The following is a 115343-nucleotide window of genomic DNA, read 5'->3' on the forward strand; positions in this document are numbered from 1 at the left end:
GTCCCACTTGGCCATGGAGCCCCAGCCGGCTTTGAGGCCGCCGCGCCCCGCGCGCTTGCCAGGCTTGTCGCCCGGCTTGTCGCAGAAGCCGCCCTCGCACTCCTCGCAGCCGTCCTCGCAGCCCTGGCACTTGCCCTGGTTCATGCGCCGCTTGAGCTCGTCGAGCATGCTCTTCTGCTTGCTCAGGCGGTCGCTCTTCTGGTACTTACCGGCGTTCTTCTTCATCTGCTCGCTGAGGCGCTTGAGGGCCTCGGAGAGCTCCTTCTTGTTCATCTTGCTCGCGGCGCTGGCCGCGTTCTGGCACTCGCTCTGGAGCTCCTTGTCGGCGTCGAGCTGCTCGGCCAACTCCTGAAGGTCCTGCGCCATCGCCTCCATCTCTTCGGCATCGAGGGCCATCTGGTCCTCGCTCATCTTGCCGGCGGTGGCCTTGAGCTCTTCGCTGGCGCCCTGGTACTCGCCGGCCTGCATCTTGGCCGCGAACTGCTTGAGGGCCTCGCTGCGGGTCATGGCCTTGGCGGCCTTCTTGAGGGCGAGCTCCTTGGCGCTGATCGCCTTGCGCTCTTTCTCGACCTTTTCGCTGAGGCGGGCAATGTCCTTGAGCGCGTCCTTCTTGTCCGGGTTCTCCTTGAGCTTCTCGGCGAGCTTCTCCAGCTCGCGCTGGAGCTCCTCGTCTTCGGGGGTGAGGGGCTTCTCGAGCTTCTCGAGGTCCTTCTTGAACTCATCGGAGATCTGCGCCCACTCGTCGGGGCTGATCTCCGGCGTCACCGCATCGGCGGCCTGCAGCTTGGGCTGCGGCAGGACCAGCAGCATGACGAGCAGCACCAGCGCCGGAACCGGCGCCCACCGTGCCGTGCGCGGCACGCGCACGGGCAGCGCCGCCGCGGGGGCGGTGCCCCGCACGTGCGCGATGGCATCCTCAAGGACCAGGGCCGCACGCTCCTTGTGCGGGTCGTTGACGAGCTGCAATGCGCTGGCGAAGCGGTCCTGGCTTTTGCCGGCGGCGTCGAGCGCCCGGGCCAGCGCCAGGTCGCTGATGGGCCGCAGCATGCCGGCCGCGGCGCCGACCAGCACGCCCGCACCCATCACAAGAGCGGCGACCGTGACCACGCGCGGGATCTCGGTGATCCCGCCCAGCCACATCGCGAGCGCGACGACGCACGCCAGCCCGCCGCCGACGAGCAGGCCGTCAACGCCCCAGCGGAGGGCATTGAGCCCGCGCTGCCGCCGCCGCAGACCCGCCAGGAGGACGCCGATGGTTCCAGCTGCATCGCTCATTTGATCAGCCCCTGTGCTTCCGCGGCCAGCTTGTCACCCGGGTTCGTGTACAGCGCCTGACGCGCGAGCCTCTCGCCGAGCGCCTTGTCCCCCGCCTTGCCCGCGGCCAGGGCCGCGTAGTAGATGGTCGGAGCGTCGTACGCCTCTTCGCCCGCCACCCGCTGGGCCGCACGCCAGGCCTCCAGGGCCTCCGCGTGCCGGTTCAGCTTGTACAGGCAGTGTACCGCAATCGCCCCGTTCTGATCGCAGGTGGGGTCCAGACGACGCGCAGTCATCACCGCGTCCAGCGCCTTCGCGTAGTCCTCGCCGTACTGCTTGCTCATGTACAGATCGGCCAGCTGCGACCGCAGGCTCGCGTCAGCCGGGCGTTCCTTGATCTGAGCCAGCAGGAGCTGCTCCTGTGCGGCAGCTGTTTGGTGTGCCTCCGCCTTCTTGCCCGCGCGGTGGAGGGCGTAGGCCTTGGACGCGAGCAGGTGCTCTTTGGCTTTGGGGTCGGTCTCCTCGGCCATTTCCTTGTCGAAAAGGCGGGCGGCGTCGGTCCAGAGCCCGTGGCTGTAGTACGCGCTGCGGAGCTCGTCGAGGGTGAGGTCCTCCTCGCGGACGCGGGCGTCGAAGCGGACGCCGATCAGGTTGGCGAGCACCGGGATGGTGGGCGCGTCGTACATGCCGCCGCCGTAGTAGCGGCCGTAGTTGTAGTTGTACTGGTACCCGCCGTAGCGGTACATCATGGCCGAGGAGCCGTACGACATCCACGCCCGCCGGGCCTGGCGGCCGTCCTCGCCGTCGATGTTCATCGTCAGCTCGGGCTTGAGGCGGCGGGTGTTGGGCCGCTCCTTCACGCACTGGGCCAGCAGCTTCTGCTCGAGGGCGTCGGCCTCCGCGGCCTTGCCCAACTTGCGGAGCATGACGAGGCGCGCGAGGTCCACGTCGTTCTTCATCGTCGACGAGGACTTCTCGGCCTTCGCGAGCACCGCCTCCAGCTTGTCGAAAGCCTTGGTCTTGTAGCACGCCCACACGTAGTACGTGAGCTGCTCGGAGGAGATGATCTTGTCGGGCTCGTAGGCCTTTTCGATAAGCGCGATCACCTTCGCGGCGTCCTTGCGGGCCATCGCATAGGCGAGCAGCTGCTGGAACGTGCGGGTGCCGCCCCAGCCCTGGCCCACGCTCTGCTCCAACGCCTCGAAGCGCGCCGCGACGGCGGGGTCGAGCAGGGCCAGCTCCCAGAGCTGGTCAACCTCGCCGCGCACGGGGATCGCGGGCGGCTCTTCCTCGTCCCACACGGGGGTGCGGAGGGCGGCGCGGATGCGCCACAGCTCCTGCGCGGCGTTGCTGCTGCCGTAGTACCAGCGCCAGGGGTCGCGGGTTGAGCTGCCAAGGTCGGGCGTGTCGGCGGAGAGCAGGGAGGCGAACAGCGCGTTGGCCAGCTTGCTGCGCCAGGCCGCCGCGTCCTCGCCCTTGCCGATGGCCGCGGCGGCGGCGCCGGCGGTCCCCCACTCCTCCTGCGGGGTGCGGGCGGCGAGCGTGGCGTAGGCCTGGTGGGTGAGCTCGGCGTGCCCGCACTGCCACAGCAGGGACCGGACACTGGACTGCCAGTCGCCGCCCTGCTGGTCGTAAGGGTCGCGGTACGAGTAGGACGACCGCATGTACGGGATGCCGCCGAAACCGGCGTAGCGCGAGGAGTACGAGTAGGAGTACGAGTAGGAGTACTCGTCGCTGTAGCCGCCGCCCTCCATGCGACGCTGCATCGCCTTCATCGCGGTGCGCAGTTCGTCGGCCTTGCCCATGCGGGCGAGCAGCTCGCACGCGTGCCCGCCGTAGACCTGCCACAGCGTGCCGTAGGTCTGCACGCCCTGCGGACCCTGCGAGTGCTCCATGCCCTGCCACATCTGGCCGCCCGCGGCCCCCGCCATGGCGATCTGCGAGGTGCCCATGCGGCTGGCCTGGTCGAGCATCTTCCGGGCCATCTGCTGGAGCGAGGGCTCGTCGTGCTTGTACCACGCGGTGTGGCGGCGGGGCTCGAGCCACGCGACCAGCGTGCTGGTGGTCTTCTGCGCGAGCGCGTCGTCGCCGGCGAGCCCCGCCGCAAGGATGAGGCCGCGGAGGGCTTCGACCGAGGGCGTCTCGCCCGAGGTAAGCGCGGTGAACGCCTGCACACCCGCCTTGGGGCCTTGCGTCGCGAGCACCATGAGCGCGGTGTCGGCGGGGCGGTCGCTCCTGGCCTTCGCGCCCTCGGCCCCGAGGCGGCACACAGCGCGGTACCAGGGGCTGTCGATGCTCAGCACCTGCTCGGTCTTCCAGAAGCGGTCGAGCGCGAGGGCGAGTGCCTCGTCCTTCTTGCCCGCCGCGAGGTACACCTTCAGCAGCGACGAGAGCGACTGCGGCGGGATCTCACCCGAGGCGTGCATCTTCTCCATGCGCGAGACGACGCCCTCGAGCTTGCCCAGGCACGCCAGCAGCATGGCCGCCTGCTCGGGCTCCTGGGTCTCGGCCACGTCGGCCGCGAGCACGGGCTCGAGCACGGCGATGGCCTTCTCGGCGTCGTCCTTCAGGAAGTGCACGAAGGCCTCGTGCAGGGCCCAGCGCTCCTTGCGGGCTGGGGCGTCCTTCTTGATCTCCTCCAGCAGGGCGAGCGCCTCGTCGTGCTTGCCGAGCTGGCAGCACGCGTGGAAGTGCTCCATCTTGATCGCGAGATCACCGGGCTTGGCCGCCTGCCAGCCCGCGAGGGCCTGCTTGAGGTCGGCCCACTTCGCGCCGCGCTTCTGCAGGCTGATGACCAGCTGCGAGAGGCGGGCGTCGGTCGGGTCCTTGGCGGAGTCCTCGGCGAGCTTCTTGAGCGTGGCCTCGTACAGGCCGTGCCGGGTCAGCAGCTCGAAGATGGAGTCACCGAGCATGCTGCCCTGGCCGCGCTCCAGCTGCTCGTTGCCGCCGCGCTGGGCGTACATCTGCTCGTACATCGAACTCTGATCGGCGCTGGAGTCCCAGCGGTAGCTGCGGACGAGCAGGTCGATGGCGTCCTGCACCTTGCCCGACTCCGCTACCATCGCGGCGTACTGCGTGATCATGTTCCGCCCGTAGCTGTTATCGCTGGCGACGATCGCCTGCCGCATCAGCTCAAGGGCGCGGTCTTGTTTCCCATCATCCCACATCAGCATCGAGAGGCGCGGCAGCTTGCCCTCCACACCCTCGCCGTCGCCGCCGACGAGGTACAGCCGCTCGGCCTTCACGCGATCGCCCAGCTTGAGGTAGATCGACGGCAGCAGGTCGTCGCCGCTGCCGCCCCAGTAGCTGCTGTAGCGCGACGAGTAGCCGCTGTAGTACGGGTTCGCACCGGGGCCCGTGGGCGTCATGCCCGCGCCGGGCTGGGCCTGACGCGTACCCGCCGCGGCCTCCTTGAACTGCTTGCCCGCGAGCACCAGCTTGAGGCGGTCGCGGTACTGCGCGATGGTGGTCTGGTTCGAGCGCTTGAGGTAGCTGAGGGCCCGCGCCGCTTCCTTCCAGTCGCCCTTGCGCTGCTGCACCTTGGCCCACAGCTGCCAGGTCTGCGGGTCGTGGGTGCCCGCGTCGATCTTGGGCTTGAGGGCCTGCTCCAGCATGTTCCAGTCGCCGGTGAGGGCGCCGAGCATCACGCGGTACTCGCCGGCCTTGTCTCCGGCTTCCTTCTCGAGGTAGTCCATGACCGCCGGGTCGGCGGCGAGCATCGCGGCCCACTCGGTCATCGGCGCCGTGGTCTCGGCGGGCTCCTCCTCCTCGTCGGCGCCGTAAGGGTTGTAGCCGCTGTAGGAGTAAGAATTGCGGCGGGAGTCGCGCGGGTCCTGCACGCCGGTCTTGTTGAACACCTCCAGCATGTGCGGGAGCATCGCCATGCGGTCTGCGCGGGCGTACGCGAGTTCCGCCAGCCCAGTGCGGGCCAGGATGTTGTCGGGGTCGAGCTCGACGGCGCGGGTGAAGGCCTTCTCGGCCTCGTCCCAGGCCTCTTTCTCTTCGTACTGGCGGGCCAGCGTGACGTGCGTGCCCGGCTTCTGGAGGTTGGCCCGCTCCAGCCACTTCGCCACGGCCTTTTCGCGCTCGCCCTTCTCCCACAGCAGGTCCGCCAGCAGGGCGCGGTAGCCCTGGTAGTCGTGCTCCATCGAGCCGTCGGCGGAGACGTCCTTCTCCTGCAACTCCAGCAGCTTCTCGTACGACGCGATCAGCTCATCCAGCGGCGCGGTCGCCTTCACCAGGCTCACCTTGGTGGCCAATGCCTGCGCCAGCAGCGCGGGGATCTTCTCCGCCTCGGCGAGCACGCTCATCACGTCTTCGTGGCGGCCAGCTTCTGAGTAGGCCGTGATCAGCGACTGGTAGTTGCTCCAGTCGTTGGGGTTCTTCTGGATCTTCTCGCGCATGAACGCGGCGTACTTGTCGAGCTGGCCGGTCTTGCGGGCCATCATCGCCAGCATCTGCGTACCGTCGCCGCCGCCGCGGTAGCTGTAGGGGTCCTGCTCGCCGGTCTGGTGCTTCGCGGCCTCGGCGATGGCGTCGAAGGCCGCCTCGGGCTTGCCCTCGAGGGCGGCAATCGCGGCGCGGAACTGCAGCAGCGCCGGCAGCTTCACCTTCTGCACCGCGAGGGCATCCTCGACGAGCTTCTTGGCCTCGTCCGTGCGCCCGCGCACCAGGCAGATGGTCGCGTACGCGGTCTTGGTCTCCTCGATCTTGGGGTCGATCAGCTTGGCGTAGGTCTCGAACGCCTTGTCCTTGTCACCCTTGTCCCAGTACACGTCGCCCAGCTTGCAGAGCATGAACGCACGCGGGCTCTGCAGGGCCGCGTACGCCGCGTACTGCGCGGGCATGCCGGGCATTGTGACCTGCTTGGGCTGGTTGTTGATGAACTTCTCGGCGAGCGCGACGGCCTTGTCGTAGTCCTTCCTGGCGAGGGCCGCGTCGATCTGCTTGGCCACCATGCCCTGGTCGGCGTTGCCTTCGTCGACCTGCTTCTCCGCCATTGCGTCGGCCTTGTCGGGCCGGCCCAGGCTGCGGTGCAGGCCCATCACGAGCTTCACGGTGTTGGCGTCGGTCGGGGCCGCGGCCCGCCGCTCCTCGACCAGCTTCTCGACCTCCTCCGCGAGCTTGGGATAGAGCGCGAAGACTGTCTCGAGCGCCTGGAAGGGGCTGCCGGCCTGGTCGTTGTACATGCCGTACACGCCGCCGTACTGCACCTGCTGCTTGCTCTGCTCCGCCACGGCGTCCATGATCTTCTTGGCCGCGCCGGGGAAGTCGCCCTGCAGGGCCATCGCCTGCGCGACCGCGAAGTTGGTCTCGTCGCCGCCGTAGGGGTTGCGCCGCTGGCTGCTCTTGGCCTTCTGCAGCATCGCCACGGCCTCGTCGTACTTGCCGAAGTACTGCAGCAGCGTGCCGATCCGCACGTACGACGCGGGGTCGCGGGGGTCGCCCTGCTCCTTCACGATCGTGAGCGCCTCCTCGTCCTTGCCGGCGGTGAGCAGCTCGTCCACCAGGCGCCAGCGCAGCACGCGCTTCTTGCGGTCATCGCTCTCTTTCTCGATCTGCAGCTTGAGGGCGGCGACGAGCTTCTCGCTGTCGCCCTTGAGCGTGTAGACCTCGACGAGCAGCTCGTGCAGCCCCTCCAGGTGCGGGGCGTCCTTCGCGAGCTGCTCGAGGATGGCGGCGCTCTTCTCGACCTCGAGCGAGTAGTAGTACGCCTTGGCGAGGCGCAGCTTGGTCTTGAGATTCTCGGGCTGGGCGGCGCTCTCGGCCTCCAGGCTCGCGAGCGTGACCTCGGGGGCGGCGCTCTGGGGGCTCATGGCGTTGATGCGGCGCTTGACCTCGGCCAGGGTGCCAAGGTCGGAAAGCCCGCGCCGGAGCATGCGGTTGCACACCTCCACCGCGAGGTCCTTCTTGCCCGCGGCTTCCAGCGAGTCGGCGAACGCCAGCTGCACGCGCTCGTCGGCGGGGGCGTAGACCGCCAGCGTCCGCAGCACGGGCAGCATCTTGCCCGTCAGCTGCCGCTGCTGGATCAGCTCCGTCACCTGCCGCACCAGCTCGTGCCTGCGCCCGGTCGCCTCCCCCACCGCCCGCTGCATCGCGTCCCCCGCGGCGATCTCGTTCTTCTCCGCCAGGTAGAGCTGCGCCAGCCGCATCCAGCTGGTGGAGCGGTCCAGCTGCCCGCCCGAGCCGTAGCCGTACCCGTACCGCGAGTTGCTCCAGCGGTAGCTCCAGTTCCAGTAGTCGTTGCGTGCCGAGGACAGCGGCTGCGGGCGGCTGGGCGTGATCGCCAGGTCCCGCATGCCCCACTCCCGCGCCTGCTTGGCCAGGCGAGTCTTGCACTCCAGCACCTTCTTCTCCCACGCGATCGCCTCGTCCATCTTCTGGCGGGCCTGCGCGACCTCGCCGAGTGTCTGCAGCAGGCCGAGCTCGTCGGGGAAGTCGGTGCAGTAGCGCTCGTACACCTTCTGGGCCGCGTCCCAGTCGCCCGAGCGGTCCAGCACTTCCGCCAGCTTGCAGGCCGCGGCGAAGTAGGCGACGCTCGACTTCAGCGGGCTCTCGCTGCTGGCCTTGAACGCCGCGGCCGCGTCCTCGAAGCGCTTGGTGTACAGCTCCTTCAGCTTGTCGTAGAGCTTGTACTCGTCGGCCACGCGCCGGGCGCGTGCCTCCTGATCGGTGTCACGCAGGAAGTCGTACAGCTGCACCAGGGCGTCGCGCTTGCTGAACGCCTCGACGATGCTGCTGAACGCCTTGTCAACGGCTCCCTCTTCGCCGTACCACGAACGCTGGGCCGTGCTGCTCAGGTAGACCTGTTGGAGCAGCGGGTCGCCCGCCACCTTGCCCGCCGCCTTGAGCCCCTCCTGGTAGAACTCGTACGCGAGGTCCTCCTGCTTGTGCAGCTGGGCGGTGTCGCCGAGCATGGTCCAGCGGTCAACATCCGGGCCGCGCTTGGGCGTGAGCTCCTTCCAGATGCCCCTGGCCTCCTCCATCCGCTCGGTCTCGGCGAGGATGGTGCCGAGGGTGAGCTTGGCCCGCAGGTAGCCGGGCGTCTGCACGCCCGTGCCGTACCAGCTCCAGCCCGCGCCCAGCGTCCACTTGTCGGCGATGTCGGCCAGCAGGTCCTCGGTGACGCGCAGCTGGAGCTCCAGCGGCAGCGTGCGCACGAACTCGCGGCGCACGCGCTCGATGGTGCCCGCGCGCATCCCGTCACGCTGCGCCCCCAGCAGCTCCACCAGCTTCCGCCCGTGCGGCTCCGCCTCCTTGTACTTCTCGCCGCTCACCAGCAGGTCGGTGAGCACGCCCAGGGCCAGCGTGTCGTTCCCGTCCGCCTGCACCACCCGCGTCAGCAGCTGGGCCGCCTGATCGGTGTTGCCCTCGGCCTGCCTGATGACCGCCAGCTCCAGCAGCTCATCGCGGGTCAGCTCCTCCTGCTTCTTCGCGTTCAGGCGCGAGAGCTCCGCATCGCGCAGGGCCGGCTTCCGCGCGATCAGGTTGTACTGCTCGACCCTCAGGTGGTCGCGCTGGCTGCTCTTGCCCAGCCACGCCTGGTGCTCGACAGGGTACTTCGCCGTCTCCAGCTCCCGCAGCATCTGCAGCGCCAGCTCCGGCTTGTTCAGCTGCGAGCCCAGCAGGTCCGCGGCCTTGTCCTTCAGCACCGCGTTGTCGGGCTGCGCCGCGATCGCCTTCGTCAGCACCTCCTCGAGCTCAGCGATCAGGCCGTTCTCCATGAAGAACGCCACGCCCCGGTCGAGGTTGCTCTTGGCCTGCTGCCCGTAGCCGTAGCCGTAGTACGAGCTGTAGTACTGCGAGTAGGCCGCGCTCTGCATGGCCGACGAGTAGCTGCCGTAGCCGCCGGCGTTCTGCTGCGTCTTGTCCTCGCCCACCCCCGCGCTGAACAGGCGGGCGGCGACGCTGGCCGCGCCCGCGCGGTCGCCGCTGCGCAAGAACGCCGTCGCCAGCTTCTCGATGTTCCACACGTTGCCAGGCTCGAGGTCCAGCAGCCGGCGTGCCGCGGCCAGCGCCTCGGGCGTCTTGCCCGCCGCCTCCAGCGCCGCCACGAGGTTGCGGTGCAGGGCGTAATCGTCCGGTTTCTGCCGGATGCCCTCCTCGAGCACGTTCACGGCGTCCTCAAGCAGGCCGTTGTTCTTGAGCAGCGTGCCCGCGTACATCTTGTGCTGGATCTGCTTCCACAAGCGGCGGGCCTGCTCCACCTGCCCGCTCTCAAACTGCGTCTTGCCCAGTTCGCCGAGCACGTAGTCGCGGTCGATCTGCGGGAACCGCAGCACCTTCTGGTACCCCTCGATCGCCTCGTCAAACTTCGCCAGCCGCCGCAGCAACTCGGCCCGCGCCAGCGACAGGTCCACGTCGCGGGCGTTGTGCCGCAGGACCATGTCCAGCAGCTCCATCGCCCGCCCGTACTCGAACTCGCTCACCAGCAGCTGCGTGAGGGCCCGCGCCACCAGCGTGTTCTGCGGGTCGGTCTGCACCTGCTGGTGCAGCTCGTCGATGAGCTCCTCGAGCGTGCCCAGCTGCGTGCACGTCTCGTGCAGCTTGGCCAGCGCCTCCTGCGCGCGGTCCATGTCGGTGCGCTGCAGGGCCACCGCCTTGAACGCCGCGGCCGCCTCCTCGTACCGCCCCGCGCCCGCGAGCGCCTTGCCGTAGTCCAGGCGGGCCTCGTGACGGTCGGGCTGGGCCCGAAGGGCCTTCTCGAAGTACGGCAGCGCACGGTCCGCCTCCTCCATCCGAACCATCTGCTCCGCCACCGCGCACTGCGTGGCCACGTTGGTGGGGTCCGCCGAGGCCATCGACTCCAGCGTCGTCACCGCGCCGGCCTTGTCGCCCGAGCGCACCTTCACGTCCACAATCGCCTCGTAGAACTGGCGGGCCCGCTGCGGGTGCATCTGGATCAGCTGCGTGTACGTCCCGATCGCCGCGTCGATGTCGCCCGTCGCGTCCTGCAGCTTCGCGAGCTGCGTCAGGGCCTGCTCGTGCCCGGGCTGCACCTTCAGCACCGCGTCCAGCGCGGCCCGCATGGTGGTGAAGTCCCGCTGCGTGTCCGCGGCCTTGGCCAGGATCAGCCACGCCATCACGTCGTCAGGCTTCGCACTCGTCCGCTCCTTCTCCGCCTTGACCAGGTCGTCGAGCTTCTGCGCCGAGGCGTACATCGAGACCAGCGTCGACACCGCCTCCGCCTGCTGCACCGCGCCCTGCGCCTTGTCCACCAGTGATCGCCGCACGGCCAAGGCCTGCTCCAGTTGCCCGCTGCTGATGAGCAGCTCGGCCTTCACCGCCGCGTACTTGGCCTGGTCGGGCGCGATCTCGCACGCCTTGCTGATCGCGGCGAGGGCCGCGTCGAGCTTGCCCAGGCTCCGCAGCGCCCCCGCGAGCGCCGCCTGCACAGTCGCGTCGTTGGGGCTGGCCGCTCCCAGGCGGTCCAGCGCCGCCGCGCTCTTCTCCTGATCACCCTTGAGGAGCCACATGCGGCTCAGCGCGATGTAGGGGTCGGCCTGCTTGGGCTGCACGGCGATCGCCCGCTCGTACGCCTCACCCGCGTCGTCGTACAGCTCGTACGCCTCGAACAGCGCCCCCAGCCGCAGGGCCAGGGTGGGGTCATCGACCTTGGAACACAGCACCTGCCGCCACTGCCCACGGGCACCGTCGACCTGGTGGTTGTTCGCGAGGAACTGCCCGTAGCTGATCATCAGCTCGGTGTCCTGCGGGTGCTGGCCGATGGTCCGCTGGTACTCCGCGCTCGCCCCCCCGATGTCGCCCGCACGCTCCAGGAACTCCACGCGCTTGGTGCTCAGCGCCAGGTCCTTGGGGAAGAGCTCGACCGCCGTCGCGAGGGTCTGCTTGCCGTCCTCGACCTTGCCCATCGCCCCTTGCACATCGGCGAGCAGCACGCGCATGCCCGTCTGCTCGGGGGCGCGCTTGATCTGCGCCTCGCAGTACTTCGCAAGCTCGTCCAGCTTGTTGGACGCCCGGTAGAGCGTCACCACCCGCTCGTGCAGCTCCTTCTGGAGCCAGTGGTCGCTCGCAAGCAAACCGATCGCCTCGACGTAGCTCGCAATCGCCTCGTCACGTTTGCCCAGCTTCTCCTGCGCGTTGCCCAGCTCGCGCAGCACCTCGCACTTGCGGTCGATCTCGTTGCCCACCAGCTTGAGCATCTCGCGGTAACGCTTCACCGCGCTCTCGTGCAGGCCGCGCTGGGTGAGGGCCGTGGCCACCGCCTTCTGGTGCAGATAGTTCTCGGGGAACTTCGCGGCCAGCGTCTCCAGGGCCGCGGCGGCGTCGTCCTTCTTGCCCGCGCGGAGGTACAGGTCCGCCAGCGCCTCGCCCAGCCGGATCTGCTCGGACACGCTGCTGGCGAGGCCCTGCGCCTCTTTCAGCACGCGCTCGGCGCCCTCGTTGTCGCCCGTGCGCTGGTACACCTCGGCCTTGAGCACCAGCAGCTCGCTGTTCTGCTTGGCCAGGTCCGCCGGCAGCCGCTCGATGCCCTTGAGCGTCTCGCCGGCGCCCGCAGCGTCGCCGGCCCGCAGCTGCAGTCGCGACAGCACGATCTTCAGCGCCACCTGATCCGGCAGCGCGGCCACCTTCGCCTGGTACTCCTTGATCAGGTCCGGCAGCTTGTTCCGCTTGAGGGCATCCTCCACCAGCCCGTTGAACGCCGGCCCGTGGAAAGGCCGCCGCTGCAGCAGGCTCTGGAACCGCGCGATCGACTCCTCGCCCGAGAGCTCCTGGCTCTTCTCGCCGGGGGCCGTGACCTTCGGCTTCTCGCCCTGATCCTGCTTCTGGCCTTCATCCTCGGGCTGCTCACCCTCGGCCTCCTGGGCCTGCTTCATCAAAGCTTCGAGCTGCTGCCGCATCTCGGGCGTGAGCTCGGGCATCTCGTCGTCCTGCTGCGCCAATGCCGCGGGCGCGAGCACCCCCAGCGTGCCGGCCAACGCGTAGATCCACGCCGCGCGCACGGACACCCCCGACGCCCCATCCGCCCGCATCGCCCGATTCAGCATGAGCAAACCCCTTGTGAGCGCCTCGCGGGCGCCGCGTGCTACTGGCCGACCAGCCTACGTGAAGCGCCCGCTCCCACCAATCCGTTCAGCAACAATCCGCAACCTACGAACACAGACACCGCGACGTTCATCTTGGTTTCGCAATCGCAGATGGGCTTTGCCGTTGCGTCGGCTGACGCGGGCCCACCGCATTCATAACTCAACAGGGCGCAAGAGTTGCACACAAACCCCAACCCGTTACAGTCAAAGCACATGCAGCCCCGCTGCAAATCCTGCGGCTACTCGCTCGCGGCCCTGTCCGCCGGGCCCTGCCCCGAGTGCGGCACTCCCTTCGACCCCGCCGACCCTTCCACCCTCTACCACCCCGCGCAATCTCTCATGGCCTGCGTCGCCCTCCGCCCTGCACGCTGGCTGCTCGTCCTGCACGGGCTCGTCGCACTCCCCTACACCCTGATGCTCGACAGCCCCAGCCGCCTCAAGGACGAGGAACTGCTCCCGCTCGATCTATTGGTCATCTTCTTCCCGGCGCTCGCCTGGATGCTCGGCTTTGTGCCGCACCTCGGCGGGCGCTGGCTGCTCCGCGCCCGGCACATCCCGCGCCCACGCTGGTCCAAACGATGGCTGGTAACGCCCGCCCTCATTGCGTGCATCATCACCGCTCACCGCCAGAACCTCGTGTGGAACGTGCGGTGGTGGATCGCCCGACCAGCGCTGGAGCGGTACATCGCCGATCCCGCGGCCGCGCCGGCGCGGATTGCGGGGTACGAGGTGGTCGAGATCGAGCGCCTGGAGGGCGGCGCCACCGTGCTCCACCTGGGCTGGCCCGACACCCTCTACTCCGATGGCCACCCGCAGCTCATCCATATCCCTCAGGGTGCACCCGACCCCAAGCGCACGTTCCCATTCGGCGCCCGCTACCCGGTCCCGCGCAACGCCGACCTGGGCCACGACTGGTACGCTTGGGTGGACGAGACGTAAGTCCCCGCCGCTACTGCTTCTTCAGCTCCAACCCTCCTCTGTGCCTCTCCGTGCTTGTCACTCCGCCACTCGGTCAGTCCGTCACTTCCCCCCGCCCTACACTCCGCCCACGTGTCGGGGAGTAGCCCCCCGCCGGTCACCCGGTGGGCGGAGACGGCCGTCAGCACGGGGTCTGGGTCCAGGCCCCCGGCCCCTCCAGGCAGCGCCAGGCAAGACCACACGACCTGTGGTCTGATTGCGCCCGGAGGTCCCCCGCGTGTTCGAACTCTCACCGATTTTCTGGCTCTGGTCGGGTTTCGTCGTCTTCATCCTGGCGATGCTCGCCATTGACCTGTTCGTCCTCAACCGCGAGGCCCACGTCATCCGCGTGAAGGAGGCGATGGTCTGGACGTGCGTCTGCATCGCCCTCGCCCTCATCTTCAACCTCGCCGTGTACTTCATCTACAAGCACAACTGGCTGGGCATCGCCGACCAGTTCCTGGCGACGCACAAACCGGAAGCCGGCCTGACCGATGTGGTGGCGTCGGGCCACAAGATCGGCATGAAGGCCGCGGGCGAGTTCCTGGTGGGCTGGCTGATCGAGTACTCGCTTTCGCTGGACAACATCTTCGTGATCGCGGTCATCTTCGCCCACTTCCGCGTGCCGCTGCAGTATCAGCACCGCGTGCTCTTCTGGGGCATCCTGGGCGCCCTCATCCTCCGCGCCATCATGATCCTCGCGGGCGCCGCCCTCATCTCCCGCTTCGAGTGGATCATGTACCTCTTCGGCGCCTTCCTCATCTTCACGGCCATCAAGCTGCTGGGCAGCGATGAAGAGCCCGACATCGAGAAAAACCTGGTCCTCCGCTGGGGCCGCAAGCTCATGCCCATCACTAAGGGCTACCACGAGCAGAAGTTCTTCGTGGTGGAGGCGGGCCGCAAAATGGCGACGCCGCTGTTCCTGGTGCTGCTGGTGGTCGAGGCCACGGACGTCGTGTTCGCGGTGGACTCAATCCCCGCGATCTTCGGCATCACCCGTGACCCCTTCCTGGTCTTCACGAGCAACGTGTTCGCCATCCTGGGCCTGCGCTCGCTCTACTTCGCCCTCTCCGCCCTCATCCGCAAGTTCGAGTACCTCAACTACTCCCTCGCGGCCATCCTCGCCTTCGTCGGCGTCAAGATGATCATCGAGCAGCACCCGCCCGCGTGGGCCAACAACATCATCGGCGACCTCACCGGCTACCACTGGACCAACGTCCACGTGCCCATCCCCGTCTCGCTCGGCTTCATCGTGCTCAGCCTCACCGCGGGCGTGGTCCTGTCGCTCCGGGCCGCCAAGGCCCATCCCGAAGGCCCGCCGCCTACGCCACCCGCCCCCGAGGTGGTCGACGAACCCCAACCCAAGATCCCGCAGTAATCCCGTGCCGTTCTGATACCGATCCTCACTTTGTCACTCCGTCACTTTGACACTCGTCACTTAGCCCCCCTTGACCAACGAGCATCTTGAAATCCTGGCCTGGTTCGGCATCGGCGTGCTGGTCACCATCGGCCTGCTCGCCATCGCCTCGGCCCTCAAGCTCAACCGCCTCACCACCGAGCAGGCCACCCGCTTCGTCAACGTCGGCCTGCGGCACATCAAGCGCTTCATCATCCTTGTAGTCGGCGTGACGGTGATCCTCGCCGGCATCGTCATGCTCATCGGGCCCGGCCCCGGCCTGGTGGTGATCCCCATCGGCCTGGCCGTGCTCGCGACCGAGTTCCTCTGGGCCCGCCGCCTCCTCAAGCAGTACAAGAACTACGCCGTCAACCTCAAGCAGCAGGCCGACAACAACGAGGTCTCACGCCCAAGGCCCCTCCTCGCGGCCTTCGTCATCCTCGCCACCATCGCCGCCGTCCTGGCCCTCATCTTCCTCCGCGAGCTCCCCTGGAAGCCGGTCATGGCCGTAGCAGGCCCCATCTTCGGTGCCGAGGTCTTCTGGTGCGTCCTTATGTTTCAGCGCTGGCGCCGCCTGCGCACGCCCGCCTCAGCGCGACCCACCCCACTCCTCCCACCTTCACACCAGCCGCCCGCAGAACGGTGCTGATCGCCGGACTCTGACACAAACTTTGCGACGATCTCCTGCTTGCGGTATGCGCCGATATTGCTACGGTGGCCGCCTTTCCGGAGCCGCCCCATGCGCCCGTCCAGCGATCTCGTCGTTCGCCTCACGCCAGCCCTGCTCATCACCCTGACCGCCGCGAGCGCTCAAGCGCAGTGCAGCCCCGGCTGGGTTCCAGGCGTCTCCGCGCCCTTCAGCACCACCGTCCGTACCACCGGCGTCCTCCCCAACGGCGACGTGCTCGCTGGCGGCAGCTCCGGCACGATCGGAACCACACCCATCCACCGCCTCGCCCGCTATAACCCGTCCTCAGCCACATGGTCCAACGTCGGCCCGACCGCGGCGAGCAATGGCGCAGTCTGGGCCGCTCAGCCCCTTGCCACCGGCGACATCATCGCGGCTGGCACCTTCTCACAGCTCGGCGGCGTCACGGTCAACCGTGTGGGCCGATACAACGCCGCCGCTGATACCTGGTCCGACCTCGGCTACGGCACCAACGGCGGCACCGTCCTGGCCATCCTCCCTATGCCCAACGGCGACTTCTACATCGGCGGCAACTTCCAGCGGGTGGCCGGCGTTCTCCGGCAGCATGTCTCACGCTGGAACGCGGCCAACGGGACCTGGGCCAGCCTCAACACGGGCATGAACAGCTCATTCGATGAAGTCCAAGCCCTCGCCCTCGCGCCCGACGGGACCATCATCGTCGGCGGCGCCTTCCTCACGACGACCGGCGTGCTGGGCTCGCCACGGATCGCCCGCTATCACCCCACCACCAACTCATGGTCGGGCCTGGGCAGCGGTGTCGATAACGCCGTCATGGATATCGAGGTCCTTGCGAATGGCGACATCATCGCCGCCGGTTACTTCGCGACCGCCGGCGGCATGCCCGTGAACCGCATCGCCCGCTATTCGCCTTCGACGAACCTCTGGTCCCCTGTGGGCGCAGGAGTCAACGCATCGGCCAGCCCGTACATCAAGGACCTCTGCCGCCTGCCCGACGGGACGCTCGCTGTCGGCGGCAACTTCACGCTCGCCGGGGGCCAGGCCGCAGCGCACATCGCCCGCCTCGACCCGGCCACCGACACATGGTCCAACATCGGGACCGGTCTGGCTTCTGACATCGAGCACATGGCGGTGACCGCGTCCGGCGACCTGGTAATCGTCGGCAGCTTCGGGTCCAGGATCGTGCAGTGGTCCTTCGGAGGCGCGGCCCCCACGATTAACGAACCGCCCGCTGACCTCACGGTCTGCACCGGCTCCGGCGCCTCATTCTCCGTCACGGCAACCGGGGCCTCGTCGTACCAGTGGCGCTTCAACGGGTCCGCGATCGACACAACGCTGAATCCGTCGGGCGCGTCGGCAACCCTCGTGATCCCATTTGCAGCCCCGGAGCACCAGGGCCAGTACGACTGCGTCATCACCGGCGCCTGCGGCTCAGCCACGAGCAGCGCTGCCACGCTGAGTGTTCACTCCGCCGACTTCAACAACGACGGCGACATCGGCACCGACGCCGACATCGAGGCCTTCTTCGCCTGCCTGGGTGGCGCCTGCTGCCCCACCTGCGGCACCTCCGACTTCAACGCCGACGGTGACATCGGCACCGACGGCGACATCGAGTCTTTCTTCCGCGTCCTCGGTGGCGGTCCCTGCTGATCACCAATAGGAACCCCGACCATTAGGAACCCCGACCGTCAGGGAGGGATACAGCCGCGCCCCGCGGCTGTGCCCCCAACCGCACGAATCGCTCGAACGAAAAGAGGCCCGGCGCACCCGCGCCGGGCCTCGTCATTTCCAGTTTCAGTTCTCACTCTTCGGTTCTCAGCACGTCCCCCCGCCCAGCACGCGGAAGAACGCCTCGATGTCCTGGTCCGTGCCGATATCACCATCGCCGTTGAAGTCGGCACTGCTCGTGCACGGCGGCGGCGGGCACGTCCCGCCCAGGCACGCGAAGAACGCCTCGATGTCCGCGTCCGTGCCGATGTCCCCGTCGCAGTTGTAGTCGGCCGTGCCGCAGCCGCCCACGGCCACGCTGGACAGCGTCAGCACGCCCGCGCCCGTGCTGCCGGCGTACCCGCCGACGCGGATGAGGTACTCCTGCCCGGCCGTGACGTTCCACTGCGTCCACGAGTGCAGCCCGCTCGATGTGGTGCAGTTCACGCTGCCGTCGTCGTCGTTGCACGTCAGCACCGACCCGCCCGCAACCGGGCACGACGCCCCGTACACCGCCAGGTCCGTGTCGTAGCTCGAGCCGCACAGCGCCGCCGTGGCCACGCCGTCCACCGTCGCGGTGTAGCGGTACCACAGGTCGCTGCTGATGTTGGGGTCGCTGAAGAAGTTGCAGTTCTCCGGCTCGCTGGGGCCATCGGTGGTCGCCCCGCACGAGTTGTACGTGTACACCCCGTCAGCCACCGGCGTCGCGCTCGCGCAGTTGTCGTTGGGCACGCTCCGCCGCACCTCCATGCCCCAGGTGCCCGAGGCCCCGTTGTAGCCCGAGAGCCGCACGTAGTAGGTCGTGCCCGCCGTCAGCGCCGCGCTGAACCACGAGTCGCGGATGTTGCCCGACGCGCAGTGGGCGTTGAAGTCGTCGTCGTTGCACGCCAGCTGGTTGGCCGTGGTGCCCGGGCAGGCGCTGTGCAGCGACAGCACCGGATCAAAGCTCGAACCGCACGTGGTGAACTCGTACACGTCCGAGCACGTGGGCGTGAAGCTGAACCACACGTCCTTGCCAGTCTGGAAGCCGCAAGAGGTGCCGCCCTCGTTGTTGGCGGTCGTGTTGCTGCCGAACACTGGCGAGTTCACCGCCAGGGTCAGGGGGCTGCCGCAGGTGTCGTTGCTCGGCGCCGCGGCCGTGATCGTCACCTGCTGGGCATCCCACGTGTCCGTGTCGTTGTTGCTGGTGTCCACATCGCCCGGCGCATCCAGCTCCACCCCGATGAAGTACGTACCCGGCGCCACACTCGCCGGGATGAACGGCCCCGGCACGTTGAACGTCACGCTCGACATGGGGCCGAAGTCCCATGTGTAGTTCCACGTCCCTAGCAGCGTGTCACTGGCGCTGATGTTGTTGTTGCTCGAGAGATACACCCGCAGCGTGTACGTCTGGCTGCCCGGGTCGGCGTTGCTCGCGTTCGTGAGCAGCACGTTGGTGCCGCCCGGGAAGCTCGTCCCCGCCTGCGCCGTCGTGGCCGCCGTGCGGAAGCGCAGCGTCTCGGGGTCGAACCCCGCCCCGCGCGTCCCGGTGATGAAGCCGCCCATGTCGGTGACGAACTGCTCCCACAGCTTGGCGTACTGGCCCTGCGTGCTGCGGTTGCTGTTAGAGCAGATCGCATGCACCAGGCGGCTGGAGCCGTCCATGTAATACGCCCCGCTCCCGCTCATCCCGCCCCACACCGCCGTGGTGCAGCCCGCCGAGGTGTTGAACCGCAGCTGGTTGCCCGGGCATGAATCCCACGTGCCCGACAGGAAGTACATCGTCGTGCCCGTGTGCAGCCCACCGCCGCATGTCTGGGCCGGGTAGCTGAAGTTGTTGTACGTCCGCCCCTGGATCGTTCCGCAGTCAAAGCCCCACGCCCACCCGAACGAACCCGTCAGCGCCCCCGCCGAGCGGTCCGTGCAGCGGATCAGCGCCACGTCGTTCTCGAAGCTCCCGCTGTTGATCCAGGTGTTGCTCGCCTGGTAGAACGTCCCGCTCATCCAGCCGAAGTTGTTGATCACCTCCGTCCCCGTCGGCGCGGCATAGGGCCCGTTCACGCTCACGCCGTCCCAGCCCGGGTACACGTAGATGATGTCCGCCCAGTTGTTCACCGTGCGCGTCGTGCCGCCGCTGTCGGTGAACGTCCGCATGTACACGCAGTGCGACGCCGTGATCACCACGCCCGGGTCCTGCATCGAGCCCGAGCCCGCGAACCACCACTGGTTGCCGCCCGTGTCTGTGAACCGCATCGCGATCTTGCAGTTGGGCGAGCGCGGGTAGCTGTCCAGGCTCCCCGCGACGGTCATGCTGCCGAAGCCGCTCAGCGGCTCGGCGTCGATCGGCGTCGCGGCCGTCGCGGGCAGCATCCCGCCCCCCATCCCGCCCGACAGCCCCGATGGCGGCATCACCGGCAGCACCATCTGCTGCCCCGTGCGCGCGTCGTAAACCGTCGACCCGGGATGGAACGCGCCGGGCGCTTCCGCGGGCTCGGGCATGGGGATCGGCGGGATCAGGTGCAGCGGCGGGTGCTGCGGCAGTGGCGCCGGCGCATCTCCAATCCCCGGCTGCCCAGGGCCATGGTCCCCGCCCACAGGGTCGATCACCTGCGCGTGACCAGCGCACGCCAGCAGCACACCAGCGCACACACCAACGCGTGCGGACACCCGGGTCGTCATACCGCCTCCTTGTACTCAAGTACCCCTGGGACTGGCACGCACCCGCGCACCACGAGGGCCGCAACCTACCGCCGCCTGCGCCTTCATGCAAAGGAAATCCCGGCGCCCCCACCACTCATCCACACCTGCGTTTTCATCTCTGCTGCGCTCCAACCCCCGTACCCACAAGCACGTCCAGCCGGTCATCCCATCTTTACAGGCCTTTCATCGCGAGCGCCGCCCGCACCGGTACGCTCCGGATCGCACCAGGAGCGCCCCCCATGCCCGAAGAGACCCGCACCCGCAACAACACCCGCAAGCACACCGAAGCCGGCGAGGGCAGCCGCGCGGCCTCCGCCACCAGCACCGCCCAAAGCCGCCGCATGACCGACCGCCTCGATGAGTCCGGCGCCCCTGTCCTCAACAACAACGACGGTATCGGTCGCGCCGGCAACCCGGCCTCGCCGCCTGTCACCGGCGCTTCCCTCGGCCAGAAGATGGGCAACGCCCAACTCGACCCCGAGACCGCCATCCTCGAAGAAATCCGCATCAAGGCCTACGAACGCTGGCTCACCCGCGGACAGCAGCCCGGCTCCGCGGAAGAAGACTGGCGCGAAGCCGAGAAGGAGGTGCGGGGAAAACTGTGGAGCCGCGGGAGCGGGACCGAGCCCGGGATCTGAGCCCGCGCGCCGTTGACGGAGTGCACCTCTCCGCCGCGCCCGAGCCCGATCTCGACTTCATCCACCCCAGTGGCCTGACAGTTCGCACGCTTATCACACCCCGCTGGCAGCGATCCGCCAGCCTCCCACGCACCTCCCGCGTTGTCCAATAAACCCTGGATCCAACGCGCCTTCGGTCCAGCCATACGCGTACGTCTTGCAATCGGCTTCGCCGGTCCGGTACCCTGCGCAATGAATGAAGATCATTGCTTCCCTTCTCGCAGTCACCCTCCTCGCCACGCTCACGGCCCGCGCCCAGAACTGCTCGGGCTGGTCACCGATCGGTGACCCTGCGCCGCGGGTAGGCGCGTCCTTGGCTTTCGATGCGGCGCGCAGCTGCGTTGTCATGTTCGGTGGCAGCAGCGGTGGCTCCGGCATCGGCGCCTACTCGAGTGAAACCTGGCAGTTTGACGGGCGCGACTGGACGTTCCGCACGCTCGAAGGCCCGCGCCGCACCTCCTACGCCCTCATGGCCTATGACCCCGTTCGGCAGCGCACCATGATGACGGGCGGTACGGCCGTCCAGATCTTCGGCCAGCCCGCGCCCGATCAGCGCCAGACGTGGGAATGGGACGGCTCAGAGTGGACGATGCGGGGCCTCGCGCCAGTCCATCTGTCCGGCGGCATTGACTACATGCCCGGCGTGGGGATCGTCGTCATCCGCCCCAGCAGTTCCGCGAACAACACCTCCGAAGCCTACCGCTGGGATGGCACGGGCTGGACGCTCCTTTCCCAGCCGCTCCCCTACTTCAGTCCGCCAATGAGCTGCGCTTACGACCCCAACCGCGCGGCGATGATCATCGCCGCGGGCAACGGCACCTTCGCATGGGACGGCGCAACCTGTACCCAGATCGCTCCCGCGACCCCGGCCTACCCGCGGTCGATCCGCTACATCCCCGCCCGAAACACCGTCATCGGCTTCGTGTTCTCTGGCCCGGTCATTTACGAGCTCCGGCCCGCCGGCTGGACCGCGATCACCGGACCCACGGGCATGAACGTCTCCGATCCCAGCCCCTCGGCGCCGCTGCCCGACGGTGGCCTGCTGATCTTCGGCGGCGCCGCCACCAGCGACTCGCGCGTCAACTGCTGGCGGTTCGATGGCACAACTATCTTCCCCATCCCACGCCGAGGCCCCATCGGCACCGAAGCACCCGCCATGGCCTACGACAGCGACCGCCATGTTTCCGTTGCGTTCAGTGGCCGGCACGGTCTGTCCCAACTCCTCGACACTACCACGTGGGAGCTCCGCGGCGAAACTTGGCTGCTCCGCGCCTCCTCGGGCCCGCCCGGCCGCTTCGACGGCTCCATGGCCTACGACCCTGTCGCCCGCCTGTGCCTACTCCAAGGCGGCAACGCCAACGCCGTGACATGGTCATGGAACGGCCAAACGTGGACGAATCTCGGAGGCTCCGGCCCCACCGGCGACGGGACCATGACCTGGGACAGTGCCGCTCAGAAACTGGTGTACCACGTCAACAGCGACGCCCGTCCGTGGACCTGGAACGGAACGACGTGGGTCGGCGCCTCTCCCTACACGCCTGTGATGGGCTCACAAGCAGGCGTTGTTTTCGACGCCGACAGGGGATACTTTATCGCAGTCGCCCGCGCCGCCAGCTTCGGCACCTACCGATGGACCGGGTCCGCGTGGACCACCCTCATCAGTCCCCGCCAGACCTCCGAGTACCAGCCCCTCATGGTCTACTCACAGCGCCTCGGAGGCGTCCTCCTGTTCGGTGGATTCAGCGGACTCAATAATGACGGCGGCTACCCCAACCGCACCTACTTCCTCGGCTCCACCGCGAGCAGCTGGGTTGACCTCAACCTCCGGGGACCCTTGGGTCGCAAGTACGCCGGGTTCGTCGACGATACCGCCGCTGAGCGCATCATCATGTACGCCGGCCTGGCCAACCTCCACACCCCGCGAGATACCTGGAAGTTCGCCAGCGGTCCGGCCGCGGTCGCGATCCAGCCCCAGCCCGCAACCGCGCCGCAGGGATCAGCCGCCGAACTGTTCATCATCGCCAAGGGCGGCGGCGTCATCAGCTACCAGTGGCGCCGCAATGGTCAGCCGCTCGCCGACGACACCCGCATCTCGGGCGCCCGCACCGACACCCTCGTGATCGCATCCCTCGGCAACACCGACGCGGGCGACTACGACATTGTCGTCACGAATGCCTGCGGGACGGATACCAGCGTCACCGCGACGCTCACCGTCACTTGCCAGAGTGACTTCAACGGCGACGGGGATATCGGCACCGACCAGGACATCGAGGCCTTCTTCGCCTGCCTCGGCGGCAGCTGCTGCCCCACATGCGGCACGGCCGACTACAACGGCGATGGCGACATCGGTACTGATCAGGACATCGAGTCCTTCTTCCGCGTCCTCGGTGGCGGGGTTTGCTGACCCGGTAGGGCACACTCGAACCCGAAGGACCTGCGGCCGGGCTTCGCTCGCGGTGGCCACGCCGCGCGGAGAACATCAATCCTCCGCCCGCTCCCCCTCAGGCGCCATCTTCACGAGCCTGGGATCAAACCGCGCCAGCACCTCCACAAGGTCCTGCTGCGCCGCCATCACCTGATGGATGTCCTTGTACACGCCCGGGCTTTCATCCGCGCCCGCGCTCAGCACCGTGATCCCCTGCTCCGCCAGCGTCTTCCGTGTCCCGCTCCACGTGAACTGCGACCGCGCGGCCGTGCGCGACATCACCCGCCCCGCGCCGTGCGAGGCCGAGTGCAGCGAGGCCGCGTTGCCCTTCCCGCGCACGACGAACCCCGGCGTCGCCATCGAGCCCGGGATGATGCCCAGCACGCCCGCACCCGCCGGTGTCGCCCCCTTGCGGTGCACGACGAGTTCCTCCTCGCGCCCGTCGATGACGTGCCTCTCCTTCCACGCGAAGTTGTGGTGGTTCTCGATGTCCGCCAGCACCTCCACGCCCAGGTTCTTCGCGATTGCTTTGTGGATGCACGCATGATTCGCGGCCGCGTACTGCCCCATCAGCTCCATCGCCGCCCAGTACTCGCCCCCCGCCTGCGAGTTCAGGTCCAGCCACGCCAGCTGCCGCACCTCGCTGGGCAGGTTGGGGTTGAGCTCCATCGCCAGCCGCGAGTACGTATCGCACACCGCCGCGCCCGTGCCGCGCGAGCCCGAGTGCGTGAGCAGCGCGGTATACACGCCGGGCGGCAGCATGCTCTGATTGCCAGCCTGTTCCCCACTCCGTGCCCCCCGTGCCTCCGTGTTTGGTATTCCCTCCGTTACCGTCAGAGTGCCGAACTCCACGAAGTGGTTGCCGCTGCCGCTGGTCCCCAGCTGCTCGCGGGCCTTGTCCTTGTTCTTCCGCGTGATGTACGTGATGCCCCAGTCCTCATCCAGCACCTCGTGCGACCGCGGCTTCTCGAACCTGGCGCCGATGCCAAAGCGCGTCTCCTGCTCAATCGCCCGCGCCAGCTTCTCGCGCCGGTGCGGCTTTTCGAGGTCCTCGGGCGGGATGTCCAGCACCGTCATCTTCATCCGGCACGCGATGTCGACGCCCACGGCGTACGGGATCACCGCGTTCCGCGTCGCCAGCACGCCGCCGATGGGCACGCCGAACCCCACGTGCGCATCGGGCATCAGCGCCGACGCGACCGCCACGGGCAGCCGACGCGCGTTCTCCATCTGCGCCAGCGACTGCGGCTCGAGCCCCTCGCCCCAGATGGAGATCGGGACCGGGTCAATCAACGGGATCGGGTTTTCAGGTTCGCGCCGTGCCATGCAGCACGGTATGGCACGTCTTCATCTGATCGAGCTGACCCAGTAGACCTATCTGACCTAGGTGCTCATCCCCCCGGCTTCATCCGCGCTACCAGCTCCCGCAGCTCCCCGATCTGCTGCGGCGTCAACTCCACCTTCACTGTCGCAAACTCAAACACCACGCTCCCCGCCGATGCGGCCGCGATCATCGCCTCCGTCGGCACGCGGAACCGCACCAGCTCCTCGCTCCCGCCCACGTACGCGTCGCCCTTCGCGGGCCCTTTCAGCTCGGTCGCATTCCCATCCACCACGATCCGTCCCGGCGCCCCCGAGAAGGCCAGCACCCCCGTGCCCCCCTGCACGCCGAAGCTCCCATCGACCGCACCCTCGGGCTTGTCCGCCGCCCGCACCCGCCCCTTGTGGCTCGAGGTCAGGTACATCGTCGCCCCGCTCACGCCCGAAGCCCCACCCCCGCTGAGCTTCAGCCCCGTCCACTTCAGCGTGATCGCCGTGCGGTCCGCCGCCCCGTCGTACGTCACCGACATCGCTGCCGGCTGCACCCCCGACGACGCCGGGTAGCTCAGCTTCACCAGTTCCGCATCCCGCGCCTTCTTCGCGGCTTCTTTCTCTGCCCTCTCGTCCGTATCCCGCCTGCACGCGGGCACTCCCGCACACATCACCACGAAGAACGCACAAAATAGAGCCGCAAACGCACGCCTCATCACACTCCTCCACACCCCCGCTCCGCGCTCCTCCGTCCCTTCTCCGTGCGCTCCGTGTTCTGCCTTCTGATCTACTGCGGCCGCCACCCCGCCCGATCCGCCAGGTTCGACCACCGCCGCATGTCGCTCAGGTCATCAGGCACGACACTCTCCACATGCCCATCAAACATCACGATGGCTGCACGCCCGAAGTGCCGGAAGTCGACGTGCCCATAGTCCGACGGCTCACGCCCACGATCAAACGCACCCTCCGGCGCATCCCACTCCGACCAGGTCGGCACCTGATTGATCTCACGGCTCGCCCGCCACGGCCCCTCGATGCGGTGCCGCCCCGGGATCACCCGCGTGGTCTCCACCGGGTGATAGCCGCGGCTGGTCGCGAACACCAGCAGCTTGTCCGGGAACCGCGGCTCGTCCACCTTCGTCACGTAGAACTTCCCCCACCGCGTGATCGACGGCTGGTGGAACCCGCCGCGCCGCTGATCGCCCCCCACCCACGTCGTGTTCATGCCGAAGCTCGGGCTCTGCGCGAACATCCACTGGAAGCCGTCGCGCGTCATCGGGCTGTCGGGCAGCTTCGAGAACTCCGACCGCAGCGACCGGTCCACCACCAGCGCCTCCTGCGAGTACCCCAGGTACGGCGCCAGCCGCCACGGGTACCGGCGCGCCACGCTCCCTTCCAGCGGCGCCGCGGCCGTGTCGTTCGAGAACACCCGGATCTGATCTACGCTGAACCCCGGCGTCACCCACTCCAGCGGCAGGAACCCCGGGAGCACGCTGCCCCGCGCATCGCTCGCGTACGCCGCGAACGCCACGCCCGTCTGCCGGATGGCCGCGCTCTCGCGCGTGTTCGCGCCTGTCTGCCGCGCGCGCCCGATCGCCGGCAGGGCGATGGCCAGCAGCAGCGCCACGATGCTGATCACCACTAGCAGCTCGATCAGCGTGAAGCCCGCCCCTCGCCCCGGTGTTGTTGCCCGTGCACGCGCCACGTGAGCTCCTACGCGTCCACCCGCGTCCCCGCCCGCAGGTCCACACTCTGTACGCCCGCCACCGTGTTCAGCTCCCCGACCAGCGTGCCCGCGCTGCCGGCATCCGCCAGCCGCAGCAGGTACGTGAAGTCTGTGGCCGCACCCTGCCGCGCGGTGGTCACCCCCGTCAGCCGAAACCCCGCGCTCCGCTGCCGCAGCACCCCCTCCAGCCCCGCGCTCGCCTGCCCCGCCCCCATCCGCACCACCAGCGTGTGCGAGTCCTCACCCGACGTGACCGCGGCGCCGCCGCCCCGCGCCGACAGCACCACCGCGGCCGCGCCCACGATCGGCACCCCCACCGCCGCCACCATCGCCAGCCCCGTGCCCACGGCCATGCCGGTCACCACCGCGAAGATCACGAACGCCGTGTCGCGCGTGTCCTCCACCACCGTGCGGAAGCGCACGATCGACAGCGCCCCTACCAGCCCGAACGCGCGTGCCACGCTGTCCCCGATCACCATCGTCACCATCGCCAGCAGGATCGTCAGCAGCACCAGCGTGCCCACCAGCGTCCGCGCATCCCGCGCCAGCCGCCCATGGCTCAGCCTGTAGATCACCGCGATCACCGCCCCGAACCCCGCCGCCGTCCCCAGCCGCACCGCCATCGTGCCCGCCGACAGCGGCGACTCCACCACCACTGCTTGCTGGAGCCACTCAGGCATCCGCCACCCCCACCCCCGCGCCCACGCTCGCCACGGGCACGACACCCGCCCCGTTCACCGCCGCCACTTCGCGCGACAGGTCCACGCCGAGCTCCGGCGCGAAGGCCCGCACGCACGCGCGGTACTTCGACACCCCCACCGCCTCCAGCCGCATCGCCGCGACCACCTGCTTCAGCACCGACGGCATCGCGTTCTCGAACTTGAACTCGCACACCACGCGCCCTTCCAGCACCCGGCGCGCCTCACCGCCCGCCTCCACCGACCACGCCGGGCACAGCACGCCGTCGATCTCGCGATCAAACGTCACCCGCACCGGACCCTCGCCCGTCTCGCCGTACAGCGCCCGCCGCAGGTACGTCACGCGGCAGACCGGCCCGAGCTCCAGCGCCCGCAGCTCCCGCGTGAACCACGCGTGCCCCGCGTCCCCGCCGCCGCCCTGCACGACGCCCTCGAGCTCCGCCAGCCCCGCCGTGCACCGCCGCTTGCGCACCTTGCCCTGACGCGAACGCTTCCGCTCCAGGTACACCACGCTCTCCGCCCCGTACCGCCGCACGCGGTACTTGCGGTTCCGCATCGCCTCATCGCGGAAGAACACACCGAAAGCCGCGCTGTCGCACGCCAGGCTCGTGATACGGTACGAACCGCCCGGCGCGTGCCCGCAGTAGGGGTCAACCCGCAGGGAACCCGCCAGCCGCGCCTGCACCTCCGACGCCGCGGCCTCGTCCAGCAGGAACTTGATTTCGTACGCCGACCACGAACGCCGCACACCCCCTGCGCGCAGCGACGGCGAGAGACTCTCCCCGGTCCCGTCAGCGCCCCCCGCCCTGCCGCTGTCATCCGCGATCGTCATACACAGGCCCGGGTTCGGCGGGACCACCGAACAGAACAAGATCATCAACCCACCGCCCCAACAAGATATCGTAAAACGTCGCTCTTCGCGGTAGATTGCCGCAAGTCACACACTTTCGCCGACCCGCCCCCACGGTTCCTGCGGAAGTCCACGCAATCACGCAGGGGCACGCCCGTTCTTCGCCCCCACCCGGAGTCCGCAAAATGCCGTTGCCCCGCTCCCTCCTGCCTGCGCTCGCCTCGCTCTTCCTTGCCGCCGCCGCGTGCGGGCAGGACCTCTACGACACCACCGTCCTCCGCACCTACGCCTTCACCTTCACGCAGAGCAACTGGGAGACCCTGCTCCGCCAGAACTACCAGTCGCAGACCAACCTCGCCGGCTCGCTCACCGTCGACGGCATCACCTACCCCAACGTCGGCGTCCGCATCCGCGGCAACACCTCCTACACCGCACTCCCCGCCGGCAGCCAGAAGTTCAGCCTCAACGTCGACCTCGACTTCGTGAACCCGCAGCAGACCCTCTACGGCTACCAGGCCCTCAACCTCAACAACGGCTTCCATGACCCCACCTTCTGCCGCGAGGTGCTCTACAACAACTACGTCGCCGAGTTCATCCCCAACCCCCGCGCCTGCCACGCGCTGGTCACCATCAACGGGCAGAACTGGGGCGTCTACATCAACGTGCAGCAGTTCGACCAGGAGATGCTCTCTGGCTTCTTTGCCGATACCTCCGGCCTCCGCATCAAGTGCGCCAACAACCCCAGCGGCCCCGGCCTCCGCTACAACGGCTCGACCCAGACCGGCTACACCGGCTACGAGATCAAGGACCCCGGCGGCCTCGCCAACCCCTGGCAGCCGCTCATCAACGTCTGCAATGCCCTCACGAACACAACGCTGACCAACTGGGCGACGCTCGACCAGCAGTTCGCCGTGGACGCCTCCATCTGGTCCGTCGCCCTCGAGAACATGCTCACCGACGACGACAGCTACGTTCATAAGGGCGCCGACTTCGTCCTCTACCGCGACCCCGCCGACGGCCGCATGTACCTCCTCCAGACCGATGCCAACGAGACCTTCACGCAGACGACCGCCTGGCCGTACAACCTGAACTTCGGCGCCATCACCAAGCCCGTGCTCAACCGCATGCTCGCCGTGCCCGAGCTCCGCCAGCGCTACCTCGCCCACTACCGCACCGTCAAGCAGAACCTCAACTGGGCCTACTTCGAGCCCCGCGCCCTCGCCCTCCGCGACCTCATCTCCGCCCACGTGCAGGCCGACCCCAAGAAGCTCTACTCCCACGCCCTCTTCCTGCAGAACTTCAACACCGCCGTGACCATGCCCTACAGCGGCCTGGCCGGCGGCACCGTGCCCGGCCTGCAGGAGTTCGTCACCGGCCGCAACAACTTCCTCAACGCCACCGCCGAGCTCGTCGCCCTCGGGCCAACCATCAACTCCATCAGCGTCGTCGACACCACGCCCAACCCCGGCGACAACGTCACCATCACCGCCAACGTCTTCCCGCAGCCCGGCAGCGGCGTCTCCCGTGTCGACCTCTTCTACCGCCCCGCCCCCACCTCCCAGTACCTGCGCCTGCAGATGACGGCGCTGGGCGGGGGCAACTACGCCGCGACCCTGCCCCTCAACTCCACCCCCGGCCGCCGCATCTCCTACTACGTGCAGGCCACCGCGAGCAACACCTACAGCTCGCTCTCCTTCCTCCCCGCCCGCGCCGAGTACGCCCCGCTCTCGATCGACTACACCTTCGGCCCCAGCGGCGTCCGCTTCACCGAGTTCATGTACTCCGGCGGCTCGGGCGAGTTTGCCGAGATCACCAACCTCTCGGGCGCCCCCGTCAGCCTCAATGGGTGGATGTTCGACGACGACTCCGCCCCCCGCGGCGCCCTCGACCTCTCACCCCTGGGCACCCTCGCCCACGGCGAGTCCGCCATCATCACCGACGTCAGCCCCGAGTCCTTCCGCCTCGCGTGGAACCTGCCCGCCACCGTCAAGGTCATCGGCGGCCTGGGCGTTACCGGCGGCGGCAACCTCGCCCGCAACGGCGAGCTCAACCTCATGAACGCCTCCGGCGGCCTCGTGGACCGCCTCGTCTACGGAGACCAGACGTTCCCCGGCACCATCCGCACCCAGTTCAGCAGCGGCCAGACCTGCCCCGCCAACCTCGGGCAGATCGAGGTCGCCGCGTGGACGCTCTCCGCCCTGGGCGACGACTTCGGCTCCACCATGTCCATCCACGGCGACCGCGGCACGCCCGGCAGCTACGACACCAACGCCTGCAACCCCTGCTCCTCCGACTTCAACGGCGACGGTGACGCCGGCACCGACCAGGACATCGAGGCCTTCTTCGCCTGCATCGGCGGCCACTGCTGCGACACCTGCGACCCCTTCGGCAGCGACTACAACCGCGACGGCGACGCCGCCACCGACCAGGACATCGAAGCCTTCTTCCGCGTCCTGGGCGGCGGCAGCTGCTGATCCTGGGTGGAGCACTCACTCCGTGAGTGCTTACGGCCGCGCCTCGCGGCCGTCCGTTCGACTCCTCGCAACACAAAGGGCCCCGGCACTCACGCCGGGGCCCTTCTCGTTTCCTGTCTTGTCTGCCTGTCTTCTGCCTTCCTCCGCGCCCCCGCGTCCTCCGCGAGAGACCCGCCTCACAGCTCCGGCGCAAACCCACGCCGCATCGTGTTCTCCGCGCAGGCCCTGGGCTCCACGAACTGCAGCAGGTAATCCGCCCCGCCCGCCTTGCTGCCCACGCCCGACATCCCGAACCCGCCGAAGGGGTGCCGCCCCACGAGCGCGCCGGTGATCCCGCGGTTGATGTACAGGTTGCCCACCCTGAACTGCCGCTTCGCAAGCTCGATGTGCGACGGCTTCCGCGTGAAGACACCGCCGGTCAGTTTGTACACCGACGAGTTGGCGATGTCCAAGGCCTCCTCGAACGTCGACGCGTGCATCACCGCCAGCACCGGCCCGAAGATCTCCTCCTGCGCGATCGCGTGCTGCGGCTTCACACCGCTGAAAATGTGCGGCCCCACATAGCTCCGCAGCGCTTGCACCGCCCCGCCACCCCGGGCCGCGTCCGCCGCCCCATCATTCAATCCAACGCGATCAACAAGCCCCCCGGGCACCTCGCCCGCGAGTTCGAGCGTGCACTCGCGCTTGCCGATCTCGATGTACTTGTGCACCTTCGCCAGCGAGTCCGCGTCGATCACCGGCCCCATGTCGGTCCCCGGCATCACCGGGTCCCCCACCACCAGCGCCCGCGTCGCCTCCACCAGCCGGCGCGTGAACTGCGTGATCGCCGGCCCCTCCGGCCCCTCCTCGTCCACCACGATCACCCGCGAGCACGCCGAGCACTTCTGGCCCTGGAACCCGAACGCCGACTGCCGCACCGCCAGCACCGCCTCGTCAAAGTCCGCCGAGGTATCGACGATCAGGGCGTTCTTCCCGCCCATCTCGCACACCACCTTCTTCACGTGCTCGAGGTTGTTCGTCGCCGCGGCGTTGGGCCCAAAGGGCGAGGGCGGCGCGGCCGCGTTCAGAATGTCCAGCCCCACCGCCTTGCTGCCCGTGAACGCGATCAGGGCCACGCGCGGGTCCCGCACCAGCGCCGCCCCCGTCGTCTCCCCCGGCGCCGGGCAGAACTGCAGCACATCCTTCGCCAACTTCCCATCCACCCCTGCCTGCTTCATCGCCTCCTGCAAAATGTCGAACATGATCGACGCGATCCCCGGCGTCTGCTCCGCCGGCTTCACCACCACCGTGTTCCCCGTCACCAAGGCCGCCGTCGTCATCCCGCAGCAGATGGCCAGCGGGAAGTTCCACGGCGAGATCACGACCGCCACGCCCCGCGGCTGGTACCAGACCTCATCCAGCTCCCCGATGAACCGCCCCATCCGCGACCGCTCGAACAGCGGCACCGCCAGCCGCGCGTAGTACTCGCAGAAGTCGATCGCCTCGCAGACATCCGCGTCCGCCTCACGCCACGTCTTCCCCGCCTCCTTGATCATCACCCCAGCGAGCCCGTCCCGCTGCTCGCGCATCAACGCCGCGGCCTTCGTCAGCACGCTTGCCCGCACCCTTGGCTCAACGTCCCGCCACGCCGGGAATGCCTTGTGCGCCCGCGCCACCATCTCCGCCCCCTGCTGCGGCGTGCGGTCGTTCGCCACCCGCGGCACCGTCGCCCGCGCGATCGCCGCCGCGAAGTTCGCCCGCTGCTTCGCATCCGCGAAGTCCCGCATCGGCTCAGAAAAGAACGGCCGCCCCTTCGCGCTCCCCTCGCCCACGCCCTTCACCGCCGGCGTCAGCATGTGCCGCTCGGGGCTGCTCAACTGCTCCTGCTTCACCGCCGCGGGGTTTGCGCTCACCGGCGCAGCGGGAGCCCTCAGCAGCGCCCCCGCGTCCGCATTATCCATGAACCCCGCCTTCAGCCAGCTCTCGTTGCTCGTGTTCTCCAGCAGCCGCCGCACGAGGTACGCCATCCCCGGGATCATCTCCCCCACCGGCACATACTCCCTGATCCGCAGCCCCATCTCCGCGGCCGCGAACTTCAGCTGGTCCGCCATCCCGTGCAGCATCTGCAGCTCAATCGCACTCTGCGGCAGCCCGCGCGACTCCAGCCCCGCCAGCGCCGCCGCGATCGACCGCACGTTGTGCGACCCCAGCGCCAGCTTCACCCCATGCTCCCCGCGCTGCTTGGGGCACCCATCCAGAAACACCTCCGTCATCCGCTCAAAGCACGCGTCAGTCTGCCACTTCTCCGCCCACACCGGCACCGGCCAGCCGTGCAGCTCGGCCTTGATCGTCTCCGCGTCCCAGTACGCGCCCTTGACGAGCCGCACCGTCACCACCTTCTTGGCGCGCTTCGCCCACTCCACCATCCGCCGTGCATCCTCGACGCCGCTCTTCAAATAAGCCTGCATCGCCAGCCCGGCCTGGAAGTCACCCCCGCGGTCCACCTTCTCCACGCACCGCTGGAACAGCTCAATGGTGAGGTCCTTGAACTGGTGGTGCTCCATATCAAAGTTGACGAACACCCCGCGGTCCCGCGCCACCTCCAGGATCGGCACCAGCCGCTTCATCAGCTCCTGGATCGAGCCCTCCGTATCAATCGGGTCGCACCGCGCCGTCAGCGCCGAGATCTTGATCGACACGTTCACCCGCGGGATCGCCCCCAGGTGGTCGCTCTCCAGCCTCGGCTGGCTCCTCCACCCCGCCACCTCCGCCGGCAGGTTCCTGATGAGGTCCAGGTACTTCGCGGCGTACCCGTCCGCCTCCTCATCGCTCACGCACGTCTCGCCCAGCAGGTCCACGCTGAACGCCACCCCCTCGTCCCACATCTGCTTCAGCCCGCCCACCGCCGACGCCGCGTCCTGCCCCGCGATGAACTTGCCCGCCATCCCGTTGATCTGCTGCTTGATCACCGCGACCGCGGCCCCCTTGGCCAGCTTCCCCGCCTTCATCGCCCCCGCGATCACCCCCGGCACCGTCACCCCCGGCTGCCCCAGGTAGTCCTCCAGGTGGTCATAGATCGCCTCGCTGGACCGCAGCATCGGGAACGCATCCACGAACCGGAACATCTGCACCTTGAAGTTCGGGTCCTTCATGGACCACTCCATCAAGGCATCGCTGTAAAACTTGGCGCTGAGCACCCCCGACTTGTGCCCCCGCGCCCGCCGCAGCATCTCCGACCCCAGCTCAAAGATGCGGCTCTCTCTCGACGACGCCAACGAGCCGGGCCCCCCCAACGAGCCGGAAGCGTGAGCGCCCGGTGCTCCCCCACCCCCACCACCGGGGCCACTGGGCACCACCACCGTCTGAGGCTTCTGACCAGACTTGTCCGACGACGAGTTCTTGCGGGAAAACAGGGCCATTGGGGGGGTGACCTCTGAGGGGTTCTGTGTGCGCGGTAGGACCGGGGGGGATCATAGGGGCGGGCAAAAACGAAAGCCCCTCTGGGTGCGCGAGCGGCACACGAACAGTTGTAGTCAGGCGTCCGAGAAAGCCCGAGCCCAGTTCTCTAGATAGCCTTGGGTACCCGGGGGACCGACGAACTGCGCCAGGGCGAGGCAGTTCCGCCACGACGCCGCGTTCGAGGTGATTAGTTCCGAGCGCTTCTTTGGGTCCATGCCCGCGATCGCGGTGCGTTCCTTCAGCCTATTGATGAGGAAGTGGTAGCGGCACATCTTGGCTGCGGCAGGTGTTTGAGTGTCGCGCTGGGACTCTTCACGCGCCCTGTGGAGCTCGCCGAACGATTTGAACCCCCCTAACCCCTCTGGCCCCCCAATGACGCCTTTGCAAATCTGACAGCTGCACACCTTATCCAAAAAATCCTGCTTCGAAGCAATACCAACGTTGGGGTAGCACCGCTGAATCTCAGCCACGCCAACTCGTTTATGGATTGCGGGGAGGTAGTACCTCACCGTCGGAGCGGCCGCACCGATGACCTGCGCTACTGGTTTGCGCTCACCGTATCCCACGCCATGACTGACGCCGGTAAGCCCATCGTGTGCCAAAAGCATGCTGAAGTAACCACCGTGGAGATTGAACACCGCCATGTGGCCGGCAAGCTCCCGGATGAACGACCGTAAGGCGACAGCACGATCGGCACTGGTTTCCAATTCGTCGAATCCGTCAAACCACAACCAGACCCCAGCGACGCCTGTTCTCTTCAACCCATCGGATAGTGCCTTTAGATGGCTCGGGCTTCCGAGGATCGCCTCGCTCGTGCAAAGGATCGCATGTGCTGGGGCGGAACTCTTCAGCCTGACGGTTCGTTGGATGAGATCGAGCGCGTCAGGGATGGCCTGATTAGCCCACTTCTCGTGGATGAAGAAGTAGGGCGCGAAAACGGCCGCAGGCCCACAATCGTCCCCAAACTCAGCCTTTAAAAGGTCATCCTCTGAGATGATCTCCCGCACGCGTTCCAATTGGTACCGGACCACTGTCCGGCACATCTCATCCCGATTCTCCGGCGCAATCACTGAAACGTCGATTGCTGTGCACGACTTGCCATCGCCGACGGCTGTCCGAAACGCATTTCCGAGTCGCTCCGCGAGGTCAGCGTACGAATCCTTCACCGATTTGACCTTACGCTTGGAGCCACGCGACTCTAACCGTTCCGATTTCAGCGACTCAAGATCGACACGCTTTGTCCTGGTGTCCGGGTCGATGTAGGGGCCGAAGCAGTAGGTCATCGGGTCGAGGTAGTACGGCAAGTTCTTCTTGGCACGCTGCCGCAGCGCGAAGATGAGGCTGGCCGTAGCTGCGGGGGTGATCTCGAGCAAGTTCCCGCCGAACATGAACCCATCGAGACTGCCCGCGAGCATCTCGAAGTATTCTTTCTCCGCGTGCGAGCCGAGCCGGAGAACGACCTTTGGCGGGGCGATTGCCACTCACACTTCCCCTTGAAGGAGCGAAACGTAAAACTCGCGGTACTGCGCGTCCAAGACGTTTGATCTCTTTGGCTCTATCACTGTAACACACCGCGGTCCGGGGCGCACGCCGATGAGACCGACACCGTGGCACTCAAAGAGCGACTTATCAACCCGTTCGACAGTTGCCATTGGCAAAGCAACGTAAACGAAATCTGCACAAAGCTGGTAGATCAGCGCCTGCTGGAATGCCCTTGACCATCGCGTGAGTTTCAGCTCGATAGCGGTGGTGGTGTCTTGCGCCTTCGAGTACGCGTATAGGTCCATGCTGTACTCATAAAATTGCACCTCCTGCTGAACGCGCCGAAACCCACGTCTTCGAAGGCTTGCACGCACGGGCTTGACGAGCGAGGACTCCTTCTTGAATGATCTCATACGAGGCTCTCCTCCGTCTCCAACCTGTTGCAACTTGCCGCAAGAAAGGGGATGCGGATGATGAAGGCCGCGACGGGGGCGACCGACAGGACCAAGAACACCCAGAGCCAAGACACCGTCGGAAGGCCGATCACCCCTTTGCTGAACATGAGGAAGAGACCAAGCGCCGCGCCGGCACACACGCACCAGAGCCCGATCATCGTTCTACAGAAATTCCAGTGGGCCTTAATACTGGTGCGGACCGCGACCGCACGGTGGTACCGGTCAAGGTCATCGGAGGATGCGTCCAAGAACGACCGGACAGCCTCCTGGAACTGCGTGCTTTCGATAGAGAAAACCTTGTTGATGTCGGCCTCTTCAAGTGGGTTCCCATCGGGGCCAACAAGCGCGACCTTTGCAGCCGAGCCTCGACCCGTTGCCACGAACGGTTTCATGGCCATACCCAAGGCGGTGGTCAATTTGCCACGGCTCAGGGCACAAACGGCGTCGGCCCGCTCCACAGTGGGCCGGACGAACTTGTCGCCGATGATCGCATAGGTCGCCGGCAGTGAAAGCACGAAGCTGCCCAACTCGATCTGGAGTCCCAGGTCGGACAGTTCCTGCGACGTCAACGTCTGCCCCCTTTCGCGAGCACTTTATCACGGATCTCCGATTCACTCGTCCACCCCTCACGTTCGTACTTCGTGTACACGTGGTAGAGCAGATCCTGCAACGAGTAGTTGCCGAACCTTGACTTGACCTTCCGAATTCCGTCGGCGAACGGCGCTGTCGATGGGTCTTGCAGGAGCCGCTGGACAAGCGCTGTCCCTTTTGGCGTTAAGGTGTACCGCCGTTCCTCGAAGGTGTCAGCCGTCGAGGCAGTGTCTCGCGATGGCGCGCTCACGAATGGTGCAGCTTGGGGACCCATGAGTTGCTCGAATGAAAGCTCCTCAAGTTCGACCGCCTCAGCCTCGCTCGCCTCCCCTTGGATGTCGCTCTTGATCAAGCCGAGGTTTTCTAGTAGCTCCAGCTCGTCGTACAGCTTGCGGGAATAGGGACCCGCCTTGTAGGGCTTGAACTCGAATCCAGTGCTTACCTCTTCGACACCCGCTTCCTTCCAAAGCAGGAACAGGAGCTTCTGCAAGCGAGTGATGCCGCTCACCCCCTTTGTGGACAGGCCTGACCCCTCGAGTCCAAGCAGCATGAGAAGCATCGCTTGTTTTGAGATCGCCGGATTCCCAGTGGGCATTCAGGTACCTCCGCAAACCAAGGGCCCGCGCGGGCCGGACGGTAAATGGTAGGGACCAGAGTACCGGAGGAGCTACCTGGGGTGCAAGCCGACGGCCTCAACCCCCGCCCTACTGCCCCACCAAGTCCCCGTCCCCATCGCCCACGTCCCTTCCCCACGGCTCAAATTGGCCACCGCACACGACGATGGGGTGCGTGTGGGGTTTCGTGGGGGGCGAGGAAGCTGACGAGCACGGCGGGCCTTGATGGGGGCTCAAGGGTCTTGCGCTGCTGGTCCTGTTGGGGGGGCGGGCGGTGCCAAAGGGGCAGGGCGGTCGCGGCCCCACAGCTCGGGCCCCGCTCCAATCGAGCCAGGGCGGGGCGGGCGGCGGGAACGTGCAGGGCCCCTCACCAGCAGGGGCTTGTCGATCAGGGCGCCAGCTGCTTTGTCTCGGGCTTGAGCTCGGCGATGATCGCCTGTGCAGCGGCCGTCTCGCGGGCCATGGCCTTGGACACCTCGGTCATCCGGTCTTCGAGGGCCTGGCGGCCCAGGGCGCTGGTGATGGCCATATCGGCGATGAGGAGCGTCACGAGCGGGAGCAGGGTGAAGCCGGCGTCGTACGCCATCCTCCACCGGCGCGCCACCCAGTCATCGCTGCGCTTCTTTTTGATGGCCGGGACGGCGTAGTCCTCCACCGCCTCGCCCAGCCAGAACCCGAGGATGGAGCCCACCAGCGGGGCGCTCAGAATGTAATCCACCGCCCCGCCCACGACCACGGGCCCCAGCCGCAGGAGCTTCCCCTCCAGCTTTGAGAGCGCTACGAACACTTCCTCGGGGTCTTTCCCCCCGATCAGCCCCATCAGCGGGACCACGTCCTCAACAAGTCCGATCTGGAAGTTCGTTCCGGCGCGGCGGGCGGCCGCGAGCGCCTTCTGGGCCTCGAGGCCCTGCTCAAGAAACTTCTCGGTCGTGGCCGAGAACGCCCGCACCTCTTTGTCGCTGTGGCGGGCCGTGACGCGGAGACGCGCGATCTGCGACCGTGTGAGCTCTTCGGCGGCTTTGTCGACCTCATCCCACTGGTCGAGCAGCCGGGCCGTGTCCTTGCATTGGTTCGCGGCAAACTGGCCCAGCTGCGCCGCCTGCACTCGAGCGGTCGCGAGTGAGTCCGCACCATCGCCGGGGGCCTGCCTGGATTCCGCCGCGACCTTGAAGGCCAGGCACATCGACGCCCCGATCAACTGCAGGGTTGCATCGCGCTCCTTTGGAGACTTGATCTCAAGGGCGCGCTGCTGCAGGCGCGTCATGGTCGTTTCGATCATCAGGGCGTGCGTGGTGAACGTCTGCGCAGCCGCTTCCACTTCATCCCGCTCCTCCTGGTTCGCGGCGCCCGCCAGCCACTCCAGCCGCTTGGCTGGAAGGTCGGCGCGGTAAGCGGCCCAGAGCTGCTGCGCCACATCAAACGATTCGGACCCGCTGCCCTGTGCTGGCATGTGCCCCCCTTTCGGCTGGAGTGTGCCGACATTGCACCACGAAGAGGGCCATTCTGCAAGCACGACATTGCACACCGGCGCCCCGACGTTGAAACGGGGCGGTTCAACGTTGAGCCGCGGCCGCTCAACGTTGAGGTGCGGCTGCTGGACGTCGAGGTGCTCCTGTCGAACGTCGGGACAGGGCTGTTCGACGTTGAGAAGTGACTTCCCGACGTTGAGAAGCCGCGTCTCGACGTCAAGAAACGGTTGTTGAACAGGCCCGGATAACGGCGGGCGGGGCCTGCCGTGGGGCGCGGCGGCAGCGGTAAGGGCCTGGCGGGGCGGGGGTTGCGGGCGGGCGGCGGGGCGCGGCCGTGGGGCTCTCCGCCGGACGAGGCACGGCCCCCGGGCGGGTCGTTCCACCCGTGAGGGGCTCCGTGGAGCCGCCGGAAGGACGCGCCGGCGGCCTGTGACGACTTTGCCGGAATTCGCGAAGGAGACGAAAGTGAGGGGGCGGGAGCGCCGAGGTAATGGGTGCTGACGGCGTCCCTCCCCGCGGCCGGCTCTCGTGCAGGTCCGCAGAAGGGTGTGTTGGGGGCGATGAGGTCAGCTTGCGGCGCTGGGTCACCCATGACCGGGCCGCAGCATGACTCAAGCCAGGGCCACGCGCCCGGGAGGTTCGCCATGGGGAATCAAGTCGTACCGTCTGACCGCCGCGACAAGATCCAGTGGTTCCGTGACCGCATCACGGCCTGGAGCGCGGCCAACACCAGCATCGGGCTCACCGCGGCCCAGTGCACCGCGATGGCGGCGGCCATCACCGCCGCGGAGAACAGCGAGCAGGAGGCGGAGGAGATCCGCGCCGCCAGCAAGGCCGCCACCGTGAAGTTCTACGGCGACACCGCGGCGATGGGCAGCCTGGGCTCCTCGCTGGTCTCGACCATCCGCGCCTTCGCGGAGCAGTCGAGCAACCCCACCAACGTCTACAACCTCAGCATGGTGCCCCCGCCGGCCGTCCCCTCGAGCGTCCCGGCCCCCGGCACGCCCACCGACTGGAAGGTGGAGCTGCTGCAGGACGGGTCGATCGTCCTGAAGTGGAAGTGCAAGAACCCCGCGGGCGCCAGCGGCACCATCTACGAGGTGCGCCGCGCCGAGCTGGGCAGCGACGACTGGCAGTTCATCGGGGCCACCGGCGTGCGCAGCTTCAGCGACGCCATCCCCAAGGCCTCGCCCGGCGTCTCCTACCAGATCACCGCGGTGCGGAGCACCCGCCGCGGCAACCCCGCCGTCTTCGACGTCCGCCTGGGCACCAGCGGCGGCGGGTTCTTCGCCACCGTCACCCCCACCAGCACGCCCGGGGAGAACACCACCAAGCTCGCCGCGTGAGGTTCAAGGATGAACCTCTCGCGGAGGCGCGGAGGCGCTGAGCTGATAGCAGAAGAGAGAGAGAGAGAACGCCGACTGGTCGAAAGACCACCGCACGCGCCGGAGCGCGCGTTTGACAGGGCCGTTGCGCCATGTCCGGGGCAAGCCGTGAGAGCCCTTGTCACCCCGGAAGTCATGCCGGGGCGGGAAGCCTGGCGGTGAACGGGAACACACCGACCGGCGCGTCGAGGACCTCGGCGTCACTTTCAGGGGTTCATGGATGAGCCCCGCCCGATCCACGGCATCCAACCACCCGCGCGAGAGCGCGGGGCAAACCTGCGGCCGCGTGCGAGCTCCTCACCGAGAGCGCACGCGGCCGCGGGCGTTTGAGCGGGGCATGCACGACCTCACGCGTGAGAACAGGCCCCGGGACCCCTCGCTCTTCCGCCTTCTCTCAGCCCACTGGTCGTACTTCCACGCGCACCACCAGGTCGCGCAGACGGCCGCCACGCCGACAGGCACTACGACGGCCCACTTCGTCCCGGTGAGCAGGCCGATGATGAGCAGCGCCGCCAGGATGACGACGCACCACTTCTCCATGACGGCAGCCTACGCGATCCGGCCCGGGCCGCCGGGCCCCTCACGTTTCGTACTCCCCCGAGTCCCACGGCTCCATGAACGCCATGAAGTTGCCGGGCTGGAGCTCCACCACCCACTCATCGTCCTCGTCCTCGGGCGCGCGGGCGATGAGGCCGAACTGCGTGCCGAAGCGCTCGACCGCGAAGGGCGCGACCCTGATGCGGCCGTGCCTGAGCGTGCCCAGCGACGCGAGCCACTGGTCGCGGAGCGCCGCGGCCCGGGTCTCGTCCAGCGTGGCCCGCGTGCCCAGGTCCTCGATCCGCGCCTCCAGCAGCGCCCCCTTGCGGTCAAAGAGGAACAGCGCCAGGAACTCCCGCCCGGCGCTCCCGTTCAGCGCCGGCTCGAACGGCGTCGTCAGGAAGAACTGCCGCCCGTCCGCCGTCTTCCCCACGTGCTCGGCGTGGTAATCGTCATGGTCGATCGCGATGAGCTTGGGCGGCTTTGCAGGCATTGCAGGAGCATACCGCGGGCCGCCTAACCCCAGCCCCCCCACCACATCCACCACGGCCGCGGCCGCTGCCGCCGCGCCTTCCACTCCTTGAGCGTGGGTGGGCGGCCGAGCGGCTCCTGGTTCCGCGAGGACGGCGTGACGCGATCGAGCAGCCCCAGCACCACATAGAACACCAGCGCGAAGACCACGCCCCCAGTCAGCAGCCCCAGCACGCCCGACGCGGCCGGGCCGATCCGCCGCTGCAGCGACTCGCCGCCGAAGTACGCCAGCGCGAGCAGCCCGCCCCCCACCACCACGAGCAGCACCAGCCGGGCCTTCAAGGAGAGATGGGGCATCACGGGAAGGGTACCACGCGGCACCTCGCAAGCCGTACCACCAACCGTTCTGCTTCGTGAACAAAGTAGTCCGCGGCACCGGAGGGGATGCCGCCCGCCGCTTATCCTTCACCGATCCGTGCCAACCGGCGGTCCTGCTCGATGCACCCTTTCTACGCAACCTGGATGCAGGAGGCCTTCGACGCGTCGGGCGTACCGAAGCGGACGCTCGCCATCGACGAGGCCACGGACCTGCGGGCCAGGGTTGAGGAGACCTTCGCGTCAGGCCGGCGCGTCTCCCACGGCTTCGCCGAGTCGGTCACCGCCACCGGCGTGGTCTTCCCGTGCGATCACAACAGCTGGCGGCAGCTGTCCCATGTCGTCGGCGAGCAGTCCTGCGTCATCTTCTTCGACCGCGATGACTTGACGGAAATGTTCGCGTTCAGCAACGGCGCCGAGCTCGAGTCATTCCTGAACGAGGGTGTTCACTTCGAGTTCTTCGTGGTGTCCCAAGACTGCGGCTTCCTGCTCACTCTGACCGAGGATGCGCTGGGCGGCTACGGAACCGCCCTTGAGCCAGTCGCCCGCCTGGCGCGCCAATGGCTCAAAGCGCACGGCGCTGACGGCGTGCTTTCCGTCGACAATCGCGACCACACCGACCACGGTCACGCTGAGTGACTCGTGCGGCGTAAGGCGCTGCACGGGGACGCTTGTGCGGCGATGAACACCCGCTCGCTGACGCTCGGGGCTCGCGCATCACGCGAGGCGCAGGACCGAGGACCCACGACTGAGGACCTAGGACTTCCTCTCCCGCCGCCGCCGCCCGCACACCAGCAGCACCGCCAGCGGCGCTAACGCCCCGGGCGCAGGCACCACGTTGAACTCCACGATGAACGGCATCACGTTCGTCTCCCCGATGTCGTTCCACTGCCCCGCCGTGCCCAGCGGCCAGCCGTTCACCGAGATCCCCGCGGCGTCCTGCCCCGCGGCCTGGAACAGGAAGTTGTCCGGCTCCGTGCGCCCGCTCTGGTTCGTGCCCCAGTTGTTGTACAGCCCGCCCACCGCCGAGCCGCCGGGCCCGCCGCTCCAGAACTGCGTGCCGTCCGCCCACCGCCAGGCCCCCTCGGCCGCGCGGTCGTTGGCCCCGATCCACACGTACCGCCCGCCGCCGCCGTCGGCCGCCGTCCGCGTGAGCACGCCCTGATTCGCCAGGATCGACTGCACAATCCGCGTGTTCTCCGCCGCGCTGTCGATCCGCGCCAGGTACCCGCTCTGCCCGCCAACGCTCAGCGTCGCCGCGAACGCCGCCGCGTCCGCCCACGTCCGCGCCGACGAATCCGCGTACAAGCGGTACTGGTGCCCGTTGAACTCGAAGATGTCCGCCTGCCCAAACGCCGCCGACGGAGCCCCCGCTGAGGCCAGCATCAGCCCACCGACAATCAAGGCGACGTGCGACCTGCGGAGGCCGTTGGACGGTTGAGTGGTGCCGATGGTGTCAACAAGACCGCGGGTACGGAACAGACAGAACGACATCGCGGGAACTCCTCACCCCTTAGCGTGGCGCCGCTTGTCTGTTCTCTCCTGCCGACCCGGGGGGCCAGCAGCAGGAGGATACCGCAAGCCCTCAAGGACGCAATCGTTTCCCGGCTCATCCGGCGCGACAATGCCCGGGCCATCGCTGTTCCCCGTGCCTCCCCCGGTATGCTGCCACAACCATGCCGCGTCCCAAACGCTCCCCACCAGTCGCCGCGCCGCCCACGTTTACTCCCGCGGAAGACGTCAACGCCATGTTCTTCAAGCGCTCGCGCCACAGCCCCACGCCCGGCGACCTCTTCGCGGTCAACATGTGTGGGAAGCGCTGGGTCATCGGGCGCGTCATCAGCAACAACGCCGTCGGCCTCACCGCGAACGCCAACCTCCTCTACTTCTACCGCATGGAGGTCGAAGACCCCTTCGACCCCACGGCCACCAAGACCCCGATCGCCCCCGACCTGCTCATCCCGCCCGAGATCACCAACAACCTCGGCTGGACGCGCGGCTTCTACCTCCACCTCCGCAACGTGCCGCTCCAGCCCCAGGAGCTCCTCCCCCGCCACGTCTTCAAGAGCGAGGTCTATGCCGAGAACGACCCTCGCCGCTTCATCGATGAGTATGGGAACCCCACGCCACCGCCAGAGCCCGGCCTTTTCTGCGGTATGAGCGGCCTCTCCAGCTATACCTTCATCGATGACGCCCTCAGCATCGCCCTGGGCATCCCTCCCAAGAAGGATTGAAGCATGGCCCGCCCTCAGCGCGCAAAGACTCCGGCGCCCACGCTCACGCCCCATGAGCACCTCAACATGATGGTCATCAGGCGCTCGCGCCACCAGCCCGAGCCGGGGGACCTCTTCGCCCTCAACATGCGCGGCGAGCGCTGGGTCATCGGGCGCGTCATCAACAACAACGCCGTCGGCCTCGCGCCCGGGGCCAACCTCCTCTACTTCTACCGCATGGAGGTCAAAGACCCCCTCGACCCCACGGCCATCACGACCCCAATCACGCCTGACCTGCTCATCCCGCCCACGATCACCAACGACCGCGGCTGGACCACGGGCTTCTACCTCCACCTCCGCAACGCACCGCTCCAGCCCCAGGAGCTCCTCCCCCGCCACGTGTTCAAGAGCGTCCTGTTCCCCGAGGACGACCCGCGTAGCTTCGTCGACGAATACCAGAAGCAGACGCCCCCGCCAGAACCCGGCCTGATCATCGGCCGCGCGGGCCTCGCCAGCTACTCGATCATCGACGTTTACCTCAGCCGCGCCTTGGGCATCCCCGAGCCCAAGGACCCCGGCGGGCCTTGGCCGTGAGTTCGTGCGGCTGCCGCCCGCAGTAGTACGGCCGACACCGAACGCCCTCGCGACGCCGCGCCACCGCCCACGCGGGCTCACGAGCCCCGTCACTCCACCGTGATCGCCCGCCCCTTCCACTCCCGCACAAACTCCGCCATCGGCACCGACCGCGTGCCCTCCAGCGGGTCACCGATAATGACGCGCTCGCTGTCCGCATCCATCACCGGCACCATGTGCGAGACGAAGAACCCCCAGTCCATCTGCACCAGGCAGGGCTTCGCGGCCGCGATCAGCCCCGCCGCATCCATCCGCCCATAGGCCGCATGCAGGCGCTCGCCGGTCGCCGACTGGTGCGCATCGAGTTTGGTCCGCAGCGCCAGCAGCGCCCGCGAGTCCGTGGCCCCGCCGCCGATCTCGGTGTACGACAGGCGCGCCATCTCCGCCTCGTCAGCGGGCACGCCGCGGGCTTGCAGCAGCGTCACCATCGACGCCGCCACGCACGTGTACCCGGTGCTCTGCCGGCACACACCCGCGCCGTCGATCTTCGTCCCCCCCACGCCCCCCCGCGCCTCCTCGCCGACACCGCCCCCCGCCGGCCACACCATCCACGCCCCCGCCTTCACGAAGTACAGCCCCACCGCCGCCGACAGGACCAGCAGCATCCGCCCGTCCCGCTTGTTGGGCACCTTCCCCGCCACGATCCCGAAGAACAAGGTCGCCGGCACGATCATCGCCGTCAGCTCGGTGCACACGACCGTGCGCACCCCCAGCAGCGCCACCGCGTCCGGCGTGAACACCCGGATGAGCGGCCAGCACGCCATCACCACCGTCGCCGCGATCAGCACGGTGAGCCACACCCCGCGCCCCCGCCGCCCGACCCACGGCGCCGCCAACGCCGCCGCGAGGGCGAGCACCACCTGAATGACAAACGCAGCAATCACGCGCCGAGCATAACGCAACCACCGCCATGCACCCAATGACGCCCTGAACCGAACGGCAGTCTCAGCACGCCCCCCCGCCCAGCACGCGGAAGAAGCTCTCGATGTCCTGGTCGGTCCCGATGTCCCCATCGGCGTTGAAGTCCGAGCTCCCGCACGTGGCGCAGCAGTCCCCACCCAGGCACGCGAAGAAAGCCTCGATGTCCTGGACGGTGCCCACGTCACCATCGCCGTTGAAGTCCGACGAGTTGATGGTGAGCGTGGTCATGTTGCTGATCACGCCGCCGCAGGCATTCGTGACGGTGCACGAGTAGTCGCCCCGGTCAGCGCCGGTCGTGTTCAGGATCATCAGCGTCGCGCCAGTCGCCCCCGCGATGCGGTTCGGCTCATCCGCGAGGGGCGCGTCGCCCTTCATCCACTGGTAGTTGAGCAGCCCGGTCCCCGCGGCCAACACCGCAAAGCTCGCCGAGCCCCCAGCGCACACCGTCTGAGCCCCGGGCTGCGCGGTGAGCGACGGGGCCGTGCACGAGCCCAGGCTCCACGTCTCGTCGCTGTAATCGCCGGTGCTCCCGCCGAAGAGAACCACTTCGGCGCGGGCAGCGTCGTACACCATCGGGAAGTGCGACCGCGCCGCGGGTCCACTGACCACACGCTGCGTCCAGGCCGTCCCGTTCCACTCCCACGTCTCGCCGTCGTAGACGCCCGTGCTGCCCCCGAACAGCACGGTCACGCCGCGGAGCGTCGTACGCCATCCCATGGCCCCCGCGTGGCGAGGGGCCGGCGACCTCGCGCTGTGTCCAGGTGGTACCGTTCCACTCCCAGGTCTCGCCGTTCAGCACGTTGCTGGCGGTTGAACCACCGAAGAGGACGGTCACGCCGCGCGCTGCGTCGTAGGCCATCGCGTGGCCCGCCCTTGGCGAGGGCCCGGCCACGGCTCGCTGGGTCCAGGCGGACCCGTTCCATTCCCAGGTGTCGCCGGTGTATCCGGAGGTCGTATTGCCGCCGAAGAGCACAACGCGCGCACGCGCCGAGTCGTAGGCCATCGCGTGGAAGATCCGCGCCAACGGGCCGCTGGAGCCCGTGGACCAGGTGGTCCCATTCCACAGCATGGTGGCGTTGGTCATGACGCCGTCACTGGTGAAGCCCCCCATGACAACCGTCACGCCGCGGGCCGCGTCGTACGCCATGGCGTGCCCGTACCGATCCTGGAAACCGAAGTTCGACTGCTGAACCCATGAGGAGCCATTCCATTCCAAGACCTGGCCGGTGATCTGAGTGAGCTGGCCATTGGGGACAATCCCTCCGGTGACCACGGCAACGCCGCGGGCCGTGTCGAACGCCATCGCGTGCCCCCACCTCCCGGTCGGCCCGCGGATCGCCCGCTGATTCCAGGCCGTCCCGTTCCACTCCCATGTCTCGTCGAAGGACCAGTTGTAATGCCCCCCGAAGAGGACCATGAGCCCCCTGGCCGCGTCGTAGGCCATGGCGTGGCCCCACCTCAGCCATCGCGCTGCTCGCGCGCGCCGAGGGCCCGGTGACCACCCGCTGTGTCCACGTGTTCCCGTTCCACTCCCAGGTTTCGCCGTTGCGGACGCTCGCGCCGTTGGTGTAGCCACCGAAGAGAACCGTCACGCCACGGGCCGAGTCGTAGGCCATCGCATGCCGGTGCCGCGCCGATGGCCCGATCGGGCGCGAGGTCCAGGCCGTCCCGTTCCACTCCCAAACCTGGTTGTTGTAGATGCTGCTGCCCGCGCCCCCGGCGTCGCCCCCGACCAGAACCGTCACGCCGCGGGCCGAGTCGTAGGCCATCGCGTGGTAGAACCGAGGCGACGGACCGCCGACCAGCCGCTGGGTCCAGGTCTCCCCGTCCCACTCCCAGGTCTAGCCATTGCGGCCGCTCGCGGTCTGTCCACCGAAGAGAACAGTCACCCCGCGTGCCGAGTCGTACGCCATCGCGTGCCAGCGCCGCGCCGAAGGGCCGCTGACCAGCACCTGTCTCCACTTCGTCCCGTTCCACTCCCAGGTCTCGCCGCTGCGGATGCCGTTCCCGTCATCACCCCCGAAGAGGACGGTGACGCCGCGGGCCGAGTCGTACGCCATCGCGTGCCCGTTCCTCCCGCTGGGCGGCGCCACCTTTTCTTCTTCCTGCCACACCACCGACTGCCCCCGCGCGGCGGTTTGTCCCATCACGCACAGCACGAGCAGCACCGCGCCCAGGAGCCGAAGCACGGGACACGAAAACACACGGTCGGTAAGGGTGGATCGCATGGCGGGCAGCCTTCCACGCACGCCCGGTGCTTACCACAGTAAATGATCCGGCTGGCGAGGACGCCGATGCCGCTCAGTACGCCGCCGCCCCCGCCCTGAAGATGCTCTCGACGTCCTGGTCCATCCCGATCTCACCATCGCCGTTGCCTCACCGCGATGTCCACACCGCGCTCGCCACACGGTGTCCGCGCCATCAGCCGCAACTCACTCCTACCCCACCGGGCGCGTCGATACTCGCGGCACCCCATGGACCTCCGCAGCCTCGCCCACGCGCTCCAGCTCCCATTCATCCCGCGGTCCCCCTGCCTCGTCGTGGCCCACCCCGACGATGAGACGCTCGGCGCCTCCACACTCCTGCCGGTGCTCGGCCACGCCGCATTCGTGTTCCTGACCGACGGCTCACCGGCAGACGGGAACGACGCGGCACGCCTGGGCCTCACTCAGACCGCATACGCGGCCTGCCGCCGCGCCGAGCGGGACGCGGCTCTCTCCCTCGGCTGCTGCCGCCCTCCAGCCACCCGCGAGCTGAATCTCCGCGACCAGACGGCCAGCCTGCACCTGCCGGCGCTCGCGCAAACGCTCGCCGACCACTTCGAGAAGACTCGGTGCGACCTCGTGCTTACGCACGCCTACGAGGGCGGCCACCCCGACCACGACGCCGCTGCGTTCTCTGTCCACGCCGCCGTGCGCCTGCTCACCCGCCGGGCGCCGATCATCATTGAAATGGCGCTCTACCACGCGGCCGCCGGCGCGTTCACCTCCAACAGCTTCATCCATGCAGCCGGAGCCTTGACCGTGCACCTCACCGCGGGCGAACAGGCCCGCAAGCGGCGGCTGCTGGCCTGCTACAACTCCCAGGCCGGCACGCTCGCACTCTTCAGCCAGGTGCAGGAGCAGTTCCGGTTGGCCCCCCAGCACGACTTCACACGCCCCCCACACCGTGGACCGCTGCACTATGAGTCTCAGCCCTGGGGCATGACAGGCCCGCGCTTCACATCCCTCGCCCGCGCGGCCCTGACGGAGCTCGGCTTCGAGGGCGACAACCCGGCGAGTGTCGCTCAAGCGGAGGCGGCATGCTGACTGTGCTCAGCGTCGCATTCCCGTTCGTACCCGTCGCGCCCGACGCTCCAGGCGGCGCCGAACAGGTGCTGGCGATGCTCGACGCCGCGCTCGTGGACGCGGGCCACCGCTCGCTCGTCATCGCGTGCGAGGGCTCCAACGTCCGGGGCGAGCTGGTCGCAACGCCGCGCCCGCGCGACGGCGAGGACCGCGACCGGGCATGGACCTACTACCAGCAGACAATCTCACGCGTCCTCGCACGCGAGCCCGTCTCCATTGTCCACTACCACGGCCTGGACTTCCACGCCTACCTCCCGCCACCGCCACCCTCAGGCCCGCCCACGCTCGTCACACTCCACCTCCCCACCGGCTGGTACGACCCGCGCGTAAAGGACCTCGCCGGTCCCCACGTCTACCTCCACGCCGTCTCGCGGTCGCAGCACGACGAATGCGCCTGGCGCGAGCGTCTCCTCCCGCCGATCGACAACGGCGTCCGCACCGATGTCCCTTGGTCCCTGGACAAGGGCCGGTACGCACTCATGCTCGGGCGCGTGTGCCCGCAGAAGAACCAGCGTGACGCGATCGCCGCCTGCACCCGCGCCGGCGTTCCGCTGCTCATCGCAGGCGATGTGCTCCCCTACGAGGAGCACCGCCGCTACTTCGCCACAGAGGTCGCCCCACAGCTCGGCCGCGGCGCCCGATTCCTCGGGCACGCCGCCGGCGAGTTCAAGCACCGGCTGCTCTCGCGCGCCCGGTGCGTGCTGATCCCCTCGACGCAGCCCGAGACCAGCTCGCTCGTCGCGATGGAGGCTCTCGCCCACGCCACCCCCGTGATCGCCTACCGCCGCGGCAACCTCCCGCACATCCTCCGCGACGGCGTCACCGGTCTGCTCGTCGACTTGCCCGAAGAGATGGCCGGGGCCATCGCCGGCAGCGACCGGATCAACCCGCGTGACTGCCGCGATGACGCCGCCCGCCGCTTCTCAGTCTCGCGTATGACCGCGCAGTACCTGGATCGCTACTCGCAGCTCGCCCGCGCACCCAGTCGCCACCGCCCGCGTGCAAGGCCGCAGCACGCAGTGCTCACTTCGCTCGAGGAGCTGCGTTCTCTGGAGCCGGAATGGGCAACCCTCGCGGCGGCCGACGCGCGGGCGACACCGTTCCAGCACCCCGCGTGGCTCATCCCATGGGCCGAGCACTTCGCACCCGGCCCCCTCCGTGTTGCTACGGTGCGCAGCCGCGAGGGTGAGCTGCGGGCCCTGGTCCCGATGTACCGCGACCGACACTCAGACCAGCTCCTCCCCCTGGGCATCGGAAACTCCGATTACCTCGACGCGCTCTGCATGCCCGGGGCCGACGCCGACGCCCTCGCGGCCTTGCACCGGCTGCTGGAGGGCGGCGCCGACCAGGCCCTCATCCCACAGCTCCGGTCATGCTCTCCCCTCGCGGCCTCGGAGTCGACCGAACCGGCGGAGCCCTGCGTGGTGCTCGACTTCACCGGGCGTGCGCTTGCCGACGTCCTCCCCGCCAAGATGCAGCAGAACCTGAGGACCATCACCCGGCGTGCGGTCCGCGCGGGCGTCACCACGCACCGTCTTGGTGCACGCGACGACGCCGCAGCTTCACTCTTCGAGCTCTTCCGCCTCCACCGCGCACGCTGGGAGGCGCGCGAACAGAACGGCGTGCTGGCGGACCCGCGCGTGCAGTCGTTCCTGCGTGACGCCGCGCAGCGGCTCCACCAGGCCGGCATGCTCCGACTGGTCCTCGTAAAGTCCCCTCAGGCCGTCATCGGCGCGGCCCTCGGGCTCGCCGACCCCCACGCCCGCGTCGTGTTCTACTACATCGGCGGCTTCGATCCAGCCCACGCCGAGCTCAGCCCCGGAACCCTCGCCGTCAGCGCACTGATCCACGATGCACACGCGGCCGGGGCCGCCCGCTTCGACTTCCTCCGTGGGCTGGAGCGCTACAAGTTCCTCTGGGGCGGCCGCGAGGCCCCGACCCGCTCGCTCTGTGTGCGAGCGCGCCGGAGGGTTGCCGCGTGAGCCAGTCCATCGATGCACACGTGCGGCACTGCCTCCGGGGCGACCTGCGGCAGCTGGAGTTCGGGCACGCCTTCGCCCACGACCGCGCCCTCATCCGACAGATGTTCCGCCGGCACCTGCGCGGCGACTGCTGCTTCCTGGTGGTCGAAGTGGCCGGCGTTCCCGCCGGACAGGCGTGGGTGGAACTGCCGCTCGCCCCGGGCGGCGTCGGCGCGCTCTGGGCCGTGCGCGTGAGACCGGACATCCGCGGCCTGGGGCTCGGCTCGCTGCTCGTGCGGGCGGCACTCGGCGCGCTCGTCAGCCGCGGCGCCGCCACCGCCGAGCTCGAGGTCGAACCGCACAATGACGGCGCCATCCGGTTCTATGAACGACTCGGGTTCCGCATCGAACCCGGCCCGCCGCTGCGCCAGCCCCCCGGTCCGGCCCTCCGCGGCCTGCTGGTCATGCGTCGACCTCTCTCCGGCCCCGCGCAGGAGGCCGCGTGAACACTCCGCTCACTGTGCGCTGGACCATCGGCGACGTCGCCCCCCGCGGCTTCGAGGCCCTCGCACTCTCAGTCCAAGGCGCCACCCGTGCATTCGGTGACGCCGCGGAGTACGTCGTGTGCGTGAACACCCTTGAAGTCGCGGAGGCACAGCGACGCACCGGACCCGTACCGCCGCGCGTTCAATGGCGGCCGGTGAGCATCGAAGACATCCCGACCGAAATCCAGCGTGCCTTCGGACGCGCCCTTGCTGAGGGCGCCGCCTGGAAACTGGCCCCGCCCCGCGTAAGCCCAGACGCCCTCGAGCTGGCGCTGGACAACGACTGCATCCTGTGGGACCTGCCCGAAACGCTTCGACACTGGATCAGCGATGCCAAGGCAGGCGGAACGCGCAGCATCTTCGCGACGGACAGCACCCGCGCCTACGGCTCCTTCGACGCGTGGTGCCCGCCCCCCGCCCACCCGCCGCTCAACGCGGGGCTCAGAGGAGTACCCGCCGCGCTCGACTACGAAGAGGCGCTCGCTGCGACACTCTCGCGCCTGCCCAAGGACGCACGCCTCGTGTCCGAGCTCGACGAGCAGGGCCTCCAGGTCGCGGCCGCGATGTTCGGTGGCATGCCTCTCGCCGTGCCCGCCCCGGACCTCACCATGTGCTCACCCTTCCACCCCCACACCCCGCGACCGGGGCGATGCGGAGCGCACCTCGTGGGGCTGAACGCGCGCCACATACCCTGGAACTACTACGACCGCCCCGCCGACGAGGTGATGGCCGAGCACTGGGAACGCCTCCGCCCTGAACTCCGCGCCCGCGTGGCCGAAGGCTCGACAACGACGGATGCGAATCACATCCGGTCCGTCCGCCCCTGACCGCGAAAGCACCGGTCAGCAGCTCCCCCCACCCAGCACCCTGAAGAAGCTCTCAATATCCGCATCGGTCCCGATGTCCCCGTCGGCGTTGAAGTCCGCCCCGCCGCTGTAACACGTCTCGCAGCAGTTCCCGCCCAGGCACGCGAAGAACGCCTCGATGTCCGCGTCGGTGCCGATGTCCCCATCGTTGTTGAAGTCCGCGGTCCCGCACCGGGGGACTGTCGCCGTCAGCACGGCGTACGACCCGTCGCTGAAAATCGCCCGATACGCGACCACCCCGCTGTCCGAAAGGCCGGTCGCGCGTCCATCCTCCCCCCCGCCGCCGCTCTGGAACCCGATGGCTGTCGGCGTTCGCACAATGCCCGGCGCGATCGTGAGCGGCACGCCCGTTCGCGCGACCACGTCCATGCGCCCGTGGGCCCCGATGCACACCAGCACCCGGTTGTTCGCCGAGCTAATCCCAGGGCCCGCCACGTCCACCATCAGGGCAACCTCCCCCGCCGCATTCATGGACGGGTCCCAGAGGTTGGAGGTGGTGACCCCCGGCGGCAAGCCGGGCAGCGATTGCCCGTGCCCCACCACGCCCGACACCTGCCCGTCAGCGCTCACGCGCCAGAGTTCAGCGCTCGCGTTCGTGCTGGTATGGCTGCTGAAAAGAACGGCGCCCGCGCGGTTCATCACACGCACACCTGCGCCGCGCAGTGTCACCCCCGGACGCCCGGGGGCGGGGTCCCCCGTGGTGACCAACCGCGTCACCACGCCCCCCCTCACGTGGAACAGAGCACCCGTCGTCGGAAGCTGGTTGGGCATACCCAACGCGGCGCTGAACGCGAGGTCGCCCGCCTCGTTCGCCGCCTTCCGCTCATCGAACGAGCAGTAGACCAGCCCGCCGGGCGCCGGTGAAGAGACCAACGCCACCTCTGTCATCACACCGTTGTGCAGCGTCCACAGGCCCGCCCCAACCTGGTTCGACGGCGCGCGGTACCTCCCGCTGAACAGCACGCCCCCAGACTCCGAGACCGCGGCCCCGTTCACACCATACTCAACCGACTCCAAAGTCCCGGTGGGCACTGCAAGCGTTCCCGGAGGGAACCTCGGCGGCGGCGCGGTCGGGGTTTCCTGCGTCGGGTACGAGAAGCCCGAGTCGTCGGTAACCACCAGCGTCAGCAGTCCGGCATCGCCGAAGTAGAACCGCGTGATGCCCCGGAACTGATTCTCCTGCAACACCGGGTAGTTGTTGGATTCACCGGCCTTGGCGAGGACGCCGGTGCGGTTTGACCACAGCCCACTCACCGTGGCATTGGGCGACAACCCGTCGACGAAGGCATGGAACGCGAGCACTCCGGAGCGAGAGAGCGCCAAGAGACTGAACTGGCCGTACACCCCTTGCGCAAAGCCAACCGCGGGATCGCCGCGACGCACCATGACTTGGTTCCCCTGGAGAGTTCCGAGCCAGAGCCCTTGATCGTTGGCCGCGGTGACCCCCGGACCCGCGATTCTCGCCCCGAACGCCACATTGCCCGCGGCGTCCACGCAGGGAATTCCCGCGGTCAGGTACGTCAGGTCCCCCATGCCCGGGCCCAATGGGCCGGTCACGCCGGAGAGCGCACGCGGTTGGCTCGGGATTGTCTGCGCCGGGCCCGCGGCGGACGAACACGCAAGGACGAGGGCGACCATCCGGCGACGGGCGGCGAGAATACAGGTCATAAAAAAAGCTCCGGCAGGTCCCGGCGTAGAGCATACCACGCCCTATAGCGGCGGATGGCATGACCTTCGGCCTGCCACCACCTCTCCGCTTCGAAATGTGGTCCTGCGGGACTGCCGGACACGCAGCGGCCCACAACTCCGCGCGCCAAGACATTACCTTCACAGTGCCGAAGGTGATGGCACGTCGCCCACCCCGATCCCCCAAACCCCGCCGTCCACTGAGTGGCCAGGGAGAGCCCGACCCCCACGAAGGAAGCGCCGGCCCTGAGGCCGTCTCGGCTGCGCGGCGTCACCTCGTCGCAGTTGTTCCGCTGATGCAAAAGGGGCTCGCCGCCCCTCTTGCGACTCCCTGCCCGGATGATTGCGGGGGGCCGTTCCGTGTCGACACTGAGGCGTTCCGTGTCTGCGCTGAGGAGTTCCGTGCAGACACTGAGGGGCTCCATGCAGACACGGAGGCGTTCCATGTAGACACTGAGGAGTTCCGTGTCTGCACGGAAGAGCTCCGTGTCGACCCTGAGGAGTTCCGTGTCGGCACGGAAGAGCTCCGTGTCGACCTTGAAGAGCTCCCTTTGGACCCCGCCGGGCCCCCACCACCGTTTTCACGGCGGGAGGAGCGGGATTATCGGCCACGGAGTCCGCGCTGATAGACCACACGGTCCTCGGGGACAACCTCCCCCCGCAGGACTGCCTTGACCTGGTTCCGGTTTTTCACCTCCTTGACGTAGTGGTCAGAGGCGTCTGGGACCCATCCACCCTCCAACGCGGCCGTGAGGTGAACGCGTTCCCACGGCATTGCGTGCACCTCCCAAAGGCCTTGGTGCTGGGGATGCGCCAAGAGCGGATGGATACGCTCGGCAATCTCGTACGCCGCTGGGTCCACAACGATGATCCGTTCGATGCTCACGTTCCGATGAAGCGAGGTTGCCATGAAGTACCTCATGAACGTGTCGGATTCGGGGAAGCTGTACCCGATGAACACGAGCACCTGCGCCTGGCCTAGAGCGTCCGCGGCGTGCTGCCACTGTTCCTGAACAGCGTCAAAGAAGGCGGACTTAAGCACGGTTGGCGGAATGATCACGGTGTGCTCGGGAAAGCACCATGACTCGGCGCCGCGGTCCCATCTCCGGCGGTGGAACTTCTCCTGTTGAGCGTTGTATTCCGAACCTGTGATCCGGTCATCGACGCGGAAGTCCATCCCGTCGTTAAACCAGTTCACAGACCCGTGGAGCTTGAGCAGAGTGAGCTGCCGCCCGGCTAGATTGCGGTTGTGCCCAAGCTTCCCAGAATAGAGAGAGCCTAAGCGCGGCTCCTGCTCCCGTTTCGGGTGCACGCATGCGGCCACGACCGTCGGAGTCATACGCACTGCAATCTCGTTTGCGGCAGCCGCCGCCTCGACGTTCAGGTCGTAGTTCGTGGTGATCACCGTGAGCTCGTTGTCGTGCTCCAGGACGTTGCTCAGCAACGGGCCGACCCCGGAGTTCATCTCGCGGTGGTTAGGTGAATAGACGAGAGCGATTGCCTTGCGCACGAGTGCAAGCGCGGCTGCTGGTGTGGCGTAGTGGCCCGCGCCCGGGAACGTCAGCGTGGGCTTGGAGAGTCGCATCAGTTCCAACAGCGACGCTAGTTGCTCGATGTTCCGTGCGGACCCGCCAACTAGGGCCGAGATGTCCGTGCAATGCGCTTGAATCGCGTCGAACGCTCGCAGCTCGTCATTACTGAGCAGGCCAGATGACCGCAGGTAGCCGTTGAAGCTCGACATCGCCGGGTACCCATCTCGGACGGACAGGCCAGCGCCACAGAACGCCACCACTCGCTTTCCACTCACGCTCATCACGGCATCCTAGAGGAAAACGGTAGCGAGCTAACCACCGATCCCTGCTCGTCTTGCGCCATTTGATCGGTGCACACGGAAAAAAACGCAGAGTCGGACTAATCCCACCCCCCGCGCTTCCCGATGCCATGTACGTCGCCGCGGCGGGGAACACAAGGCTCCCACAAGGACCAACCCCGCCGACAGCGACCGAAGGCCTGCCCGGGCGTGTTGCCCGGGGGGAACGGGCCGGGCGTGTTTTCTGTGTCTTGGCCGCTGCGGGTTCTGTGTGTGCCGCGCTCGGCCCTTTCTATGAGGAGTAGGCAATGCCTACCACAATCGCAGAGCTGCTTCAGTGGGCGGGATCGCACCGGGACCTCTGGGTTTTGAACCAGGCGCAAATCGGATTGAGTGCTCCGCAGGTCCAGGCCTTCAAAACCGTCGCCGACGCGTTCATCGCGGCAGAGGCGGCGGCGGTGAAGGCACGGGAGGCGGCCAAGGCCGCGACCCTCGAGCTCAACGACGCCATGGCCGCGGTGCGGACGCTGGGCGGCGGCTACATCAACCTGATCCGCGCCTACGCCGAGACCACCAACAACAACCAGGTCTATGTGCTCAGTGGCGTCGATCCCGTGTCGCCCCCCGGCCCCCAGCCGATTCCGAACGCCCCCACGAACTTCTCCGCCACCGTCACGCCCGAGGGCTGGATCGTGGTGTCGTGGAAGGCAAGCCAGCCGGCCAGCGGCGTGCAGTACCGCGTGCAGCGGCGCATCAACGGCGAGGCGAACTTCACGCTCGTGGGCACGGTCGGCAGCGTCAAGAAGTACGAGGACAAGACCCTGCCCTTCGGCGTAGACCGCGTGGACTACATCGTGACCCCGGTACGCAACAACATCGTGGGCCCCTCGGGCAACACCTTCAGCCTCCAGTTCGGCGTTGGCGGCGGCGGCAACTTCGCCATCACCAACGCGACCGAGACCAAGCTCGCGGCGTGAGGCCCGGGAGGCAATCTCACGCGGAGGCGCGGAGGCGCTGAGCAAAGGCAGAAGAGAGAGAGCGGGAGAGAGGGAACGCAGACTGGTCGAAAGACCACCGCACGCGCCGGAGCGCGCGTTTGACCGGGCCGTAGCGCCCGGTCCGGGGCAAGCCGTGAGAGCCCTTGTGACCTCTTCGTTGGAGGCGGGAAGTTCGGCGGTGAAGGATCGCCGCCGCCGGCGCGTCGGGAAACCGGCGTGGACATGAGGGGTTGACGGATCAGCCCCGCCCGATCCACGGCATCCAAACCTGCGGCCGCGTGCGAGCTCCTCACCGAGAGCGCACGCGGCCGCGGGCGTTTGAGTGAAACCGGAAACCGGAAACCGGAAAGCGGAAAGCGGGAGGCGGAGAGCGGAGAACGCAGAGCAGGAGCAGAGTGCCGAACTCACGGCCTCCCGCCTCACCGTCTAACGTTTCACCCTCTCACGCGCTCAGCACGCCCCCCCACCCAGCACCCTGAAGAAGCTCTCAATATCCTGGTCCGTCGCCGCGTCGCCGTCCCCGTTGAAGTCGCTGCCGCCCGCAAAGCAGGCCCCGCAGCAGTCGCCCCCGATGCACGCGAAGAACGCCTCGATGTCCTGGTCGGTCCCCGCGTCGCCGTCGCCGTTGAAGTCCGACGTGCCGCACGCGGGCGGCGCGCCGAACCCCGTGTCAAACGCCCACAGGTGCCCGTGCCCCGCGATCCGCTTGTAGCCCGCCACGTACAGGCGCGTGCCGTCGGGGCTGATCGCCGGCGGGTGCACCTCCAGGATGTCATCCGCCAGCCGCGGGAACTCGTACCGCCAGATCAGCGAGCCGTCGCTCGTCCGCCGCGCCTGCACCTGCGAGAGTGTCGCCGTGTCCGGGTACCCGATCCCCGCGTGGCTCGTGATGTAGAACGCCGAGCCGTCGGGCGAGAAGACCGGCCGCCACACCCACGTGCCCGCGTTGAACTGCTCGGTCGTCCACAGGTGCTCGCCATCGGGCGAGTACTTGCTCAGCGTGTGGTAGCCGCGGTACACGTAGATCGCCCCGTCGGGCCCGCTGGTCGTTGAGCCCTCAGGGTACTGCCACAGCACGCCGCCATCCGCGTCGAACGCGTAGCCCATGGTCACCACGCCGCCCGTGGGCTGGTGGATCCCAACGTAGTCGCTGCGGCTGGACGCGATCCGCCACTCCACGTTCCCATCCAGATCCATCGCTACCAGCCCGCCCGTGCCGCCGAACGGGGCATTCGGGTACGGGATCTGCCCCGCACGCACGTAGAACCGCCCGCGCTCATCGTCGAACTGGTTCAGGTTGATGCTCGGCGTCTTGAACCCCGGCACCCGCCAGCGGTGCCACCCGTCCCGGTGCACCGACCACGCCGGCCCCGGCGCGTTGTACCCGCCCGAGCACGTGCCGTAGATGTTCCCATCCGGCCCCACCTCCGGCCCCGACTCCAGCCACGCGCACCCCTGCGGCAGCGGCAGCGTCCACACGATCTCGTTGTCCCGCGTCATCCGCGCATGGTGCGGAACCCAGAACGGGTCCTCCGCCGTCCGCGTGTTGACGTACTCCGTCGTGTAGATCGCCCCATCACGCCCGATCGTCACCTTGTCCCCCGCCGTCTCCCGCACCCACCGCAGCTGCCCCTCCTGCGTGTACGACCGCAGCCCCCGGTTCATCCAGTACACCGTCCCATCCGGCGCGGCGTCCGCCCCGTCCCACGCCCCGTACGCGTACGCGTGCACGATCACGTCCTGCCACACGATCTCACCCGGCTCCCCGCGCGCCGCCGCCGCCGAGACCGCCGCGCCCACGACCGCCAACAGAACGCCGGGTGTGCCACTCTTCATGCCAGGTCTCCTGAGCCCACTCCCCATGCGACATCCGCGCACCGCGATGCGCAGCCCGGCACGATGACCTCGCACGCAGGCTCCTCAGGCGCACGACCGATGACCGAAGCCGGGGACCTGGAACCTGGGACCTGGTACTTGGGACTGAGGACCGCCCCCCTCACCCCACCGCCACCTTCCGCAGCGACACCCCCGCCCCCGTCGCCATCAGCCCGCCCACCGCCGTGCACGCCGCGGCCCCCGCCCACAACCACCCCGCCACCTCCCGCTCGTGCTCACCCGCGCTCCCCCGACGCGCCGCCCCCGACCCTCCCGCCGCCACCACCCGCTCCCGCGCCTCCCGCTCAAGCGCCAACGCCCCCCGCCCCAGCCTGTACGCCGCGACCAGCAAGCCCACCGCCACCGCCAGCATCACGAGCCCCGATACCACCAGCCGCGCCGGCGTGTTCACCCGCGACGGCTCCCCCGCCGCGTACTCGATAACCTCTGCCGCGTCCGGCCTGTCCTCCGCTCCCTGATCGACGCGCGCGCTCACCGCGCACACGCCGCGCGCCGCCGCCGCGTCGCGAAGAGCGCCCCGCCCAGCATCACCCCCACGCCCCCCGGCGACGGCACGAACTCCATGCCTCGCACATCAATGCTCACGCCCGTCAGGTTCATCACCTGCTGGCCGAGGATCTGCCCGGTGTGGTGGTCGAGGTGATAAAGGGTGTTGCCCCCGCTGGCCAGTCGCGCCGCCATGAGCGTCTGCCCCGGACCAGTAAACAGCGTCTGCAGAACGAAGAAGCTCGTACCCGGCGCCGGGTTCCCCACCGTCGCCCAGCCCGACCCCGGCGTGTAGCGCGAGAGGAAGGGCTGGAAGCCGTTGTTCCCGGTGGCATACAGCGCACCGTCCGGCCCGTACCCCAGCCCCTGCGTCGGACCCGGCGTGGGCGCCACCAACGTCGCCGCTCCGGTGCTGCGGTCCACCGAGTGGACCCCGGTGTTGTTGATCACCAGCAGCTCGCCCTGCGGACTGAGTGCCATCCCGCTGATGAAGTTCAGGGTCGTCTGCACCCGCCCAGGCAGATACTCGTTGGTGGCCGGGTCAAAGGTGACGATCTGGTCCGCACGCCCGTTTTTGGCGCTCACCACCAGCAGCCGCCCCAGGCCGTCCTCCGTCATCGCGTTGGCCGACTGCGTCGAATCACCAAAGGCCGCGACCTGCGTCCCCGCGAGGGTCGTCGCGTTGATCTCGAACATGCGCCCGTTCGCCCACGACACCGCGTAATACCGGTCCCCCTGCAAGCCACCCGCCGCACCCCCGGTCACACCCGCCACCGCCATCAACGCCACAAAGGCGCCCACTCGCGCAATATGCTGCATCGTTGTCTCTCCAGCTCCCCTTCCGGGGAGGCTGGTACACAATACCGCCCACGCAAGGGGGCGGATGCAGGATTTTCCGGGCTGACGATGACCGCCGGCCCCCTCACCGCATCAGCAGCTCCCCCCACCCAAAACCCTGAAGAAGCTCTCGATGTCCTGGTCGGTCCCGGTATCGCCATCGCCATTGAAGTCGGCGCCGCCCGCGTAGCACCACGCGCAGCAGCTCCCGCCCAGGCACGCGAAGAACGCCTCGATGTCCTGGTCGGTCCCGGCGTCACCATCCCCGTTGAAGTCGCTCGTCCCGCACGCGGGCGCCGCCACCAGCCGCTCGGTCAGCGTGAACGACTTCGTCCCGTTGCTCCAGTTCCCAACCGCCCACGCACCTCCGCCGGGCACCCGCGTCAGCGCGTTCACCACCCGCGATGCCGCCGTCGGTACCGCGCCAGGCTGCACCTCGCTCCACACGCTCCCGTTCCAGTGGTAGTACACGCTCGGCAGCGCCGTCGCCGCCCACACGTCATCGCTCGCCAGCGCCACCAGCCTCGTCACCGTGGCGCTGCTCGCGCTCACCGGCCCCGGCACCACCGACCACGACGACCCGTCGTAGTGCATGAACAGCGGCGCGCTCCCCGTCTTCCCCGCCGCCCACAGGTCATCGGGCGCGACGCCGTCGATGCACCGCAGGTACGTGTCGAACCCGTCCGTCGCCGGGTTGCTCACCGTTGACCACGCCGACCCGTTCCACCGGAACACAAACCCGCGCCACGGCTGCCCATTCGAGAGCCCATACCCCACCGCCCACACATTGCTGCTCGAGAACCCCTTCACGCCCGTCACATAGGTCGTCCGGTTCGCCGGGTTCGGCATCGGCACGTCCGTCCACGTCGACCCGTCGAAGTGCAGCGCCATCGTCACGCCCGTGCCCAGGCCGTCCCCAAAGCCGTTCGCGTGGCCCACCGCCCATACATCACTGTCCGAGATCACGCACAGGTCCGCCACGCTCCCGCCCCGCGCGCCGTACGGGTACTCGCTCTGCGGCCGCAGCGTCGCCGCGCTCACCACCCACCCGCTGCCGCTCCGCCGCGCGAACACCGGCCGGTTGCTAGTCAGGGGGTTCTGATCATCCACATCCCCGCCCAGCCACAAAGTGCCCGCGGGCGACGCCGCGCACGCGATGAGCGAAGGGTTGATGCCCATCCCGCGGAAGCTCGGCGGCGCCACCGCTGCCCAGGCCCCGTCAAACCGCAGCACCAGGGGCAACGTCACGGTCCCGCCGCTCGCCCCCACCGCCCACGCCTCGCCCGCCGACACCGCCGACACCGCCCGCAGCGAGTTCACCGTCGCCCCAGGGCTCGGCGAGCTCACCAGCTCCCACGCCCCCTGCCCAAGGCACCGCCCCGCCAGCACCACAACCGCACCCGCCGAAACCACGCCGATGGTCCGCGCCTGCATGCCCAGCCCTCCCCGAGTCGGGCACCCGATCGCGCACTCCACAGGTGCATGCGACACAAAGGTCAACTATCAGTCAGCCCTCGGCACGAACTTTTTTAGCGCGCTACGCGCGGCACAGCGCATACTGCACCATCCCATCAGTATTCCAGGAGGCCACCCCGATGCGTTGCAGCCCCCGCGTCATCGCCGTCTCCGTGCTCCTCGCCGCTGCTGCTACCGGGGCCGACGCCGCCATCATCCACCGCGTGTTCTCAACGCCCCTCGATGCCGACAACAACTCCCTCGACCTGACCGGCGACGGCATCCACAACGTCGGCTTCTTCATGTTCGGTCCCGGCCCCTTCCAGGTGCACGAGCACCGCCTGCTCGCCCACTCGTTCCATCCCACCAGCGACCTCGTGAGCCCACGCCCCGGCTTCGGCGCCACCATCGGCCCGGCCTCCACCTTCGCGTCCGACGTCACTCTCGGCCACAGCCAGCACGAGCACATCACCGCCCAGGACGGCCCCATCCTCTGGTCGCACTGGATGCCCGGCTCCCCCACCACCGCCAACCCGTTCGGCTACATCGGCCTGCGCACCTACGACTCTCAGGCACAGCCGCACTTCGCGTGGGCGCGATACGAGCTCGTCTCACTCATCGAGGGCCAGCCGCTGGTGGACTACAGCTACTTCCGCGCCCGCATCCACGAGGTCGCGTGGGAATCCCAGCCCGGCACACCCATCACCGTCGGCGCAATCCCCGCGCCCAGCGCCCTCGCCCCGCTCCTGCTCGCCCAACTGATCGCCCGCCGCCGCCGCTGATCAAACCGACACAGGCGGATCAACACGCCCCCCCGCCCAGCACCCTGAAGAAGCTCTCGATGTCCTGGTCGGTCCCGGTATCGCCGTCACCATTGAAGTCGGCGCCGCCCTCATAGCACGTGTCGCAGCATGACCCGCCCAGGCACGCGAAGAACGCCTCGATGTCCTGATCGGTGCCGATGTCACCGTCGCCGTTGAAGTCGCTGGTGCCGCACGTGGGTGGCGCGTTCACCACGGTGAGCGTCGCGGTCACGTTGTACTTGCCGTTGACGTTTTGATAGACAGTGAAGTTGCTCCAGCCGGCGCTCAGCTCGAACCGGTAGGTCCCCGGCTGCAGCACACCCTGGAAGTTGGCCGTGGGATCAGGGTTCGCCGAGCCCATCCACACCGCATCAGCGACGCCCTGCAGCACATCGGTCCGGTACACGCGCCCCGCCACGCCGCCGCCCGATTGGATCCCTGTCGAGGTCACGAGCGCCGCCGTGAACGTCACTTCCGTGGGACTCGCCACGCTGAACTCCACGACTGACGTGGCGTTGGCACGCACGAGGCTCGAGGTCGTGTTGGCAACGTACCGGACTTCGCCCGTCGCCGTGATCTGCGTGGGCCCGGCATCCGCCGTCATGATGGCGCGGGCCGACGCGGGCCAGCTCACGGATGTGTGGTCCGCCGAGAATGGCCCAGGCTCGTTGCTGAGCGTCTGCTGGAGGCCGCCATCGATGCTCCCGGCCGACCCCTGACTGGCGTGCGCCTTCACCTCCTGAGAGACGCTGGTGATGTTGAGCTGCCCCGCGGCAACTCCACCCAGGGCGCACGTGGACCGCGGCGATCATCAGGCACGTACGCATGGGGTCACCTCCGGAAGCCCCGAACGGGGCGTACCAGAGCTTACCAAGGATTTCGCCGGCCGGTTGCACCCAATCTATAAGAACCCACCGCAGGGCTCATAACCCCGCACCACTCCCTTACTTCGCAAGAGCACCACACGCCCATGGATTGACCCCCGTGCTACGCTCGCCGCCTCGTATGAAAGGGAACGCAGCCATGCCCACACGCACCGCCATCACCCCCGCCATCCTCGCCGCCCTCGCCGCCGCGCACGCCCAGGCGCAGTGCACGCCCAGCTTCAACAACGGCCCCGACCTGCTCGCCCCGGCCGCGTTCGCGATCGCCGTTGCCGACGTGAACATGGACGGCCGGCCCGACATCATCACCGCGCCCAACACCCCGGGCCCGCTGTCGGTCTTCCGCAACCTCGGCGGAGGGGTCTTCTCGCCGCGCCTCGAGTACGGTTTCATGTCGGCCAACTCCCGCCACATCGCCATCGCGGATATCACGGTTGACGGCATCCCCGACGTCGCGGTGACCACCGATCAGGGCCTCGAGCTCTACTACAACTTCGTGAACACCTTCCACTACATGGGCATGGAGCACACCGGCCAGCTGCGTCAGGTCGCCAGCGCCGACATGGACGGCGACGGCACCGCCGACCTCGTCACCGCCTGCGCCACGCCCTCGCGCGTCGACGTGCTGCTCAACCCGGGTGGCGGCTTCCTCCAGACCTTCTCCACAGCGATGCCCGTGCCGGCCAATGGCGTGCTCCTCACCGACTTCACCTTCGACGGCCGGCCCGACGCCATCATCATGGGCGCCGGTAACACGGGCCTCTACGCGCTGTTCAATGACGGCAACGGGCACCTCATCAACCCTCAGCTGATCATCAACAATGTGGGCGGCAACGCCATCGCCGCGGCTGACCTCAACTCCGACGGCCAGGTTGACATTGTCAACATGCAGCCCAACTTCGCCCGAGCAAACGTCCTCGTGAACCAGGGTGGCGGGACGTTCGGGGCCGCGACGCCGATCAACACCTCCAGCTCCGGCCTCCAATGGCTCCCCGCCATCGCCGACATCAACGGCGACAACACCCCCGAGCTCATCCTTCCATACCTCAGCCGCGTGAACGTCTACCAGCAGACCGGCCCCTTCGCGTACGTTCAGCCACCGCTGCAGTTCCCCACCGGCGCTGGGGCGGCGCAGGTCGCAGTCGGCGACTTCAACGACGACGGCGCGCCCGACCTGGCCGTCTCCAATCCCACCGCGGGCACGATCCGGGTCCTCTTCAACGCGGGCGGAGGAACCATCAACCTGCACCCGCAGCCCGCCGCGGTCGAGTTCGGCGGTAACGCGTCATTCGAGATCGCGGCCACCACCACCGGCCCTGTCGCCACCTACCAGTGGCGCCGCAACGGCCAGTTCCTCACCGAGGGTGACCATTACGCCGGGGTCCATACGAACCAACTCCACATCCTCTCGGCCACCGAGATCGAGGCGGGCACCTATGACTGCGTCATCAACGCGTGCGGGCAGGTCTACTCGAACCCCGCGACGCTGACCGTCACCGGTTGCCCGAGCGCCGACTACAACCGTGACGGCGACGTGGGCACGGACGCGGACATTGAGGCGTTCTTCCGCATCCTGGGCGGCGGGCCATGCTGACTGACTGCCTCTCCTAATCGAACCGGTCGGCGTTGGCCGGCCGGTTCGTTCGTTTACTGGTCGATCAGCACGCGCCGCCGCCGAGGACTCGGAAGAAGCTCTCGATGTCCTGGTCGGTGCCGGTATCACCGTCGCCGTTGAAGTCGGCGCCGCCGGCGTAGCAGGTCTCGCAGCAGGAGCCGCCGAGGCAGGCGAAGAAGGCTTCGATGTCCTGATCGGTGCCGAAGTCGCCGTCGCCGTTGAAGTCGCTGGTTCCGCAGTTGCTGCCGGTCTCGATGTCGATCTCAACGCGGCTGGTCATGGACCAGCTGCCGGAGACCTCGGGCGGGTCGTTGAGGCTCCAGAGGTGCCAGGCCCAAAGGCGCTGGCCCAGTGGGCCGTTGAGGTCGGTAGTGCTGATGGTGGCGGTGAAGGTGCCCTCGCCGAGCCAGTTGAGATCGGCGCCGGTGACACCCCAGTAGCCGAAGGCGTCGTTGTCAACGGGGGCGAAGAGCTCCCAGTAAAAGTTCTCGGCCTGGAAGCCGTTGCTGGTGGTGAACTCGATGTGCAGGCGGGCGGCGACGATGGTGCCTTCGGTGGGGCCCATGAAGCGGAGCTGCTGGAGGTAGGTGCCCGGCTCCTCGGGGAAGAAGTCGACGGTGTAGGTCGTGACGCCGGCGGTTGCGGGCGCGGCGAGCGCGGCCAGTGCGAGAGCGAGCGGGGCGAGGGAGCGCATATTCAGTGTTCCTTGTTTAGCGGACGCGGTGTTGCGTGCGCGGGTAGCGCGCCGGCGGTGGCCGCGGGACTCGGTTGGTGTTCGCGGCGGTCGGGCGCTGGTTGTTTCGGAAACGATATACGCGTGGTTTCGCTGTGCGCTGCGGTGGTTTTGGGGGTTTTTGAAGGAGGGGTTGGGAATCGCAGGAAACGGTTCGGAAACGGTCGGAGTGGGGCAAAGATTTTTTTGTGGGCGCGGTCCACGTGGGTTGGGAGCGCTGGTGAATGAGACTCATAGGAGTCATAGGACTCAGAGGAGTCATGGGGGTCATGAGAGGAGTAGGTGAGGTTGCGGCAGCGGTCAGCAGGTGCCGCCGCCGAGGACACGGAAGAAGGCCTCGATGTCCTGGTCGGTTCCGGTGTCGCCGTCGGCGTTGAAGTCGGCGCCGGCTTCGGGGCAGCGTGGGCAGCAGTGGCCGCCGAGGCAGGCGAAGAAGGCTTCGATGTCGGCGTCGGTGCCGGTGTCGCCGTCGTTGTTGAAGTCGGCGGCGCCGCAGGGCGGGGGGAGGGTGAGGATGAAGCCGTGCAGGGCGTTGTTGTAGTAGCCCTGCCCGATGATTATGCGGCCGTCGGCGCTCACACCGCTGGCGAAGAGGAGGACCCAACCAGTGAGATCTACGCCGATCGAAGGCAAGTGTGTGTTGAGGTCCACGACTCCGAGGTAGCGCGACCACATCGTGGCGCGGTAGGAGTACGCCGTGCTCTCACATAGAAACCCTGTGTAGCCGACGATGACGCCGCCGTCGGCGCTGATTGCCTTCGGAGCGTTCTCGCAGGCGTCGGGAAGGAGCGGTAGAGGAGCGATGCGGCCAGCCTGCCAGATGGTGGCACGGAACCGGTAGTCATCCGATGGCCCTCGGCAAACTCCCACGATGGTCGACGTATCTGCGCTGATCGCGAGAACCCATGACTCCTGAGTGCCGGGGAGCAGTCCGAGGTCCTGGATGCCCGTGCTTTCGGTCCAGCGGAAGGCGTGACAGTCCTCGTCGAAAGGGCCTGGGATGCCGGAGGAGCCCACGATGACCGAGCCGTCGGCGCTGATCGCGGTGGGGAGCGCGAACTGGCGGCCAGTCGGGGGCGGGATGAGCTCGATGGACTGAGCGTGCGCACGTTGAGGGGCCAGAGCGGTGATGGAGAGTGCGAGCAGGAGGGCCGCGGCGGTGTGGTGGCGCATGCTGGGTGTATCGGGTGTGCGTGGTGGGGAATGGGAGAGATTGGGGGTGGGGGGTTGTGGGCGCGGGGGTGGGGTGGGTGAGGGCGGGTGGGGGTGATAGGACTCATGGGAGTCATGGGAGTCATGGGAGTCATGGGAGGGATGCGAGTCGGGGGGCGTGGGCGCGGAGGGTGAGTTGGTGGTGGCGTGGGGCTCGGGGGCTTGCGCGCGGCTGCGGGGAGAAAACCCTCGCTGGCGCGTCGGGCTCGTTGGGGTGAGTTGCAGGCGCGCTTGGGTGATCGCGCGGAGGATGGTGGTGGCGCTGCGGCGGGATTCGGTGTTGTGGTGGTCGAGCTGTTTGGTGGGGTGGGGCGGGGGCGTGAGCAGACGCTCGAGGGTGGCGAGGGCGAGGTGCTCGAGGCGGGCGTGGGTGAGGGCGCGGTGGGCGGTGAGGTAGGCCGCGATGTCGGGGCGGGTGGTGAGGGCGAGGATGTCGGTGGGCGGGATGCGGGTCTCGGAGGCGGCGTGGAGGAGGTCGAAGTCGCTGAGGATGAGGGAGAGGACGAGGGCCTGGTCGGGAGGGGAGAGGGGCGGGAGAGGGATGTCGGATGTCGGAACTCGGATGTCGGAGGTGACGAGCGGCATGGTGGGGGCTCCGGGCGGTGGCCGTACGGAACCCTACCTCGTGGTGGTCGCGCGGGCAATGGGGCTTGTGCGCATGTCCACGAGTTTGCGCACAAACGTCGCCGATCAAGTGGGAAGTGGCTGTGGGGGTTGAGTTTGAGATTTTGCCGTGTGTGACGGGGGAGTATTTCAGCGAGGTCTGCGAGGGCGGCTACGTCGGCGGGCAGGAGATGGGATGTGCAAATGGATGAAGGCCGCGCGGTGTGGGGTGGCGCGCGGCCTTCGGTGGTGAAGCTGAGTTGTGTGATCTGGGTTGTGAGATCAGCGGCGGCGGCGGCGGGTGGCGATGGCGCCGCCGGCCATGAGGAGCGCGGTGGCGCCGGGGGTGGGGACGGTGGACATCCAGCCGTTGCTGATCATGCGGGTGGAGGAGTTGACGCCGCGGTAGACGTACTCGTAGGCGGCGAAGCTGACGGGCTCGGGGCCGCCGTCCATGAGGGTGTTGCGGACGGCGTCGGTGAGGTTGAAGGTGATGGCGAGGTAGTCGCCGGCGACGGGGCCGCCCCAGAGCAGCCAGCCGGTGTGCTGGTAGTTGCTGGCGTTGGGGTAGGTGCCGTTGATGGTGAGCGGGTAGTAGGGCGTGAAGATTGGGTCGTGGTGCTGGAAGGTGAAGCTCCACGAGAGGGGGTAGTAGATCGACACGTCACGGTCGAAGGTGATGGAGCCGACGAGGTTGCCCTGCGCGGGGATGCTGGAGGTGTAGAAGTCCCAGGGCTGGTTGATGTACCAGGTGGTAGGCGCGGCAAGGGAGGTGGAGGCGGAGGCGGCGAGCAGCGCGGCGGCGATGGTGGAACGGATCATGATGTGTCTCTCTTCAGGCATTTGCGGTGTGCGGTGGTTCGTTGGTTTGAATGGTGCGGAGCGCGGTGATCACTTGCGGCGGCGGCGGAGGGAGGCGCACAGGCCGAGGGCGAGGGCGCCGGCGGCGCCCGGCGCGGGGATGCTGCCGGTAAGGATCACGCTGCGGGTGACGTTGTCGGGGCCGACGGCGAGGCAGTAGATGCGCGAGCCGTCGTCGCTGATGTGCTGGGTGGTCGTGAGGCGCCACCCGGCGGGCAGGAGGCTCGCGTAGACCTGGTTGAGGTCAAGCGTGGTGTCGGTGGCGAAGTGGTAGAGGAAGGCGCGGCTGGGGACGCCGGGGCCGGAGATGCCGCCGCCACCGAGCGTGCCCGTGAGGTTGAGGGCGGTCATGCCGCCGAAGTAGTTGGTGAAAGCGTTGGTGTAGTTGGGGATGAGGTGGGCGGTGCCGCTGGCGTCCCACCAGCAGGGGCGGCCGAGGGAGCTGATGTTCACGTTGCCACCGATGATGGTGCCGTCGCGGCTGATGGCGTGGTTGCCGGCGTCGCCGTGGGTGGCGCCGGGGAGGAGGTTGAGGGCCTGCACTGCGCCGGTGGCGTAGTTGATGCGGTACATGTTGGTGTTGTTGCCGCTGAAGGACGCGAGCATGATGGCGACAGGAGCGTCGTCGGCGATGCCGCGGTAGGCGCCGGAGCTGCCGCCCTGGGTCGTGATGAGCTGAGAGACGTTGGTGCGGCTGCTGCCGTTCACCGCCCAGATGTGGGTGGTGCTGGCGACCATGCCGTAAGTGCCGTTGGCGGCGATGTGGTAGGCCTGGCCGAGGAGGTTGCTGCCGGCGGGCTGGGGCAGGGGCGAGGAGGTCATCGTGTTGCTGACGGCGGTGGCGGGGAGCCACTGCGCGGGGGGCGTGCTGAGGGTGCCGCCGACGATGCGGGCGCCGTCGGTGGACATGCCCAGGACGCCGGCCGTGCCGGCGAAGCCGAGGTTGGCGGTGGGGCTGACGTAGCGGAAGTCGCCGTTGTCGAGCTGACCGACGAAGGTGAGGCCGTCGGCGGAGATGTCGACGGTGCGGGTGAAGTAGCGGCCAACGGGAGCGCCGCCGGCGAGGCCCCAGGCGATAGGGGTGTAATCGGCGGAGGCGATGGCGGCGAGGCTGATAGCAGCCGCGGCGGCGGTGAACGACTTCAACATGCGGATATCTCTCCCTCTTCTCTCTGCGTGGCCGCGCGAACGTACGGCGGCGGGGGAGGTAGGAGGGAGGGGGCGCGGGTCTGAAAGGATTTCGTGGGTGGGGGGTGCTTATCGCCCCTTATGGACGGGAGGGGGCGAGGGCGTGAGGGTTGGTCTGCCTTTGGGCCTACTCGGGGCTCGCTCGCTTGTCGTCGGGCTGGCCGAAGAGTTCGGGGTGGAGGTAGGTGCCCTGATGCTCGGGGAGCTTGTCGGTGACGTCGGCCATGGGGTGGGCGCGGACCCAGGCGTCGTTGCGGGTGGCGGTCACGGTCCAGGAGACCTTGCTGTTGGGCGTGCCGCCAGCGATCGTGAACTGGTTGTCCTTGACCTCCGCGGCGATGTGCAGCATGGGGCCGGGGGCGCCGATAGGCGTCAGCTGGTAGCGGAAGTCCTTGTTGATGTCCTCGAAGTAGTCGGGGAGCGTGACCACCGCGCGGCCATCGGCCTCGAGCTGCGCGTTGCCGGTGTAGACGTTGAAGGGCTGAGGGCCCTCGGCGCAGAAGTGGTTGATGTGCTTGCTCGCGGGGTGGCGCGGGTGATCGATGACGAAGCTCTTGGTGCCGCTGGCGCCGAAGCGGCCGTCGGCCCAGACGGCCCAGCCGGTGGGGCTGTTGGGGCTGCGGCCGTAGACGCCGTAGGCGTTGCCGCTGGCGGCGGAGTTGAAGCCGTAGACGGCGCGGCCGTCGGGGCTGGCGTTCTGTCCGAAGATGGAGTAGTTGGCGCCGGAGGTGGCGGTGGTGAAGCCGTAGACGCCTCGACCGGTGGTTGACGCGGACTGGCCCCATACGCCGTAGTTGAGGCCCGACAGGCTGCTGCCAAAGCCCAGCACGCCCAGGCCCGTGGGCGAGCGGGACTCGCCCCGCACGCCGTTGGGTGCGCCGGTCAGGGCGTCGGCCCTTCCGAGGACGGCGCTGCTGGTCGGGGAGCTCGAGATGCCAGTGACGCCTGAGCCGGACCCCGTGGCGGACTGCTGGAAACCCAGCACGCCGTTGGCATCGGGCGCGGTGGTGACGCCCTCGACTCCGCTGCCGAGCGAGCTCGCGCCAGTCGTTGCGCCGTAGACGCCGATGGAACCGCCGCTGCCCTGCACGCCGATCGAGCCGCCGACGCCGTAGACGCCGCGGCCCAGGCCGGACATGGCCTCGCCGAGCAGCCCGTAGCAGGCAAGGTCGTTGGTGTTGATGCCGCGCACGCCGGCACCGAGGCGCGCAGAGGAATGCGCCAGGATGGCATTGGACGTCTCGGTTGTCGACGTGTTCTCCACCCAGAGCACGCCGCCGCTGTTGCTGCCGCGGACCGTGAGTGGGTAGCTCGCGGTGCTGGTGCCGATGCCGACGTTGCCGGCGGTGTAGTACGCGGTGGAGCCGTTGAGGGTGAAGGGCGAGGCGCCGGCGGGGCCGGCTGGACCGCTGACGCCCTGAGCTCCTTGCGGCCCCTGAGCGCCGGCGACGCCCTGGGGACCTTGCGTCCCGGCGGCGCCCTGCGCGCCGGTTGCGCCCGTGACGCCTTGGGGGCCTTGGGGGCCGGTGGCCCCGATGGGGCCGGCGGGGCCCTGCGGGCCGGGGTTGCCGGAGAGGGCGAACATGGCGTAGGGCGCGGCGGCGATGCGCTGGCGGGGCGTGAGAGTTTCGCCGTTGACGATGATCTCGAGCCAGCGGGCGTCGCCGGTGAAGTGCGTGCTGCCGAAGTCAAGGTCGGCGGTGAAGCGGCCGGACTCGACCAGCTGCGCGGGGCGGTGGACGGTGGCGCCGATCTGCGCGCCGCCGGTGGGGGTTGGGAAGAGCCTGAACACGAAGGCCTGCGGGCCCTGCACCGGCAGGCCCGCGGCCTGAAGCTCGCCCTGGTAGGTGATGGAGGTGGTCAGGCCCTGAGCGAGCGCTGGGGCCGCGCCGCGGAAAGGACGAGCGCAAGGACAGCGAGGGTGCGGTGGAGGGGACGCATGGGGGCTCTTTTCAAAGGGCCCCCGGTGTGCGAGGCAGGTGCAGCACGGTACGGGTTTGAGGGAGAAGAGCAAGGGGAAAGTCGAGAGAAGGGTCGCCAGCCGGGGGGCGGCGGCGGGAGGCATTAGCGGGCCGCGCCGGTGACACGGCTGGGTCAACGGCTAGCCTGCTGGTGTGGCGCAAGCACCGTTTGGTGAACGGAGAGCTTTCACGCCACACCTGGGCGAAGCCTCCCAAAAAGAACTTCGGTGTTGCGACTGCGGAGCTGATTGGCAACTGGGCGAGCCTCAGCGCTTAGGGCCGAGAATCTCTTCGAGAATCGCTTCAGACTCGGCTGGATCAGGCGGGGGAGACCACTCGCAGTAGACAGGTGCGGGAAGCTCCTTCTTCGTGATGACTCTCGCACCCGCCTCCACCATGCGCGAGACGATGAAGTCCTGGAACGGAGCGCCGGCGTCCAGCCAGAGTGTGAGCCCGCCGGTGGGGACATGCACAGGGCACGCACTTCCCGCATGGAGTGGGTCCACCAGAACCACATACTCGTCCAGCTTGGTCCAGTGGTCAGCGAAGTCACGCAGGAGTTTCGTTTTTTCTTCGGCGTACTCGTGGCGCACCGTGATGATGTGATCCTCCAGCCTTTTGAGGGCGTCGGTTGAGCGCCGCAGGAACCGCATCACTCGGCATGCCCGACGTGCCACGGTCCGCATTTCTGCTCGGAACTCCCACGGGTCACCAGCAATGGGTTCCGGATCCCAGCCCCACGGCCATCGTCCCGCACAGGAGTCCGCCTCGTTGAGCGTCATGACCCCAACCGAAGGGACCTCGAGCGTCGCGACGATGTCTGTCCACAGCGGAGGAACCGAAGGTTGCTGATGGAGTTCGAGACTTAGCAGCGGTGATTCGAACCGCGCGGTAGTGGACGTGAGAAGGCGGAGCTCAAGCCCACAGCCGCGGAGAGAGGCTTGGAAGTTTGTCTGAATCACTCGCCGCCAGAGGTCTTCCGGAACAGCGGTGTAGGGTGCGCCGCGACGCAGGCGGTGCCAGCACCACCTGCGGGTGCTGCGAAACATCCACCGCGGAATGTCGAGGAGGAAGCTCAACGCGCCCAGTATGGGTCAGTGTGCGTTGTGGGTCAAAGGAGACTCGCGAGGCGGAGGACGACCCCTCCGGGGTCAAGATGATGCGCGGCTGGGAACCGGGGGTGTCGCTCGCGGACTCGCTCCGACCCCCGGCTACTCACGAGGAGGCCTACGGCCTCGAAGGCAGGGCAGCCGCGAAGCGCGGCTGCATCGCTCCCTTACGGTCGCGGTTCCTATTCGCGCGGTCCTATCAGCCGCCGATGATGTTGATCCCGCAGTCCACGTAGATGGTCTCGCCGGTGACGCCCTTGCTCAAATCAGAGCAGAGCCACACAGCGGTGTCGCCGACGTCCTGGCCTTCGACGTTGCGGCGGAGGGGTGCTTTCTGGGCGACGAGCTCGGGCATGGTGTCGGTGCCGCCGACGGCGGAGCTGGCGAGGGTGCGGAGGTAGCCGCCGGAGATGAGGTTGACGCGGATGCCGTCGGTCCCGAGCTCGCTGGCGAGGTAGCGGCCGGTGCACTCGAGCGCGGCCTTGGCGACGCCCATGACGTTGTAGCCGGGGACGACTTTTTCCGCGCCGTAGTAGGACATGCCGAGGATCGCGCCGCCCTTGCCGCCCTGCTTCTCCTTCGCCATCAGAGGGCGGGCCCGCTGGGCCATCGCGAGGAGGGTGTAGGCGGAGATGTCGATCGCGGAGAGGTACGCGGCCCGGGGCGTGGTCACGAACTTGCCGGGCTGGAGGAGGTCGCGGTCGGCGAAGGCGATCGAGTGGATCACGAAGTCCAGCCGCTCGAAGCTCTGGGCGTAGTCGCTGAAGACCTTGTCGAGCTGCTCGTCGCTGCCGGCGTCGAGGGGGCGGAGCCAGGGGTTGGTTTGACCAAGCTCGGTGAGGCCGCGGCGGGTGCGGTGCTCGTTGCGGTCGCCGGGGAGGTGGGTGAAGGCGCAGGTGGCGCCGTGCTCGATGAGCGACTTGGTGATGTGCCAGGCGTAGGAGCGGTCGTTGGCGATGCCGATGACGAGGCCGTGCTTGCCGCGCAGGAGTTCGCTTTTGGTGGGGGTCATGGGGAGTCCTTGATTGTGAGCGGGAGTTTAGGGTGTCCAAGTGGAGGAGTAGAGGAGTAGAGGAGTGGAGGAGAAGGGGCGGCCGGGTGATCGACGGTGAATGCACTCCTCTACTCCTCTTCTCCTCCACTCCTCCACTACCCTCCCGGCATGGACCCTGCCAAGCTCGTGACCCCCCACCACTCGCCGGATGGTCAGCCTGTGGCGCCGGCCGCGCCGGGTGTTGATCTGAACACGCTGCGGTTGCCGGAGCTGTACGCGGCGCTGGCGAAGACGGGGCTGGTGCGGCGGCTGCTGGAGATTGCGCGGGATGAGGATTTGGGGAGCGAGGAGTCGCCGTGGCATGGGCGGGCGCGGCTGAGCCCGGGGCAGAGCTGGGGCGGGGATATCACCACGGCGTCGTGTGTTGATCCGGCGCGGGTGGGGCATGCGCAGCTGGTGATGCGCGTGGGGGGCGTGGTCGCGGGGCTGGAGGTGATGGGCGACCTGCTGGACGTGTTCGCGCCGGGGTGCACGTTCGAGCCCTCGGCGGTGGATGGAACGCGGGTGTCGCCGGGGGCGGTGCTGGGGGTGCTCAAGGGGCCGCTGGATGAGATCCTTGAGCTCGAGCGGACGCTGCTGAACCTGCTGTCGCGGCTGTGCGGGGTGGCGACGAACACGGCGGTGTTTCATAGCGCGATGCTGGGTGGTGAGGGGAATGCGTCGAAGGTGCGGGCGAAGCTGTACGACACGCGGAAGACGACGCCGGGTTTGCGGGTGCTGGAGAAGTACGCCGTGCGGTGCGGGGGCGGGCACTGCCACCGCATGGGGCTGTACGACGCGCTGCTGATCAAGGACAACCACATCGCGGGCATGGGCGTGGTCAAGGCGCCGGAGCTGCCGGGGCTGGTGCTGAAGGCGGTGGAGAAGGCGCGCGAGCTCGCCCAAAGCGGAGGCCACTACCCGCCGGCGTTCGTCGAGGTGGAGGTGGACGACCTGGAGCAGCTGCGGGCGCTGCTGACCTTGCCGCGGGGGGTGGTGGACATTGTGCTGCTGGACAACATGGGGGTGGAGAAGCTGAGGGAGGCCGCGGCGCTGCGGGACCGGATGATGCCGGGGCTGCAGCTGGAAGCGAGCGGGGGCGTGTCGCTGACGACGATCCATTCGATCGCGCAGACGGGGGTGGAGCGGATCAGCGTCGGGGCGTTGACGCACGGGGCGGTGGGTGTGGATATTGGGCTGGACATCGAGTGAAGAAGGTCTCTCGCGGAGTTCGCGGAGGCGCGGAGAGGGATAAGAACGGAATCATCGCCTTCTGCTTCTCCGCGCCTCTGCGTCTCCGCGAGAAACACTGCCTTGGGTGACCCGTGGATGATGACCTCATAGGGCTGGCGGACCGTCTTGAGGACGCGATCACGTGCGAGAAGGTCGCGTGGTTTGCGCGTGTGGCGGTGGTGCGCGAGACGGGGAGCACGCAGGACTTCGCGCGGAGCTTCGCGAGCGGAAGGCCGGGGATCGTGGTGATCGCGGGGCGGCAGACGGGCGGGCGCGGGCGCCTTGGGCGCAAGTGGGCGGACACGAGCCACAAGGGCGTGGCGATGACGTTCGTGCTGGATTCGCGCGACCTGCCGGTGGAGCGGCTCTCGCTCGCGGCGGGGGTGGCGGCGTGCCGCGTGTGCGAGGCGGCGCTGGTGGGCGTTCCGGGCGTGGCGGACCCGCGCCGGCGCGTGGGGATCAAGTGGCCCAACGACGTGTGCGAGCGGCCGGCGGGGATCGGGGAGGGGCCGGGGCGGAAGCTGGCGGGGGTGTTGATCGAGCAGACGGGTGTGGCGGCGGGGGCTGAGCGCGGCGGGCTGTCGCTCATCGGGATCGGGATCAACGTGCTGCAGACGCGGGAGGACTGGGAAGAGGGGCTGGCGACGCGGGTGGCATCGCTGGCGGAGCTGGGGTCCACGTGGGGGCGGGCCGCGGTGGCGGAGCGGCTGATGGTGGAGCTGGACCGGGCCTTGCGGCTGAGCGAGAATGAGCTCGGCGAGATGTGGCGGCAGCGGGAGATGCTGATCGGACGGCGCGGGCGCTTCGTGAGCGATGGGCGCGAGTACGGCGGCGTGGTGGAGGCGATCGACCCGGGGAACTGCATCGTGCTGCGGGTGGAGAGCGGCGAGCAGGTGAGGTTGCCGGCGTTGGTGACGAGTGTGGTCAGGGAGTAGGTGATTTCCCATCTTTTCTCTTGAACCGAAACCGTGTCGAGTGCGCTGACTCTTGGATGAAGCCTGTCGCCCTTGTCATTGCGTCTGCTTGCCTCGTTGGAGCAGGTTGCACACACCAGATGCAAATGCCCGACGAGCAGTTGGTATGGCAGGTGCTGCCGGGTCCACCCGACACCGACGCGGGTGCAGCGGGTCGGTTTCAGAAGGTCTGTGACTTTGAGGTGCCGCGGGTTGATGGTTCTGAATACAGAATCGAGACCTGGGGTGCCGCGGTGGGCACGCGCTTCATGGGCGCGCCACTCGAACGCTGGACGCCTGGCGATGGAGTGAACCACAGGCAACCAGGCGTTGGGCTGTGGGACGTGAGCAGCGGTCGACTACTGGCATCGGTGCTCCCACCCGCCAGCCTCCCGGAGCAGATCGCTAGTAATCCGGGTTTCGCCGGCGTGAGCCATGACGGAATGCTGCTCGCGACCTATCGCGATCAGCACTTCCAGATCTGGAATCTTCGCACTGGCACAATGCTGAGCACCTTCAGGTTCGGGTTCCCGAGCATGTCTTACGAGACGTACGAGTACGAAGGGCGCACCTGCTACAACGTGTTTGGGTCACCCGAAAGGCCTGGCCCGGGCGAGTTTTCCGAAGACGGCCTGCGGTTCACCGCATGGATCACGAGCTGGAACTCGTGGGGTGTGTGGGATGTGACCTCGGGCCGCTACCTGAGAACAACTGATCGACCTGCACCGGATGCCAGGAATCCTTGGGAGTCCGACTGCGGCTGGGTCGAGCAAGACCGCCTGCTCCATACCGGGAAAGGCACGCGGGCACTGTTCAAGGACGGTGAGTTCGTGTCCCCTGGGGCCCTGCCGTTTTTCAACGCTGATTGCAGCTACGTCGCGCTGAGGCTTCAGCCTCAAGCCAGCATGCTCGACTTCGATCGCGATGTGACGCCCTCGCACATCCGAGTCTTCGACACGGCCACAGGACAGCTCCAGAACTGGTCGCACGTTGGCCGCGTACCCGGCTACTCGGAACAGATTCAGTTCATCGGGACGAAAACAGACTTGCTGCTCACGAGCAGCGATGCCACGGCGGTCATGGCTCGGATCGTCGATGTGAGCACTGGGCGTGAAACAGCGCGCCGCAAGCTCGGCAACCGCGGGTTTGTGGAACCTATCGGGGCAGAGCTCCTCCTCGCCGATACGGACGCTGGCACGTCGCTCTGGCGGATCGATCCGAACTGGTGATCACATCAGGCAAATTCGAACCGCGCCTCGACGTGGTGCTCGGCGCCTGAGGACTTGAGCACGCTGCGAACGAGGAGGACCTCAGTCACCGTGAACTCTGGGGCGGGGTTGAGGTGGCCCTTGACCTCGGGCTGTCGGGTGTCGCGGAATCTCGCGGTGGTCATGTGGGGGAGGTAGGGGCGGGACTTCTCCTTGTTGCGGGCCAGGCGCAGGGCGAGGCGGCGGTGGAGCTCGGAGATCGTGGGGTTGGGATCCAGGATCGCGGCGATCAGGTGCGGGCGGCGCGGGGGCATGGTCTGGAGGCGCTCGACGCGGAGCACGGCGGGCGGGAGGCCGGACACGGAGCGGGCGACGGACTCGCGGACGGTGTTCATATCGCGCGGATCGGTATCGCCGATGAACTGGAGGGTGAGGTGGAGCTGGTCCTGGGCGACGGGCTTAGCGCCGGGGATGTTGAGCGCGGCGGTGTGGGCGAGGAGGCTGGCCGCGAGGTCGGGGGGCGGGTACGCGGCGACGAAGAGGCGGAGCATGGTTGATTATGGAGGCTCGCGCAGCGCCGGCGTGAGGCCGGGTGGCCGTTTTGGTGCGGTTGATTTCATTGGAACGGCGCTGGGGGGTGAGGTAGGGTGCGACTTCCGCGGCAGCGCCGTGCGGCGCGTGATTTGCCCGGTTCGTTTCCAAGCTGGTCAACGAGAACGGGAGGATGCGCATGCGACTGACGGGGGCTGTGCTGTTGGCGGTGGGCGTGGGCTGCGGGATGGCGGCTGCGGCGGAGGCTTCGCCACGGGAGACGCTGTCGTTCACGAGCGCGTTCAGCGACGGAGGGGAGTTCTCGCCGGCGAACGCGGTGGAGACGCGGACGCTGGCCGGCGGGTACGGGGTGAGCAAGATCCGCGTGAGCGGGACGCTGACGGCGGTGAGCCCGTTCACGTACGCGAGCGAAGCGATTTTCAAGGTGACGCCGCCGGGGGCCGCGCCGTTCTACGTGCAGATGTCGGGGCTGCAGGATGTCTTCACATCGATCACGTTCGTGGATGTGGAGCTGTACCTGCCGGCGCCGCTGGCCCAGTCGGCGGGCGTGTGGGAGGTGCGTTTTTTTGAGACGTACGACGACGGCGGGCCGGACGCGGTGTGGGAGAGCCTGTCGGTGACCCTCGATGACGAGCCGCCGGGGTACATCGAGCAGGGCGATGCGGGCAGCACGCCGGCGACGGCGGCGCTGCCGGTGGGCTCGGGGCCGATGACGACGATCATCGGGTCGGTGGATGGGGATGAGGACCTGTACCGCATCGAGGTGTGCGACCCGGCTGCGTTCGTGGCGAGCACGGTCAATGGCACGGCACTGGACACGCGCCTGTTCCTGTTCAATGAGAGCGGGCAGGGGGTGCTGTTCAACGACGATTACGCGCCGACGTTCGATGAGTACTACTTCCAGTCTCGGCTGCACAATACCGGCACACTGGCCGCGGGGGTGTACTACCTGGGGGTGACGGTGTACGCGCGGATGGCGGTGGACGACGCGTTGATGCCGCTGTGGAACGAGACGCCGTACGAGGAGGTGCGCTCGCCCGACGGGCCCGGGGCGGGGGGCGCGCTGGCGGATTGGAGCGGCACGCCGTTTGACGGCGGTGGGGACTACATCGTCATCCTGAGCGGGGTGTGCTACGCGGGCCTGGGGTGCGGGCCGCAGGACTTTGACGGCGACGGGGACATCGGCACCGACGCCGATATCGAGGCGTTCTTCAGGTGCCTGGGCGGGAACTGCTGCCCGACCTGCTGGCCCGGCGGGGCGGACTTCAATGGCGACGGGGACATCGGGATGGACGCGGATATTGAGGCGTTCTTCCGGGTGCTGGGGGGCTCGGCCTGCTGAGGGAGAATTGACGGCGTGACGGAGGGAGGGAGTTGGCTCCGGCTGGGCGACGAGGCCGCTATAGTTTCAATAATCCTTGAAACTTCGCGGAGGAGCCTTGCCCTACACGCCCCCAGTCCAGCTTGAGCACCTGTCCGGCCTTGATGAGGGGCTTTTGGCCGCGGTGGTGCGGGGAGAGGCGCGGCTGACGCCCGGGCAGGCGCTGGAGCTGATGCGGGGGATGCCGCTGCCGGGGCTCGGGCGGTACGCGGATGCGCAGTGCCGGCGGGTGCACGGGGATGGGCTGCGCACGTATGTGATCGATCGGAACATCAACTACACCAACGTGTGCACGGCCAAGTGCACGTTCTGCGCCTTCCGGCGCGACGGGGATGACACCGACGCGTACACGCTGGAGCACGGGAAGATCCTGGAGAAGATCGGCGAGCTGGTGGCGATCGGGGGCACGCAGATCCTGATGCAGGGCGGGATGAACCCCGACCTGCCGCTGGACTGGTACCTGAAGCTGCTGCGGACGATCAAGGAGACGTACCCGCAGGTGCATGTGCACGCGTTCAGCCCGCCGGAGTTCGTGGAGTTCGTGCACTTCTTCAAGCCGCCGGGGGCGACCTTCGAGGACAAGGTGCGGTGGGTGATGGTGCGGCTGCGGGAGGCGGGGCTGGATTCGCTGCCGGGGGGGGGCGGGGAGATCTTCGCGCCGGCGGTGCGGCGCAAGATCGGGCTCGGCAAGTGCGACGCGGAGAGCTGGCTGACCACGATGTATGTGGCGCACACGCTGGGGATGTTCACGAGCGCGACGATGATGTTCGGGCATGTGGAGGGGTACGCGGACCGAGTGCACCACATGATGCTGGTGCGGGAGTGGCAGGACCGGGCGCTGGCGATGTCGGATGTCGGAAGTCGGATGTCGGAGAAGCGGAACGGCGCGACGGGGCACTACACGGCGTTTATCTCGTGGCCGTTCCAGCGGGAAAACACGCCGCTGGGGCGGGTGCCGGACTGGGGGCGGGACCCGAAGGAGCTCGAGATGGAGTTCCCGGGGGATGTGATCGCGCGGGGTGGTGAGTTTCCGGCGGGGCAGCGGGCCGCGGACGAGTTTGACTACGACACGATCGATCGCGGGAGGTACCCGACGGCGCACCTGTTCGGCAAGCGGGTGCGGATGTCGGGGGCGAGCGATTACCTGCGGACGCAGGCCGTGTCGCGGCTGTTCCTGGACAACATCTACTCGATCGGGGCGAGCTGGGTGACGATGGGGCCGCACGTGGGGCAGGTGGCGCTGGCGTACGGCGCGAACGACATGGGCAGCGTGATGATGGAGGAGAACGTGGTGTCCAGCGCGGGCACGACGTACTGCCTGGATGAGGCGCTGCTGTGCCGGTTGATCCGCGATGCCGGGTTCCTGCCGGCGCAGCGGGACAACTACTACGACGTGCTGCGCGTGCACGACGGGCCGGAGTCCCCGGACCTGAGCGTGACCGACTGGTCGCTGCACCGGGCGAAGAAGACGCACCAGCAGGCACCGCGGGCGGCGAAGCTGACGGTGTCGCGGTAAAGCGGAAACCGGAAACCGGAATCCGGAAACCGGAAAGCGGAGAGCGGAGAGCGGTGCCTGCGGTGGGCGGTAGTTGACCATTGAGACGCAGCAAAGGAAATTGTGTGAAGCCCGCGTAAGTGCGCGCGGTGGTTCGCGATTGGTCTTCTGAGGAGACCTCAGGGACGGGCGGTGGCGTGTGGCCGCGGCGTGGTCCTGGGGATTGACGACAGGAGACAAGACATGGACCGTGGCATCATTCTGGGCGTGGCGTTGGGCGTGGCGGCAGCGGTTGGGTTTGCGGGCGATGCGCTGGCGGGCGGGTCGTTCCCCGGCAACCCGCTGGACATGTACGTGACCAGCGACACGGCCAACGAGGTCTACCAGTACGAGCGGAGCAGCCCGTGGAGCTACGTGCCCGGGGCGTACTCGGGCATTGCCAAGCCGCAGGTGTTCAGCAACCAGTCGCAGTTCAGCCCCTCGATGGCGATGTACCTGGGGTGCGTGGCGGGGCCGAACCAGAACTTCTGGATCGGCGGGTTCAGCGGGCTGACGCAGATCCACTCGACCACGGGCGCGAACGTGAGCAGCATGGGCGGTGGCACGCGGATCGGGCCGGCGACGGCGCCCAACGGGAACGTGGTGGTGGGCGGGCCCACGGGTGTGGAGGAGTACGACTCCACCAGCGGCGCGTTCGTCTGCACCGTGAATGGCTACGGCGACGGTTACAACATGTTCGCGTTCAGCGGGAACACGATGTACACCACGCAGTGGTCGGGCGGGAGCTCGTCGACGGTGAAGGTGTTCGACTTTGTCACGGGGTCACAGATCGGGGCCGACATCAGTGTGCCCTTCGCGGCCCAGAAGCTGGCGATCGGTCCGGACGGGGCGCTGTACGCGTCGGCCCTGTACACCAGCCCCGCGTTCGAGGGCGTCTACCGGTGGAACGGGTCGGCGTGGGGCGTGTTCGCCAGCTCGCTGGCGCAGAGCGGCACGGGGCCGCACGGCTTCGCGTGGGACCCGGTGAGCCTGGACCTGTACATGGCGTTCCAGACCGGCGAGATCCATCGCTACGACGGGCTGACGGGGGCGTACCTCAACACCATCGACACGGTGCAGACGAAGCTGACGGACATCTTCTTCAAGCGCACGGTGCCGACGCCGGGTGCGGTGGGGCTGCTGTGCGCGGGCGGGCTGCTGGTGGGCTCGCGCCGGCGCCGGTGAGCGACTGACAGAGTGACCCTGATCACGACCCATGATCACACACGCAACGGGTGGGCCCGCGGGAGCGGGCTTGCTCGTTTTAGGGGCCAGCGCGCTGGTGCGCAACTGCCAACCCGGGACTTCGCCCAGAGCGGCTCAGTCCCGGCGTCGTGGGGAAGCGGCTCAGTCGCGGCATCGGGGGAAACTCAGCTGAAGACCGAGTCGACGCCGCCGTGGATCATGAAGTCGATGTCGTTGAGGACCTTGGCCAGGACCAGCGACATCAGGATGATGGTGAGGAAGCTGGTGACGAAGGACTCGGTGGTGGCCTCGCCCACGCCCTCGGCGCCGGGGCGGCAGGAGAAGCCCTTGTAGCAGGAGATGAGGCCGATACCGGCGCCGAAGAACACGGCCTTGATGAGGCCGCTGAAGACGTCGTAGGTGTTGACGATGTTGGCGCTGTTGCGCCAGTAGAGCGTGGCGTCGGTGGTGTAGAACTGGGTGGTGATGAGCCAGCCGCCGAGCACGCCGCAGAGGTTGCTGACGACGGTGAGCGGTGGGATCATCACGACGCACGCGACGAAGCGCGGCACGACGAGCACCTTGATGGGGTCGCTGCCCATGGCGCGCATGGCGTCGAGCTGCTCGGTGACCTTCATGGAGCCCAGCTCGGCGGTGAGGGAGCAGCCGACGCGCCCCGCGAGCATGACGGCGGCGAGCACAGGGCCGATCTGCTTGACCACCGAGAGGTTGATGACGCCGCCAAGGCGGGCTTCCTGGCCGATGGACTGGAACTGGCGGTAGCCCTCGAAGGCGAGGATCATGCCGATGAAGCCGCCGGTGATGGCGAGGACGGGGATAGAGGTTGTGCCGACGAAGTAGAGCTGACGCCAGAGGCGGTCGCGCCGGTTCCAGGTCCGCACGGCGGAGAGGCCGCGGAAGGTGTGGAGCATGAAGCGGGTGAACTGGCCGAAGGCGACGACGGCGTGGAGGATGCCGTGCCCGAGGCGTGCAACGCCGGAGACGGGCGTCATCCAGTTGGGTGTGGGCACGCGGTCGGGGTTCGACATCGGGGAGAGGGTAGACCGGGGGAGGGGGAGGGGTCTCTCGCGGAGGACGCGGAGGCGCGGGGAGGGGCCAAGGCAAAGGCGGGTGGAAGAGAGGCATCAAGGCATCGGGCATCAAGGCATCAAGTCCTGCTCCGCGTCTCCGCGTCTCCGCGAGAACAATCACACCGAGATGAGGACATCTCGGTGGCACGGCACGAACACAGAAGGCCCGCGGTACTCGGGGGAGTGCCGCGGGCCTTCGTGTTCTCGAAAACTCGATTCGGTGTCGGGCGGTCGCCCGGGCTGCTTGATCGGGTTACTTGGTGATGTCGATGTCGTCGTTCACGTTGGTGGTCTTGGTGGGCTCGGTGCTGGGGGACTCGGCGACGGGGGCGGAGTCCTGGGTGCCGGTGCCGCGGCCGCGGGCGAGGAAGATCTCGACGCGACGGTTGGCGGGGGTGTTGCCATTGCCGGTGTTGGCGACGAGGGGGCGGAACTCGCCCCAGCCGGCGGCGAGGATGCGGTCGTTGGCGACGCCGAGCTTGGCCAGCTCGCCGGTCACGCTGATGGCGCGGTGGGCGGAGAGGTGGCGGTTGGTGCGGTGGCGCTGGGCGGTGTTGGCGCTCAGGCGCTGGCTGTCGGTGTGGCCCTCGATGACGACCTCATAGCCGCTCGCGGCGGAGGAGTTGAGGATCTGCGACAGGGCGGCGATGGCCTCTTTCGCGTTCTCCTTCACGGCGTCGGAGCCGCTGTCGAAGGTGAGGTCGGAGGCGAAGCGGAGCATGCCGCGGGCGGAGTCGTACTTAATCAAGTTGGGGTACTGCGCGGCCAGGGCGGTCAGCGCGGCGTCGGTGTCGGCGTTGACGGGGCCGAAGTCGAACTTGGCCATCTTGCCGTTGAGCTCGTTGAGGTCGGCGAGGGCCTTGTCGAGCTGGGCGCGGAGGGCCGCGTTCTGGCGCTGAAGGGCGGCGACGGTGGTCTCGCCGCTCATGCCGTTCTTCTGGAGGAGGAGCTTGGCCTGGCGCTCTTCCTCGAGTTGGCGGGCGAGGTCCTTGTTCTGGGAGGTGAGGGAGGCGTTGACCTCGTAGAGGCGGTCGTACTCGCCCTGGCCGACGCAGCCGCCGAGGAGGGAGGTGAGGGCGAGGGGGATGGTGAGGAGGGTGAGGCGACGGACGTTCATGATGGACTCCCTTCGAGGTGCAGGACTGTTTGCTGTGGCGCGCCGTTCCGATGGCGCGTTGGCTCCGGGTTGGCGGGCGAGCGCAAAAGTTGCCCGACCGATTGGGGCGGCATGGTACAGACCGGTGTGAGCGCGTGGCGACGTACCGTTGCGGCGCGGACTACCCGACCCGTTATGCACACCCCGTGCTAAAGATCGGAGAGGCGGAGGGCTTGGCGTGAAATCGGGGGCTGGAAAAGCTGTCGGTTTGGTCGTGCGCATCGACGGGGCGCGGGTGGTGGATGCGCGCAACGTGGACGCGTCGCCGGGGTCGGTGCTGGTGCGGTTCGAGGGGGAGGTGTCGGAGGTCGAGGGGCGGCTGGAGGGGCGGGGGTTCGTGGTGGCGGCGGGGGAGAGCGCAGAAGTTGCGCGGCACCCGCTGAATGCGGGGGCGCGGGTGGTGGACCGGCGCGGGTGCCTGCTGATCCCGGGGCTGGTGAACGCGCACACGCACCTGGACCTGACGCACATCGGGCCGATGCCGCATGACCCTGATGGCGGCTTCCGGGGGTTTGTGGATGCGGTGCGGCGGGGGCGGCGGGTGGACGACGAGGGGATCGCGGCCAGTATGCGGGAGGGTGCGGCGATGTCGCTGGCGGGCGGCGTGGTGGCGGTCGGTGATATCGCGGGGGCGCCGATGGGGCGGCCGTCGCTGGCGGCGTGGCGGGCGCTGCGGGAGGTGTTCTCGGTGGGGGTGAGCTTCTTGGAGTTCTTCGCGATCGGTAGGGGGATGGAGCCGGCGCGGGAGAGGCTCGCGACGCTGGTGCGCGAGAACCGCGGCGAGATCGAGCGGCTGGGAGGGATGGGTGTGAGGCTTGGGGTGCAGCCGCACGCCCCCACCACTGTCGACCGGCGGGTGTACGAGTGGGTGCTGTCGTCGCACGAGTTTCAAGGGTGGCCGGTGTCGACGCACCTGGCGGAGACGATGGACGAGCGCGAGTTTGTGGCAAGGGGGACGGGGCCCCAGCGGGAGTTTCTGGAGGGGCTGGGGTTGTGGTCGGACGAGATTCTCGAGGAGGTCGGGCGTGGAGACTCGCCGGTGCAGCATCTGGCGGGAGCACTCGGGCGGCGGCGGTTCGTGTGTGCGCACCTGAACGACGTGTCGGACGCGGACATCGAGGTGTTGGCGCGGATGGGTACGAGCGTGGCGTACTGCCCGCGGGCGTCGGAGTACTTCGGGGCCGAGCGTGTGTTCGGCCCCCACCGCTACCGCGACATGATGGCGGCGGGTGTGAACGTGTGCCTGGGGACGGACTCGGTGATCAACCTGCCGGCGGGGACGTCGCGAGTTTCGACGTGGGGTGAGGTGGTGCGGTTGGTGGAGCGGGATGGGTTGACGCTGCGCGAGGGGCTGGCGATGTGCACGGTGAATGGGGCGCGGGCGCTTGGGATCGACGAGGGGATGTTTGGGTTTGCGCCCGGAGGTGGAGGGTTTGGTGGGTTGGTGGCGGTGGGTGACGAGGGGGGGACGGAGTTGGTGTATCGGTGGAGGTGAAGGGGAGAAAACCCTCGCTGGCGCGTCGGGCTCGTTGAGTCGGGCTCGTTGGAGCCAAGTGGCTATAGGTGGAAGTAGCCCCCTTGGTGGGGCGGAGTGGGCGTGAGGGTTCGCATAAGGTTGGATGAGAGGCTCAGGCTGGCGTGATCCCCCGCACGGGCGGGACGCCTGTGCCGCCAAGACCTTGTGACCAAGAGCCCTGATGAGCGATAAAGCGCGCCGGAGCAATGCGTGGGACGAGCGGCACCTGAGGGGGCCGTGGCTGTGGCCGGTGAAGGCGGTCGTGAAGGCGCTGAGCTCGATCACGCTGGCGGTGATTCTGCTGGTGTTCGTGGTGCTGTACGGGATTTCGGCGAGCGTGCCGGTCGGGCTGCTGGCGCTCGCGCCTACGTGGCTGGTGTATGCACTGGTGTTCGTGCTGATCGTGGGCGGGATGGGGGCGCTGGGTGCGTGGGGTGTGGCGAGGGCGCTGGGCGGGGCTGGGCGGGGGACGCGGTTTGTCGCTGCTTTCGCGGCCATGCTGGTGCTGGCGGGCGTGGGCGTGTGGGTGTGGGTGACGAACGTGTGGCCGCGGCTGCGGTATGACGAGGTGACGCACACCGGGCTGCGGTTCTTCGCGGGCTTCGTGGAGGCGAACAGGGCGATCACGCTGCGGCGGCTGCCGGGCGTAGAGATGACGGAGCTGGAGTACTACGCCGCGTGGCCGCTACGGTGGGCGCTGCTGCTGTTCGTGCTGAACATGGTGGTGGCGACGGTGCGGCGGATCGAGTTCACGTTCAAGAACATCGGCGTGCTGACGGTGCACACGGGCATCGTGATCATGGCGCTGGGGAGCGTGTACTACGCGGGGCTGAAGCAGGAGGGGGACACGCTGCTGCTGGCGGGGCAGCCGGACCCGCACACGGGGCGGCCCAGCCCCGGGCCGATCCAGGACGTGTTCTACGACAACACGCGGGTGGCGCTGTTCGTGAACCCCAAGCGGATGGGGTGGGAGCAGCGGCTCGTCAATGGGCTGCCGCGGTACAACGACTACAACCTGGGGGCGGGGCGGGGCGAGCTGGCCAGCGGCGTGGCGCGCTGGAAGAAGGACGCGGTGCCGGAGTCGCTGCCGGCGCTGGCGATCGAGCCGGAGGCGACGCCCACGACGATGGTGGATAGCGACGTGTCGCTGAAGATCGTGGGGTACGCGTCGTACGCGGAGGAGGAGAGCGACTACGCGCGGGTGGAGGTGCCCCAGGGGAGTACCGAGATGAAGACATCTCGGTGGCACGACGGATCAAAGTCGCACGAGCCGCTGCGGTTCGTGTTCCTGCACTCGCAGCTGGAGGATGAACAGGGGCGGGTGTCGGATGAGCCGGTGGTGTCGTTCGTGATGCCGCCCTTGAGCGCGAAGGACCGCGAGAGCGGCAACGACGTGTTCTCGCTGGAGTACACCTTTGGCGAATCGGGCGGGATGCCGGAATCGCGCTGGCGTGACCTGTCGGAGCCGCTGCCGGCGGGCACGCAGCACGCGCTGGTAATCGAGGTGCCGGGGAAGGACGGGGCGCCCTCGCACCGCGAGGTGGTGCCGGTCGCGAACGGCTCGGCCTTCGATGTCGGCAAGACCGGGTACCGCGTCGCGGTGAAGGAGCTGCTGCCCACCCCGCCGTTCCCGATCATCACCGAGGGGTACAAGGGGGCGGACAGTTCGGTGGCGGTGGTGACGGTGACGACGCCCACGGGCGAGAGTTTCGAGCGGTACGTGTACCACCGGTTCCCCGCGATCAACCAGGACATGCTGAGCGAGCGGCGGGCCAACGGGCAGCCGGTGCGGCGGGACGCGGACCCCGCGATCCGTATGGGGCTGATCGAGTGCGACCGCATCTACGTGTACATCGATGAGAGCGGGGGGAAGACGCGGGCGATCGTGCGGCAGAAGGGCGGCCTTGTAAAAGTCACCGAGTCGCTGGCGCCCGGGCAGCGGCTGGACATGGTGGAGAAGGTGCAGCTGCGGATCGGCGAGAAGTGGGACGCGGCCCGCAGGGTCGAGCTGCCCAAGGTAGTGCCGCCAGAGAAGCGCGAGAAGGAGTCGGTGGGCACGCACGACCGCGCGATGGTGGGCGTGGAAGTCGCGGCCAGCATCGGGGGGCGGCCCTGGTCGCAGGTGCAGTGGTTGCCGTTCACGCGGTACATGAGCCTGATGCAGGGCGGCGAGCGCGAGGTGGTGCTTCCGGACGGGCGGGTGTACGGGCTTGCGATCGGGCGGCTGCAGCGGCCGCTGCCGGGCTTTGGCCTGCGGCTGCTGGACTTTGAGATGATCGCGTACGACCACCGCGGGGCGCCGCGGGATTACCAGTCAATCGTGCGGGTGATGCCGGCGGGCGGGTCGGGGTTCGAGGTGTTCGACCACGTGACCAAGCTGAACGAGCCGCTGCAGGCGCCGTTCCACTGGGACGACGGCAAGAGCTTCTTCGCGAACCTGCCGGGGCGGCTGGTGGCGGGCATGAGCCCCTTCCAGTTCAAGTTCAGCCAGAGCGGGTGGGACCAGCAGGGGTGGCAGCGGACGCAGAAGATGGCGGATGCGGGACAGCTGCCGCGGGCGTTCGCGAGCTTCACGATTCTGCACGTGGGCAACAACCCCGGCATCCACCTGATTGCGCTTGGCGGAATCATGATGGGGGTTGGGATCCCGTGGGCGTTCTATGTGAAGCCGTGGCTGGTGCGGCGGGAGAAGCGGCGGATTCAGGAGATGGTGGCGGCGGGGACGTGGCGGAAGCCGGAAGCCGGAAAGCGGAAACCGGAAGTGGAGACGGCGGGCGTCTAGAGCTAAATGGCAAAGGGCAAATTGGCAAATGGCAAATCAGAGGAAGACAGCGTGGCTGGTGATGGCGTTCGTATTTGCCCTTTGCCATTTGCCCTTTGCGAATTTCGCCGCGGCGCAGCTGGCGCCGGCGGGCAACGCGCACCCGCAGACGCGGCTGGTGGGTGAGGGGGAGGGGATCAGCAACCCGTTCGGGGCGAGCAACAGCGACCCGACGAAGGTGCCCACGCAGCACCAGAAGGCGGAGTTCGCGGCGAAGGTGGACCTGGAGTCGCTGCGGGACTTGGCCGTGCTGCACAACGGACGGGTGAAGGTGCTGGACACGCTGGCGCGGGAGACAGTGTTCAAGTTGACGGGCAAGCGGCGGTTCGTGGAGCGGCCGGCGGCGATCAACACGGCGAGCCCGGGGCCTGGTGGAGCCCCGACGGTCGGGCAGGTGATCTTCGAGAAGGTGAAGTACGACCCGCTGTTCACGCTCTTGGATTTGAGCATTGATCCGCAGTACTACGTGGACAAGCCGATCATCGGGATCGACTACCTGAACCTGCGGCGGGAGCTGCTGGAGGCCGCGTTCCCGGGGGATGAGGAGAAGGTCAAGCACGAGCTGAAGGCGGGTGGCGTGTCGCCGCTGATCATCAACGCGCACGCGGGGAAGGTGGCGAGCAAGCACCCCGGCGAGGAGCAGTGGGCGCGGGCCCTGGGCGAGATGGACCAGGCGATCGGGCTGTACGTGGGGGCTTCGCGGAACTGGGATGTGGTGGCACCGGCGTCGAAGGACCAGGCGTGGGTGCACCTGTCGCGGCTGCCGGAGGATGCGCCGGCCCGCAAGGCGGCGCTGGCGCTGGGGGCGGCGTGGCGCGGGCTGGACGCCGCCGCGGCCAACGCGGCCATCGCGACGCTCGCGGCCGAGTTGCCGAAGATCAACGCGGAGGTCTACCCCGGCGGGCGCCGCTCGCTCGAGCTCACGTACAACAAGGCGAACGCGTTCGAGTGGGGGTTCTGGGCGTACTGCGTGTCGCTGGTGGCGCTGCTGCTGGCGTTCGGCACGGGGCGGAAGTGGCTGGCGGTGGCGGGCTCGGCGCTGCTGGTGGGGGCGGTCGGGCTGCACGCGTTCGGGTTCATCACGCGGTGCATCATCGCGGAGCGGTTCGCAATCCAGAACCAGTTCGAGTCGATGACGGGCGTGTCGCTGTTCGCCGCGGCGTTGGGGCTGGTGGTGATGCTGGTGCGGCGGCAGTGGCTGTTCGGCGCGGCCGCGGCGGCGGTGGGGTTCATGGTGCTGATCACCGCGACGCAGGCGGGGATTCCCGGACAGCACATCGAGCGCGAGGCGGCGATCCTGAACACGAGCGTGCTGCTGAAGTACCACGTGACGACGGTGCTGGTGTCGTATGGATTGATTGCGCTGGGGTTCGTGTGCTCGTTGTTTTATCTGGGGGCGCACTACTTCGGGAGCAGGGCGGGCTCGGCGCAACTGGCGTCCGGCACTGGCGGGCGAGCCGCCAGTGGCACGCCTGTCGTGGCCGCTGTGGCTGTGGGCGACTCCCCCACTGTTCCCCGCGCAAAGCTGCTCCAGGACCTCGACACCGCCCAGATGATCGTGCTGCAGCTGGCGTTCTGGACGCTGGGCGTGGGCATCCTGCTCGGCGCGTGGTGGGCGGACCACTCGTGGGGGCGGTGGTGGGCGTTTGACCCCAAGGAGACGTGGGCGCTGCTGACGTGGATCATCTACCTGATCGTGATCCACGTGCGCGTGGCCGCGCCGGCGAAGAAGGGGCTGACCACGGCGTGGCTTTCGGTGGTGGGCTTTATCGTGATGCTGTGGACGTACTTCGGCGTGAATCTGCTGCTGCCGGGGCTGCACGCGTACGCCTAAGGAAAGTCGGAAGTGGGAAGTCGGAAGTCGGAGTCAGAACGGCTCCCCCGCGAGTTCTACCTCGTGGACGCGGCCACGCTGGCGCAGCGGCTCATTGGGCAGCGGCTGGTGCGCGCGCTCGAGGACGGCACGCGGGCGGCGGGCGTCATAGTCGAAACCGAGGCGTATCTGGGCGTGAAGGACAAGGCCGCGCACACCTTCGGCGGGCGGCGCACGGCCCGGAACGAGTCGATGTACGCCATCGGCGGCACGGCCTACGTGTACTTCACCTACGGCATGCACTTCTGCATGAACGTGGTTGCGAGCGAGGCGGGGGACCCTGTTGCGGTGCTGCTGCGGGCGCTTGAGCCGGTGGAGGGCGTCCAAGCGATGCGTGCTCTGCGCACGCACCGCCCCCGCAAGACGCCGCTCAAGGAAAAGGACCTGTGCAGCGGGCCGGGGCGGTTGTGCGAGGCCCTCGCGATCGGGCGCGACCTCAATGGCGAAGACCTCACCACCAGCCGCCGGATGTGGATCGAGGGTGGAAAGACGTACACGGCCCGCGATCTCGTGCGGACCACCCGCGTCGGGATCGCCTCGGCGGAGGAGTGGGTCGACCGCCCGCTGCGGTGGTACGTGCGGGGGAACGTGCACGTGAGCGTCGATGCGAAGGAGGTTTCTCGCGGAGACGCGGGGGCGCGGAGAAAGGCTTAGGAGCCGTTCGTCCTCGGTTCAGGATCCCGACTTTGCTCCTCCGCGCCTCCGCGTCTCCGCGAGAGATTGGAAGTCAAGTTCAAGGCCGCCGCTGGCCGAATCAGGGGAGCGCCGGGCGAGGTGGTTATGGGGTGCTTGGCGGATGCCGCGGCGGGCGGTACCTTCCTAGACTGTGCTGGTGAGAAGCGGCTGAGCCAGGGCTGACCGGCTTGGCCGAGTGGACGAGAGACACGGACCCAGAGGAGACGCAGGGTGTCCGATCAGTTCATGCAGGATTGGAAGTTCCTCCGCGACAAGGCCGGGCCTTTCCCGCCGCAGGCGTACCAGTTCGTCCGCGAGGGGCTGGCCCACACCGTCAAGTCGATCCACGGCGACGCCCCGTCCATGATGCACGACGAGGAAGGCCGGCACGTCAGCGGGCAGCAGCTGTGCCTGGGCCTGCGCGACTTCGCCCTCAAGCAGTACGGGCGCCTCGCCAAGATGGTGCTCGCGAGCTGGAACATCACCGAGACGGGCGACTTTGGCCGCATCGTCTTCGCGATGATCGACGCGGGGCTCATGCGCAAGACCGAGGAGGACACCATGGAAGACTTCCAGGGCGTGTTCGACTTCGATGAGGCGTTTGGGGACCTCTCGGTGAAGGGGTAGGGCGGCAGCGAGACAGCGAAACAGCGAGACAGGGCTCCGGGATTCCGGGGCCTTTTTCGTTTCCCGCGCGAAACGGAAGGCATCTCACCGCAGAGCACGCAGAGAGCGCTGAGCGGAAACGGGCGAGTTCCTTCTCAGTTCCGCGTCACTCCGCTCCTCTCCGCAAACTCCGCGTTCGGCTTCAAGGCATGAAACGCGGATCGCGCGGAGGGGAGCGGAGTTATCCGGACTTGCCTCTGCGTGCTCTGCGATCTCTGCGGTTCAATGCCTTCAAGGAGCATCGTGGGTGGTCGCTTGAGGCCACGTGTCCGGCTTCGTCGGTCAAAGGTCCGGCGCGCTCGGTCAGATGCGCGGCTCCGTCGGTCAAAAGTCCGGCGCGCTCGGTCAAATGCGCGGCTTCGTCGGTCAAATGCGCCGCTTCTTGGGTCAAAAGTTTGGCACGCACGCGAGACCCTCCCGCGTTGTCAGTGAGGAGTTCGGACTCCCGGTCGCCGGCAGGGGCAGAAGCTGCGCAGTTTGGGCAAGCGGGCCAGCGGAATCCCGAACAAACGGTGGCTTACTCCGCCCAACGTCCGATCATTGTGCTGCCATGCCGCCTGACTCCGATAACCAGCACCTCAACCCCCACTCGCCGGTCCCCCCTACCACTGCCGCCGCGGCGAACGCTGCGCGGGTGGTAGGTTCTGGCGGCGGGACCACACCCCACGGCGGGCAGCCGCTCTCCAAGCTCCACATCTGGCAGATTCAGCCGGTGCGGGACCTGCTCGTCATCGGGGCGGTGATCCTGATCGTGTGGCTGGGGCACAAGATTTCGATCGTGACGGTGCCGATGCTGCTGGCGCTCCTGCTGGCGTACCTGTTCGAGCCGCTGGTGGCGTGGGCGGTGCGTCGAAAACTGTTCACGCGGCGGGGGGCGGCCATCACCATCATCCTGCTGGGGGCCGCGGCGTTGATCGGGCCGGTGGGGATCGGCGGCGGCTTCGCCACCTGGCAGGGCGTGCGGCTCGCGGGGCGCACGGTGCGGAACGTGGACAACCTCGTGCAGTCGGTGGCCCACCCGCAGGACGAGGCGGCCCTGAACAAGCTGCCGCCGGCGTGGCGGGACGCGCGCGACCGGATCGTCGAGGACGAGAGTCTGAGGCGGCAGCTGCTGCCGCTGGCGGGGGTCAAGCCGGAGGGGGCGGAGAGCGGAGAGCAGGGAGCGGAGAACGGAGAGCGGGGAGCGGAGAGCGGGGCGGAACAGAAGCCTGCGCCCCAAGCCGTCCCCGAGGGCGCGCTGCAAGGCCCACAGCCCGCGCCGCCGCAGGCCGAGCACCCGCACGCGAGCGAGGAGTCGGACGTCGGGCGGATGATCTCGTGGGTGGTGTCGTCGGTGCGGCAGAACGCGGCGACCATCAGCCAGCGGCTGGTCAACGTGGGCACGGGCATCGCGGGGCAGGCCCTGGACGTGCTCAAGGCCGTGGGCGGCTTCCTGTTCGGCGCGTTCCTCACCGCGTTCTTCTTCTACTTCTTCTGCACGGGCTACGGCGAGGTGCAGAAGTTCTGGGAGGGGCTGATCCCCGAGAAGAAGAAGGGGCGGTTCATCGACCTGGTCACCAAGATGGACCGCGTGATCGCGGGGTTCGTGCGCGGGCGGCTCACGGTCGCTGGCGTGCAGATCGTGGTGTACACGGTGCTGTACTCGCTGGTGGGCGTGCCCGCGCCGCTCATCGTCGGGCCGATCATGGGCATCCTCACCATCGTGCCGTACGCCTCGGGCATCGCGGCCCCGATCGCGATGGGCCTCATGTGGCTGGACCCGCCCGGCGGCTGGCGGGGCGAGTGGTGGTGGATCGTGGGCGGCCCGCTCGTGGTGCTCATGATCACGCAGTTCCTGGATGACTACGTGCTGACGCCGATGATCCAGGGCAAGGCGACCAACATGGACACGCCGACGATCCTGTTCGCGTCCATCGCGGGCGGCTCGATCGCCGGGTTCTATGGCGTGCTGGTGGCGATCCCGGTGGCGGCGTGCCTGAAGATCCTCTTGAAGGAGGTCTTCTGGCCGCGGTTCCGGGCGTGGAGCGAGGGAAGGGCGCCGGACGTGCTGCCGATCCGGGAAACCTAGTGGCAAAGTGGCAAAGTGGCGAAGTGGCAGAGTGGCAAAGTGCGCAAGCGTGCGCACGGGTCTTTTCACTTTGCCACTTTGCCACTTTGCCACTATCCCCGGTACGCCGGGCTCGTGCTCGGCGTGGGGGCCGTGGGCCAGCCGGTCTGGTCGAGGTACCAGCTCTGGAGGAGCTGCGCGACCTCGGCGGGTGAGTAGCGGCGGTCGTCGAAGCGCATCAGCGGGCCGAAGGTGATGCGGCTGTGGCTGCTCATGCGGAGGCTGGTCCAGGGCATGCGGGCCTGGGGCGTGCCCTCGATGACCACCGGCAGCACCGGCGCGCCCGTGCGCGAGACGATGAGGCCGACGCCGGGGTGGAAGGGCAGGATGTGGCGATGCGGGCGCTCGATGGCGCCCTCGGGGAAGACGCCGATCACGCCGCCCTGCTTGACGTGTTTCAACGCGTCGCGGGCCCCGACCGTGTCCTTGCCGGTGCGGTCGACGAAGATGATGTCGGCCCAGTCCCAGATGAGGTCCATGGCCGCGACCTTCATGTCCAGGGCCATCATCCAGCGGATCTCGAAGGGGCAGGCGGACTGCACGAGCAGCGGGTCGACGCCGGCCGTGTGGTTGCACACGACGACCAGCGGCCCGGGCCTGCGGGTCTTGGGCACATGCTGAAGGCCGCGGACCTCGAGGTGGTGGACGAGGCGGACATAGACCTGCACGAAGCGGAAGGCCAGCCCGATGAGGGGGTCGCCCTGGCGGGGGTTGTCCAGCACCCAGCGCGAGAAGAACGCGAAGGCGAACAGGGCAAGGACGAGGATGGCCCAGCCAAGGGGTGTCACGAGGGGGAGGATGTTAGCGGGCACCTAAACGAAGTCTTGTCAGACGCGGGCCTGAAGGTTCTACGAGGGGCGGTGGTGTTGGGGTTCCGTGGGGGGTAGAGTGGGGATGGGTGTGACGAAGTGACGGAGTGACGAAGTGGCGGACTTGTGGGCCGCGAAACGTGAGCAGGCACGTCAGGGCGTGATGCCCCTGGCGATGCGCATGCGCCCGCGCACGATGGACGAGTACGTGGGGCAGCAGCACATCCTCGGCCCGGGGAAGCTGCTGCGGCGGATGCTGACCGCCGACGCGGTGACGTCGCTCATCTTCCACGGGCCGCCGGGCACGGGGAAGACCACGCTGGCGGAGCTGATCGCCAAGCAGACGAAGCGGGCTTTTGTGCGCGAGAACGCCAGCAGCGTGGGCGTGAAGCGCATCCGCGAGATCATCGACGAGGCCGCGAACCGGCTGGAGCTCGAGGGCAAGCGGACGATCCTGTTCCTGGACGAGATCCACCGCTTCACCAAGAGCCAACAGGACGTGCTGCTGGGGGACGTCGAACGCGGCCTGATCACGCTGATCGGGGCGACCACGGAGAACCCGCTGTTCGCGGTGAACTCGGCGCTGGTCTCTCGCAGCACGCTGTTCCGGCTCGAGCCCCTGAGCGAGGCGGACATCGTGAGCGCCCTGCGGCGGGCCATCGCCGACAAGGAGCGCGGCTACGGCGCGCTCAACCTCGAGGTCTCCGACGAGGCCCTGCACGTGTGGGCGACGAAGAGCGACGGGGATGCGCGGCGGGCGCTCACGGCCTTGGAGGTGGCGGTGCTGTCTTCGCTCGATGGCACTGTCTTTGGTGGCACCGGTCTCCCGACCGGTGTGCGTTTGGAGCAAGGTGGAACGAAGAGCACCGGTCAGGAGACCGGTGCCACCCCAGACGGTGCCACCAAAGGCAGGATCACCATCGACGGCCAGGTCGCCGAGGACTCCATCCAGCAAAAAGCCGCCGTCTACCACGGCACCGGCGACGAGCACTACGACGTCATCAGCGCGATGATCAAGAGCGTGCGCGGCAGCGACCCCGACGCGGCGGTGTTCTGGATCGCCCGCATGCTCGACGCGGGGGAGGACCCGCGCTTCATCGCGCGGCGGCTGGCAATCCTCGCCAGCGAGGACATCGGCAACGCCGACCCCCGCGGGATCATGGTGGCCGCGGCGTGCTGGGAGCTGGTGGAGCGGATTGGGATGCCCGAGGCGCGGATCACACTGTCGCAGTGCGCGATCTACTTGGCGTTGGCGCCGAAGAGCAACGCCAGCTACATGGCCATCGAGATGGCGATGGAGGATGTGCGCGAGGGCCGCACCGTCCCTGTCCCCGTCTACCTCAAGGACAAGAACGTGCGGGCCGCGGCGGAGATGTCGGCGGGCGGCCGCGAAGGTTTAGAAAGAGCCGGCACCGCGGGCGTGCAGGGCGGCGCCAGCGAGGGCTACAAGTACGCCCACGACGAAGCCGGCGGCCTGGGCACGCAGGATTACCTCGGCGTGGACAAGCGGTACTACATCCCGACGGATCGGGGGGCGGAGAAGTTGCTGGGGCAGTACCTGGAGGAGGCGCGGAGGGCCCGGGGGAAAGAGTGAGAACGAGCACTACAATGAGCTATGACCTTGACCATCCCCGACGAGGTTCTACAGACGAGCGGCCTCAGTGAGCGCGAACTGCTCATCGAGATCGCCTGCCGGCTGTATGATGCCGAGAAGCTTGACAAGACACCGGCGTGCCGCTTGTGCGGGCTCAGCCGCGTGGAGTTTGAGGACGAGCTTCACAAACGGAAGCTGCCCCTATACCACTTGTCGGTTGAAGACTTCGAACAGGACATGAAGACCGTCGAAGCGATGAGGCAGTCCGACAAAGGCCGGAAAGCCGGCTGATGGTTGTTGTTTCCGACACGTCACCACTCCGGGCGTTGCAGGCGGTTGGTCTGCTCCATGTCCTTGAGCCGCTTTACACGCGCGTTCTCATTCCGACTGCGGTCGCTCGCGAGCTCGTCGTGCCCACTCAAGCAGTGAGTGCGCTCGACATCGGGAGCATTCCCTTCCTCGTGGTTCGCAGCCCGGAACGACGCTTGGATCTTCCCATGCTTGGCGAGGGTGAGACGGAAGCGATATCGCTCGCAGTGGAGGTCTCAGCCTATAGCATCATTGTCGATGACCGCCGGGCGCGGCAGGTTGCCGCGCGTATGGGACTGCGCACTGTTGGGGCCGCCGCGATTCTCGTAGCGGCTAAGCACCGAGGGCTGATCGATCATGTGGCGCCGGTCTTGGAAGAGCTTGAGCGCAAGATCCAGTTCCGCCTTTCTTCTGACGTACGACGCACGATCCTGCTGATCGCGGGCGAACTCGACTAAACTTCGAACTATGACACCAGGCTCCATCATTCTCTGCCCCGGCCAGGGCGCGCAGGTTGTCGGGATGGGCAAGGCGTGGTTCGAGGCGTCGGAGGACGCGCGGGCGGTGTTCGCGGCGGCGGACCGGCAGTTGGGCGATCGGCTGGGGGCGCCGCTGTCGAAGCTGTGCTTCGAGGGACCGGCGGAGGTCTTGAACCGCACCGACGTGAGCCAGCCGGCGCTGTACACGACGGGTATCGCGTGCTGGCGGGCGATGCTGGCGAGCGGCGACCGCCCCGTGGCCGCCGCAGCGGGGCTGTCGCTGGGCGAGTACACCGCCCTGCACGTCGCGGGCGCGATCTCCTTCGAGGATGGGCTGGAACTGGTCACCCTGCGCGGGCGGGCGATGCAGGACGCGGCCGAGTCGCCCGAGGCCATGGCCGGCGGGGGCGGCGGCATGGTGGCGCTCATCGGCGGGACCGACGAGCAGGCGGAGCAGATCGCCCGCGAGGCGCGGGGTTCGTCTGGTGGGGGGCAGGTGCTCGTGTGCGCGAACTTCAACGCCCCCGGGCAGGTGGTGCTGAGCGGGCACAAGCAGGCGTGCGAGCGGGCGGTGAAGGTGGCCGAGGCCATCGGCGTCAAGTCCACGCTGCTGCAGGTGGCCGGGGCGTTCCACTCGCCGCTGATGGCGGGCGCGGCGGAGCGGCTTGGGCAGGCACTCGCCAAGACGGCCATCCAAGCCCCCAGGTGCACGGTCGTCTCCAACGTCACCGCCCAGCCGCACACGCCCGACGCCGAGACCATCCGCCGCCGACTGGTGGAGCAGCTGACCAGCCCCGTCCGCTGGGCCCAGAGCTGCGCGTGGCTGGCCGCCCAGACCACGGGTGCGGGCGCGGGCGGTTTCAGCTATGTTGAGCTGGCCCCTGGACGTACACTCATGGGCCTGATGCGGCGAATCGACAAGAGCATCAAGGTGGACACCAACGACGTGCCGCCGGTGGCGGCCTAAGGGCAGGTACGAACGCGCATGACCAAGCCGAGCCAATCCATCCGTTCTGAGTCGCTGGCCTCCCGGGCGGGGCGGGCGCTGCTGTGCACAACGCTGACGCTGGGCGTCATCGGCATGGTGGCGATCCCCGGCGTGGTCATCACCGGCTGCGAAGAGAAGAAGCCACCGCCGCCGCCCCCACCACCGCCGCCGCCGCCGCCCACGCCGGCTGAGCCCATCCAGGTCGACCCCGTGCTGCAGAGCATGAAGCCAGACAAGCGGGTGCAGTTCCCGCAGTCGGCCTCGCCGATCGACGAGTCGCTCGCCCGCGCGGTGATCTCGCTGGCCGACGCCCTCGCCCGCGGCGACGCGAGCAAGTTCGGCGGAATGCTCAACGGGGACGCCAAGTCGCTGCTGGACCAGCTCCAGGGCGACGGCAGCTGGGACGAGGCGGTGGCAAAGATCGAGGCGGTTCGCATCGTGGCGATCGATGACCAGGCACCGCCGGCTCCGCCCTCGGCGACCATGACCAACGCCAACGTCTACATCGCGGTGCAGGAGCCCGGGCGTGCGTACCTGGTGGCGTTCAACGCGACCAGTGATAACGGCGCCTGGAAGTTCAGCGGCACGCGCTCGACGTCGCAGACCCGGCCGCGGGCGTCGGACTTTGACTCCATGCCGGTGATGGCGCTGGCGGTAGACAAGGGCGGGCCCGGGCCACAGAAGAGCAGTGGCGACGACGACTCTTCGAACACGGTGGTGGACAATCCCGCCGTGCCGACCGGCGACAAACCGACCGACGGGCCCAAGAAGATCAACACGCCCTCGGGCCCGGTGACGATCCCGGGGAGCGGCTGAGCGCCCTTGGGGCGGCGGGTGTTTGCAGTGGCAGAGCCATAGGTCGTAGAGGTCGCAGATGTCCTCTAGGACCTATTTTTTTTCTCGGAGAGACAGCAGATGACAGAGACACAAGTGACCCGCGTCGCCCTCGTGACCGGCGCCTCCCGCGGCATCGGCAGGGCCATCGCCCTGCGCCTGGCGAAGGACGGCCGGCACGTGGTGCTCGCGGCCCGCAGCGAGGGGCCGCTCAATGAGGTCAAGAGCGCGATCGAGGCCGCGGGCGGCAAGGCCTCGGTCATGGTCGTCGACATCGCTGACGCCAAGGGCTTCGCCGCCGCGGTCGAGAAGGTCGCGGAGACCCACGGGCGGCTTGACATCCTCGTCAACAACGCCGGTATCACCAAGGACGGTCTTGCCCTCCGCATGAGCGATGAGGACTGGGACCTGGTGCTGGACACGAACCTCAAGTCGGCGTTCGTGGCGATCCGGGCCGCGGCCCGCAGCATGATGAAGAACCGCTTCGGCCGCATCGTGAACATCTCGTCCACCAGCGGCGTCGTAGGGAACGCGGGCCAGGCGAACTACGCGGCCGCGAAGAGCGGGCTCCTGGGGCTGACCAAGACCATCGCCCGCGAGCTTGGCAGCAAGGGCGTCACGTGCAATGCCGTGGCCCCCGGTTTTATCGAGACCGACATGACCCACAACCTGCCCCCGCAGGTGAAGGAGGGCGTGCTGAACCTCATGGCGGTGAAGCGCCTGGGCAACGGCGACGACATCGCGGCGGCGGTGGCGTACCTCACGAGCGACGAGGCGGGGTTCATCACGGGGCAGACGGTGTGCGTGGATGGCGGGATGACGATGACGTGAGTGCCAGTGCTTCGCGGTAAGCTGGTGCCATGGCAATACGAAAGTCATGGGTAGCCGATGGCGCGCAGGTGCTGGTCGTTGCTGCTGGCAAGGGCGCTCGTGATCAGGCTGTGCGCTTTGGTGTCTACCACAGCCACAACCACCGCACCTTCAGGCCATCGAAGTACATCGCCTTCTATCACAAGGGTTTGATCGACCTCATCGCGGAGATCGAAGGCCCGCCCGAGGACGATGTGATCATCGCTCAGCGGCCAGAGCTTGCCGAGTGGGCACGTGTCATGCCCGAGAGCAATGGTGACCCGTGGGAACCGCACTGCTTGTTCAGGCTTAAGAACGTGCAGGCGATCGGGCCAGTTGTAAATAACGCGAGGGATAAGAACGGTGACCCGACAGCGTGGACACAGAAACAGAGGTATACGACGGTGGCGCAGCTGCGGAGTGCGCGTGTGACATCTGAGATCTGAACACGCTCACTCCGAGCCGTGCGCGGATGTCAACCCCCCCACCACCTCCCGCAGCCCCGTTAGCGGCTGGCCGCGACGGTGCAGGAGGACGCGGTCGCTCTCGTAGTTGTGGTCGTCGGCGGGGACGTTGAGCACCAGGGCGCGCCGGCCGTTGTGCGCCAGGGCGTGCACCTCGCGGGGCGACGCGGTTGCCGGCTCGACCACCACCAGCGAAGACGGGGACGCGTCGGTGGGGTGTTCACGCCGCACATCGAAGCCCGCCGTGGTCAGCAGGGCGGAGACGTACGCGGCCTGGCGAGGGTCCTTGAGCTCGACCTGAGCCAGCGGCCTGGCGGCCGCGGGGTCAGAGCCTTCCATCGGCGCGGCGGCGGGGATGAGCAGGCGGAACGTGGAGCCTTGGCCGGGCGCCGAGTCGATCTCCACGCGCCCGCCCGCGGCGGTGACGATTCCGGCGACGATCGAGAGGCCCATGCCGGTTCCCGAGCCGCTGCGGCCGGCGGCGCGGGTCCGGGTGGTGAAGAAGGGCTCCATGCAGCGGCGGCGGACCTCCTCGGTCATGCCGGCGCCATTGTCGGTGACGGCGACCTCGACCATCGCACCCTTGTCGCGGGAGCGGACGTGAATGTCGATGCGGCCGTCCTTGCTCTCGCCGTGGCGGGCGTGCACGGCCTCGCGGGCGTTCTGCACGAGGTTGAACACGGCCTGGGTGAGGCGGTGGGGCGCGATGGCCAGCGGCGGACAGCCCGCGTCGGCGCGGGTGGTGACTCCAACGCCCCGCCCCACGCCCGACTGGAAGATGCGGCCGGCGTCGGCCTGCCAGACGGTGGGGTTGGTGACGGCCGTGGCGCCCTCCTGAGACGGGTCCATCGCGAGCATGCGCATGCCGCGGGAGAGCTCGGAGAGGTAGCCGAGCACGGCCGCGATGGCCGCGGCGCTTTGGCGGACCTTGGTGTCGGTGCGGGCGGCTTCTTCGAGCTCCTCCACGTGCACGCGCATGGGGAGCAGTGCGTTGTGCAGGTCGTGGCCGAGGCCGGCGGTGAGCGTGCCCAGGCTGGCGAGGCGCTCGCTGTCGCGCAGGCGCCGGGCCGCGCTCTCGAGCTGGAGCGTGCGCTCCTGGACCATGACTTCCAGGCGGCCGCGGTAGCGGGCGAGCTCTTCCTCGGCGGCCCGCCGTGCGGTGATGTCGCGCTGCGTGCCCCACACGCGCAGGAGCTTGGTCGGGTCGGAGGGATCCCTGACGCCGACCATGCTGTTGGAGAAGTAGACAGTCCTTCCGTTGGCGTCCTTCTCCTGGCTTTCGATGTCGACCACGCGGTAGCCCGTTTCAAGCACGTGCGTGATGTAGGCGCGGGCGGAAGGGTCGCTGGAGGGGAGCATCATCTCCAGGTTCTTGCCGATGAGGTCTTCGGGCGAGGTGAGGCCGTACATGCGGGCCATCACGTCATTGCACTCGGCGAAGTGGGCGTGCTTGTAGACGTGCTCGAGCTGCTGCTCGATGGGGAGCGTGGTGTCGAGCGGGGGCTCGATCTCCAGCCGCCAGATGCCCTCACTGCTGTTGGCGATGAAGGCGCGGTAGCGCTCCTCGCCGGCGCGGAGGTCGCGGGCGACACGGGCGCGTTCGATGGACTCCCAGCAGCGGGCGGCGACGGTCTGCACCAGCTCGACCTCGTCGTCGCGCCACTCGCGCGGGCTGGTCTGGTGCACGGCCATGGCAGCGGCGAAGCGGCCGGCCTTGTGCAGCGGCACGCAGATCACCGAGCGGATGTCGGTGGCGCGGTAGGCGGCGCGGACCTCCTCGCAACGGGCGTCCGTCTCGGAGTCCTGCACGACGAACGGCTGATTGGCCCGCATGAGACGGAGGCACTCGGCCCCGAACTGGGCGAAGGTGTAGCGGCCGACAATGCTGCCGACGCCGTCGTTGTAATCGCCGGTGAGGTTGAAGGTGTCCTGGTCTCCCTCGACGTCGGCGTAGGCGCAGCGGTTGGCGTGCAGGTGCTGGCCCAGCATGCGGGCCGCGGCCTGGGTGATGGAGTGCGGGTCGTCGATGGCGCGGGTGGCGTCCTCCAGCGCCAGCAGCAGGCGGTCGCGGGCCTGAGACCGGCGGAGGTTGGTGATGTCGCGGAAGAGGACGGCGACGGTGCGGCTGCCCTCACCCCCCACTCGCGCCGCGTAGACGTCGTACCAGCGGTTGAGAGCGCGCGCTTCATCAACAAATCGCTCGGGGACGCCGGTGTCGGCGATGCGGTGGTAGAGCTGGAACCAGTGCTCTTCGTGCGCGGGACGGAGCTCACGCATGCTCCTGCCCACGACGTTGGTGAGGCCTGTCTGCTCCTCGAAAACGTGGTTGACTTCGATGAAGCGGTAGTCGGGGCGGCCGTCGGAGGTCTGCGTCGATTCGATAAGGCAGAAGCCCTGATCGAGAGATTCGAAGAAGCTGCGGAAGCGGGCCTCGCTCTGGCGCAGGCGCTCGTCGGCCCGTCGCCGCTCGGTGGTCTCGGCGAAGACGCCGACCATCCGCTCGGGCTGGCCGTTGCCGGGCGGGACGTGGCTGCTCATGCTCAGGACAACGCGCGCGCTGCCGTCGGGGAGGCGGAGGCAGTATTCGATCTCCAGGCGGACGCCGCGTTTGCGGGAGTCCTCGGTAGCGGCGATGACACGCTGCAGGTCGTCTGGGTGGACCCGCGCGAACATGGCCTGCTTGGCGACCGGGCCGGGCGGGACGGCGAAGATCTCGCGAGCGCGCTCATCGAGCGTGAACTCGTCGGACTCGAGGTTCCAGGTGAAGGTTCCCAGCTGCGCGACCGAGAGGGCGGTGCTGAGGTAGGCCTGGTGAGAGCGGAGCGACTCCTCTACGCGGCGTCGCTCGGTGATGTCGCGGATGTATCCGGTAAAGAGGATGATCCCGCCGACCGCGGTGCGGGTGATGCTGAGCTCGACGGGGAACTCCTCGCCGTTCTTGCGAACGGCGGTGATCTCCAGGCGGCGGCCCAGCACGGTGCTGGGCCCGCCCGCAAGGTGGCGCCGCAGCCCATGGCGGTGGGCCTCGCGGAACTGCGGCGGGATGATGAGGTCGGCCATCTCGCGCCCAACGACCTCGTCGCGCCTGTAGCCGAAAATCCGCTCCGCCGCGGGGTTGAAGTCCACGACCTTGCCGTCGGCGTCCATGGAGATCACCGCGTCGAGCGCGGTCTCGAGCACGGCGGTCTTGCGGGCTTCGCTGATGCGCATGGCGTGCTCGGCCGCGGCGCGGGCAGTGACGTCGGTGATGGAGGCGACCCAGCCGCTGATCGTCCCGTCGGGCTCGCGCCAGGGCGTGTAGACGACGTGGATGCGCTTGTTTCCCGCGGCCACCCACGGCATGTCGGCCTCGTACTCCACGCGCTCGCCCGCGAGCACGCGGTCGATGTAGGGCCGGATGATCGCGAGGCCCTTGTCGCCCACAACCTCGCGGACGGCGCGCCCGGCGATCGATTCCACGGGGAGCCCAGCGATTTCCGCGTAGCCCGGGTTGGCGGCGATGTACCGCAGGTCGCGGCTGACACGCACCAGGCCCACGGCGGCGGTGTCGAGGGTCTGGCGCAGCTCGGCGGTGGCGGCGCGGGACTGCTCACGGGCGTGGTCCGCGGCGGCGCGGGCGCGGGCCTCGCGCCCGGCGATGAGCGCGAGGAGCGCGGAAATCCCGGTGCCCGCGAGGAACGCGGGGAGCACCAGGCCGCGCCCCCACGCCTGCTCGAACCCCGGCAGCGCATGGTGGTCGATGGTCCAGGTCCGTCCGGCAAAGGTGACGGTCTCCGAGGCGGTGAAGCCGCTGGGTGCGGGGGCTGAGTGCTCCGAGTAGAGGAGGTGACCCTCGGTCCGCTCCACCCCGTCATACACCTCCACCCCGGTGCGCGTGTGGCCGACGCTCGCGAGCAGGTGAGTAAAGAGATCGGTGGCGCGGAAGGGGCTGTAGACGAAACCGACCAGCGCGGCCCGCCGCTCCTCGATCGTCTTTGGCGAGGTGCCGTTGCGGTATACCGGAACGTACACGAGGAAGCCCGGCTGGGCATTGTCCTCGTCGACCTCCTGCACCAGCCTGACCGGCCCCGACATGGCGGGCATGCCGGTGTCGCGAGCCCGCTCCATGGCCTCGCGCCGCGCAGGCTGGCTGTACATGTCGAAGCCGATTGCACGCCGGTTGCGGTCGTCCAGCGGCTCCAGGTACAAGACAGCGTGGTACTCGTCGCGGGCGGGCTCCGGCGGCCACACCCGGAACTCGAAGACACCCGCCCACTCCGAGCGCCCCAGCGCTTCCACCGACTCGCGCCGGCCATCGGGCGAGCGGGCGGTGAAGCCGATGCCCTGGATGCCGGGGTACAGGCGGGCGAGCTCAAGGCGGCCGACGAACTCCTGGAACTCCTGTCGGCTGACCCTCTCGCTCGCGGCGTAGAGGGCGGCGCTGGCGCGGAGCATGGCGGCGTAGGTTTCGAGGCGCGAGGTGATAGCCTCGCGGGCCTGGGCCGCGCCGAAGGCGAAGCGCTCCTGGTCACGCGCGGTGACCGCTCGGTGGAGGGCGATCGTGGCCAACAGCGTGCAGGCCAGCCCGATGGCGAATACGACCATGCCGACACGGTTGCGGCGCCACCACCCGCCAGGCCAGGAATGGGACGACGCAGCGGCCGGGGATGGGCAGGGTGGGAGAGGCATGGGCGCAGGGCCGCCGCGCATGGACGGGCTGAGTCAACTCTACCGCCGGGGGCATGAGTGCCGGATGAGGCGGCAGGGGGATCGTCGGGGCCTCGAAGTCAGGGCGGGACGTCAGGGCGGGACGTCAGGGCGGGAGAACCTTGGCGATGTCCACCGTCGCGCCCGGGGGCGCGAGGCGCTCCAGGCGTGAGCCCGAGTGCTGGTGGAGCGTGCGCACGAGGCGGCCGATGTCGCCGCGGAGCGGGGCGGTGAACTGCATCGGCTGCTCGGTGATCGGGTGCTTGAAGCCCAGGATGGTGGCGTGCAGGGCCTGGCGGGCGATGATGGGCTCGCCGGTCGCGGGGTCGACGAAGGGCCGCCCGCCGTACATGTCGTCGCCGACGATCGGGTAGCCGAGCTCGGAGAGGTGCACGCGGATCTGGTGCGTGCGCCCGGTCTTGAGCTCGAGCTCGACGAGGCTGAACCACTCGTCGCCCACGGTGCCGTCGGTGCGCGTGCGGTTCTCGAGCACGTACCGCTCGCGCACGCGGTAGATGGTCACGGCGTGCTTGCCGAGCTCGTCGTGCCGCACCACGTACTTCTCGCGGTAGCCCTTCTCGCGCGATGGGTGCGGGCCGATGGGCAGCTCAACGACTTCGATGGGCGGCTCCACCTTCCCGTGCACCACGGCCATGTAGCGCTTGTCCACCGTGCGGTACTCAAACTGGTGGCCGAGCTTCCAGTGGGCCTCGTCCTGCTTGGCGAAGACGATGCAGCCGCTGGTGTGGCGGTCGAGGCGGTGGACGACGCCGGGGCGGGCGAACTCGGCCCCGACGCTGGACAGTTTGGGCGAAGCAGCACCGGTCGGGAGACCGGTGCCACCGTGTTGAAAGTGCCACGCGAGGGCGGAGAGCATCGTGCCCTTGAGGTGCGAGCGGGCCGGGTGCACGATGATGTCGGGCTGCTTGTTGATCACCAGCAGGTGCTCGTCCTCGTACATCACGTCGAGCGGGATGTTCTCGGGGACGATGTCCTTGCTGGGCGGCGGCGGGATCACCACCTCGACCTCGTCGCCCGCGCGGAGGTTGGTGGAGGACTTCGCGACCCGCCCGTTGACGGTGACGCCGCCCTCGCCGATCAGCTTCTGCAGCTGATTGCGCGACATGAAGGTGATGCGGTCCGTGAGGTACTTGTCCAGCCGCTTGTTGAGGTCGCGCTGGAGCGTGAAGGTGACGGTGCGGAGCTCCGCGTCGTCATCGGCGTCGACGCCGGTCTGCTCGGCCTGCTCGAGGGCGCGCCGGATCGCCTCGGCGTCGACCTTGCCGCCGGGGAGCAGGAGGCCGGACGTGCGGGCGATGTCGTCCATGGAAAAGCGGAAAGCGGAAGCCGGAAAGCGGAAGTGGAGCGGTTACTTTGGCGCGGGCGGGTTTTCGGGCTGCGGGGCCGGGGGGTTGGTCGGCTGCGACGCGGGGGGCGTGGTGGGCTCCGCCGGTGGAGTCTGAGGGTTGGCCGGAGCCGGCTCCGTGGGCGGGTTCGCGGGCGCCGGTGCGGGCTGCTCCGGGTTGGTGGCCGGGGCCGGGGTCGGCGAGGGCGTTGTCGGCTGGCGCAGCGGGTCGGTCTGCGGGGGCTGGGCGGGCGGGGGCAGCGGCTGCGGCTGCAGGCCCGGCGGGAGCTGCGACGGATCGATGGGCGTCAGCGTCGGGGCGGGCGGCTTAGGAGCCTCGGGCACCGGCGGCAGGTCAGCCTTTGCAAACGGCGGCGTCACGTTCTTGAGCTCATCGAGCTTGGCGATGCGCTCCTTGGCGACCTCGATGTGCGCGGTCAGGCCACCGGCCTCGGCGAGCTTGACGATCTCGTCGTAGTTGGCCTTGGCCTTGGCAAGGTCGTTCTGGTCCTCCGCGACCGCGGCCATTCCGTACAGCGCGCCGATCGCGAGGATCCGCTTGCCGTCGTCGTTGCGGAGGTCGTTGTAAACTTGGGCGTAGAGGTCGCCGGCCTTGGTCAGGAACCCGGCCTTCTCCTCGGGCTTGAGAGCGTCCTCGGGCTTGTCGAGGGTGCCGTCGGCCTTGACCGTGACACCGGGGCGCACGCCGCGGCGGACTGAATCGAGGTAGGCGTCGGCCGCCTCCAGACGTGCGATCGCGGCGACAGCCGAACCCGCATCGGCGTGGTCGCTGGCGATCTGCAACAGGCTGTCAGGGCTCGGGTTAGCGCCGGAAATGACCGACTCAAGCTCGGAGAAGGAGGTGTCGAGCTTGGCCTCCTGGCTCTGCCGCCAGCGCATGCGCAGGCCGTAGGCCGCGGCCACCAGGGCGACGACGAAGAGGATCGGCACGCCCCACTTGCGGAGCCAATCAATGAACTCCTCGTTGTACTTGGACTCCTCGAGTCCGGCGCCTACGCGGATTTGACGGTTGTCGGCCATGAGGTCCCCAGGCTAGCAACCCCCCGGGATGGGGGCACAATGCCCGCACCGGTGGGAAGGGGAGTGTAGGAGAGGAGCGGGGCGCAGGGGTTGCGCGGGGGCGCAGAGGGCCTGCGCGAACATGGGCCACACGACGCCGGGACTGAGGGCTTTGCCGAAGTCCCGGTTTGAGCGCGACGGCTGTCGTCGCAGTCGCCGCCAACCCGGGACTTCGCCCAGAGCGGCTCAGTCCCGGCGTCGTGTGCTTCGCACTGGCACGCCCTTCGCGAATGCGACCCGCAGCGCATGTCGTACGGGCTGAACATCTCCGCCAGCGGGCTCATGACCTCGATCTACGCGCAGGAGGTGTGGGCCAACAACCTCGCGAACATGGACACGCCGGGGTTCAAGCCGGACATCCCGGTTCCGGCGGTGCGGCAGGACGTGCGGCGGGAGGATGGGGTGGGTTATCTCCCCAGCAACACCCTGCTCGAGCGGCTGGGCGGCGGGACGCTGATGCACCGCAACCGCGTCGACTTCTCGCAGGGGGCGATCAAGAGCGGCGGGCCGCTCGACCTCGCGATCGAGGGCTCGGGGTTCTTCGTGGTGCGTGATACCGAGGACCGCAAGGGCGACATGGTGCGGCTGACGCGCGACGGGCGGTTTACACGGGCGGCCGACGGCTCGCTGGTGACCGCGACGGGCGGGATGCCGGTGCTCGACGTCAACAAGCGGCCGGTGCGGCTGCCCCCGGGGTCGGTGCAGGTTGGCAGCGACGGCACGGTGACGCAGGGCGGGCGGGTGGTGGCGCGGATCAAGGTCATCGACGTGCCCAGCCTCGATCTGCTCCAGAAGGCGGACAAGAGCCAGTTCGTGGCCGACGCCAACGCGCTCTCGAGCCAGCGGCCGGCGCGGGGCATCGTGAAGCAGCACGCGTACGAGGACTCCGCGGCCGACGAGGTGCAGGCGCTGATGCGGATGTCCTCCGCCGCGCGGGATGTCGAATGGAACGCGGGCATGATCCAGGCTCACGACCGGATCATGGAGCGGGCGATCGGGATGGGGCGGCTGGCTTGAGCGAAATAGCAAATGAGCAAATTGGCAAAGGGCAAATAAAGGCACGACTCTGATTTGCTCTTTGCGAATTTGCCCTTCGAGGATTTGACGATGGCAATCAACGCACTGCAGTCCGCGGCCTCGGGGTTGACGGCGCTCAACACCGCCCTCGACGTGACCGCGAACAACCTCGCGAACGTGAACACGCAGGGGTTCAAGGCCAGCCGCGTCAACTTCCAGGACCTGTTCTATCAGGAGAAGGCCCAGCCGGGCGCGGTGAACAGCAACGACGACCAGCGACCCACGGGGCTGTACGTGGGGCTGGGCGTCAAGGTCAGCGGCACGCAGATCGACTTCACCCAGGGCGCCGCCCAGAGCACGGGGCGGCCGCTGGACGCGATGATCGAGGGAGCCGGGTTCTTCCAGGTGACGGTCGAAGACTCCAAGGCCTCCGAAGGCCGAGGCTACACACGGGCGGGGAACTTCGCCCTCAACGCCGACGGCGAGATGGTGCTCGCCAACGACCAGGGGCGGCGGCTGGAGCCGGTGATCACGATCCCGCCTAACGCCATCCAAGGGTCGATTTCGATCAGCTCCGATGGGCGGGTGACGTACATGACGCCGGGCGCGACCGAGCCGAGCGAGGCCGGGCAGCTGCAGGTGGCGACGTTCGTGAACCCCGCGGGGCTGCGGCAGATCGGCGAAAACCTGTACGGCGCGACGGTCGCGAGCGGGCCGGCGAACGTGGGCGTGCCCGCGGAAGAGGACCGCGGCACCATCGTGCAGGGGTCGCTGGAATCGAGCAACGTGGACCCCACGCGCGAGCTGATCGAGCTGATCCGCGTGCAGCGGGCCTTTGAGATGAACAGCCAGAGCATCAAGGCCGCGGACGACACGCTTCGGACCGTGAGCCAGCTGAGGAGGTAACGCAATGACCAGGCGGAGACTGGCATGGCTGGCGGCGTTCGTCACGGTGTGCGTGCTGGCGGCGGCGGCGCGGGGGCAGGAGGCCTCGAGCGTCGCGCTCAGGACGCTGGTGCGGGTGCAGGCGGGCGCGCCGGTGACGCTGGGGGATGTTGCGGAGCTGCGCGGCGAGGCCGCTGGTCTGTCCGCGGTGGGTGTGGTCGCTTCGGGCGAGTTGAAGACCGGCTCCCTGCGCGTGGAGCTGTCGCGCGTGCGCGAGCTGGTGGAGCAGAACGGGCGGGAGATGATCGGTCGGACCTCGTTCTCGGGGTCGGCCTGCGTGGTACGGGTGGCGACGGGCACGCCGGGAGCGATGCCGGTGATCGAGGCCGCTGCCCCGGTGGAGAAGAAGGATGCACCCAAAGGCGAGACCGTGCGCGACCACGTGCGGGCGCGGATCGCGCAGGCGTGCGGCGTCGACGCGGCCGACCTGCGCCTGAACTTCGAGGACGGGGCCGAGGTGCTGGACATGCCCACGGCCGGGCGGACGGTCGCGGTTTCGCCGGCGGCGATGGGTGACAAGATGCCGCTGACCGTGCGGGTGTACCGCGCTGATGTGCTCGTTGCCCAGCAGGTCGTGCGGGTCGGCGTGACGGTGCGGCGGACGGTGCTGGTGTCGAGCACGCCGCTGTCGCGCGGCAGCGCGGTGAACTCCGAGAGCCTGGAAGAGCAGGAGCAGTGGCTGGCGCCTTCAGTGGCGCCCGCGACACGCTCGCAGGTCGTCGGCAGCGTCGCACGTGCTCGCGTGGAAGCCGGAAAGGTGATCCTGGCCAAGGACGTCGAGGCGCCGGTCGTGGTGCAACGGGGGGACCTGGTGAGCATCGACTGCGTGTCCGGGACCGTCGTCGTCAGCACGACGGCGCGGGCGAAAGAGGCCGGGCGCGAGGGCGACGTGATCCAGTTCCAGAGCATGAACTCCAAGAAGACGTTCGATGCACGGGTGAACGGCCCGGGCAAGGCGGTGCTGGTGGCGGAGGGAGGTCTGTAATGGCGCGTATGACAGCGATGCTGATGACGGTGGGCGTGTCTGTTGCTGCGGCGACGGGCGCGGCGAATGGACAGAGCCTGCTGCGGCGTCAGCCTTCGCCATCAAACTCCCCCACTGCTCCTGCCGGGCAGGCAGCCCAGCAGCCGAGCGCCCCCGCTGCGTCGCCGGGCATGATGGCGCCCGAGCCGACGAGTGCGCCCATAAAGAGCGACACGGCGCCGAGCACGCCCCCCGCTCAGCCCAGCACTCAGCCCGCGACCCCCACCACCAGTTCCCTCACGCTCCGCAGTGCCAGCCTCATGCTGGTCGAGGCCCCTCAGCCCAAGCCCTACGCGGTGCACGACAAGGTCACGATCATCATCGCCGAGAGCAGCAGCCAGAGCAGCCAGCAGAAGCTGGACGCCAAGAAGGACGCGAGCCTGAAGGCGGCGGTGAACAAGTTCCCCGACCTCGCCATGTTCCTGGAAGGCAACCTGACCAACGTGGGCACGGGCACGATCGCCAGCGCCGACCTGACCGGCTCGCGGAACTTCAAGGGCGACGGCAAGTTCGAGCGGACCGACAAGTTCCAGGACAAGATCCAGGCGACGGTGATCGACGTCAAGCCCAACGGCGTGCTCGTGCTCGAGGCCCGCAAGACCGTGGGGCAGGACAAGGAGATCCGCACGCTCGTGCTCAGCGGCGAATGCCGGCGCGAGGACGTGACGGACAACAACACCGTCCTCAGCAGCCAGCTCGCCGAGCTGACGATCCTCGCCCACACCGAGGGCGACACCAAGGACACCGCGACCAAGGGCTTCCTGACGCGGGTGGTCGAGGGGATCTTCAACTTCTAAGCGAAGAGGAACTTTCGCTCGACGCCGGGACTGAGGAGTCCTCGACGAAGTCCCGGGTTGGGCGCGACGTCCGTTTCACGGTCACAACTGCTCACCCCGTGTCCCACTCGCGCACATCGGTCGCCGCCAACCCGGGACTTCGCCCAGAGCGGCTCAGTCCCGGCGTCGCACGAGGTGGCACGCCCCTTGCGATCCGCACGGCATGCGAATCATCGCGTGCCTTGCGACGCTGGTGCTGACTCTGGCCGCGAATGCGACCACGGTCAAGGAGCTGGTCCGGATCAAGGGCCAGGGGGAGTCGATCCTCCGCGGCTACGGCCTGGTCGTCGGCCTGCCCGGCACCGGCGACTCGGGCAAGGAGCTGGCGGTCTCCCGACCGCTCGCCGAGCTGCTCAAGCAGAGCGGCAACCAGCTCGGCACGCCCAAGGAGCTCGCGAGTTCCAAGTCCGTGGCGCTGGTGTCCGTCTCGGTCACCATCCCCCCCGCGGGCGCCCGCGCGGACGATACCTTCGACGTGCAGGTCTCGGCACTGCTGAACGCCTCCAGCCTTAAGGGCGGCGAGCTGTACCTGTGCGCCCTGCTGGGCCCGGTGCCGGACAAGGACGGCAAGATCTGGGCCTTCGCCCAGGGGCTCGTCGACCTCCAGGACCCCTCGATCACCACCAACGGCAAGGTGCGCAAAGGCGCGCGGATCATCGAGGACATCCTGATGCCCCCGGTGACGGACACCTTCGAGCTGATCATCGACACGCCGTACGCGGGCTGGGCGGCCGCGAGCCAGATCGCGATCGCGATCAACGCCAAGGCACAGCCGCAGGGGCCCAAGGTGGCGGTGGTCGTCGATGAGCGGACCATCCGCGTGACGGTGCCCGAGGCCGAGCGCTCCGACCGCGCGGCCTTCGTCGCCGACGTTCTCTCCGCCGAAGTCAACCAGCAGCTCCTGGACATCCCGGCGCAGGTGATCTGCAACCAGCGCACGGGCTCGATCATCATCACGGGAGACGTCGAGATCAGCCCTGTCGCGATCACGCACAAGGACCTGACCATCACCACGACGGTGCCGGCTCCGCAGCCCTCGGTTGTGAACCCGGTGGTTACGCGGGAGCGGTGGGCGCCGATCGCCCCGCAGGCCAGGCCCAGCGAGATGGCCAAGCTCGCGGACTTGATCCGCGCGTTCAAACAGCTGGATATCCCGGTGCAGGAGCAGATCAACATCCTGCAGATGCTGCACAAGACGGGGAAGCTGAACGCGAAGCTCGTTGTTGATTGAACCATCGCCCGGCCGTCGACACTGAGGCACGGAGACACGGAAGCACGGAGGCGGGAAGTGGGAATGGAGCGGATCGGGATGCCAGGACTGGTGAGCGGGTCCGTGATGGACCCGACCTTGCTGCGCCCGCAGTCTCGGCTGCTCGATGAGCAAGCGGGGTTCGCGGGGGTGATGGCGCAGGCTCGCGGGGGAGATGAGGGCACGCCCGAGCAGCGGGCGCGCACCGCGGCCGAGCAGCTCGTCTCCACCGCGCTGGTGCAGCCCATCTTCAAGCGGCTGCGCGAGAGCAACAACGCCGCGGCCCCGTTCGGCCCCAACCAGGCGGAACGGATGTTCGGCTCGATGCTCGACGCCCGTCACGCAGAGCGGATGGTGTCCTCGCAACGCTGGGGGCTGGTGGATCAGTTGGCACGCCGCATGCTGACGAAGGCTGGAGTGATGCCCACGCCCGCGATTGAGGTTCAGGGATGATTCAAGGTACGAACGCCAACCCGATGAACGCAGAAGTGCTGTGCGAGCGCCTGGAGTCGCTGCTCGACAGTCTCGCGGCCGCCTACACGCGCCTCGGCGAACAGGCCGCGGCCCACCGCGAGGCGATCCGCAACGCCGACGCTGCCGCCATCGGCTTGGCCACCGCGGCTCAATCCCGCAGTGTCGAGATCCTCGCCAAGCTCGAGCAGGAGCGCCGCGAACTCGTGGCGGCCGCGTGCACGCGCTTCGTGCCCCTCGCGGGCAAGCGGGCGACCGCCATCACGCTCACCGACCTCTGCGCCTGCGTGCCCGCCGGCGAGCAGAAGCGACTCAAGACCAGGAGCAACGACCTCCGCACGCTGATCGAGCGTGTGAACGAAGAGACGAACACCATCCGGGCCGCGACTGTCTCGCTGGTGGCGCACATGGAAGGACTCATGCGGCAGGTCGGCCGGCAGCTCAGCCACGCCGGCACGTACACGCGCCGCGGCTACGTCGAAGCGGGCGGCATGGTCGTTTCAGCGCTGGACCTGCGGAGCTAGGAGGAAACAGCAAACGAGCAAATTCGCAAAGGGCAGATGAAGACAGCGCTTCCGATTTGCCCTTTGCCATTTGAACCTTTGCCCTTTACCCATGAGCCTCACCGACGCCATCCAGATCGGCCGCTCCGCACTGTCCGCCGCTCAGATCGGCATCCAGGTCGCCGGCAACAACATGGCCAACGCGGCCACACCGGGCTACTCGCGCCAAGTCGCGCGGTACCTGCCCGCACGCGGCGACCAGTCCATCCCCGGCATTCAGATCGGCAACGGCGTGCTCGTGCGCTCCGTGCAGCGGCAGGTCGACAACGCCCTGCAGGGACGGCTATGGAACGGCGGCTCTGACTTTTTCTCCGCCGCGACGAAGTCCGGCATCTTCTCGCAGATCGAGGCCGCGCTGGGCGAGCTGGGCGACCACGACCTCTCCAGCGAGCTCTCGGCGTTCTTCAACAGCTGGTCGGAGCGGGGCAACCAGACGCAGAGCAGCGCGGCGGTGGTGCAGCAGGGCGACCGTCTCGCGGGGTTCATCAAGAACCTCCGCTCGCAGCTCGTCGACCAGCAGCGGCAGATCGACGACCAGATGGGCGCGACCGTCAGCCGCGGCAACGAGCTGCTGCGGCAGGTCGCGCAGCTCAACGGCACCATCGCGCAGGCCGAGGTCTCTGGCGCGACCGCCAACACCCTCCGCGACCAGCGCGACGGTATCCTCTCCGAGCTCGCGTCGATCATGGACATCAACGTCGTCGACCACGGCCAGCAGGGTGTGGACGTGCTCGTGGGCTCCACGCCGGTCGTACTCGGCGGCGCGGTCCGCGAGCTGCAGGTGAAGCGCACGGTTGTTGATGGCGAGACGCAGATCGCGATCGCTACGGCGGCGGATGGGCAGACGCTGAACATCACCTCGGGCGCGCTGGGAGCGCTGGTCGGGTCGCGCGTGAGCGCCGTCGCCGGCACCATCGACAAGCTCGACCGCCTCGCCAGCCAGCTCATCTTCGAGGTCAACAAGCTGCACAGCACGGGTGTGAACGCCGCAGGGCTGTCGAGCACGATGGGGACGCTGGCGTTCGGGGCTTCTGACCGCAACCTGGCGCTCAACGACGCGGGCAACCAGATCACCTCGCGCCTGCCCTTCGCCGCCAAGAACGGCTACTTCACCGTCAACGTGCGGAACAAGGACACCGGCGCCGTTGAGAGCGTGCGGATCAACGTCGACCTCGACGGCATCAATGCCGGCGGCGCTGCTGGAACGACCGACGACACCTCCGCCGCGGACATCGTCGCCGCGATCGGCGCCATCCCCGGCCTCACGGCGGGCTTCACCGCCGACGGCAAGGTGAGCGTGCAGGCCGCGACGGGCTTTGACTTCAGCTTCGCCGACGACACCTCCGGCGCGGTGGCGCTGCTCGGGCTCAACTCGTACTTCAAGGGCACGGACGGCACCGACATCGGCGTCCGCGCCGACCTGGTCAGCGACCCCGGCCTGCTCACCGCAGGCCGCATGGTGAACGGCCAGTTCGTCGAGAACGGCACGGCCATGGAGATCGCGGGCCTTCAGTCCCGCGGGCTGCCGGGGCTTGACGGCCAGACGCTCCAGGGCCTCTGGCGCGAGAGCGTGCAGGAGGTCGCGGGCCAGGCGTCCGCCGCCGATACCGCCGCCAGAGCCTCGGCCGTGGTGCTCGAAAGCCTGGAATCGCAGCGTGCGGGCATCAGCGGGGTCAGCATCGACGAGGAGTCGATCAACCTGCTCGAGTTCCAGCGGCAGTACCAAGCCGCGGCGAAGGTGATCAGCACGGCGCAGGAGCTCACGAACATCCTGCTGGGGATCATGGGATGAGCAGCATTCCAAACGGGCTGGCACGCGTGTCGAACCTGATGGCCTCGCGCATGGCGCTGGCGAACATCAACCGCTCAAACGTCGGCCTGCTGCGCGTGAGCGAGCAGATCGCCACCGGGCGCGCGGTGCTGCGGCCCAGCGACGACATCATCAGAGCGGCGACCATTTCGGTGCTCGACGATCGGCTCGACCGCTCGGTGCAGCTGCGCCGCAACCTCAGCCACGCCGCGGCCTCGCTCGACGTGATCGACTCGGCCCTCGGCGCGGCCAACGACCTCGCCCAGCAGGCCAAGGGCATCGCCAGCCAGCAGCTCAATGTCGGCAGCACCGCGAGCGAGCGGGCTAGCCAGGCCATCGTCATCGACCAGATGATCCAGAGCCTGCTGAACACCGCCAACACGCAGTCGGTCGCGGGGTACGTCTTCGGCGGCTCCACCACCTCGCGCCCGCCGGTCGAGGCCTTCGGTACCGGCTTCCGCTACCGCGGCGAGGGCTCCGGCCTCATCACCGACCTCGGCCAGGCGAGCGGGGCGCCGATCACCATCGGCGCGACCGCCATCTCCGGCATCTCCGCGCGCGTGCGCGGGTCGGTGGACCTCAACCCCGGCCTGAGCCCGACCACGCCGCTCTCCGACCTCAACGGCGCCCGCGGCCTGGGCGTGGCCCTCGGCACCGTTTCGCTCTCAATCGACGGCGGCGCGCCGATCACGATCGATCTCGAAGGAGCCGCGACCGCGGACGATGTCGCCAAGCGGATCGACAGCGCCGTGCGGCAGTACGAGTCCGATAACGGCGTCACCATCCTCGGCCCTGGCGGCGTGGGCGTTGGCGGCGACTGGTTCAATATAGATGTGGGCGCGGGGCACACCCTGCGGTTCTCGGACGTGGGCAGCGGCACCGCCGCGCTCGACCTGGGCCTGACCGACACGACCCCCTTCGACTTCACGCAGGCAGCGTCGGCGGGCCGCAGCACCGACCCGCGCCTGACCCTCGAGACCTCCATCGGCTCGCTCATGGGCGTCAGCGGCGCGCTCGGCTCCATCCGCCTGGCAAACGCCGGGCGCACGGCGATCGTCGACCTCTCCGGTGCACAGACCATTCAGGACGTGCGCAACCTCATCGAGGGCACCGGACTGGGCGTGCGGGTGCGGGTCAACAGCGCCGGCACCGGCATCGACATCGTCAACGAGGTCTCCGCCGGCAGCGGGGGCGCCCTCTCCATCAGTGAGGTCGCCGGCCAGGGCCACACGGCCACGCGCCTGGGCATCCGTTCGCTCTCGGGTGCGACGCGCGTCTCGGACCTCAACTTCGGGCGAGGCGTGCAGGTGGTCGACGGTGTCATCAACCAGTCCACCGGCATCTATGACCAGGCCCTCAACGACGATATCGAGATCACACTCGGCGAAGGGACCAAGGTCCGTATCGACCTGCGGCCCAGCGATCTCTCCGACATGCAGTCGCTGCTCAGCCGAATCAACACGCAACTTGCCTCGGCCCTGACGATGGCGGGTTTGGACCCGACGGACCTGGTGGCCACGATCCCGGACGGCGCGAACGGCATCGCCCTCGTGCAGAACGCGACATTCCCGGACCCCATCTCGGTCAGGGCGCTCAACAACTCGAAGGCCGCGGAGCAGCTGGGGCTGCTGAACACCACATACGACTTCGGCAGCGCAACTTTGAGGGGTGAGGACCGTGCAAAGGTGCGCGTGGACG

At 68.2% G+C, this 115343-nt stretch carries 89 protein-coding genes (2 of these 89 cut by a window edge); 47 read left to right on the plus strand and 42 right to left on the minus strand.

All coding sequences use genetic code 11. The features are described from left to right. Both VD997_13260 and VD997_13265 read right to left on the minus strand, forming a co-directional pair. Positions 1-1275: the 5' portion of a hypothetical protein gene (locus tag VD997_13260; protein ID HYE62958.1), read on the minus strand. The gene continues 312 nt to the left of window position 1, outside the view; 1275 of the gene's 1587 nt are visible here — the first part of the coding sequence; its start codon is at positions 1273-1275; its stop codon lies off the left edge, out of view. After that, positions 1272-12263, minus strand: a complete 10992-nt coding sequence (locus VD997_13265; GenBank protein HYE62959.1) for a tetratricopeptide repeat protein — start codon at positions 12261-12263, stop codon at positions 1272-1274. Before VD997_13265 ends, VD997_13260 begins: the two co-directional genes overlap by 4 nt. A 252-nt stretch (positions 12264-12515) precedes the next feature. Between VD997_13265 and VD997_13270 the strand changes: the two genes are divergently transcribed. The 4 genes from VD997_13270 to VD997_13285 all read left to right on the plus strand — a co-directional run bounded on the left by VD997_13270 (position 12516) and on the right by VD997_13285 (position 16972). Then, positions 12516-13241 (plus strand): hypothetical protein, encoded by a 726-nt coding sequence (locus VD997_13270; GenBank protein HYE62960.1) that lies wholly within the window; start codon positions 12516-12518, stop codon positions 13239-13241. Positions 13242-13497: 256 nt separating this feature from the next. Beyond that, a complete protein-coding gene (locus VD997_13275; GenBank protein ID HYE62961.1) occupies positions 13498-14637 on the plus strand; it encodes a TerC family protein in 1140 nt (379 codons plus the stop codon). 70 nt (positions 14638-14707) lie between these two features. Then, a complete protein-coding gene (locus VD997_13280; protein ID HYE62962.1) occupies positions 14708-15304 on the plus strand; it encodes a PGPGW domain-containing protein in 597 nt (198 codons plus the stop codon). Positions 15305-15394: 90 nt separating this feature from the next. Further along, a complete protein-coding gene (locus tag VD997_13285) occupies positions 15395-16972 on the plus strand; it encodes a hypothetical protein (protein ID HYE62963.1) in 1578 nt (525 codons plus the stop codon). A gap of 165 nt (positions 16973-17137) precedes the next feature. Here VD997_13285 and VD997_13290 read toward each other — a convergent pair whose 3' ends face one another. Further along, positions 17138-19687, minus strand: coding sequence for a hypothetical protein (locus VD997_13290; protein HYE62964.1), 2550 nt, complete (start codon positions 19685-19687; stop codon positions 17138-17140). 260 nt (positions 19688-19947) lie between these two features. Here VD997_13290 and VD997_13295 point away from each other — a divergent pair, with 260 nt between their 5' ends. Further along, the gene (locus tag VD997_13295; protein HYE62965.1) at positions 19948-20346 is read left to right on the plus strand and encodes a DUF2934 domain-containing protein; all 399 of its coding nucleotides are present in this window, start codon (positions 19948-19950) and stop codon (positions 20344-20346) included. 235 nt (positions 20347-20581) lie between these two features. Beyond that, entirely contained in the window at positions 20582-22789 is a 2208-nt protein-coding gene (locus VD997_13300) for a hypothetical protein (GenBank protein ID HYE62966.1), read from the plus strand. A gap of 75 nt (positions 22790-22864) precedes the next feature. Here the strand turns inward: VD997_13300 and VD997_13305 are convergent, their stop codons facing one another. From VD997_13305 to VD997_13325, 5 genes are all read right to left on the minus strand, one after another. After that, the gene (locus tag VD997_13305; protein HYE62967.1) at positions 22865-24136 is read right to left on the minus strand and encodes an RtcB family protein; all 1272 of its coding nucleotides are present in this window, start codon (positions 24134-24136) and stop codon (positions 22865-22867) included. 65 nt (positions 24137-24201) lie between these two features. Continuing rightward, positions 24202-24837, minus strand: a complete 636-nt coding sequence (locus tag VD997_13310) for a hypothetical protein (GenBank protein ID HYE62968.1) — start codon at positions 24835-24837, stop codon at positions 24202-24204. A 71-nt stretch (positions 24838-24908) separates the two neighbouring features. After that, positions 24909-25826 carry a prepilin-type N-terminal cleavage/methylation domain-containing protein gene (locus VD997_13315; protein ID HYE62969.1) on the minus strand — a complete coding sequence of 306 codons (918 nt, stop codon included), beginning with the start codon at positions 25824-25826 and terminating at the stop codon, positions 24909-24911. 8 nt (positions 25827-25834) lie between these two features. Further along, positions 25835-26527: a DUF4956 domain-containing protein gene (locus VD997_13320; protein ID HYE62970.1), complete on the minus strand. Its 693-nt coding sequence runs from the start codon at positions 26525-26527 to the stop codon at positions 25835-25837. Then, a complete protein-coding gene (locus VD997_13325) occupies positions 26520-27293 on the minus strand; it encodes a polyphosphate polymerase domain-containing protein (GenBank protein ID HYE62971.1) in 774 nt (257 codons plus the stop codon). Before VD997_13325 ends, VD997_13320 begins: the two co-directional genes overlap by 8 nt. Before the next feature lie 287 nt (positions 27294-27580). On the opposite strand from VD997_13325, the gene VD997_13330 reads away from it, so the two are divergent. Further along, positions 27581-29869 (plus strand): CotH kinase family protein, encoded by a 2289-nt coding sequence (locus VD997_13330; GenBank protein HYE62972.1) that lies wholly within the window; start codon positions 27581-27583, stop codon positions 29867-29869. A 176-nt stretch (positions 29870-30045) separates the two neighbouring features. Here VD997_13330 and VD997_13335 read toward each other — a convergent pair whose 3' ends face one another. The 6 genes from VD997_13335 to VD997_13360 form a co-directional block, all read right to left on the minus strand. Next, positions 30046-33123, minus strand: a complete 3078-nt coding sequence (locus tag VD997_13335; protein ID HYE62973.1) for a proline dehydrogenase family protein — start codon at positions 33121-33123, stop codon at positions 30046-30048. Positions 33124-33381: 258 nt separating this feature from the next. Next, positions 33382-34788 carry a hypothetical protein gene (locus tag VD997_13340; GenBank protein ID HYE62974.1) on the minus strand — a complete coding sequence of 469 codons (1407 nt, stop codon included), beginning with the start codon at positions 34786-34788 and terminating at the stop codon, positions 33382-33384. Next, positions 34789-35202, minus strand: coding sequence for a hypothetical protein (locus tag VD997_13345; GenBank protein HYE62975.1), 414 nt, complete (start codon positions 35200-35202; stop codon positions 34789-34791). It lies immediately after the preceding gene. Then, entirely contained in the window at positions 35199-35813 is a 615-nt protein-coding gene (locus tag VD997_13350) for a hypothetical protein (protein ID HYE62976.1), read from the minus strand. Before VD997_13350 ends, VD997_13345 begins: the two co-directional genes overlap by 4 nt. Continuing rightward, positions 35810-36430: a hypothetical protein gene (locus VD997_13355; protein HYE62977.1), complete on the minus strand. Its 621-nt coding sequence runs from the start codon at positions 36428-36430 to the stop codon at positions 35810-35812. Before VD997_13355 ends, VD997_13350 begins: the two co-directional genes overlap by 4 nt. Positions 36431-36837: 407 nt before the next feature. Continuing rightward, entirely contained in the window at positions 36838-37899 is a 1062-nt protein-coding gene (locus tag VD997_13360; protein ID HYE62978.1) for a hypothetical protein, read from the minus strand. Here VD997_13360 and VD997_13365 point away from each other — a divergent pair, their 5' ends adjacent. Both VD997_13365 and VD997_13370 read left to right on the plus strand, forming a co-directional pair. After that, positions 37900-38103: a hypothetical protein gene (locus VD997_13365; protein HYE62979.1), complete on the plus strand. Its 204-nt coding sequence runs from the start codon at positions 37900-37902 to the stop codon at positions 38101-38103. Between the two features lie 459 nt (positions 38104-38562). Then, positions 38563-39264, plus strand: coding sequence for a fibronectin type III domain-containing protein (locus tag VD997_13370; protein HYE62980.1), 702 nt, complete (start codon positions 38563-38565; stop codon positions 39262-39264). Between the two features lie 336 nt (positions 39265-39600). Here the strand turns inward: VD997_13370 and VD997_13375 are convergent, their stop codons facing one another. The 3 genes from VD997_13375 to VD997_13385 are packed head-to-tail and all read right to left on the minus strand — an operon-like array spanning position 39601 to position 40668. Next, on the minus strand, positions 39601-39843 hold the full coding sequence (locus VD997_13375) for a hypothetical protein (GenBank protein ID HYE62981.1): 243 nt from the start codon (positions 39841-39843) through the stop codon (positions 39601-39603). A 40-nt stretch (positions 39844-39883) separates the two neighbouring features. Then, the gene (locus tag VD997_13380) at positions 39884-40333 is read right to left on the minus strand and encodes a hypothetical protein (protein ID HYE62982.1); all 450 of its coding nucleotides are present in this window, start codon (positions 40331-40333) and stop codon (positions 39884-39886) included. A gap of 23 nt (positions 40334-40356) precedes the next feature. Then, positions 40357-40668 (minus strand): hypothetical protein, encoded by a 312-nt coding sequence (locus VD997_13385; GenBank protein HYE62983.1) that lies wholly within the window; start codon positions 40666-40668, stop codon positions 40357-40359. A 165-nt stretch (positions 40669-40833) separates the two neighbouring features. Between VD997_13385 and VD997_13390 the strand changes: the two genes are divergently transcribed. Next, positions 40834-41325 carry a hypothetical protein gene (locus tag VD997_13390; GenBank protein HYE62984.1) on the plus strand — a complete coding sequence of 164 codons (492 nt, stop codon included), beginning with the start codon at positions 40834-40836 and terminating at the stop codon, positions 41323-41325. Positions 41326-41442: 117 nt separating this feature from the next. Here VD997_13390 and VD997_13395 read toward each other — a convergent pair whose 3' ends face one another. Next, positions 41443-42180, minus strand: coding sequence for a lectin-like protein (locus tag VD997_13395; GenBank protein HYE62985.1), 738 nt, complete (start codon positions 42178-42180; stop codon positions 41443-41445). 182 nt (positions 42181-42362) lie between these two features. Between VD997_13395 and VD997_13400 the strand changes: the two genes are divergently transcribed. Together VD997_13400 and VD997_13405 are read left to right on the plus strand one after the other, a co-directional pair. Then, positions 42363-42920, plus strand: coding sequence for an Imm26 family immunity protein (locus VD997_13400; GenBank protein ID HYE62986.1), 558 nt, complete (start codon positions 42363-42365; stop codon positions 42918-42920). A 3-nt stretch (positions 42921-42923) separates the two neighbouring features. Then, positions 42924-43493 carry an Imm26 family immunity protein gene (locus VD997_13405; GenBank protein HYE62987.1) on the plus strand — a complete coding sequence of 190 codons (570 nt, stop codon included), beginning with the start codon at positions 42924-42926 and terminating at the stop codon, positions 43491-43493. A gap of 89 nt (positions 43494-43582) precedes the next feature. On the opposite strand, the gene VD997_13410 is transcribed toward VD997_13405, so the two are convergent. The 3 genes from VD997_13410 to VD997_13420 form a co-directional block, all read right to left on the minus strand. After that, entirely contained in the window at positions 43583-44416 is an 834-nt protein-coding gene (locus VD997_13410; GenBank protein HYE62988.1) for a cysteine peptidase family C39 domain-containing protein, read from the minus strand. Between the two features lie 61 nt (positions 44417-44477). Continuing rightward, entirely contained in the window at positions 44478-45170 is a 693-nt protein-coding gene (locus VD997_13415; GenBank protein ID HYE62989.1) for an immunoglobulin domain-containing protein, read from the minus strand. Between the two features lie 1124 nt (positions 45171-46294). After that, positions 46295-46642, minus strand: coding sequence for a kelch repeat-containing protein (locus VD997_13420; GenBank protein HYE62990.1), 348 nt, complete (start codon positions 46640-46642; stop codon positions 46295-46297). A 285-nt stretch (positions 46643-46927) separates the two neighbouring features. Here VD997_13420 and VD997_13425 point away from each other — a divergent pair, with 285 nt between their 5' ends. From VD997_13425 to VD997_13440, 4 genes are read left to right on the plus strand one after another with little or no spacing between them, the layout of a single operon-like run. Then, the gene (locus tag VD997_13425; GenBank protein HYE62991.1) at positions 46928-47761 is read left to right on the plus strand and encodes a PIG-L family deacetylase; all 834 of its coding nucleotides are present in this window, start codon (positions 46928-46930) and stop codon (positions 47759-47761) included. After that, entirely contained in the window at positions 47755-49782 is a 2028-nt protein-coding gene (locus VD997_13430) for a GNAT family N-acetyltransferase (GenBank protein HYE62992.1), read from the plus strand. Before VD997_13425 ends, VD997_13430 begins: the two co-directional genes overlap by 7 nt. Then, positions 49779-50267 carry a GNAT family N-acetyltransferase gene (locus VD997_13435; GenBank protein HYE62993.1) on the plus strand — a complete coding sequence of 163 codons (489 nt, stop codon included), beginning with the start codon at positions 49779-49781 and terminating at the stop codon, positions 50265-50267. The genes VD997_13430 and VD997_13435 overlap by 4 nt, the downstream gene beginning before the upstream one ends. After that, the gene (locus tag VD997_13440) at positions 50264-51133 is read left to right on the plus strand and encodes a hypothetical protein (protein ID HYE62994.1); all 870 of its coding nucleotides are present in this window, start codon (positions 50264-50266) and stop codon (positions 51131-51133) included. Before VD997_13435 ends, VD997_13440 begins: the two co-directional genes overlap by 4 nt. A 15-nt stretch (positions 51134-51148) precedes the next feature. Here VD997_13440 and VD997_13445 read toward each other — a convergent pair whose 3' ends face one another. Both VD997_13445 and VD997_13450 read right to left on the minus strand, forming a co-directional pair. After that, a complete protein-coding gene (locus VD997_13445; protein ID HYE62995.1) occupies positions 51149-52729 on the minus strand; it encodes a choice-of-anchor tandem repeat NxxGxxAF-containing protein in 1581 nt (526 codons plus the stop codon). 730 nt (positions 52730-53459) lie between these two features. Continuing rightward, positions 53460-54671, minus strand: a complete 1212-nt coding sequence (locus VD997_13450) for an SIR2 family protein (protein HYE62996.1) — start codon at positions 54669-54671, stop codon at positions 53460-53462. Positions 54672-54976: 305 nt separating this feature from the next. On the opposite strand from VD997_13450, the gene VD997_13455 reads away from it, so the two are divergent. Next, on the plus strand, positions 54977-55645 hold the full coding sequence (locus VD997_13455; protein HYE62997.1) for a fibronectin type III domain-containing protein: 669 nt from the start codon (positions 54977-54979) through the stop codon (positions 55643-55645). A 471-nt stretch (positions 55646-56116) separates the two neighbouring features. Here VD997_13455 and VD997_13460 read toward each other — a convergent pair whose 3' ends face one another. From VD997_13460 to VD997_13475, 4 genes are all read right to left on the minus strand, one after another. Then, positions 56117-57502 carry a hypothetical protein gene (locus VD997_13460; protein ID HYE62998.1) on the minus strand — a complete coding sequence of 462 codons (1386 nt, stop codon included), beginning with the start codon at positions 57500-57502 and terminating at the stop codon, positions 56117-56119. Between the two features lie 160 nt (positions 57503-57662). Beyond that, the gene (locus tag VD997_13465; protein HYE62999.1) at positions 57663-58037 is read right to left on the minus strand and encodes a hypothetical protein; all 375 of its coding nucleotides are present in this window, start codon (positions 58035-58037) and stop codon (positions 57663-57665) included. Further along, entirely contained in the window at positions 58034-58867 is an 834-nt protein-coding gene (locus tag VD997_13470; GenBank protein ID HYE63000.1) for a hypothetical protein, read from the minus strand. The genes VD997_13465 and VD997_13470 overlap by 4 nt, the downstream gene beginning before the upstream one ends. A gap of 111 nt (positions 58868-58978) precedes the next feature. Next, on the minus strand, positions 58979-60319 hold the full coding sequence (locus tag VD997_13475) for a hypothetical protein (GenBank protein HYE63001.1): 1341 nt from the start codon (positions 60317-60319) through the stop codon (positions 58979-58981). A gap of 161 nt (positions 60320-60480) precedes the next feature. On the opposite strand from VD997_13475, the gene VD997_13480 reads away from it, so the two are divergent. After that, positions 60481-61122 carry a hypothetical protein gene (locus tag VD997_13480; GenBank protein ID HYE63002.1) on the plus strand — a complete coding sequence of 214 codons (642 nt, stop codon included), beginning with the start codon at positions 60481-60483 and terminating at the stop codon, positions 61120-61122. A gap of 19 nt (positions 61123-61141) precedes the next feature. Here VD997_13480 and VD997_13485 read toward each other — a convergent pair whose 3' ends face one another. After that, the gene (locus VD997_13485; GenBank protein ID HYE63003.1) at positions 61142-61879 is read right to left on the minus strand and encodes a hypothetical protein; all 738 of its coding nucleotides are present in this window, start codon (positions 61877-61879) and stop codon (positions 61142-61144) included. 287 nt (positions 61880-62166) lie between these two features. Here VD997_13485 and VD997_13490 point away from each other — a divergent pair, with 287 nt between their 5' ends. Further along, positions 62167-63621: an FG-GAP-like repeat-containing protein gene (locus VD997_13490; protein HYE63004.1), complete on the plus strand. Its 1455-nt coding sequence runs from the start codon at positions 62167-62169 to the stop codon at positions 63619-63621. A gap of 64 nt (positions 63622-63685) precedes the next feature. Here the strand turns inward: VD997_13490 and VD997_13495 are convergent, their stop codons facing one another. The 7 genes from VD997_13495 to VD997_13525 all read right to left on the minus strand — a co-directional run bounded on the left by VD997_13495 (position 63686) and on the right by VD997_13525 (position 72321). Then, on the minus strand, positions 63686-64336 hold the full coding sequence (locus tag VD997_13495; protein HYE63005.1) for a hypothetical protein: 651 nt from the start codon (positions 64334-64336) through the stop codon (positions 63686-63688). 339 nt (positions 64337-64675) lie between these two features. Continuing rightward, on the minus strand, positions 64676-66172 hold the full coding sequence (locus tag VD997_13500) for a hypothetical protein (GenBank protein ID HYE63006.1): 1497 nt from the start codon (positions 66170-66172) through the stop codon (positions 64676-64678). A gap of 300 nt (positions 66173-66472) precedes the next feature. After that, on the minus strand, positions 66473-67012 hold the full coding sequence (locus VD997_13505) for a hypothetical protein (protein ID HYE63007.1): 540 nt from the start codon (positions 67010-67012) through the stop codon (positions 66473-66475). Between the two features lie 69 nt (positions 67013-67081). Beyond that, positions 67082-68200: a hypothetical protein gene (locus tag VD997_13510; protein HYE63008.1), complete on the minus strand. Its 1119-nt coding sequence runs from the start codon at positions 68198-68200 to the stop codon at positions 67082-67084. A gap of 166 nt (positions 68201-68366) precedes the next feature. Continuing rightward, complete coding sequence (locus tag VD997_13515) at positions 68367-70052, minus strand: hypothetical protein (GenBank protein HYE63009.1); 1686 nt, start codon at positions 70050-70052, stop codon at positions 68367-68369. 414 nt (positions 70053-70466) lie between these two features. After that, a complete protein-coding gene (locus VD997_13520) occupies positions 70467-70982 on the minus strand; it encodes a hypothetical protein (GenBank protein HYE63010.1) in 516 nt (171 codons plus the stop codon). 526 nt (positions 70983-71508) lie between these two features. Further along, positions 71509-72321: an enoyl-ACP reductase gene (locus VD997_13525; GenBank protein HYE63011.1), complete on the minus strand. Its 813-nt coding sequence runs from the start codon at positions 72319-72321 to the stop codon at positions 71509-71511. 150 nt (positions 72322-72471) lie between these two features. Between VD997_13525 and nadC the strand changes: the two genes are divergently transcribed. The 3 genes from nadC to VD997_13540 all read left to right on the plus strand — a co-directional run bounded on the left by nadC (position 72472) and on the right by VD997_13540 (position 75757). After that, positions 72472-73554: a carboxylating nicotinate-nucleotide diphosphorylase gene (nadC, locus tag VD997_13530; protein HYE63012.1), complete on the plus strand. Its 1083-nt coding sequence runs from the start codon at positions 72472-72474 to the stop codon at positions 73552-73554. A 113-nt stretch (positions 73555-73667) separates the two neighbouring features. After that, positions 73668-74510, plus strand: coding sequence for a biotin--[acetyl-CoA-carboxylase] ligase (locus VD997_13535; GenBank protein ID HYE63013.1), 843 nt, complete (start codon positions 73668-73670; stop codon positions 74508-74510). A 125-nt stretch (positions 74511-74635) separates the two neighbouring features. Next, complete coding sequence (locus tag VD997_13540) at positions 74636-75757, plus strand: hypothetical protein (GenBank protein ID HYE63014.1); 1122 nt, start codon at positions 74636-74638, stop codon at positions 75755-75757. Positions 75758-75762: 5 nt separating this feature from the next. Here VD997_13540 and thpR read toward each other — a convergent pair whose 3' ends face one another. Further along, positions 75763-76287, minus strand: coding sequence for an RNA 2',3'-cyclic phosphodiesterase (thpR, locus tag VD997_13545; GenBank protein ID HYE63015.1), 525 nt, complete (start codon positions 76285-76287; stop codon positions 75763-75765). Positions 76288-76466: 179 nt separating this feature from the next. Here thpR and VD997_13550 point away from each other — a divergent pair, with 179 nt between their 5' ends. The 3 genes from VD997_13550 (at position 76467) to VD997_13560 (ending at position 80388) form a co-directional block, all read left to right on the plus strand. Next, positions 76467-77630 (plus strand): DVUA0089 family protein, encoded by a 1164-nt coding sequence (locus VD997_13550; protein HYE63016.1) that lies wholly within the window; start codon positions 76467-76469, stop codon positions 77628-77630. Between the two features lie 97 nt (positions 77631-77727). After that, entirely contained in the window at positions 77728-79185 is a 1458-nt protein-coding gene (locus VD997_13555) for a radical SAM protein (GenBank protein ID HYE63017.1), read from the plus strand. A gap of 222 nt (positions 79186-79407) precedes the next feature. Further along, complete coding sequence (locus tag VD997_13560) at positions 79408-80388, plus strand: WD40 repeat domain-containing protein (GenBank protein HYE63018.1); 981 nt, start codon at positions 79408-79410, stop codon at positions 80386-80388. A gap of 185 nt (positions 80389-80573) precedes the next feature. Here VD997_13560 and VD997_13565 read toward each other — a convergent pair whose 3' ends face one another. Together VD997_13565 and VD997_13570 are read right to left on the minus strand one after the other, a co-directional pair. Then, positions 80574-81437, minus strand: a complete 864-nt coding sequence (locus tag VD997_13565) for an ABC transporter permease (GenBank protein HYE63019.1) — start codon at positions 81435-81437, stop codon at positions 80574-80576. A 295-nt stretch (positions 81438-81732) separates the two neighbouring features. Then, entirely contained in the window at positions 81733-82596 is an 864-nt protein-coding gene (locus tag VD997_13570) for an OmpA family protein (protein HYE63020.1), read from the minus strand. Positions 82597-82849: 253 nt separating this feature from the next. On the opposite strand from VD997_13570, the gene VD997_13575 reads away from it, so the two are divergent. From VD997_13575 to VD997_13600, 6 genes are all read left to right on the plus strand, one after another. Continuing rightward, positions 82850-84130 carry an amidohydrolase family protein gene (locus tag VD997_13575; protein HYE63021.1) on the plus strand — a complete coding sequence of 427 codons (1281 nt, stop codon included), beginning with the start codon at positions 82850-82852 and terminating at the stop codon, positions 84128-84130. 202 nt (positions 84131-84332) lie between these two features. After that, positions 84333-86933: a hypothetical protein gene (locus tag VD997_13580; protein HYE63022.1), complete on the plus strand. Its 2601-nt coding sequence runs from the start codon at positions 84333-84335 to the stop codon at positions 86931-86933. 88 nt (positions 86934-87021) lie between these two features. After that, positions 87022-88806 carry a cytochrome c biogenesis protein CcsA gene (gene ccsA, locus VD997_13585; protein ID HYE63023.1) on the plus strand — a complete coding sequence of 595 codons (1785 nt, stop codon included), beginning with the start codon at positions 87022-87024 and terminating at the stop codon, positions 88804-88806. Between the two features lie 12 nt (positions 88807-88818). Further along, entirely contained in the window at positions 88819-89499 is a 681-nt protein-coding gene (locus tag VD997_13590; GenBank protein HYE63024.1) for a DNA-3-methyladenine glycosylase, read from the plus strand. A gap of 252 nt (positions 89500-89751) precedes the next feature. Further along, on the plus strand, positions 89752-90147 hold the full coding sequence (locus VD997_13595) for a Minf_1886 family protein (protein ID HYE63025.1): 396 nt from the start codon (positions 89752-89754) through the stop codon (positions 90145-90147). Positions 90148-90736: 589 nt separating this feature from the next. After that, entirely contained in the window at positions 90737-92254 is a 1518-nt protein-coding gene (locus tag VD997_13600; GenBank protein HYE63026.1) for an AI-2E family transporter, read from the plus strand. A 92-nt stretch (positions 92255-92346) separates the two neighbouring features. Here the strand turns inward: VD997_13600 and VD997_13605 are convergent, their stop codons facing one another. Continuing rightward, a complete protein-coding gene (locus tag VD997_13605; protein ID HYE63027.1) occupies positions 92347-93105 on the minus strand; it encodes a lysophospholipid acyltransferase family protein in 759 nt (252 codons plus the stop codon). A 112-nt stretch (positions 93106-93217) separates the two neighbouring features. On the opposite strand from VD997_13605, the gene VD997_13610 reads away from it, so the two are divergent. The 7 genes from VD997_13610 (at position 93218) to VD997_13640 (ending at position 98601) form a co-directional block, all read left to right on the plus strand. Beyond that, a complete protein-coding gene (locus tag VD997_13610; GenBank protein HYE63028.1) occupies positions 93218-94696 on the plus strand; it encodes a replication-associated recombination protein A in 1479 nt (492 codons plus the stop codon). A gap of 21 nt (positions 94697-94717) precedes the next feature. Continuing rightward, positions 94718-94987: a UPF0175 family protein gene (locus VD997_13615; GenBank protein HYE63029.1), complete on the plus strand. Its 270-nt coding sequence runs from the start codon at positions 94718-94720 to the stop codon at positions 94985-94987. Then, positions 94987-95463 carry a DUF3368 domain-containing protein gene (locus VD997_13620; GenBank protein ID HYE63030.1) on the plus strand — a complete coding sequence of 159 codons (477 nt, stop codon included), beginning with the start codon at positions 94987-94989 and terminating at the stop codon, positions 95461-95463. The genes VD997_13615 and VD997_13620 overlap by 1 nt, the downstream gene beginning before the upstream one ends. Positions 95464-95473: 10 nt before the next feature. Further along, positions 95474-96451 carry an ACP S-malonyltransferase gene (locus tag VD997_13625; GenBank protein ID HYE63031.1) on the plus strand — a complete coding sequence of 326 codons (978 nt, stop codon included), beginning with the start codon at positions 95474-95476 and terminating at the stop codon, positions 96449-96451. A gap of 18 nt (positions 96452-96469) precedes the next feature. Beyond that, the gene (locus tag VD997_13630) at positions 96470-97288 is read left to right on the plus strand and encodes a hypothetical protein (GenBank protein HYE63032.1); all 819 of its coding nucleotides are present in this window, start codon (positions 96470-96472) and stop codon (positions 97286-97288) included. A gap of 99 nt (positions 97289-97387) precedes the next feature. Continuing rightward, positions 97388-98137: a 3-oxoacyl-[acyl-carrier-protein] reductase gene (gene fabG / locus VD997_13635; protein HYE63033.1), complete on the plus strand. Its 750-nt coding sequence runs from the start codon at positions 97388-97390 to the stop codon at positions 98135-98137. A 29-nt stretch (positions 98138-98166) separates the two neighbouring features. Further along, positions 98167-98601, plus strand: coding sequence for a hypothetical protein (locus tag VD997_13640; GenBank protein ID HYE63034.1), 435 nt, complete (start codon positions 98167-98169; stop codon positions 98599-98601). A 6-nt stretch (positions 98602-98607) separates the two neighbouring features. Here the strand turns inward: VD997_13640 and VD997_13645 are convergent, their stop codons facing one another. From VD997_13645 to VD997_13655, 3 genes are all read right to left on the minus strand, one after another. Continuing rightward, on the minus strand, positions 98608-103203 hold the full coding sequence (locus VD997_13645; protein HYE63035.1) for a CHASE domain-containing protein: 4596 nt from the start codon (positions 103201-103203) through the stop codon (positions 98608-98610). Positions 103204-103411: 208 nt separating this feature from the next. Beyond that, positions 103412-104632, minus strand: a complete 1221-nt coding sequence (locus VD997_13650; protein HYE63036.1) for an RluA family pseudouridine synthase — start codon at positions 104630-104632, stop codon at positions 103412-103414. A 42-nt stretch (positions 104633-104674) separates the two neighbouring features. Continuing rightward, entirely contained in the window at positions 104675-105691 is a 1017-nt protein-coding gene (locus VD997_13655) for a hypothetical protein (protein HYE63037.1), read from the minus strand. Between the two features lie 285 nt (positions 105692-105976). On the opposite strand from VD997_13655, the gene VD997_13660 reads away from it, so the two are divergent. From VD997_13660 to VD997_13700, 9 genes are all read left to right on the plus strand, one after another. Next, entirely contained in the window at positions 105977-106747 is a 771-nt protein-coding gene (locus VD997_13660) for a flagellar hook basal-body protein (protein ID HYE63038.1), read from the plus strand. A 90-nt stretch (positions 106748-106837) separates the two neighbouring features. Beyond that, positions 106838-107653, plus strand: coding sequence for a flagellar basal-body rod protein FlgG (gene flgG / locus VD997_13665; GenBank protein ID HYE63039.1), 816 nt, complete (start codon positions 106838-106840; stop codon positions 107651-107653). 4 nt (positions 107654-107657) lie between these two features. Continuing rightward, the gene (gene flgA, locus VD997_13670; GenBank protein HYE63040.1) at positions 107658-108677 is read left to right on the plus strand and encodes a flagellar basal body P-ring formation chaperone FlgA; all 1020 of its coding nucleotides are present in this window, start codon (positions 107658-107660) and stop codon (positions 108675-108677) included. Beyond that, positions 108677-109513, plus strand: coding sequence for a flagellar basal body L-ring protein FlgH (locus tag VD997_13675; protein ID HYE63041.1), 837 nt, complete (start codon positions 108677-108679; stop codon positions 109511-109513). The genes flgA and VD997_13675 overlap by 1 nt, the downstream gene beginning before the upstream one ends. Positions 109514-109715: 202 nt before the next feature. Then, on the plus strand, positions 109716-110783 hold the full coding sequence (locus VD997_13680) for a flagellar basal body P-ring protein FlgI (protein HYE63042.1): 1068 nt from the start codon (positions 109716-109718) through the stop codon (positions 110781-110783). Between the two features lie 78 nt (positions 110784-110861). After that, positions 110862-111254, plus strand: a complete 393-nt coding sequence (locus VD997_13685; protein HYE63043.1) for a rod-binding protein — start codon at positions 110862-110864, stop codon at positions 111252-111254. Then, positions 111251-111796, plus strand: coding sequence for a flagellar export chaperone FlgN (gene flgN, locus VD997_13690; protein HYE63044.1), 546 nt, complete (start codon positions 111251-111253; stop codon positions 111794-111796). The genes VD997_13685 and flgN overlap by 4 nt, the downstream gene beginning before the upstream one ends. Before the next feature lie 91 nt (positions 111797-111887). Further along, a complete protein-coding gene (gene flgK, locus VD997_13695) occupies positions 111888-113627 on the plus strand; it encodes a flagellar hook-associated protein FlgK (GenBank protein HYE63045.1) in 1740 nt (579 codons plus the stop codon). Further along, positions 113624-115343, plus strand: the 5' portion of a protein-coding gene (locus VD997_13700; protein HYE63046.1) for a flagellin. Its footprint extends 329 nt past the window's final position; the window shows 1720 of its 2049 coding nt (coding positions 1-1720); it begins with the start codon at positions 113624-113626; its stop codon lies off the right edge, out of view. Before flgK ends, VD997_13700 begins: the two co-directional genes overlap by 4 nt.

This window comes from Phycisphaerales bacterium (assembly GCA_035627955.1).
Taxonomy (GTDB): Bacteria; Planctomycetota; Phycisphaerae; order Phycisphaerales; family UBA1924; genus JAEYTB01.

Excerpts from the sequence above, each read along its gene's own strand:
- VD997_13265 (HYE62959.1), bottom strand. The coding sequence starts at position 12,263 with ATGCTGAATCGGGCGATGCGGGCGGATGGGGCGTCGGGGGTGTCCGTG.
- VD997_13270 (HYE62960.1), top strand. The coding sequence starts at position 12,516 with ATGCAGCCCCGCTGCAAATCCTGCGGCTACTCGCTCGCGGCCCTGTCC.
- VD997_13285 (HYE62963.1), top strand. The coding sequence starts at position 15,395 with ATGCGCCCGTCCAGCGATCTCGTCGTTCGCCTCACGCCAGCCCTGCTC.
- VD997_13290 (HYE62964.1), bottom strand. The coding sequence starts at position 19,687 with ATGACGACCCGGGTGTCCGCACGCGTTGGTGTGTGCGCTGGTGTGCTG.
- VD997_13295 (HYE62965.1), top strand. The coding sequence starts at position 19,948 with ATGCCCGAAGAGACCCGCACCCGCAACAACACCCGCAAGCACACCGAA.
- VD997_13300 (HYE62966.1), top strand. The coding sequence starts at position 20,582 with ATGAAGATCATTGCTTCCCTTCTCGCAGTCACCCTCCTCGCCACGCTC.
- VD997_13305 (HYE62967.1), bottom strand. The coding sequence starts at position 24,136 with ATGGCACGGCGCGAACCTGAAAACCCGATCCCGTTGATTGACCCGGTC.
- VD997_13310 (HYE62968.1), bottom strand. The coding sequence starts at position 24,837 with ATGAGGCGTGCGTTTGCGGCTCTATTTTGTGCGTTCTTCGTGGTGATG.
- VD997_13320 (HYE62970.1), bottom strand. The coding sequence starts at position 26,527 with ATGCCTGAGTGGCTCCAGCAAGCAGTGGTGGTGGAGTCGCCGCTGTCG.
- VD997_13330 (HYE62972.1), top strand. The coding sequence starts at position 27,581 with ATGCCGTTGCCCCGCTCCCTCCTGCCTGCGCTCGCCTCGCTCTTCCTT.
- VD997_13345 (HYE62975.1), bottom strand. The coding sequence starts at position 35,202 with ATGAGATCATTCAAGAAGGAGTCCTCGCTCGTCAAGCCCGTGCGTGCA.
- VD997_13355 (HYE62977.1), bottom strand. The coding sequence starts at position 36,430 with ATGCCCACTGGGAATCCGGCGATCTCAAAACAAGCGATGCTTCTCATG.
- VD997_13360 (HYE62978.1), bottom strand. The coding sequence starts at position 37,899 with ATGCCAGCACAGGGCAGCGGGTCCGAATCGTTTGATGTGGCGCAGCAG.
- VD997_13370 (HYE62980.1), top strand. The coding sequence starts at position 38,563 with ATGGGGAATCAAGTCGTACCGTCTGACCGCCGCGACAAGATCCAGTGG.
- VD997_13375 (HYE62981.1), bottom strand. The coding sequence starts at position 39,843 with ATGGAGAAGTGGTGCGTCGTCATCCTGGCGGCGCTGCTCATCATCGGC.
- VD997_13380 (HYE62982.1), bottom strand. The coding sequence starts at position 40,333 with ATGCCTGCAAAGCCGCCCAAGCTCATCGCGATCGACCATGACGATTAC.
- VD997_13385 (HYE62983.1), bottom strand. The coding sequence starts at position 40,668 with ATGCCCCATCTCTCCTTGAAGGCCCGGCTGGTGCTGCTCGTGGTGGTG.
- VD997_13390 (HYE62984.1), top strand. The coding sequence starts at position 40,834 with ATGCAGGAGGCCTTCGACGCGTCGGGCGTACCGAAGCGGACGCTCGCC.
- VD997_13395 (HYE62985.1), bottom strand. The coding sequence starts at position 42,180 with ATGTCGTTCTGTCTGTTCCGTACCCGCGGTCTTGTTGACACCATCGGC.
- VD997_13400 (HYE62986.1), top strand. The coding sequence starts at position 42,363 with ATGCCGCGTCCCAAACGCTCCCCACCAGTCGCCGCGCCGCCCACGTTT.
- VD997_13405 (HYE62987.1), top strand. The coding sequence starts at position 42,924 with ATGGCCCGCCCTCAGCGCGCAAAGACTCCGGCGCCCACGCTCACGCCC.
- VD997_13415 (HYE62989.1), bottom strand. The coding sequence starts at position 45,170 with ATGGGATGGCGTACGACGCTCCGCGGCGTGACCGTGCTGTTCGGGGGC.
- VD997_13425 (HYE62991.1), top strand. The coding sequence starts at position 46,928 with ATGGACCTCCGCAGCCTCGCCCACGCGCTCCAGCTCCCATTCATCCCG.
- VD997_13430 (HYE62992.1), top strand. The coding sequence starts at position 47,755 with ATGCTGACTGTGCTCAGCGTCGCATTCCCGTTCGTACCCGTCGCGCCC.
- VD997_13450 (HYE62996.1), bottom strand. The coding sequence starts at position 54,671 with ATGAGCGTGAGTGGAAAGCGAGTGGTGGCGTTCTGTGGCGCTGGCCTG.
- VD997_13455 (HYE62997.1), top strand. The coding sequence starts at position 54,977 with ATGCCTACCACAATCGCAGAGCTGCTTCAGTGGGCGGGATCGCACCGG.
- VD997_13460 (HYE62998.1), bottom strand. The coding sequence starts at position 57,502 with ATGAAGAGTGGCACACCCGGCGTTCTGTTGGCGGTCGTGGGCGCGGCG.
- VD997_13470 (HYE63000.1), bottom strand. The coding sequence starts at position 58,867 with ATGCAGCATATTGCGCGAGTGGGCGCCTTTGTGGCGTTGATGGCGGTG.
- VD997_13475 (HYE63001.1), bottom strand. The coding sequence starts at position 60,319 with ATGCAGGCGCGGACCATCGGCGTGGTTTCGGCGGGTGCGGTTGTGGTG.
- VD997_13480 (HYE63002.1), top strand. The coding sequence starts at position 60,481 with ATGCGTTGCAGCCCCCGCGTCATCGCCGTCTCCGTGCTCCTCGCCGCT.
- VD997_13490 (HYE63004.1), top strand. The coding sequence starts at position 62,167 with ATGCCCACACGCACCGCCATCACCCCCGCCATCCTCGCCGCCCTCGCC.
- VD997_13495 (HYE63005.1), bottom strand. The coding sequence starts at position 64,336 with ATGCGCTCCCTCGCCCCGCTCGCTCTCGCACTGGCCGCGCTCGCCGCG.
- VD997_13500 (HYE63006.1), bottom strand. The coding sequence starts at position 66,172 with ATGCCGCTCGTCACCTCCGACATCCGAGTTCCGACATCCGACATCCCT.
- VD997_13505 (HYE63007.1), bottom strand. The coding sequence starts at position 67,012 with ATGATCCGTTCCACCATCGCCGCCGCGCTGCTCGCCGCCTCCGCCTCC.
- VD997_13510 (HYE63008.1), bottom strand. The coding sequence starts at position 68,200 with ATGTTGAAGTCGTTCACCGCCGCCGCGGCTGCTATCAGCCTCGCCGCC.
- VD997_13520 (HYE63010.1), bottom strand. The coding sequence starts at position 70,982 with ATGACGCTCAACGAGGCGGACTCCTGTGCGGGACGATGGCCGTGGGGC.
- VD997_13525 (HYE63011.1), bottom strand. The coding sequence starts at position 72,321 with ATGACCCCCACCAAAAGCGAACTCCTGCGCGGCAAGCACGGCCTCGTC.
- nadC (HYE63012.1), top strand. The coding sequence starts at position 72,472 with ATGGACCCTGCCAAGCTCGTGACCCCCCACCACTCGCCGGATGGTCAG.
- VD997_13540 (HYE63014.1), top strand. The coding sequence starts at position 74,636 with ATGCCCGACGAGCAGTTGGTATGGCAGGTGCTGCCGGGTCCACCCGAC.
- thpR (HYE63015.1), bottom strand. The coding sequence starts at position 76,287 with ATGCTCCGCCTCTTCGTCGCCGCGTACCCGCCCCCCGACCTCGCGGCC.
- VD997_13550 (HYE63016.1), top strand. The coding sequence starts at position 76,467 with ATGCGACTGACGGGGGCTGTGCTGTTGGCGGTGGGCGTGGGCTGCGGG.
- VD997_13560 (HYE63018.1), top strand. The coding sequence starts at position 79,408 with ATGGACCGTGGCATCATTCTGGGCGTGGCGTTGGGCGTGGCGGCAGCG.
- VD997_13565 (HYE63019.1), bottom strand. The coding sequence starts at position 81,437 with ATGTCGAACCCCGACCGCGTGCCCACACCCAACTGGATGACGCCCGTC.
- VD997_13570 (HYE63020.1), bottom strand. The coding sequence starts at position 82,596 with ATGAACGTCCGTCGCCTCACCCTCCTCACCATCCCCCTCGCCCTCACC.
- VD997_13580 (HYE63022.1), top strand. The coding sequence starts at position 84,333 with ATGAGCGATAAAGCGCGCCGGAGCAATGCGTGGGACGAGCGGCACCTG.
- VD997_13600 (HYE63026.1), top strand. The coding sequence starts at position 90,737 with ATGCCGCCTGACTCCGATAACCAGCACCTCAACCCCCACTCGCCGGTC.
- VD997_13615 (HYE63029.1), top strand. The coding sequence starts at position 94,718 with ATGACCTTGACCATCCCCGACGAGGTTCTACAGACGAGCGGCCTCAGT.
- VD997_13620 (HYE63030.1), top strand. The coding sequence starts at position 94,987 with ATGGTTGTTGTTTCCGACACGTCACCACTCCGGGCGTTGCAGGCGGTT.
- VD997_13625 (HYE63031.1), top strand. The coding sequence starts at position 95,474 with ATGACACCAGGCTCCATCATTCTCTGCCCCGGCCAGGGCGCGCAGGTT.
- VD997_13630 (HYE63032.1), top strand. The coding sequence starts at position 96,470 with ATGACCAAGCCGAGCCAATCCATCCGTTCTGAGTCGCTGGCCTCCCGG.
- fabG (HYE63033.1), top strand. The coding sequence starts at position 97,388 with ATGACAGAGACACAAGTGACCCGCGTCGCCCTCGTGACCGGCGCCTCC.
- VD997_13640 (HYE63034.1), top strand. The coding sequence starts at position 98,167 with ATGGCAATACGAAAGTCATGGGTAGCCGATGGCGCGCAGGTGCTGGTC.
- VD997_13645 (HYE63035.1), bottom strand. The coding sequence starts at position 103,203 with ATGGTCGTATTCGCCATCGGGCTGGCCTGCACGCTGTTGGCCACGATC.
- VD997_13650 (HYE63036.1), bottom strand. The coding sequence starts at position 104,632 with ATGGACGACATCGCCCGCACGTCCGGCCTCCTGCTCCCCGGCGGCAAG.
- VD997_13655 (HYE63037.1), bottom strand. The coding sequence starts at position 105,691 with ATGGCCGACAACCGTCAAATCCGCGTAGGCGCCGGACTCGAGGAGTCC.
- VD997_13660 (HYE63038.1), top strand. The coding sequence starts at position 105,977 with ATGTCGTACGGGCTGAACATCTCCGCCAGCGGGCTCATGACCTCGATC.
- flgG (HYE63039.1), top strand. The coding sequence starts at position 106,838 with ATGGCAATCAACGCACTGCAGTCCGCGGCCTCGGGGTTGACGGCGCTC.
- flgA (HYE63040.1), top strand. The coding sequence starts at position 107,658 with ATGACCAGGCGGAGACTGGCATGGCTGGCGGCGTTCGTCACGGTGTGC.
- VD997_13675 (HYE63041.1), top strand. The coding sequence starts at position 108,677 with ATGGCGCGTATGACAGCGATGCTGATGACGGTGGGCGTGTCTGTTGCT.
- VD997_13680 (HYE63042.1), top strand. The coding sequence starts at position 109,716 with ATGCGAATCATCGCGTGCCTTGCGACGCTGGTGCTGACTCTGGCCGCG.
- VD997_13685 (HYE63043.1), top strand. The coding sequence starts at position 110,862 with ATGCCAGGACTGGTGAGCGGGTCCGTGATGGACCCGACCTTGCTGCGC.
- flgN (HYE63044.1), top strand. The coding sequence starts at position 111,251 with ATGATTCAAGGTACGAACGCCAACCCGATGAACGCAGAAGTGCTGTGC.
- flgK (HYE63045.1), top strand. The coding sequence starts at position 111,888 with ATGAGCCTCACCGACGCCATCCAGATCGGCCGCTCCGCACTGTCCGCC.